The sequence below is a fragment of the Candidatus Kryptonium sp. genome (assembly GCA_025060635.1).
Classification (GTDB): domain Bacteria; phylum Bacteroidota; class Ignavibacteria; order Kryptoniales; family Kryptoniaceae; genus Kryptonium.
The window spans coordinates 57,672-172,564 of the sequence record JANXBN010000004.1; the positions used below are offsets into that span (position 1 = coordinate 57,672).

The window sequence follows — 114,893 nt, forward strand, 5'->3', positions numbered from 1 at the left end:
GAAGCTTTCAGCGATCTCCGTTAAGGATTCCTGAACTGAGAAATCAGCTTTTCTTTCCATTTTTTCTTCTGTTTTTGTTTTGTTTCGCAAATTACTTTGTATTACAAAGTAAATATAACAAATTCAGGATTAAAATTCAAGCGACATCGTATTGCACTTTGGTGCAATCTATGCTTGAGTGAAAACCCTCTGGAAATCGGTTATGTTGTTTGACAAATAGAAGAAATTTAAATAAATTTAGTCGTAGGTAAGAACGCAACAAAAACAATTTTGGAGGGTAGGGTGATGAGAAAGGTTTTTGTTGTAATTTTAATCTTTGTAATAACAGCGGGGTTAATAGCACAGGATTTAAAATATGAAAGAAAATCAATTTCATATGCGAATGTCGTGATCGTATCGGATCCCTCTATAAAAGTTGAGTCAAAAGAACAAGAATATATTATCAAGAAGTTTCGCGAATATATTGAGATGCCGAGATTTGATTATAATCCAATTCCTGTTGAACTTCTTGAGGATTTCAGAACAGAGATTGAAGCGCGGGGCTCGGCAGTTTCGCTTGATGAAGTCGTTGAGATTCTAAAACAAAAGTTTGTGCCGAAAATCATTGAGATTCTTGACATTGAAAAGGAAATCAGAGCACAAAATTTATTAACAGAAGAGCAAAGGAATAGATTTATCACCACAAAAGCGAAAGCTTTGGGGATAACTGCTGAACAAGCGATGAAAATTATGAACTCTGCTTTTATATATGTCCCAGTGATTAGCAAATATAATGTAATTGTTGACAATGTGAATGGAATTCACACAACTGAGTTAAACGCTGGGGCTATCTGGTATAGAGTTGTCTATAAAGAAAACGGAGAAGGTGATTTAACTCTCGTTGTCAAAAAGGAAACAAGAGGTATTGGCGTAGCTAGGATAGGTAAAGAGTTTAAACATGAAAATGAAAGAGTTGATCATAAACATTATGCATTTAGAACTGCTGTTGTATCTCTTGCCAGAGATCTTCAAGTTGCAACGAGGGATATCCCAGAATTTCGGCTTGGAGCACAAGTTATAGAAGTTTATCCAAATGCTGTAAGTTTTCCAATGGGCAAAAGAGAAGGGCTTAAAATTGATGATGGCTTTGACCTTGTTGAATTACAGGAGAATCCGAACGGTAGCATTGTTCAGAAAAAAGTTGGTTTTGTCAGAGTTGTTAAGGTTGCGGATAATGTTTCAAATCCAAGGGTCTTTTCAAGAGCTCAAATCATAATTGGCAGTGGAATTGAATCTGGTGTTTATGTTTCAGAAAGACCAAGGTTGCCAGTGGATATTTATGTAAAAGTGGGTAACAATCCATTTACACTTACTTGGATAGATTTTTTCGCTGGGAAAGAATTTACGGGCGAGATGAACGGTTATTCAATCCACGGCGAGTTAGTTTATAATATCGGTAGAAATGTGAATATATCGCAACTTTGGGTCGGAGCTGGGATCTTTATCGGAGGTGGAGACGCAGAAAATCTCAAGGGAATAAAAGATATTTTTATGAACTTAGGATATGATAAGCCAAATGTGAGCATTTGGGGATTAAATGGAATTTTAATTAAAAAATTTTATCTCTTTAGAAGGTTTTCTGTTTTAGGTAGGGCGGAGCTAATTTTTGAGAATATAACTTTTTCAAAAGATGATGTGGAACTTAAACATTCTGGATTTGGATTAGGGATTGGATTTGGGGTTGAGTATGTGACAACCCCAGATTTGAATCTTGGTTTAAACTTGGGGTATAGGATTTTCTCTGAAAGCGAAGAATGGAGCTCGGGATTAACGACGAGTCTGATTTCAGGTTTAGCAGGAAATCATTCTGGAACTGTGTTTTCACTTTACTTGAATTATTCGCTTCCTAAACTCGGCTTTGATCCAATTGCAGCTATAAAAGGCGGGCTTGGTTGGTAAGATGTGATTTTAAACACAATTTTGAAATCATCTTTAAGTTAATTTTTCCGAGGAAAAATTAAAATAGAAATCTAACAATGAAAAAGTTAATTTATGTGTTTCTGATTTTCGCTTTTGGCATTGTATCTTACGCTCAAAAAAATCTTCCTGTCTCAAGGGAGGCGACATTTATTGAAAGTTATTCTCCGTCTGAAGTAACTATAAGAGCATCGGGAATTGGGAAAGATAATAAACAGGCGGAACTTGATGGGAGAAGAGCTGCGGTTTGGTATGTTTTGCTTGGAGCAACTGACCCCATTTTACAAACGCCTGAGGAGAGAAAAGCATTTGAGGGAATTCAAGATGAGATATTTGATGCTAAAAACATCTCAAAATATATCTCCTTTGAGACAACTGAATATGAGGCACGCGTTAAACTTGCGGATGGAAGGGTAAAAATCACGAAGTATTATCGCGTGAATAAAAAACTTCTCACGGATGATCTTGTGGCAAAAAATATCATTAAACCAAAAGAGGAAATTACTGAAGCAATCGGTCTGCCATTTATAATGGTTGTTCCAGAAGCACCCAAGGGTGTTAGCCCAGTTGATCTATTGCGTTCCGATAGATTATTGAAAAAAGGAGCGGAGGTAATTGAATCTTATCTTACCGCAAGAAAATATGATGTTCAAGTTCCAGAACAAATGGAAACGCTAAGTGAACTTGCTCAAGCTCAGGCAGGTTTGAAAGGGATTGAGGAAGATTATGCATATCAACTTGCGCTCGCAATTGGAAGTGATGTTTATATAACTTATAATGTGAAAGTTGAAAGAAGATATATCGGTAGCACGGAATATAGAAAAGCTGTTGTCGCAGCAAGGGCTTATGAGACAACAACTGCGAGATTACTTGGAACTGAAACTGGTTACAGTGGCGAATACGCCGTTCCAGAGGAAGCAGTTGTTGAGGAAGCGATGAATGACGCAATTGATAAAGTGTTAAGCAGAATCATGGCATATTGGAAGGATGACTTAACAAGGGGTTTACAATTTAAGATTCTTTTCAGAATCACTGGAAATTTTGATGAAGACACGCATGATGAAATCCTTATGAGCACTGAAACAGCGCTAAGAAAATTATGCAACAGAATAAAGCAAAATGTCGTAACAGATCAAACTATGGATTACATTGTTTGGGTTGATCCAAAGAAATATAATTCTCCTCTTGCCTTATTTAGGGATATAAGAAGACAAATTGAAAGCGTTGTTCCCGTTAAGGTTAAAAGAATCAATGCAAATAGAAAGCTTTTAATCCTTGAGATAACCGAGTAAAATAAAACAGGTATTCAAACAATGAAATGGTTTTTGATAATAACTTTGTTTTCGGCTTATGCGTTTTCTCAGCCGAATTGGTATAAAACACAAACACATCCAAAGTATCCGAAAGAGTTCTATATCCTTGGGATCGGTGCAGCTGTCGGAGAGGACCTGAGAGAGACGGCAAAACAAAACGCAATCGCAGATGTCGCATCTCAAATAAGAGTTCAAGTTCAATCTGAAATTACAAGCTTGGAAAAAGAAAGAATTATAAACAAGGAATCAGATTACTATTCAGAGTTTCAGCAAAAATCAAAAACGGTAATTGATGAAATTTTAACTGGCTGTGAAGTGGTTGAGATGAATTACGACAGGAAGACGAAAACTTGGTATGCTCTTGCCGTTCTTGATAAGCAAAAGTATTTAGCATCACTTGAAGATGAAATTGATAATGCCTGGATTCAAATAAGAAAATTATATAACGATGCGAATTCATTTAAGAATGCTGGTAAAGTTTTACAGGCAATTCAAAATTTAAAAGATGCGCAGCAGAAGATTTACGATATTTATTCAAAACAAGTTCTTTACAATGCCCTCTCAAGAATTCCATACAAGCCAGATATTGAGCTAACAGCTGGAGGGATTGAATCAGAGATAAGAGACTTAATTTCAAAAATAAAGATAGAAAAGGTTTCAGGCGATAATCAAGTAGGAAAAGTAGGTGAAGAGCTGTCAGAGCCACTCGTTGTTAGAGTATTTTATCAAGGTGATGTTTCAGTTCCAATCGCTAATGCAAATGTTGTCTTTAGCTATAAAACAGGTGAAGTGATAGAGAGGACAACAACGGACGAGCAAGGGATTGCAAGTGCTAGAGTAATCGCAATGGGAAAGAGGGCAAATACTGTTGTAGCAAGTTTTTCAATCCCTGGGATCCCGAGCGAATATGCGAGGGTACTGTCGCAGGTCAAAACCGAGTTTGCTTACACAGTGGGCACTGGAATGGCACCGGGGGTTACTGTTTCACTAAAGGGTGCGAAGGAGGATAAGTTGATATTTGATGTGATGAAAAGATTAACACAAGCCATAGAGAAAAATGGTTATAGAGTTGAGGACGAAGCGAGATTTGTAATTGGTGGTGATATCAGTTCAAGGGTTGTTTCATCTGTTCAAGGTGTTGGGGGAATGCTTTATACTGTTGAGGCGGAATTAAACTTGTTTTTGAAAGATTTGGAAAGTGGTCAAATAGTTGGAAGTATGAGCGTTAAATCAAGAGCGGTTGGGAAAAGTGAAAAGGATGCTTATGAAAGAGCTTTGAGAGGCATGAAATTTTCAAATAAAGATCTCGTTGAAATGTTATCAAATGCGAAAATTGAAGATTAAAACTTAAAAACAAATTAAAGGAGGGAAGTAATATGCGCTATATTTTATCATCACTTTTGATTTTTGCAGTGTTAATTCTAATTTCGGGCTGTGGTGGACCAAAGGAACGCGTTGCAGTTCCAGAAGCAACAGCTCCAGCTTGGGTTAATACTCCACCGACAGCGGTGGATGCGATTTATGCTGTCGGCGCAGCAAATGTTGGTGCAAATCCGGTTCTTGCAAGAAACAAAGCTGCTGATGCCGCAAGACAAGAACTTGGCAGAATAATTCAAGTAAAAGTTAAAAGCTTGCTTGATAATTTCATGCAAGAGCATCAGGAATTTGTAAACAATCAGGGAACTATAACATCTGAAGAATTTACGAGAAGCGTTAGCAGATCTGTAAGCCAGGCGACTTTGGCTGGATCTCAGATTGTAGAGTTTTATTATGACAAGGATAATAAAATTTATTATGCTCTTGCGGTTTTGAGAAAGAATGACATCGTAAATGAAATAATGCGCACGATGAACGAAGCTCAACGCCAGAAGAAAACAGCATTTGTTGAAATGAAAGCAGATGAAGCTCTTAAACTTCTTGACAAGGAACTTGAAAAGTGGGATTTGAGCAAGTGATTTTGGCTTGCTTGTGTAAGGGTCGGGTTTATGTCCCGACCCTTTTTAGTTATTTGACAAAAAACTTTTTATCCTGCCTTTAGAATTTTGCGATTTTAAAACTTGTTTTGCTTTAACTTTTGAATTTTGACAAGATTGAGATAAATTAAAGAAAAAATGTTGATGGCAGTAAAGTAATGAATGAACTTTATCGGCTTGTTTTGATAGGGCTTGGTTTTATCTTCGTTGGGCTTGGTATACTTGGGGCTTTTTTGCCAATTCTTCCGACGACCCCTTTCTTGCTTTTAGCTGCCGCATGTTTTGCCCGAAGCTCAAAAAAATTTTACAACTGGCTGTTAAACCATAAAATTTTTGGCTCTTATATAAGGAATTATCGTGAACAAAGAGGAATTACACTGCGAGGCAAGATATTATCTCTTTCAATTATGTGGCTCGTTATGGGATATACAGCGTTTTTCGCTGTTTCAAATATATTCGTCAGTATAATAATAATTTTGATCGGTCTCGGAGTCACAAAACATATACTTTCATTAAAAACGATAAAATGAAAAATCTCGCTTTTACACTTTCAATTTTTTTAACATCTACACTTTTATCACAACAACCTACTTGGCTTTCCCTTCTTCCACAATCAAAGGATTATTTATACGCTGTTGGAGCTTCCTCTCCGTATTTTTATCCTGAGACAACCAAATCCAAAGCAATTGAAGACGCAATTCTTGAGCTCGCCCGAACAATTGAGGTTGGAGTAAAAGTAAGGCAAATTAATTGGTTTGAAGATACAGGGAGTTTATTTTCTGGGCTTTCTCACTTCGCAGAAGAGTATGAAGAGGAGATTGATTCCGGGCTTGTTAACTTGATTAAAGCAAATTATGAATTTGTTTCTCAATGGCAGGATCCAAAATCAAGAATTTTATATGTTTTGCTTCGTGTTCCAGTTAAAGCAATTACATCTGATACAATGTATTCAATTCCTGAAGAGTTTATTTTTGATCCTGCGCTCGTGGGGTTGAGTGCTTCGTCCGCAAGGCAACCGAGATGGGTTAATAAAATCCCTGTTTCAGATGTTGCCATTTACGCTGTCGGTGCATCTGATAGATACTTTGATCCCGCTGAAACAAGAAAAAGAGCTATTCAAAATGCTCGCGCTGAGCTTTCAAGGATTATAAGTTTGAGAATTCAATCTTTGCTTGATAATTGGGCAACAGGTAATAAGGTTTTTGAATTAAGTTATTCAAGAAGAATTTCAAGAACTGTTTCAAGCGCGAAGTTAACAGGTTCTCAAATAGTTGGTTTCTGGGTTGATCCCAAAACAGGTGCTAATTATGCGCTTGCCCGAATGTATAGAAAAAGTTTGATTTATCAAGTAAAACAAAACACCGTTAATGCAATAAGGCAAAACCCTCCTGATAAGTTTGTAAAGCAGGATAAGCCGATAGAAGAACTTTTAAATGAGGCTTTAAATCAACTTGACAAGGAGCTTGAAAAATTAAACAAAAAATAAGGGGGAAATCAACATGAAAATTTATAAGATTTTTCTCGTTTTTATTTTAATGTCTTCTCTTCTTTTCCCGCAGGACAAAAAGATAAGCGTTGCGGTTTTGAAATTTGATGCCAAGGGGTTTGAACCAGCACAAATTGATGTCCTTGTTTCAAGGTTTAGGGTTGCTTTAAACGCAACTGGTAAATTTAATGTCCTTGAAAGGGAGAAAATAAAGGAAATTTTAATGGAACAGAACTTGCAACAAAGCGAGATCGCCGAGGGGGCAGGAGACAATGTGCAAATCGGAAAAATTCTCGGGGTTAAAGAGATTATAACTGGTGATATCGGTAAAATTGAAGAAGTTTACACAATAAATGTAAGAAGAATTAATGTTGAAACATCTGAAATCGTCCAAACCGCAAGCGCTGATTACGAGGGGAAGTTCTCGGGGCTTTTAAAAGTTATGGAGCAACTTGCAATTAAGCTTGCTGAAAATCCTTCTGAAAAACATGTAGCTTTGAAAATTGAAAATGCAAAAGCTGAAAGAGGAGAAAAACAAAATATCGTTGAGGAAAGTTTAGAAGAAGATGAAGAAGATATATTTTCTGATCTTTACAAAGAATTCAACATAGCTAAAGATCCGTTTAAGGATAGCGAACCTCCAAAAATTGAACTTTATTACCCGGCGGTCAAAAACAATGGATATTTAAGGGTTAATAACCGTGATTTTGAGTTAAGTGGAATTGTATCGGATGAAAGTGGGATAGTTGCTGTTAAGGTAAACGGCGAACCAGCTGATATCAAAGTTGCTCTCGCTGGCATGAATTTTTACAAGAAGCTCAAACTTAAGCGGGGAAGAAATACGATTGAAATTAGCGCAACCGATCTTTATCATAATGTTGGTAAATTAACATTTACAGTGGAGGTAAGGTAAAAATGAAAAATATAATTTTAATTCTTCTTTCGTTTGTTTTTTCAAGTTTCGTTTTCGCAAGCGAGAAACCAGCATGGATAACAACAAAAAAACATCCGAGGTATCCAGAACGACTTTATATTCTGGGGGTTGGTGCAGCGAAGAAGACGAAGAATAAACTTGAAGATATTCAAAAAGCAAATAACGAGGCATTTGCCGATATTGTCAAACAGATCAGGGTCACTGTCGCCTCAAAATCGGTCGTTGAGCAAATGGAAGTAATAGCAGGTAAAAAAGTTGAATCCATTGAACGCGCATCTGCTGAACTTCAAGTTACAAGTGAACTAAAAATCGGTGGGCTAAAGATCGTTGAGACATATTTTGATGACGATGACGATATTTATTATTCGCTCGCTGTCCTTGATAGAGAGACAGCTGGGAAAGAGCTCAAAGATATGCTTAATCAGTTTCACAATGGATATTCTAAAAATTTTGAACTCGCAAGAAACAATATTATTAGAGGAAACATTTATCAGGCGTTGTTAAATTTGGCTGAATCTTACAAAAACATCCCACCATACAATGATATACTCCCGCTTTATAGATTTATCACGAGACCACTTGCTGAATCCGATCTTGGAAACGAATGGAAAGTTGCGGACGCACTTTTGACGGCCGAAATTAAATCCATTGCTCAAGATTTATTTTCAAAATTGAAGATTGAAAAACTTTCGGGTGAAGAACAAGAAGTTGTTTTCAATCAAGTTTTAAAACCGCTTTTTATCAAAGTCGTTTACATTGATGATGGAAAGAGCTATCCTGTCTCTGGGATTAAATTTAAATTTGCGTTTCAAACTGGGATTGGCAAACTCTCCGATAGAGGTACAAGCGATAATTCTGGAACAGTTAAATGTGATATATTTGAGTTAAAACCGCATCGTGAAAATTATTATGTAGTGTCCGCAAAACTTGATCTTTCTGAATTTTACATCTCTGGTCGCTACGATGAATACGCTGAATGGAATGATCTTTTGCGAAGAAATGAAAAGGAGATAATTTTTACCTTGAGAAGAACAGCGATCACACTTGATGACAAAATTCGTGATCTTGTTTTAAATCTTGTTTCAAAGATTCCGTTGGAGCTTGAAACCGTTTCGGTTTTGCGAATTTACTATCAGGACAAATTGCCTGGCCCTATGGCTTTGTATTTAAAACAGAAAATTGAGTCAGCAATTGAACAGCACACAAAATTTTCTCTGATAAGCGATGAGCAAATAAAAATGGTCAATGTGAAGTATTCTAATCTTGGATATTCATCGGATGAGCTCGGGACGCCAGAAAGCTTCGGTAAGTATGCAGGAAGTAAAGTCGTGATAACCGGTAACTATTGGGAAAGTGGTGATGGGATTGATTTAAATTTGAAAGCAACAGATGTTTTAAGAAAAATTGTATTGTCAACCGCAAATGTCAATATCCCAAGGTCTTTTCTTCCAAACATTCCACTCGTGCCTGAAAACTACAATCCGAAGGTTGACGACGAGATTATAAAATCTGAAAGAAAAGGCGAGGATTTAAAAGTTGAAGTTTGGGTTGACAGACCAGATGGAATTTATTATGAAGGCGACTCAATTAGAATTTTCGTTAGAGCGAATAAAGATTGCTATATCCAACTTGTATATTACGATGCGCACGGCAATGCAATACTTGTCTTCCCACATAAAATGGAATGGAATAATAAAATTGAAGGTGGAAAAATTTATAGGGTTCCCGGAAACTTTGTTATTGAACCACCATTTGGGCGGGAGATACTGAAGGTTTTTGCAAGTGAGAAACCTTTCCCTTTGCCAACGGGGCGGGAGTACTCTGGTTTAATTTTAATTGAAAATCCCAATTTGTACGCATCTAAAGTTCGCGGAATTGGATTGAAAACTCAGGATTATTCCGGTGGTTATGCTGAGCATAGCGTTGTAATCACAACTTTAAAGAAATAAAAAATTTGGAGGAGATATCTATGAAATCCAAAATTTTTACTTTAACCTTCATTACGCTCATTTTCCTCACATTTTCTTTTTCACAACAATCAGGTTATAGAAAAAGTTGGGCTTTGATAATTGGAATCAATGAATATCAAAGTTTGCCACCATTAACTGGAGCCGTCAAAAGTGCTAAGATGATTCGCGAAAAATTAGTAAGAGAATTTGGCTTTGAAGCTGAAAATGTAATTGAACTTTACGATGATCACGCAACGAGGGAAAATATACTGAAAGCGTTTGATAGATTGATGGACCCAAAAAGAATTGGAAAAGATGATAGAGTTCTGATTTATTTTGCTGGGCATGGGGTTACGAGAACAGTTGGCGGTAAGGATAAAGGTTATATCATGCCAGTTGATGGTGTGATGGAAAAATTTGCAAGCACAGCTATTTCAACGGATCAGCTTCATGAATTTCAAGAAGCAATACCTGCAAAGCATGTTTTCTTTGCAATGGATGCTTGTTATAGTGGGACGATTTTTACGCGTGGCATAGGATTAAGGGAAAGTATTCCTACCTCAAGATCAGAAGCTATTGCACAGTTTACATCTAAAAGCGCAAGGGTTGCGATAACTGCCGGAGGGAAAGATGAACAGGTTGTTGATTTAGCTGATCAAGGAATAAGTGTTTTTGCTTTTTATTTTTTGCGTGGTCTTGATGGAGAATCTGATCTTAATCGTGATGAGGTTATAACTTCAAGCGAGCTTGCTGATTATATTGCTAAAAATGTCAGATTTAGGGCACCTCAAAATCCACAATATGGGAAATTGCCTGGCGACGATGGCGGTGAATTTATATTTGTTCGCTCAGCATTTGTATCCGTAGAGCAAAAGGAACAAGAGAAACAACCTGATGTTGTCGCGCGACCACTCCAACCGCAGGGTGAAAGAAAACCTCAGGGAAGAGTTGTTGAGAGAAGGTTGGAAAAAGAAAAACAAAAAATATATTGGCTCTACGCTTTCGCTGGTAGGAATATGAACTTTTATTCCATACAGGAAGAAAATGTGGTATATGAAAGCACAAGTGGGGATGGTAATCTTGTTGGAATTGGATTTGAAAGTATATTTGAGCCCTGGCTTATCCTTTCTGTAAATGCATTTTACGATCAAAAGGATGGAAACCTTAAAATTAGGGGTGGCGACATATGGAATGAAGTTAGGCTTTCATATACAGTTACAAATTTGGTGATAAAATTGACTTCGTATAATTTTTACTCATTTTTCGGCTTAAGCCTGGGGATTAGCACCGAAATCAAGCAGACAATTAAAAGTGGAAGAGCTGTTTTAAGAGAATCTAAGATTGAAACTCCAGAATTAAGGTTAAGCGTACCGTTCGGAATTGGATATGATTTGAAGATAGGTGATTTTAAATTTTTCGCAGAGATAGGATATGATTATGGTTTAACAAATGTTGCGAAAGATGTAAAATGGCGTGTCTCATCTATGCAAATTATGTTTGGCACGAGATTGGGATTATAAATTAAAAGGGGCGGAAATAACCGCCCCTCTTTATTTTGTAAATATCATTTTCTTTGAATCTACGAATTCGTTGGTTATCATCCTGTAAATATATGTTCCTGAACTTACTCTTGCTCCATTTTTATCTGTTCCATCCCAAACTATGAAATGCTCGCCTGCGGGTAGCTTTTCATCAATTAAAATTTTAACTATCCTTCCAGTTATATCAAATACGGCAATCTGAACTTTTGTTTCCTTGGGGATTATAAATTTAATTGTTGTGGCTGGGTTGAATGGGTTTGGATAATTTTGTTCAAGTTTAAAGTTTATAGGATAAATATCGGTTGTGATGAGTTTAAAATTGGGGATCATTATTGTTCCGTTTGAGCTTAGGATTTCAATCTTCAAAATTTCAATATCATCTGTGCTGTTAAATTTACCCGTTATGAAAAATATGTCACCTTCACCTGGATCAAGACCATTTGAATCTTTTGCGGACAAATTGATATAAACAAAATCGTTTTTTATCTCGTAATTCATTTTCATAAATCCGGCGCTTCTTGGCATAAGTGAAGCAAATTCAGCAACTGAACCATTTTTGAGCTTAAACTCAACTGAAAGTTTTTTTACTCGCTCGCTATTTTTTAACCAGACGATAATTGATGAATAACTAATGTTAAATTTTATCCCTGCATCCTTATTTTTCCCATCTTCAAGTTTAAATGTTAATCCAAGCGCTGTTGCATTTAGCTTCCGAGCTTTCGGGGCTATCATAAGCAGGTTTTCAAAATTTATACTTACGCTGTCATTCTGATTGTAGTTTAAAGTTTTAAATTTTATCTTCGCAATTGTCGTTTTTCCGGGTTTGAATTCATGTCCTGCGCTTGCAAAGAAGATAAAGTTAGTTGTAACGCTATCGGGAGAGTAATATTTAAATAAAAGGTCGTTTCTTGAAACAATGATCGTATCAAGTTTGATAATCGCCTTACTTAATTTTAAAGTTGCCTGTATTCCTGCAACTGTATCGGCGTTTGAGAGGACAAGATTTATTTCTATGTTTTGTGAGCTTGATATATCATTTTTTTCTAAATACAGTAAATTTTGAGCATTTATCAGGGAAACGGCAATTGCTATCATAACGATTATGTTGAAAATTCTTTTAAGCATTTTTGCTATACCTTAATTTTTTGATCTTCCACAAGAATTTGCAACAATTAAAGTGCCAACTTAAATGGTTTCAAAATTCAAAATAAAAATCTTGAAAAACAATCAAAATTTAGCACGATATACAGCGAGGAGGTAATTTGAAGATTCAGTTTTGTATTTTTTACAAATAAAATCGTGTAATTTTGAAAGGGATTTTTGAAGCTTTGGGAACCTCAAAAATTAATTTTGAATTTTGCTATTGTGGCGTTAATTTTTAAGAAAAAAGCATTATGAAAGATGAAGTTTTGATTGGAAAGGTCATCAGCGCTCACGGGGCTATATTTAATGTTCAGGTTGATAATAAGATTATTCAATGTAAATTGAGGGGTAAGCTTAGGCTTCAGGATAAAGTGAGCACGAGTCCAGTTGTGGCTGGAGACAATGTTAAAATTAGAGTTCTTGAAGATGGGTCTGGTGTGATTGAGGAAGTTTTTGAAAGGTTTAATAAACTTTATAGGCGAGCTGTTGGTAAAAAAGAACTTGAGCATGTTATAGTAGCAAATATAGATCAAGCGATAGTTGTAACTTCTTTTAATATGCCTCATGTTCCTTGGGGATTTGTGGACAGATTACTTATTGCGAGCGAGAGAAACAACATAAAACCGATAATTTGCATTAACAAGATTGACTTGATAGAAAGGTGGAAAGAGGTTAACGACTTTATCAGAGTTTATAATAAAAAAGCTGGTTATGAGATTATAAAAACAAGCGCTGAAACTGGCGAAGGACTTGACATTTTAAAGCAAATACTTAAAGATAAAACAAGCGTTTTTGTAGGTCAATCTGGTGTTGGGAAATCTGCTTTAATAAATGCGATTGAGCCTGGTTTAAATGTGCGAACCACAGAGGTAAGCGAAAAAACTGGCAAAGGGCGACATACGACATCGCACACGGAACTTCATCCTCTTTCATTTGGCGGATTTATAGCGGATACTCCTGGTATGAAGGAATTTGGGCTTGCTGGAATAGAAAAACCTGAACTTGGATTTTATTTTCCAGAGTTTAGAAAGTTCATTGAGATGTGTAAGTTTTCTAATTGCACGCATACTCACGAGCCCGATTGCGCCGTTAAAGATGCGGTGCACTCAGGGAAGATTGATAAGCGTAGATATATGAGTTATGTGAACATATTGAACTCGCTTGAGGAGGATTAATTTTTTGCAATAAATGCGTTTTTTGAGTAATTTTTTGAAGAGTAGAAATTTTATATCAACGAGTTTAAAATGACCTCGCAAACTAGAAACATTGACTACAGAAAAAGGAAAGATAAAAATTTTTTCTCACGGTATAGAATAGGTTTCGCCGTTTTAATCTTCAGTTTAGGCTTTTTTCTTATTTTGAGTATTTTATCCTATACCCCCAAAGATCAGGCAAATCTCGTCTCAATCTCTGAAATAGGCAAAATCTTAACAGGGGATGAGCAGGTAAGACAAAAGCTTGAAAGAACACATAATTGGCTTGGATTCATCGGAGCAAAAGTTTCTTTCTTCGTGATAAATTATACCTTTGGCTATGCTTCAATTCTTATGGGATTAATTTTAATTTTTTGGGGGATCTTTTTGTTTTTTGACAAGGATAAAAAAGATCTTGTGAGATGGACATTCTACATTTTAATTTTTTCGTTTCTTTTGTCGGTGTTTCTTGGAAATTTAAAGCTGATTTTTGGAACGGATGCATTCAGAAGCGAAATCTGTGGTATGGTTGGTCTTTATGTCTCCGATATTTTGATAAAACTTTTTGGTGAACTTGGAAGCATATTTATAACTCTCGTTTCTTTTTTAATTTTCATTGGTCTTGTTGTGGAAATTAACTACTACAGTATTGCGGTGAACATTGGGGACAAGATCTCAACATTTTGGGAGAGATTAAGATTTGAAAAAAGAAAAGAAAAGTTTAAAAAACCATCTGAGCTGAAATTACAAAAACTTGAACAAAAGCAAGTTCAAAAACCCACCGAAGTCGTGATCTTACAGCCCGAGCCGAAAGATGTAAGATTAAAAGAGGAGATAACTGAAAGAAAACCTGAAAGAGTTGAAGTAAAAAGCGAAGATGCGAAAGAACAGTTTTCAGATTTAGATAAGGAACCAAGAAGAAAACATCACACTAAGAAGCTTGATTTCAAACTTCCGCCAATTGAATTGCTTGATCCAGAAGATGGCGAATCTGTAGCAGACGAGGAAGAACTTAATACAAATGCTGAACTTTTGAGAAATAAACTCGCAAATTTTGATATTGAAATTGAAAAGATAAGTATAACCCCTGGTCCAGTTGTAACTCTTTATGAGATCGTCCCAGCAGCTGATGTAAAGGTAAGGGAAATCGTTTCACTTGCAGATGATATAGCGCTTGCACTTGCAGCTCGTGGAATAAGAGTAATAGCTCCGATGCCTGGTAAAGGAACAGTTGGAATTGAAATCCCAAATCGTAAACCCGCAATTGTTAGAATAAGAGGTGTTATAGATTCACCCGAATTTAAAAATTTCAACGGTATTCTCCCAATAGCAATGGGAAAAACCATATCTGGAGAGATTTATTGCGATGATCTTGCGAGAATGCCACATCTTTTAATAGGTGGAGCAACTGGTTCAGGTAAAAGCGTCGGAATAAACACTATTATTGTTAGCTTGCTTTATAAACTTCTTCCATCCGAGGTGAAGTTTGTAATCATTGACCCTAAAAAAGTAGAGCTCATAAATTACCGCAAGCTTGTAAATCATTATCTCGCTGTTTGCCCAGATGTTGATGAGGAAGTAATAACTACGCCTGAGAACGCGGTCCTCGTTTTAAAAAGTTTAGTTCTTGAGATGAACGAAAGATATGATAAATTTTCAAAAGCTGGTGTTAGGAACATTCAAGATTATAACGAGCGAGTAAAACAAGGGAAGATAAAAAGCACAGAGGAAGTTCAACATTATGAATTACCATATATTGTTGTCATAATTGACGAGCTTGCTGATTTGATGCTCGTTGCATCAACTGATGTGGAAGAACCAATAACTCGGCTTGCTCAACTTGCGCGAGGCGTTGGTATACATCTCGTAATTGCAACGCAAAGACCTTCCGTTGATGTTATAACAGGATTGATCAAAGCAAATTTCCCGACCAGAATTGCTTATCAAGTTGCGTCAAAAGTTGATTCAAGAACCATTCTTGACATGAACGGAGCTGAACAATTGATCGGAAGCGGAGATATGCTTTATCTACCAGCTGGAGCAACTAAACCGATAAGAATTCAAAACGCTTTCGTTTCAATTGAAGAGGTTGAAAGGATCGTTGAATACATAGCTTCTCAACCTGGATATGACGAACCTTATAAACTACCATCGGTGTTAGAAAGGCAAAGGGTTCAGATTAGTGGTGGTGATGAATTTGACGATCTATTTGATGAGGCTGCAAAGATTGTCGTAAGATATAAACAAGCATCAACTTCACTATTGCAAAGAAAATTGAAGATAGGTTATGCGAGAGCAGCACGCATCGTTGATCAACTTGAAAGAGAAGGAATCGTAGGTCCGCCGATGGAAGGAAACAAAGCAAGAGAGGTGTTGATTGAGAGTGAACTTGAACTTGAAGAAATTTTAAAACAAATAAGAAACAGGTAAAACTATGAAACTTTACTTCAAAGGTTTTCTGTTCTTGATTTCGCTATACAGTCTTGTGTTCGCACAATCCGGGAAGGAAATTGTAGAACAATTGAAGAAAAAATACGCAACGATAGATGATGCTGTCGTGAGATTTGAACAATCTTTGAAATATGGAATGTCAAAGTTTGAGCAAACTTTTTCTGGGACATTTTATTTTAAAAAGAAAAATAAATATCGGATAGAAACTGAACAACAAACGCTTGTGACCGATGGAAGTACAAGTTGGCTTTATTCAAAAATCAATAAACAAGTCATCATTGACAAATACAAAGAAGATAAAAACGCATTATCTCCTGAGAAATTTCTACTTTCAATTTCAGACGAATACATTCCTGTAATTCTGAAATCTGAAAAGATGAACGATAAAAAAGTGATCGTCCTTAAATTAACTCCTAAAAACGACGATTCAGTGATTGAATCAGCCAAGGTGTGGGTCGTTGAAGGAGAGTTGAACATAGTAAAAGTTGAGATAACAGATATAAACGGAACCGTTACAACATATAATGTCAAGAGTGTGAAGATAAATTCTGGGCTTGATGATAGCTTGTTTAAGTTTTCCGTCCCGCCGGATGTTAGAGTTGTTGACTTAAGATAAAACAAAATTTAGAACCTGATGATCAATCTCAAGAATTTGTTCAGGTTTGTTTTCGGGATAGGCGTTGCGGCGGTTTTTTTATATTTCGCCTTCAAAGGAATTGATTGGATAGCGTTTCTAAATGTTTTTAAAAATGTGAATTACATTTACATTTTTCTGACATTCCTTGTTCTTTTATTTTCTCACTTTTGCAGAGCCTTGAGATGGAAGTATCTTTTAGTGCCTGTTAAATCAAATACGTCTTTCTTTCATTTTTTTGAAGCAACGATGATCGGATATTTTGCCAACAATATATTTCCGCGAGCTGGGGAAGTAGTTAAAGCTTATACATTGAGCAAGGATGAGAAGATTTCAAAAGCCTCCGGTCTTGCAAGTGTTTTACTTGAACGCATCCTTGATATAATTTTTTCACTTTTCTTTTTTGGTGTTGCGATGTTGTGGAATAAAAAGATTTTTGAAAAACATTATCCGTGGCTTGGGCAGGTTGCTTTGGTGAGCACTTTAATTACGGGTTTTGTTATTGTTTTGATTGTTTTTCTATTGATATGGCGTAATAAACTTATTGCTCTGCTAAGTAAGCTTGCGGGCATGTTCAGCAAGAAACTTGAGGAGAAAATTAAAAAAACTTTTGGATCTTTCATTTTGGGATTTGAGGCATTGATGCATAAGGGAGTTTACGGGAAAGTTATTTTATTAAGTTTTTTAATTTATCTTTCCTATATTTTTGCAGCTTACATTCCGCTTTTTGCTTTTAAGATTGAAAGGGAAAAAATAGGTTTCTTCACAGCACTTGTAATTTTTGTCGTTTCAACAGTTGGCTTTATCCTTCCAACGCCAGGTGGGGTGGGAAGTTATCATTCATTTATAACTGGAGCACTTGTTGGGCTTTATGGAATTAAACATGAGATAGCATTAGGGTATGCAGTTTTAACTCATGGGGTTGGATATTTGACAAACGGACTGCTTGGATTTTACTTTGCGATGAGGAAACAGATTAAACTTGCCCTACAAGATTAAATTGCGGAGCCGACGGGGCTCGAACCCGCAACTTCCAGCGTGACAGGCTGGCGTGCTAACCTATTGCACCACGGCTCCTCTTAAAACCGAAATAAATATAATCAACCGATCTAAAAAATGCAAATTTTGAATAAAAGCACAATAAAAGGGAAGTTATCTCAAAATCTTTTGCGAAAAGTTTTTCAGATTATTTATTCACCAGGATCAAAAACCTTGTTCATACTATTTCTGATGCCAATCTTGAGTTAACAGGCATTGACTTTATTCTTAACATTTCTTGTAGGAATTTCAAAATATGGAGAATTTGGGGTTTGAAAACCGCATTTTTCGTTTTTGACTTTTGTTGTGATGTTTATTAACTTTTCAAAAAAGTAGATTTCATGATGTCAGCAAAATTTTTTATCTACTGCGCCGGTTTAATTTTATTCATCTCGTGTTTTCAAATCGTGGGGCAAAAACCACAGGAAGTTGAAGATATATATCTACCAGATGGTGATAATGTTAGCGTAAGCGTCTGGATTGATAATCTTGAAATTCCATGGTCTCTTGTTTTTCTTCCAGATGGTAGAGCTCTTGTAAGTGAAAGACCAGGTAGAATACGGCTTATTGAAAATGGGAAACTTGTTCCTGAACCGTATATGATTATTGATGTAAGGCATTCTGGCGAAGGTGGATTGATGGGGCTTGCGGTTCATCCAGATTTTCCTAAAAAGCCGTATATCTACGCGATGTATACTTACGAAAATAAAGATGGAAAAGTTTTCAATAGGGTTATAAGGATAAGAGACAACGGAAAAAAGGGAGTTTTTGATAAAATTATAATTGATAGCATACTTGGTGCAAGATTTCACAATGGGGGAAGGATAAAATTCGGACCTGACAAAATGCTTTATATAACAACGGGGGAGATTTTCAAAGGTGAACTTGCGCAAGATTTAAATTCACTTAATGGCAAGATTTTAAGATTGACACCAGATGGAGAAATTCCTAAGGACAATCCATTTCCAAATTCTCCGATTTATTCATATGGACACAGAAATCCACAGGGTTTAGCGTGGCATCCGGAAACAGGAGATCTTTTTGAATCTGAACATGGACCATCGGGAGAGTTTGGTCGTTTCGGACATGACGAGATTAATTTAATAGTTAAGGGCGGAAATTACGGTTGGCCTAAAATAATCGGCGCTGCAGGTGAAAAAAATTACATTGATCCCATCGTTGTCTGGAAAGATGCAACTCCGCCAGCTGGAATGACTTTCTATAAAGGTGATTTATTCGTCGCAACTTTAAGAAGCGAAGCGTTGATAAGAATTAAACTTCAAAAGTCAGGTATGTCATATAAGGTTATACGAATTGAAAGATGGTTTGCTTTTGATAGAAGAAAAGGAAAATTCGGGAGATTGAGGGATGTCGTAGAAGGTCCAGATGGAAATCTTTACATTTTGACAAGCAATAGAGATGGTCGTGGAAACCCACAACCAGGCGACGATAAAATCTACAAAATCGTTTTTAAAAAATAATCTGGTTTAAGGCCATTTAAATTTTATCTTACTTGAACTTTACAACAACCATTGTCATATCGTCCGGTTGTTCCATTCTCTGTGCGTAAGCATTGATGAATTTATTGATCTCGTTCCCGATTTTATTAGCCGTTGATTTTTGATGTGCTTTAACTAATTTAACTATTTCATCAATTCCAATTTCGGTTCCAAACTTATTCGTTATCTCAACGATCCCATCGGTGTAAAGAAAAATTATATCTCTTGGTTTAACTTTAACCTTTTCTGATTTGTATTTGCTTTCAAACACACCGAGGACGGTTCCTCCCTCATCAAGAAATTTTATTTTACCATCGCTTAACAGAAATGGAGGGTTATGTCCAGCGTTCACATACTCAAGTGTGTAATTTCTTAAATTAATTTTGCATATGAAAAGCGTTATAAATTCATCCGCAGGTGTGTTCTGGATGGCAACCTTATTGAGCAGATTGACAATTTTTCTAACATCATTAGTGAAGATTAAAATGCTTTTTAGCGAAGCTTGAAGGTTAGACATCAGAAGTGCGGAGGACAAACCTTTACCGCACACATCTGCGATCACGATTATAAATTCATCTCTATTTATTTTAATTACATCGTAATAATCACCGCCAACGATCTTTGAGGGAATTGTTAAGGCATATATTTCAACTCTCTTGTCTTTTGGAATCTCAGATGGAAGGAGTTTTTTCTGTATCTCACAAGCAAGTTTGATATCATATTCAAAATTTAACATTCTGAGGTTTTCAACTGCGTTTATAAAAGAGGTGAAAAACGATTTTATTAAATCTATTTTTTCGGCTTCAAAGTTCTTGTGATTTTTTGAGCCGAGCAACAATACATAATTTCTTGTTGAGTCCCCCGGGCTTTTAGCTATGGCGAGGCGAAAATTTGGGTGTTTCATCAAAACGCTGGAACTTTCCAAACGCAAGATTTTTTTGATAAGTTCAAGTTTAAAAGATTTGTTTTCGGGAAAAGAGAAAATCTTCATCGTTTCATTCTCAATTCTTGCGACAATAACATTGTCAACCTTAAAATGCCCGATTAGAATAAGCGCAAAAGAAGTAAAGATTTCTTCTTCGCTCTTTTTTAAGAAGATGCTTTGTATAAACTCATTGAGCGTGGTCAAGTTAAATATACTTTTTCGTAGCTCAATAAGCGAAAAAATGTTCTTAAGTGAAATTGCTGTTAAGTTTAAAACGAAATTTATGTAGTCAATCTCCGACTTTGTGAAATTTTTCCTTTTGGTTTTGATAAAAATTAAACCAAAAATTTGCTCGTTTTGCCTTTTTTGAACTTGAGCCAATCTGACTGGAAAAATGTAATTAAATCCATTGCTTTTGACAAAGCTTTTCAATTTGTGATTAAAATTTTCAATTGTAGCGGTTTTTAATTTCGTTAAGTTCAGCGGCACCGATGAACAGCTCAAATTAAGTTGATTTACGACTTTAACCCCACTTGAATAAACAAGTTTAAATTTAGCAGTGGATGATAAAATAAAACCCGCAACTTTGTTGATTTTTAGCTTACCCATAAGGGAAAGGATTGAAACTTTTAGTATCTCCTCAGGATCGCTTAAATCGCTAAGCGTTTTTCCAAGGTTGAAAACAGAGTCAAGTGTGAAGACGGCTTCCGTTTTTTTCATCTTTTTGCCTTAAATGCTTTGTTAAGATGACCACATTTTTACCTTGCTTTCGTGTGTAAATCACTTCATCCATAAATTGATAGATTATGAACATTCCAAGTTTCCCTTTCTTAACTTTGCCGGTCTTTTTATATTTTTGAATTGGATGCTCAATTTTTATTTTTTGAGGATCAAATGGGAGGCCATCATATGAGACAACGATGATAAATTTATTGCCACGAGATTTGATCTCAACTTTAATTTTTCCGTTTGGTTTATTTTGATATGAATGCTTAATTGAATTTGTGCACACTTCGTCAACCGCGAGGATTATTTTTTCTGCTTCAATTTCGGTAAACCCAAACTCCCTTGCTCTTTCTCGCACAAACTCTCGGACGAGCTTGAGATTTTTCAGATCGCTTGTGATAATTAGTTTTCTATTTTTTGCCTTTTTTGACATTTTTGCCCTTTGCTTTTTCAAAAGATTTTACCGCTTCATTTTCATCATTCAAGACATCAAAGATATGTTTAAAGCCGAGAAGTTCAAAGATCTCATCTATTTTCTCCGGAAGACAGCAAAATTTTATATCTCCGCCATTTCTTCTGACTTCGTCTACGAAAGCCATGAAAACCCCGAAACCAGCACTGCTTATGTAGGATAAATTTTTCATATTTACGATGATTTTATAGTTCCCGCTTTCAACGATTTCTTTCATTTTCTCTTCAAATTCAAGGGAAGTGTAAGCGTCAAGATAACCTTTCATTTTCAGAATAATAAACGAATCCTTGTGGTTGATTTTTACCTCAAAATTTTTCTCTTTGGTTTTTTTAACCATCTTTTTTCTCCGTTAATTTTTCCATTTGACTGCAAGTATTGTTATATCATCAATCTGCTTCATTTCACCTTGATATTTTGTGACTTCTTTAAAAATTGATTGCACAAGCTCATTAGCGCACAATTCCGTGTTGCTAATTATAAGATTTTCAAGGCGTGCATATCCAAATTCTTCGTTTTCCTCGTTCATTGCTTCAATTACACCATCGCTGTAAAACAAGATGAGGTCATTTTTTTCAAGTTTTAATTTAACAGGTTTGAGCAATTTGCGAAAGAGAGCGCTTGGCATAAGACCAACTCCGGCGCCAGGGATTTTAAGTAGTTTAATGCACTGTGTTTTAACTAAAATTGGCGGAAGATGTCCAGCTCTTGCAATGTGAACGATATTTTTCTTCAAATCAAAATAAGCATAGACAAGCGTTATAAAAAATTTTTTATCTATGTGTCCGTAAATTGTTTCATTTGCTTTGACAAGGAAATCAAGCGGGGCTGGATATATTTTTGCAAGTGATTGAAAAATCCCTTTTATTTCAGCCATGTAAAACGCTGCTGATATACCTTTTCCAGAAACATCGGCAATTATTATGGATATGTTTCCATCACTATGAAAGACAAAATCGTAGTAATCACCTCCAACCTCAAATGCTGGGACGGATAAGGCTGCTATTTCAAATTTATCTGATTCAGGCAGAACCTTAGGCAAAAGTTTCTTCTGCATTTGTTGCGCAAGTTCAAACTCACGGGCAAGGCGTTCTTTCTCAATAGATTCTTGAATTAGGATTGAGTTTTCAACACCGATTGCGATTTGATCTGCGAAAGCAAGCGCAAGATTTATTTCATCTTTAACAAAATTTTGATTTTCCTTCAAAAGATATAAGTAGCCTGATACCTTGCCGTGAGCTACAAGCGGAGCGATCAAAATAGTTTTATCGTTAAGTTTTTCAACTTGAAAACCTTGAGGATATTTTGTCAGATGCGCCTCTTTAATTTGTGCGATTTTATCCGTTAGATTTATCATTTCGCTTTCTTCAATCCCTGATCTTCCATAAATTTTGTCTTGACCGTATATTTTAAGTTCAACCCAACCTGATTTTGAGTTTGTTATCTCCATTGCTATTTTGACAGCGGTTTCGGTAAATTCTTTTATGTCAAGGACTTGAGCGACAAGTTTACCGATATTTTGGAGAGTTGAAAGCTCTGCGATTTTTCTTTCGTAAATTTCACCTGTTGGAAGATGAAAAATTGTGCTACCGAAAACAAAGAAAAAATAAATTATTAAAAATGGTTGCAGATAAAAATGCACAAAAGAAAAGAAAAGTGATGAATAATATCTCATACTCTCCGCACTGCTACCTGTGATAAACGGGCTTTGAAGTAGAAATGAGAAAACGATAACAAGGGAAGAGAAAAACAAGATCCTGTATTTATCTTTTTTTGATAAACTTATTATCCAAGGAATCCTGAAAGAAGTCCAGACAAATAGAATCAGTTGAACTATTACCATTAATTGTGATAGCAACCCAGGAAGATCAAAAACTTCTCGTGCAAATTCCGCGATCGCGAAATATAAAAGAGTTATACTAAATTTTATCTTCGCTTCCTGATTTCGTTCGTGAAATAGAATTTTAAGAAAGATTGAAAAAACGATTGATGTCAGGAAGATGTAAATTAAATTATGGATGTTGCTTGCGAGAATATCCGAGAAGGAAAGCAATGTCGGAAGTTCGCCTTCCCTTTGAATATTGATTATGTTCTTAAAAGCGAAAGAAATCCCAACAAGTGGAAAAAGGAAAATTGAAATAAACTTTGTCCCGTCAACTGGATTGTGTTCAAATTTTTTCGCAAATGGTTGGACTATTAAGATCAAAGTTATTAACAATGCAGAAAACAAAATGTTTGAAGCGAACTCAAATGCAGGTAAAGGGAAAATTTTTTTAACAAGCGTTATAATTAAAAGTGTAAATGCAAATCCAAAAGCGAGTAAAATCTGGCCGAGGGAGAATATTTTTGAGTTTTGTTCATTCATCTAATTAGTAAAACTTTGCGAACGGTTCTATATTTTGATGTTTCAAGTTTGCAAAAATAAATACCGCTCGGCAAATTTCTACCATAGTCATCAGTTCCGTCCCACAAGATTCTGAAATCTTTTACAGGTTGTGGGAAATATCTATCAACAAGTATTTTAACTTTTTGTCCGAGCAAGTTGTAAATTGAGACATTGACCTGCGCCGGCTCCGGTAAACTGAGAAGAAAAGCGGTTTGAAAGTTAAATGGGTTGGGGAAATTAGGGGAGAGATAAAAATCTTTTGGTGGTTCAGCATCAAAAACTTTCGTCAATAGGTTGGTTTTATTCTCGTTGTCAATCACATAGATTGTAATGGTGGGAGGTAAAACAGCGAGAGTTGTGGAGTATTTATTTTCTGATATGGGTCTCATTTGGATCTTCTGATTATTTGCAATAAGTGAAACTTCTTTAATTCCGCTTCTTGATAAAGCGTAAACTGAGATTTCATATCCGTTTATGCTTTGTTTTATCTCTGGAAAATTACTTATAATTGGACCGTGATATAGAGCTGCGGAAAGACCGTTCACAATCCCCCAGCCGTAATCGTTATTTGGATTATTTGCATGACTTGCTGTATTTCTTATTGCATCTCTTACTTCAAAAGAGCTTAACCTGGGGTGTGTTGAGAGAATCAAAGCAGATATTCCAGCAACGATTGGGCAAGAAAGTGATGTTCCAGAGGCATATACATAACTGTTTCTTGAACTTGTTGAGGCACCGAAGACGGAAACTCCAAGAGCGCATACATCTGGTTTTATTCTGCCGTCATAAGTTGGACCCATTGAGCTAAAACTTGCGATCCTACGAAGTGAGTCAACTGCGCCAACTGCGATCACATATTTTCCATCAGCTGGCGCAACGATGTATCTCCAATATGTATTTCTTTCGTTTCCAGCGGAATTTACAACTACGATCCCTTTTTGAAAAGCTATATCTGCTGCTTTCGTTATTTTAGCTGTGTTCCCGTCCATATCTTGATAAGTATACCAATCAATATAGCCGAGTGAACTTGAGACGACATCAACACCAAGTGAATCCATCCATTCAATTGCCCTTACCCAGTTATCTTCCTCAACGGGTGTTTCGCTTCTCATATCTTCGGTTTTTGCCAGCACAAATTTAGCCCCTGGCGCAATTCCATAAAGTTTTCCTTCCTTTTTGCCACCGAGAACGGAAAGAGTCAATGTCCCGTGGAAATCCTGATTTGGTGAATCTTGTGGTTGATTTGCGGTTATTGTATCGTTAAAAATAAAATCATATTGCGCTACAACTTGAACTCCTTCAAGTGATTCATGCGATAACCTATATCCAGTGTCCATCATCCCGACGAGCACATCGTTTCCTATTATATTCATTTTGTGAAGTTCTTTAACACCCGAAAACCTAACTTGAAGTTCTGAATTGCCGTAATTGTATTCTACAAGCGGATTTTCTATTTCAATGTTTTCTAATGAGGTTTTAGTTGATTTAGCGACTGGTTTAATTTCAAGGACGAAAGGTAAATTTTTAACTTTTTTTATTTGATTGCTATCAAGGTATGCGCTTATAGCGTTGAGCCACTTTGAGACAACATTAATTTTAATTCCGAGCGATTTAATTTGGTCAATATATCCTTCATAAACTGGTAGGTCGTAATAATCAAAAACTTTTCTCTCGTCTTTTACTGTTTTTAATCTCCTTTCATATGCTTTTGCCGAAATTGAAAGTTTCAGCTTCTCGTAAATTGCAGAACCTTTTGCAAGTGATACATTTTCATAAATTCCCTTATCTTTAAAGACGATCCAATACTTTTGCTGTTTTTCCTGCGAGATGGCAAGCGAAAGAAACAGGAGAAACATCAAAAACTTTTTCATGCTTTTCTAAATTTTAGTTTTGAAATGATCCCAACCACCTGTTTCAATGTCAACTTCGCTTTTGTCTTCTTTTATCAACTTAATTCCTTGTTCACGATCAAGAATTCGTCCGATGACTTTGACTTCGTTATATAGTTCGTTTAACTTTTTAAGTTCATTTTCGGATACCGTGAATAGAAGTTCGTAATCTTCTCCACCGTGTAGGACATACATCAAATAATCTTCGTTGAATTCATCTTTCGCAATTTTTTTGACGAGGTCATCTACTGGCAAGCTTGTTTCGTAAATTTCTGCGCCGACATTGCTTTGTCTGCAAATATGTCTTAGGTCTGATGAAAGTCCATCGCTTATATCAATCATTGAATTAACTTTCACTTTCAAATCTTTTAATTTACTTGCCACATCAAGCCGTGGTATAGGTTTAAGATGTTTTTCAATTGCTTTCAGAAACGGTTCAAAATTTGGTTTAAAATTTTGTTTATCTTCCGCTTCCATAAATTTTTTCTTCTCACGAAGGAGGATCTTCAATCCTGCATACGATAATCCCAGCGTTCCTGTTACACAGATGTAATCACCGACCTTTGCTCCACTGCGGTATGGGATTTCATCTTTGTTTGCTTCACCTATCATTGTTACGGATATCGCCATATTTCCAAATGTTGTTGTCGTATCTCCACCGATAAGTGAAAAATTAAATTCGTTGCAGGCTGATTTAATTCCGAAATATAAATTTTCCATCATTTCAACGGAAATTTTTCTCGGTATAGCGATCGTAATCAAAGCATATCTTGGGATTGCAAGCATCGCAGCAAGGTCGCTTAAGTTAACAACCATTGCTTTCCAACCGAGATTTCGTAGCGAGACAAATGTAAGATCAAAATGAATACCTTCAATCAAGGCATCTGTCGTGACAACTTGAACTTTACCTTCCGTTGGTATATAAACAGCTGCATCGTCTCCAATTCCTTTAATTATAAAAGAGTCACGGTAAGGCTGGATTATTTCATTAAGTCTTGCGATTAATCCAAACTCTCCAATTTGTGAGATTTCGGTGAAACTCTCGTTCATAAAATTCATTCTCCGATTATTTGGACAATTATGTTTCTTGTCCTCGGGCGGTTGTCAAAGTCAACAAGGACGATTTGTTGCCATGTGCCGACGAGCAGCTTCCCTTCTGAAAACGGAACTGTCAAAGATGCGCCAAGGATTGAAGCTCTTACATGGGCGTAGCCGTTATCATCACCCCACCTTGAATCATGATGATATCGTTTATCCATTGGAGCGATTCTCTCAAATGCTTCTTGAAGGTCTTTTAGTAAGCCCGGCTCATACTCAATTGTCGTCACACCTGCGGTAGAACCGGAAACGAAAATTGTTACATTCCCGTTTTTTAATTGGTGTTTTTTCAAAATTAACTGGACTTGTTCGGTTATGTCAATTATGTCGTTAAATCCCTTTGTTGAAACTGTTAATTTATCCGTTATAACTTTCATAAGCCAACGGCAATTTTATTGTAATTAACTCGGTTTGATTTTTCACATAGAAAACCAAGTCATCTTTGCAGAAAAAGGCATCTGGGATAAAGAAGGAAAGGTCGGAGTAGAGGACATCCTCATATATAACTTCGCTCCTTTCAATGTCAACTATCTTAAGTATGTTTGAAAATTTTTCTATCTCAAGAGGAAGTTTTGGTTTGTTTAAAGTGTGGTAATTTAGAATTGCGAAGTTTTCTTTTGTCAGAATTTCTGGCGTGAATCTTGGATCAGCGTTTTGAATAAATAATTTTACATTTTCAGATATTTCGTCGTAGTTTGGAAGGTTTTCATCAAAAGGCAATGGTGTTTCAATGAATCTCATGCTTTCTGATTTTATTTCTTTCAATTCGTTTATAAAATCTGTATCTTCTCCAAGCTCTCGGATGATTTCGCCAGTTCTTGAGTCAAGCTCAAAGAAAGATCTGTGTTCTATCAAGTTTTTCGCGGTATAAACTTTTCCATTTAAAGCAAAGAGAAAATTGTAGGTATCGTTCTCCCACAGAATTTTCCCATCTTCGGAGTTGACGGCGTAGATTTTTCCTTGAATTGGGAAATCAGGTCGTTTGAATTCGCATACAAAAAACAATTCTTCATCCGAATCAGATATTTGGATCCACCACGGTTCATCAATGTTAAGATTTTCCCAAACCAGTTTCCCATTTATTGTTGAAAGGCAAACGAATTTAACCATTTTTTTATCAATGTTTCTCAATTCGCACAAAATTTTATCAAATCTTGTTGGAAAGATTTTCCATATTTTGAAGTTCTCTGGGGATTTGAAAACCCAAAGGGGTTTTATCTTCTTTCGGGATTGGAATAGTTTCATTTTTTATCTTTTTCTGATTTCGTTTCTGGTTCTGCGTGGACTATTACTTTTGATACTTCTTTTATGTCAAGGTAAATTTTGTTTTCAATTGTTGTTGCTATTTCATGGGCTTCGGAAAGAGAAAGTGAGCTGTCAAGTAGGCAATTCATCGTGACTTTATATTTTCCATCTATTTCCATAACGGTTATATCTCTGCAATCAAGAACGCCCTTTTGTGATTTTGCGATTTCTTCTATTTTCTGGATCATTTCATCACATCTGTCGTTAACTATTTTCGTTTCTTTTATCATGTCGCTGTCCTCATCTATGTGAATTGAAATTTTTTCAACATCTGGAAGTTTTTGTTTTATTTGTTCCTCAATTTTGCTTGCTACTTTATGCGCCTCTTCAAGCGTTTGAGTTGCTCCAACTTCAAGATGAAGATCAACAAAGTATCTATCATTTACTTTTTGGACTTCAATGTTATGTGCGGACATACCTGAGCCAATTAGTAGCATTTTGACTTTGTCAATTATCGTCTCATCACTTGTCTCAACGGGTTCGGAGTGAATTACGATATCAACATTTGGAATTATTTGTTTGATTTCATCTTCAATTAGATTCATGATGCGATGTGCGTGTTCAAATGGTATTGTTCTTTTAATATCAACAATCATATCAACAAAAGATTTTGAACCTGCTTGTCTTACTCTTATGTTTTTACAATTCACGACACCGTCAATTCTGAGAACTCTATTTTTTATTTTTTCCACAAGGTTCACATCTGGTATCCTGTCCGTTAGCATATCAATAGTTCTTTTGCCGAGCCGTAAACTTATCCATATGACGATCCCAGAGACAACAAGAGCAGCGAAAGCGTCAGCTTTATGAAATCCCAACCCCGCACCTATTAAACCAACTATGACAACAGCAGAGCTTAAAATATCGGTGCTGAAATGTAAAGCGTCAGCTTCAAGTGCTTGACTATTATATTTCTTTGCTGTTTTGAACAAAATTCTTGAGCGTGAGTAATCAATGATAATGGCAGTAACTATAACAGCAAAACTCCAGAAATTAACTTCTATATGAACTTCATAGAAGAAAATTCTTTCAATTGCTTCATATATTATCCAACCGCAGGTTACAAGAAGGAGCAATGTTTCAAAAAGAGCTGATAGATTTTCAAATTTACCATGTCCGTATGTGTGTTCTCTATCTGCAGGTTTATCGGCGATCTTCACGGCGAAATATGTCATCCCGGCTGCAACGAGATCAAGTCCGCTATGAGCAGCTTCTGAAAGAATTCCCAAGCTTTTTGTCATTAAACCAACTACGAGCTTAATCCCTGTCAAAAAAACAGCTGCGATAACCGAGCTCAACGCTGCTTTTTGCTTTTCAATGCTTGCTTGAGTTTCCATAGGATCTTGGGATTAAACTTTAAAATTTTTTTAAATTTATTCAGTAAAAAATGCAATTGCAAACTTTGAAAATTGCGGAATTTTTAAAACAAATAACTTTCGTTGATGCGAAACATCAAGCTTTTGATTGAATATGACGGAACTAACTTTGTCGGATGGCAAATTCAGCCGAACGGAAGAAGCGTGCAAGGTGAGATCAAAAAAGCTGTAAAGCAAATAATAGGTGAAGATGTCAACTTGATTGGAGCAAGCAGAACTGATGCTGGCGTTCATGCTCGTGGGCAGGTTGCAAATTTTAAATGTGAAAGCAAAATCCCAACGGAAAATCTTAAAAAGGCACTAAATGCGATACTTCCTGATGATATTGTTATTCACAAAGTTGAGGATGTGAGCTTAAGTTTCCACGCAAGATATGATGCTGTGGAGAAAACTTACAGATACTTTATCACGAGGAATAAAGTTGCGATAGGAAGAAATTATTTTTGGTTTCTTAAGTATGAGGTTGATTTTGAGAAGCTTGAAAAATGTGCGGAAATAATCGTTGGGAAGTTTGATTTTGAAGTTTTTTCAAAAAAGGGGGCGAATGTTAAAAACTACATTTGCAATGTCAAAAGAGCAGGCTGGAAAGCCGATGGCGAAAAATTAATTTTTGAGATCACGGCTGATAGATTCCTTTACGGCATGGTCAGGGGTCTTGTTGGAGCGATGGTTGATGTAGCAAGGGGCAGAATTGAGTTTGAAGTTTTCAAAAGAATTTTATTTGAAAAATTCAACGATGTTGAGATAATGCACGCACCAGCTTGTGGTCTTTTCCTTGAAGAGGTCAAATACGCCAATTCTTGAACACTAACTCAAAAAGAGTTATATTAAAAATAAAAAAGATGAACGAACAAACCATCGCACAGCAGATCAACATTGAGCTTGGGGAGAAAGAAGCTGAGGGAATTTATTCAAATCTTGCCATCATCACTCACTCACCTGCGGAATTTGTGATTGACTTTACAAGGATTCTCCCGGGTGTGCCGAAAGCAAAGGTATTTGCCAGAATAATAATGACACCGCAACATGCGAAGCTTTTGCTTAAAGCTCTTGATGATAACATCAAAAAATACGAAGCGACATTTGGAGAGATAAAAATTTTTGGTGAAACCGATCAGAAAACACTTGGTTTTAAACCGTAAAATCAAAATGGAGTTTTCATATGTATGGTTATTTTGTCCTTGTCCTTCACACACATCTTCCTTATGTCATTGGGCACGGTAGATGGCCACATGGAATGGATTGGTTGAATGAAGCAGCAAGCGAATGTTATATCCCACTTCTTAACATTTTTAATGAATTAAAAGATGAAGGTGTAAATTTCAAAGTTACAATCAATATCTCGCCTGTGCTTGCGGAACAACTCGCAAGTAGAGAGTTTGTTGCGGAATTTCTACAGTATCTTCAAATGAGAATAGAACTTGCTGAACAAGACGAAATTGAATTTGTAAGAACCGGAAGGAAAAATCTTGCAGGGATCGCAAAGTTTTGGAAGGAATACTATCAGAATGTTTTGGATAGCTTTACAAATAGATATTCTGAAAATTTAATTTCTGCATTTCGTGAGCTTCAAGATTCTGGGCATCTTGAAATAATTACTTGTGCTGCGACCCATGGTTATTTGCCACTTCTTGCGCTTGACACGAGCGTTCAAGCACAGATTAAGCTTGGCGTCAGAGTTTATGAAAAATATTTTGGACGGAAACCAAAGGGTATATGGCTTCCTGAATGTGCGTATAGGCCGGGATACAGATGGAAAATGCCAGTTCAACCTGAAAATAATTTTGATGTCCTTGAGTATGAAAGGAAAGGTGTTGAAGAGTTTTTATCAGAAAATGGGATTGAGTTTTTCATCGTTGACACTGCAACTTTAAAAGGTGGGAAGACGATCGGGGTTTACCTTGAGAGATTTGAAGGATTGAAAAAATTATGGGAGCAGTTTGAAGCACAAGTTAGGTATAGACCTGAGGAAGAAAAATCCCCATATGAAATTTATCTTGTTGGTTCTGGAAAGCCTGAGAAAAAACCAGTTGCTGTTTTAACGCGAGATCCGAAAACAGGACTACAGGTATGGAGTGGAGAGTGGGGATATCCTGGAGATGGATGGTATCTTGATTTTCATAAGAAGAAATTCCCAAGTGGTTTGAGATATTGGCGTGTGACAAATTCAAAGGCAGATCTTGCAGATAAGCTTGAATATGAAATTGACAAAGTTGAATCTCGGCTTGAGGAAAATTCTTCGCATTTTGTTGAACTTATAACAGCAACATTAAAAGAACATTTTGAAAAAACTGGCAAAGTTGGTGTTTTAACAGCACCATATGATACGGAACTTTTTGGACATTGGTGGTTTGAAGGTCCAAGGTTTTTAAAGAAGGTATTTCAAAAATTGAACAATTCAAGTTTCGTAAAACCTGCTACTGCTTCTGAAGCGATAGATAAAATCAATCCGTCAACAGTTATCTCTCTTCCCGAAGGCTCGTGGGGTGAAGGAGGTTATCATTATATTTGGCTTAACAAAGATACAGAGTGGACTTGGAGGCATATATACGCTAACGAGATTAGAATGCATGAGTTAGCAAAAAGGTATTCAAATTCAAGCGATGAAAAATTGGTCTTTATGATGAAACAGCTTGCGCGTGAACTTTTGCTTCTTCAGGCCTCCGATTGGCAATTTTTAATTTCAACTATATCAGCTCGTGATTATGCTGAAATGAGAGTTGTTTTTCATAACGAAAACTTCAATAGGATAGCTGACATAATAGAAAAATATATCAACACCGGCGAGTTAAGCTTTGAGGAATGGAATTTCGTCGTGGGATGTGCTGAAAGGGACAATATTTTTAACGAGATTGATTTGAAATGGTGGGCTGAGGTTGAATTTCCGTGATTTTTTTATTATTTTACTTTTGGCATAGAAATTGCTGTCAGAAGTAAAATTTTTCTTCATTTTTTATGAGTTTGAAGCCAATACTCATAGATGGCATCTATGTTGATCCGAAAGTTGCAACTTCATACTTTATGTGCGATGTTGAAAAGTGTAAAGGTGCTTGCTGTTTTATGGAGGGTGATTTCGGAGCCCCTCTTCTTGAAGAGGAGATTGAAATAATTCAAGATGTTCTTTCAATTGTTAAGCGATATCTACCTGAAAAAAATCTTAAGTTCATTGAAAAATACGGTTTTTATGAGAAGAGCGAAACTGGATATTCAACCATGTGCGTTGATAAGAGAGAGTGTGTTTTTGTTTTTTGGGAAGATGGTGTTGCAAGGTGTTCATTTGAGAAAGCTTTTTTGAAGGGAGAGATTAATTTTAGAAAGCCCATCTCGTGTCATCTTTTCCCCTTGAGAAATTACGGGATAAACGGGGCTTTAGTTGGAGGTGAAGCTCTAAAATACGTCAAGATAAAAGAATGTAATCCAGCTGTTGAAAAGGGAGAGAAGGAAAAGGTAAAACTTTATGAATTTGTTAAACCCGCCTTGGTGAGATATTTTGGACAGGAATGGTATAACAAAATGGTGTCTCAAATTAAATCCTTAAATAACAGGAGGTGAAGAAAAGTGTTAAAATATGGACAACATCAAACTTTAGAAACAAAGCTAACACCACAGCAAATTCAATACCTAAAGCTTCTTCAAGTCCCTGTTGTTCAACTTGAGCAAAAGATCCAAGAAGAGCTTGAACAAAACCCATTTCTTGAGGAAGGAATTGAGACATCGCTTGATGAAGTGTATGAACTTGAGCTTTCGGAAGAAGAAGATTTGGATCAAGCAGTGAAACAGGAGTTAGAAGAGGAATATGAAGAAATAACTGGGGACAAACAACCAAAGAAAGAGGAAGAATATACATTTGAGGATTTCGTTAAAGTTCTTCAAGATGAGGAGGCGTTTATTCCTAAAACGAAGGATGTAGTTGGAGAAGAACTTGAGGACGAGCTGCCTTGGCAACCTCCATCTATTGAGCCACTTAACGAAAGACTTTTAAAACAATTTATGGCTGTCGCTGAAGATGATAAAGAAATAAGAATAGCCGAAGAAATTCTTGGCAATATTGATGATGATGGATACCTCACAAGGAGCGTTGAGGAAATAGCCGAAGATTTACGGCTTGGAGAGAAAATGGAGGTGACAGCTCAAGAGGTTGAAAGTGTTCTCAAAAAAATTCAACGGCTTGATCCGCCAGGAATAGGGTCGAGAGATTTAAAAGAATGTCTCCTCGTCCAACTGGAAGTGGGAGATTTTCCGGAGGATAAGAAGGAACTTGCTGTTAAAATTTTAAGCACCGCATATGATGATTTTATGAAGAAAAGATATAATGAATTGGTCAAAAAGTTTGGGCTAAGTGAACAAAAACTCAAGGAAGTTTTTCAAATAATACAACGGTTGAATCCAAAGCCTGGAGAGGGGAAAAGCATTGTGCAAGAATATATCGTTCCCGATTTTATTGTTGAGAGGATTGGTAATGAATTCGTCATAACTTTGAACGAAAAAAGAATTCCCAGCATCCGTTTGAACAGGAGTTATTACGATATCTTAAAGAAGCAAAAGAATATCAATTCGGAATTAAAAGAGGAACTGAAGAAACAGTTTTCAAGGGCTAAATGGTTTGTCATCTCTATTTATCAGCGAAGGGAAACGCTATTGAAGATTATGAAAGCTATAGTTGAATTGCAGAGAGAATTCTTTGAAACTGGGGAATCGCTGAAGCCAATGATCTATAAAGATGTTGCCGAGAGAGCGGGCGTAGATATTTCAACGGTAAGCAGGGCGGTAAATCAAAAATATGTCCAAACGGATTACGGTATTTATAAATTAAGGGATCTTTTCAGCGAAAAAATTAACACTGTTGATGGAAATGAGGTTTCAAATAAAGAGGTTAAAGAAAAAATAAAAGAAATAATTAGTCAAGAGGATCCTCGTAAACCGCTAAGCGACGAGCAAATTGCAGAGATCTTGCGAGCTCAAGGATTTAACATCGCAAGGCGAACTGTTGCAAAATACAGAGATCAGCTTGGAATTCCAACTGCAAGATTGAGGAGAAGAATTGAATAAAAACAAATCACGATTTTTAAAGTGGGGAAAATTATAAGATCAACAACAATACTTGGTTTAATTCATAATGGACAAGCGGTGATGGGTGGAGATGGACAAGTGACGCTTTCGGAAACAGTAATGAAACATGGTGCAAGAAAGGTAAGGAAGATCTACAACAACAAAATACTTGTTGGTTTTGCTGGTGCTTCAGCTGACGCCCTTGCTCTGATGGAAAGATTTGAGGCAAAGCTTGAGCAATACAAAGGCAACCTTCTTCGTGCTGCAACCGAGCTTGCTAAAGATTGGAGGATGGATAAATATCTTCGTCAGCTGAACGCATTGCTCGCTGTGATGGACAAGGAAAACGCATTGATAATTTCAGGAACCGGAGATGTAATTGAACCAGATGACAAGATAGTTGCAATTGGCTCTGGCGGAAGCTATGCTCTTGCAGCAGCTAAAGTTCTCGTGAAACATTCAAATCTTTCGGCTCGGGAAATAGTTGAGGAATCTTTAAAAGTCGCCGCTGATATTTGTATTTATACGAACCATAATATCATAATTGAAGAACTTTGAGATTAAAAAAATCAAAAGATGGAAAAGCGATGATTAGAAATCAAATGAACAAGGGAGAAAACGAAATAGAACTAAAGCAGAGAAGAGATTTAAAGGAACTAACACCCGAGGAAATAGTTAAGGAACTTAACAAATACATAATTGGACAAGATCAAGCCAAAAGAGCTGTTGCTATTGCTCTCCGAAATAGGTGGAGAAGGCAACAGGTTCAAGGTGAGTTAAGAGAAGAGATAACTCCCAACAACATAATTTTGATTGGTCCGACTGGTGTTGGAAAAACTGAGATCGCACGTCGGCTCGCAAAGTTGGCAAATGCTCCCTTTGTTAAAGTTGAAGCTTCTAAGTTTACAGAGGTCGGATATGTCGGAAGAGATGTTGAATCAATGATAAGAGAACTCGTTGATATTGCGGTTAACATGGTTAGAACCGAAAAAATGGAGGAAATCAAAGATCGCGCAAGAGAACTTGCTGAAGAAAGACTGTTGGACATATTATTGCCAAAGAGGAAGAAGAAAAAACATGACGAAGGCGAAGAATACTATGATGATTACGAAAATGATGAAATGAAGCAAACGAGAGAAAAACTAAGAAAGCAATTACGGGAAGGAAAACTTGATTCAAGGACGATAGAAATAGAAGTATCCTCCCAATCTCTATCTGGTATGCAGATCGTCGGTCCATTTCCTATTGATGATCTCTCAATGAATATGCAAGATTTTATTGAAACGGTGATCCCAAAAAGGTATAAAAAAAGAAAGATGACGATCGCTGAAGCAAGAAATTATCTTATTCAAGAAGAGGCTCAAAAATTAATTGACATGGAGGCAGTTATAAAAGAAGCAAAAAGAAGAGTTGAAAATCTTGGGATCGTGTTTATAGATGAAATTGACAAAATTGCGAATCCAGGTGGTTACACAGTCGGACCCGATGTTTCAAGAGAAGGAGTGCAAAGAGATTTGTTGCCAATAGTTGAGGGTTCAAATGTTATGACAAAATATGGAATTGTGAAAACAGATCATATACTTTTCATAGCTGCAGGTGCTTTTCATGTTGCGAAACCAAGCGATCTTATCCCCGAACTTCAAGGTAGATTTCCGATAAGAGTTGAGTTAAATCCATTAACTGAGGAAGATTTTGTAAAAATTCTCACATTGCCAGAGAATGCTTTGATAAAACAATATAAGGCGCTTCTTGAAACTGAAGGAGTTGAACTTGAGTTTACAGATGAAGCAATACGGGAGATCGCTCGTTATGCAGCTCAAGTAAATGAACAACTTGAAAACATCGGGGCAAGACGACTTCAAACAGTTATGACGACGCTTCTTGAGGATATCTTATTTGACGCTCCAAATTTAAAAGGACAGAAGATTTTAATAACAAAAGAATTTGTCCAGGAGAAACTCGCACCGATAGTTAAAGATCGTGATTTAAGCCGATACATTTTATAAAGTTTAAGCCCTATTGCTATTGATATTTAGTGATAAAATTTTTAACTTAAATCAAAAAAATGTTAAAACATGCCTGTAACGCTTCCGATTGAAGTATACGAGGCATTTGAGAAATCTTTAGGGCGAGAGGATGCTAAGAAAGTTGTAAAATCACTTGAAACGGCGATCTCCGAAGCAACGGAATATAAGTGGGCTGTTTCAAAAGATGAAATAGTAACAGAAATAAGAAACGAGATTAAGGCTTTTGAGTCAAGAATTTATGATGGGTTTGATAATTTAAGAAATGAAATTTACGGTAAATTTGATAGTTTAAGAAACGAAATTTATGATAAGTTTGACAACTTTAGAGCTCAAGTTCACGCTGATATTGAGGCTTTCAAAACTGAGGTTCGCAATGAGATTGAATCTTTTAGAGCAGAAGTCCGTGCTGAAATTAATACTTTCAAAACCGAAGTTCGCGATCAGATTGAATCTTTTAAGGCAGAATTTCGCGCTGAAATTAATACTTTCAAAACCGAAGTTCACAATGAGATTAAATCTTTTAGATCAGAAGTTCGCGCTGAAATTGACGCCTTCAAAACCGAATTTCACAATGAGATTAAATCTTTTAGATCAGAAGTTCATGCTGAAATTGATACCTTCAAAACCGAATTTCACAATGAGATTAAATCTTTTAGATCAGAAGTCCGTGCTGAAATTGATACCTTCAAAACCGAAGTTCATAATGAAATTGAGTTGCTTAGGTCCGAAGTAAGGCGAGATTTTATCACGAAAGAATTGTTTGAATCCAGAATCAGTGAGCTTAGGATGGAAATAAAAGCGGAGTTAACGAAGTTGGATAAAAAATTTACAATAATGTTCGCAGTTTTACTTTTTGTGATCATATTTTTAAACCAGCAAGCTCTTGAATTTATAGCTAGACTTGTTGGGCTTCTGAAATAAAAAGTCAACATATGGCTCAACTTTACATTGAGACTTCACAAAACTTTGACGACTGGGACAAATTCAATTTATCCTCCGCACAATCAAATCCATTCCAAAGCTATGATTGGTTAAAAACCTACAGCGAGTTTTTCAACTTTTCAGTTAACATTTTATTTGTCAAAAAAGGCGAAGAAACAATCGCTGGGCTGATTTATCCTTTGCGAAGGAAACTTTATTTTCGTGTTTCAACGCCGCTTCTTTTTTCGTATTACAGCGGGATATTATTTGGCACTTTCCAAAAAGAGAAACGACAGAAGATCATATCTGAAAAAAACGAAGCAATCCTCAAAATTCACGAGTATTTGAGAAGAGAACTTGATTTCTTTAACTTCAAACTTCATTACACGATTGATGATATCAGACAGTTTAAATGGCTCGGATATAAAATCTTGCCGAGACATACATTTGTACTTTCTCTTGAATCCACCGAAAAGATTTGGGATGGATTTAGCAATTCGTTAAAAAGGAAAATAAAAGATGCTCAAGAGCGCGGTTTGAATGTTGTTAGAACCAAGTGGGCTGATAAACTTGCAGAACATCAAATTTTAAGCTTTGAAAGGACGGGAGGTAGATTTTTTATTGGCTTGGATGAACTCAAACGACTTATTCAAAATCTTGTAGAAAAAAATTTATTGACAGTTTATCATCTCGTTGATAAAAATAATCAAGTGATCGCTTCTCGCGGCGTATCTATATGGAACGGTAAAGCATATGATGTGATTGCCGGGATGGGTGAAAGAGAGATAAACAGCGCAACTCATTTCCTCGTTTGGAAAATACTTGAGGATCTGTCGTCGCAGGGTGTGAGAGAGTTTGATTTCTGTGGCGCGGATATTCAAAGCGTCGCTTTCTTTAAAATGCAATTTGGTGGGGATATTAGAATTTCCTTTGATGTAAGTTTTGCTAAAGGACTTGTGAAATTTTTCATTTGATCAAAAATGCGTGAAAATTTTATAATAGTTAAAAAGGCCGGGTTCGTAAGCTTATCAAAAGTTGTAAATTTGCTTGGGCTTCTTGTTGTGACGATTATATTAGCACGATACTTTACGAGATCTGAATTTGCTTCCTATGATCAATTTTGGCTTATTTTTAACACAATTTTCCCGGTGGCGTCATTTGCGTTTACGAGCTCAATTTATTTTTTCGGATCAAAAGAAAACGCCGGCGATTATATCACGGAGATCTTTTGGTTTTTATTGTTCGTTGGACTTATGGTAACATTTTTTCTTTTTCTGTTAAGTTCTGAAATAGCAAAATTCATAAAAAATCCGAGATTTGCTCAAGATTTTCCTGCATTTGCAATTTTCTCTCTTTTTTCGTTTCCATCAATTGTGCTTGATGCAATTCTAATTTTAAAAAATGAATTTAAAACTTTATTCAAAGTCACGACGCTGACAATAGTTGGATATGCTTTTGCCGTTGTTTTAACTATTTTATATAAAATGAGCGTGGATTTCATTTTTATATGTCTTTCTGTGATTGCGCTTTTCAGATTTGTTTACACTTGGAGTTTGATACGGAAATTTTGGAATGTTAATTTGAAAGGTGGAAATAATTTGTTCCCGCACATAAAAGAGATCTTGCTATTTACATCTCCTCTCATCGTTGGGCATATTGGTGCTTTGGTTTCAAAGCAGGTTGATAAATATATAGTTGCAAATAATTTTCCAAGTGAGGTTTATGCGATTTATACGATTGGGGCGAGGGAATTGCCGATTGTCTCTTTGATAACGAGCTCTTTTGCTTCGGTTGTGTTTCCGGAGATCAGCAGGTTATATGCAAATGGCAGAGGCCTGGATGTTGCTCATCTTATAAGGGATGTCGTTCGCACGACATCAATGTTTATAATTCCAACTTTTTCGTTTCTCTTGTTCTTCGCTGAAGAGTTTGTTGTAATCTTGTTTTCCGAGAAATATGTTGAAAGCACACCAATTTTTAGAATTTATCTTCTGTTTTTGCCAGTGAGGGTTTTGGTTTACAGCTCGGTATTATCGGCGTTGGGAAAGCAGAAAATCTATATGCTCATTTCACTTTTTGATCTTGCTTTTAACTTATCTCTTGGAGTTATTCTTGTTAAAGTAGTTGGTTTAATTGGACCTGCGATTGCGGTCGTTAGTTCAACTTTTGTTGAAGCTTTGTTAATGCTTCTTTATATTTCAAAGGTGCTCGGTGGGATAGGTTTATCAAACATTTTGCCTTTTAGGTTTATGTCGGCTTTATGGATTTCATCTTTGATATTGTCGGTTTTGTGCTATCTTGTGAGCTCGTTGATTCACGGTTTGATTTTAAAATTTATTTTGCCTGCGGTTTTGTTTTCCGTTATTTATCTCTTTCTCGTTGTCAGGTTTTTGAGAAAGATTTGAATTTTTCAATTTTATTTTAAAAATTTTACTCGTAAGAAAACACAAGTAAAAAGTTAAGGAGGAGAGCAAAAATGTCTGAATTTAGAATTGAAAAAGATGCACTTGGCGAAGTAAAAGTCCCATCCTGGGCGCTTTGGGGAGCGCAAACACAAAGGGCTGTTGAAAACTTTCCAATAAGTGGTATAAGGTTTCCGAGGACATTTATCAGGGCAATTGGATTAGTCAAGTATTGTGCAGCAAAAGTTAATTTTGAGCTTGGTTTGCTTGATGAAACGAAAGCGAAAGCTATAATGGATGCTGCGAAAGAAGTTATTGAAGGAAAACTTGATGATCATTTCCCGCTTGATATTTTCCAAACAGGCTCAGGCACATCAACAAATATGAATGCGAACGAGGTAATAGCAAACCGTGCTTGTGAAATTCTTGGTGCGAAAAGAGGCGATAAAAATGTTGTTCATCCGAATGATCATGTTAATCTTGGGCAGTCATCAAACGATGTGATTCCATCTTGCATTCACATCTCAGCGGCAATTGCTGTTGCAGAACAATTGCTTCCAGCACTTGAAAAACTTCGTAAAGCACTTTTAGAAAAAGCGAAAGAATTTGACGATATCGTAAAGACAGGAAGGACACATCTTATGGATGCTATGCCTGTGCGACTTGGACAGGAATTTTCCGGTTATGCTGCGCAAGTTGAACTCGCAATCGAAAGAATCAATTCGGTGCTTCCAAGGTTATATGAGCTTGCTCTTGGTGGAACTGCAGTTGGCACTGGAATTAATACGCATCCAGAGTTTGGAAAGAGAATCGCCGAAGCACTCGCACAAGAAACTGGTATCCCATTTAAAGAAACCAGAAATCATTTTGCAGCTCAAGCATCAATGGACACAGCAGTTGAGTTAAGTGGTGCCCTGAAAGCTCTTGCAGTCGCACTTTACAAAATTGCAAACGATTTGAGATGGATGAACTCAGGTCCTCAAGCTGGGCTTGCTGAAATTCGCCTGCCAGCACTTCAGCCAGGTTCATCAATAATGCCGGGAAAAATTAATCCAGTTATCCCAGAAGCAGTTATGATGGTTTCAATGCAGGTGATAGGAAATGATTCTGTAATAACTTTAGCAGGTTCATCTGGAAATTTTGAACTCAATGTCGCTTTGCCTGTCATTGCTAGAAATCTTTTAGAGTCAATAACTATCCTTGCGAATGCAAGCAATGTTTTCGTTGATAAGTGTATAAATGGAATCGTTGCAAACAAGGAATATATGGAGCGACTCGCAGGACAAAACGCAATTCTTGCGACTGCGTTAACTCCTCATCTTGGTTATGATAAGGCAGCTCAAATTGTTAAAAAAGCAATGGCTGAAAATAAGACGATTCGTGAAGTCGTCCTTGAACTCGGATGGATGAAAGAAGATGAACTTGACAAAATTCTTGATATAAGAAAAATGACGGAAGGTGGATTTGTCGCTGGTGTATCAGCTGGTGGTTAATTCAAAGCTGAGAATTTGAAACTTATAAAGATGTATTAAACCATCCTCCTCCTTGCTTTTTTGTAATAACAGGGCAAGTTGAGAGGATGGATAATGGTTGGTCTATTTTTAGTGGGATTTTATTTTTAAAACAAAAACTTGGGATGAGAGATGAAAATAGAAAAAATACAAAAAACTCTTTCAGAACTCGGGCTTGATGGATGGCTTTTTTATGATTTTCATAACAGGGATAAAATTGGGATGAAAATTTTAGGCTTTCCATCTCAAGGGCTTGCGACAAGAAGATGGTTTTATCTTGTCCCGAAAGAAGGCAATCCGATAAAACTTGTTCATAGAGTTGAACCAGATAAACTTGATTTTCTTCCCGGAGAAAAACACTATTACTCTGGTTGGCGCGAGTTATATGAAAAATTGAAGCAAATACTTGGTGCTCCAAAGAAGATCGCAATGCAATATTCACCTTTGAATTCTATCCCGTATATTTCAATTGTTGATGCTGGGACTATTGAACTTATCAGAAGCTTTGGGCATGAGGTTGTTTCTTCTGCAGATCTCGTTCAGATCTTTGAAGCATTGATTGATGAAGAAACTATCAAAACTCATTTTGAAGCAGGGAAGCTCATTGATGAAACGCTTGATGAAGCATTTGAAGAAATAAGAAAGGCAGTTAGAAGTGGAAGATATAAAACGGAATACGAGATTCAGCAATTTATATTGAAAAGGTTTCACGATAAAGGTCTAACTTCAAACGAGGATGCGCCGATCGTTGGAGTGAATGATCATCCCGCTAATCCACATTTTTGCCCAACTCCTGAAAACGCAAGGGAGATAAAACCAGGCGATAAACTTTTAATTGATTTATGGGCGAAGAAAAATCAACCTGGTTCTATTTTTTATGATATCACATGGTGTGCGTTTATAGGTGATAATCCCCCCGAAGATTATGTTGAGGCATTCCATATAGTTAGAGATGCAAGAAGAGAAGCCTTGAAGTTCTTACAAGATCGCTTGAGCAGGAATCAGGAAGTCGCTGGTTGGGAAGTTGATGATGTCGCAAGAAGATATATTCAAGAAAAAGGTTATGGTGAGTTCTTTACACATCGCACGGGACATTCAATTGGTGAAAATGTCCATGGAAATGGAGCTAACATTGACAATTTTGAAACTCAAGATTTGAGAAAACTTGTCCCCGGTTGTCTTTTCTCGCTTGAACCAGGAATCTACATTCCTGGAAAGATGGGAGTTAGATCCGAGGTAAATGTCTACATTAACTCAAAAAAAGAGGCATTTATAACAGGGAGGGAACAACAAGAACTTGTTTTAATCTATTGAAAACCAAAGTTGGAGCGCGAAATGTTTTTAACAGCGATTATTATTTATCTGTTGATTTTGCTTATTGTTGGTATTACAAAAACGAGATCTGTCAAAACTCAAGAAGATTTCATGGTTGCTGGAAGGAAAACACCTGTCTATAAGCTTGTTGGAACTTTGCTTGCGACATGGATCGGATCTGGAAGCATAATTGCGGGCGCAGGACTGGCTTACAGAGTTGGGTTTTCAGAATTGTGGCTTTCTGCTGGTGCTTGGGTTGCTATTGTGATAGTTTATTTCCTTGCTGGTAGAGTTAGGAAAATTGCTCAATATACCATGCCTGATATACTTGAGCAAAGATATAATAAGTGGGCAAGAATTTTAGGAACTATAACGATTGTAATTGCATATGTGACGATCGCAAGTTATCAATTCAAAGGTGGAGCTTTCGTTTTAAATTTAGTTACTGGACTGCCAGTTGAACAGGGAATTATAATTACTGCTATTTTTGTAATTATATTTACAGCTCTTGCTGGACTTATCTCAGTTGTCACAATGGATGTGATAAATGGAACTTTAATGTTGCTTGGCATTGGTCTTGCGGTGCCGATAGTTTTGTACAACATCGGAGGTTGGACAGCTGTAACAGAAACACTGCCTCCAGATAGGTTTGCAATTTTCGGGCAAAAGGATTTCATCTGGGCTATGGGTGTATTCTTTCCGACATTTTTCCTTCTTTTAGGTGAATCAAGTATGTATCAGAAATTTTTCAGCGCAAAGGATGCTAAATCCGCAAGACAAGCGGTTATTTTTTGGGTTATCGGTACAATTATAATTGAAACTTCAATCACAGCTCTTGCCGTCTTCGCAAGTGTTAAGTTCAAATTGCAAGAGTCAGAAAAAGTTATATTACATCTTGCAACTCATGGAAATGAAATTGGGCTTCCAACTATCGTTGGGATAATGTTGATAGTTGCAGCGATGGCAATTATAATTTCAACGGCAAATAGTTTCCTTTTAACGCCGAGCACAAATCTTGTGAGGGACATATATCAGAGATTTATAAATCCAAATGCTTCGCATAAACAAATAATCACTTTACAGAGAATTTTGATAGTGGTTCTTGGATTTCTTGGTTATCTTCTCCTCACTCGGTTTCAAACGGTTTTGCAAATGGCTTTAACTGCATACACGATGATTGGTGCGGGATTAACACCTGCGCTTCTTGCGGCATTTCTTTGGAGAAGAGTTACAACTGCAGGAGGGGTTGCAAGTATCGCCACGGGAATGGGGATAACTTTGATCATAACACTTATAAATATGTTCAGGAAGAAACCATTGCTTGAAGCAGATTACATCGTTTTGCCAGCAGCTGCAGGATCAATTCTTGTTTTGATAGTTGTAAGTTTGTTAACACCTCCAGATCCACCAGAAAAATGGAAGCCATTCATTGAAAATAAAAGTTAATTTTACGAATCGTGAGAAAGATTTTAATTTTGATGCTTTTAATTCATTCTTTTGCCTTAGCACAGCCAGAAAATCTTGAGGTACTGCATAGGAAAACATTTGAAAAGATAAAATTTATATCTGATACATCAAACGGTGTGGTTGGCGTTGCGGTGAAAAATCTCGTCACGGGCGAGACATTTTTTATAAATGAAAACCTGATCTTTCCGCAAGGAAGCGCCATAAAGATACCGATTTTGATTGAAGTTTTGAAACAAGCAAACGAAGGTAAATTTAAATTGACTGACAAAATTAAAATAGAAAAGAAACATCAAACTGGTGGAAGCGGTGTGCTTAAGGAATTCGGAGATGGGCTTTCGGAGTTGAGCATCTATGATCTTGCTGTTTTGATGATCACTGTAAGTGATAATACTGCAACGAATATACTTATTGATCTCGTCGGGATGGAAAATGTTAATAAGACGCTTGTTAATCTTGGATTAAAGTACACGAAACTACAGCGCAAAATGATTCGTCCTGACGCATCTGCGAGAGGTGAGGAAAATCTATCAACCCCCGCTGAAGCAATGAAGCTAATGGAAATGCTTTATAAAGGGGAAGTGATAAACAGGGAAATTTCTTCACAGGTTCTTGAAGTACTTAAAAAGGAAAAAGAAACAAATTTAGGCAAGTACCTTCCGCCTGAGGTTAAGGTTGCCAGCAAACCGGGCGGAATAGAAGGTGTAACTTGCGAATGGGGATTAATCTATCTTCCAAGACATCCTTATGTTATCGTCGTAATGAGCAATTATAACTTGAAACCATCAGGTGAGGTCATAGCGCAAATTTCAAAAATTATTTATGAACATTTCTGGCGAATTTCGCTCTCTACAAAGTATGGGACAAGGGTCCCGCTTGAGTTGTTGAAGTGATAGTATGCATAGATATGCTTTCAAATTTCAAAAAATTTAGGAGAAACTTATTTCGCCTGTGCTTCGGAAGAGAAGTTTTGTGAAATCGTGATAAATGTTTCCTTTAAATTAGAGATTTTTTTGGCTTTTGGAATCCCTTCGCTTTTCTTGACTTTTTCCGAAAAGTTTATCAATTTAAAAATGAACGAAAACAAAAAATCGCTCTATCCATGAGAGTTTTTTACAATCTAATCCTTCTGATCTTGTCCCTACCAGTTCTTCTTTTCACTCAAACTGAAGAATGGGTATACAAAAAATCAATTGTTTTTCCTGCAACCGATACTGCATATGTTAGACCATTCTTGTGCGCGGTTGATGCTAGTGGGAATTTGTGGGTTATTTCTTCAAAAGCAACTGATACATCAGCTCACAATGCTTTGTGGAAAGCTGGACCGAATGACGATGTTTTTACACTTGTTTATAATTATACCGCAAGATTTGATACAACAAATGTGCATTCGCTTCGGGGTATAACGACAATTCAAAATGATGTTTTGGTGGTTTTCAGACAACCAGCTGCAATAAATCCTGCGGGTGTTTCAGGTCTTGATTATTTTAAAAATGGAAACCCACAACAAAGAGTAAGATATGGTTTCGGTTTTGGGCAAGCTGGATATGGAACTTTTGTTTTTGGTTTAAGTGCTACAAAAGATAGTTTTGTTTATGCCGGAACTACTTATCAAGCGGGAAATCCTGGTCCAACACCCAGAGTTTATAATTTTACAAGTAGAACGATTACAAATTCGTCTGGAAGCGCTGATCCAGGTGTTTATGTTCCGCCACCATTTTATGCAAGTTGTCCAGGTGGGTATAGCGCAGCTGGTGCTGATGTCATTCGTGATATTGCTGTTATTCCAAATGGGGATTATAATAATCCAAACACTCCATTTTACACATCAAGAAATAGCTCTGAAGATAATCCAACCGCTGGAAATGTGGCCGTATGGACTGGCGGAACTCAAATTGAACCAAAGAACTACAGAGGTCAAGCTTTGACAGATTTTGCTGGATTCCTTGCTCTCGGAAGATTTGTACCATCTGGAATTTATGTTGATAAAAAGGGAAGATTATGGGTTTGCAGACCTGATTCTGGATTTCAAACTGTTAAGGCATTTGAGGTCGCTGGGAACTTCGCTATGGAAGTTTTAACTCTTGAAGGGGCGCCGTTCGTGGCACCATGTGATGTCGCTTTAAGTCCTGATGAATCGCGAGTTTATGTAATTGATATGTTTGCAAGAAGAGCTTTTGTATTTGAGAAAGTGACAAGCATCGCTGAAAAGAGCAATGTTCCAGAAACTTTTTATCTTCACCAAAACTATCCAAATCCTTTTAATTCGTCAACGGCGATCATTTACGAAATCCCAAGAGATGGTTTCGTTAGAATAAACATTTATAACTCGCTTGGTCAAAAGTTGACATCACTTGTTAATTCAATTCAAAGCGCTGGAAAACACATCGCAAGCTTTAATGCAGAGGGTTTGCCAAGCGGTGTTTATTACTATCAACTTGAGTTTGATAATTTCAAATCCTCAATTAAGAAAATGGTTTTGATAAAATAATTTTACTCTTCAGCCATGAAGTTCGCAAAAGCATTATTTTTGATTTTCATTTCTTTATCTGTTTCATTTGCTCAAACTCCGAAGGGGAAAATTTTTGGCAAGGTCATTGATAAAACTACAGGGGAACCGCTTCCCGGAGCGAATGTCCTGATAGAAGGGACAACCATGGGAGCTGCTGCGAATTTTGATGGTGAATACTTCATCATAAATGTGCCACCAGGCAGATATAATCTCATAGCAAGTATGGTTGGGTATAAAAAAATGATCGTTAAAGATGTAGCTGTATATGTTGATAGAACAACAACGGTAAATTTTCAACTTGAGCCTACAGCAATTGAGGTTGAGCCAGTGGTAGTTGAAGCCAAGAGACCAGTTATAGAGAAAGATAAAACTTCTACATCGGTGAACATAGAATCAAGAGAAATTGAAAGCGCTCCGATTGAGGGGTTAAAGCAAATTCTTGAGTTAACAGCTGGAATTATACAAAATCCAAATGGCACTTTCAGCGTTCGCGGCGGTGGTTCTTATGAATTAAATTTCATGATAAATGGCGTTGAGCAAATAACAACTAACACCGGTGTTCCAGGTTATAGCTTCGCATGGGATAAATCAAACAACTCTTGGAAGTATGATTACAATCCACTTGCAGTTGCACAAATGGAAATAATTTCAGGAGGTTTTAGCGCTGAATATGGCAATGCTCAATCTGGTGTTGTTAAAGTTGTAACTAAAGAAGGAGGAACGAGATTGTCTGGCGAGTTCCGCTTTGAATATAGACCGCCTGGTCAGTATCATTGGGGACCGTATCTATACGGTCCTGAAACTGTTGAATGGAAAAAGTGGGGGACTATTGAAAGATGGAAAATGGCATATCCTGATTCCTCCGATACTTGGATTTATAAGATGTGGCGAAAGTGGGTTGAAAATCATTCACCTAACCCGGATGGAGGACCAAACCCGCTTGGAGTTTATGATTATAGAAAACTTTCGTATAGAAGATTTTTACTTGGTTTCGGCGGTCCACTTGGCTCAAGCCCAGAAGCATTGAGATTTTTTATCTCCGCTGAATATAGAGAAAAACCAACAAGAATTCCAACGATTGAAAGAGTTCAAATTTATCAAAATTATACCTTAACTTTATCTTGGAATCCTGTGCCAAAGCATAAATTTAAGTTGATGGGTTTGTATCAGTATTATCGTGGAGGTTTGTTTTCTGGGTCGGATGATATTCGTTGGGCTGGGAGAGATGGGGCTTGGAAATATGTGCTTGTGACAGATTCACCAAGAGATGAGATAACAAATACTCAAAGCTTCACTTGGACATATGCGATAAATCCGCAATCATTTTTTGAATTGACTGCTTATCATTCAAGAGAAAGATATATAGTTCTCGTTTTGCCAGTTCCACAAAGACCAAGTTATTTAAGAGATGATGTTTGGTCTATTCCGCCTGGACCTTGGGATGAAGGATATAGAACTGTTTATTCATTCACTACTCTCTACGGTCAGGATGCTAGAACCGATGCTTGGAGCATATATGGCGATTACACAAATCAAATAACACCAAGATTTCAGATAAAAGCCGGATTTAAGTTCAATTACTGGGATACATATTACAGTGCCGTTTCAAGCTTCGCAGCAAATGCATTTATTTCAAGAACTGGATATGCGGAGTATTACAAGGCGTTTCCATATTATGTTGCTGGTTATATTCAAAGTAGGTTTGAATATGAGGGAATGGTCGCGAACATAGGCGTTAGAGTTGATGGGTATAATTTTAATACGGAAATTCCGTATAATAGATTTAATCCATTTTATCCCGCTCTTGGAGCTGAATCAATAGGCGACCCGCGAACCAAACAAACAAAGGGTCATACAAGGATCTCTCCAAGGTTTGGAATTTCATTTCCGATCGCTGAAAACACGGCTTTTAGGTTACAATATGGACATTTTTATTCAATGCCTACATTTAAAGAAGCATTGATGAGAACAACAGAGCTCGGGTGGATTGCTTATGGTAATGGTAATTTGGGACCAAAGCAAACTATAAGTTATGAATTTGGTCTTCAACATAGTTATAGGAATACGCATAGAATTGATATAGTTGCGTATTATAACGACAGGGTTAGACAAGTTGGACCTCTATACATTTATGCTCCAAGTGCTGGAATTAGAAGAAATAAACGATATCTCACATATGAAAACAACTCTTATGGTGCATCCAAAGGAATTGAAATCACAATTGATAAAGTAGCTCCGGGACGATGGGGTTACAGATTAACTTACAGTTTATCAAGGACAACCTTCGGATACTACGGACCGCGAGCTCTGTGGTCGGACGATCCAAATGATCCGAGAAATTATCAGGAAAGAAATCAAGCTAATGACTTTTTATCTTACGATGACAGAACTCATACATTTAGAGCCCTTGTAAGTTATGCTATTGAAAAAGGCGGTGGGATTGAAATTTTCGGCATCAAGCCGTTTTCGGATTTAGTTGTTAGTTTGACATACACAGCGCAAAGCGGAACACCATTTACCTATGTAACAAGTTATGATGAATTTAAAGATGTCGTTAATAACCGTCGTTATCCGCTTGAGGCGAAATTTGATCTCAACTTAACAAAACGAATCTACTTTGGTAAACAGAATATTCTTGTTGGAATTAGAGTGATGAATTTGTTTAATAACAAATGGTTAACACCGTTTTCATCTCAGGATGATTTAAGAGATTGGGTTGAGAGAAATATAACACCTGATATGCTAAAGCCAGGTGAAGATCCTCTAAATCCAAGGGCAAGCTATAAGTTCAATTATTTCACCACATATCGCAATGTTCCAAGGGAGATCTACTTTACAATAGGTCTTGGTTTTTAAAAGAAATACCTTACAAGAATGAAAAAAATTTTGCTTTTGACATTTGCGTTTATATCTGCTCTTCAAGGGCAAGTCTCATCTCCTCTTCTTAGTTTAAAAAGAGGAATGCTTTGGGAATCTTTTTACTATGGCAAGATTTGTGCTCCGTTTAATAATTGGCAGAGAATAAATTATGGTATGGATTGGCCCGGGTTTGATCCTGAATGGGTTGGTGCAGATATAGGAGGTGCAGCATCGCATATCGTCACGGGTGGATTCATAATCGCAGGGCTTGATTCAACTGGTAAAGTTATTGCTGCTGAAGATTGGGCAATGTATGCAGGAAGCGTTTCTCCAGAGCCAGGAGCAAAATATATTGTTAAAAAACATACAAAAATTGAAAACCACTGGCAGACCAAATTTCCAGGGCCAGAGGAGATAATTGAAAGCGTTTGGGAGTATAATCCAAATTATCAACCCCAATATCAAGGAGACATGCCTTTACCTGTCAGAGTTGAAAGAAAAGCTATGCAATGGAGTGGATCTCAAGCTGACGAAAACTACATAATAATTGAATATGTGATAAAAAACATAAGCAATGAGCTTGCGCCTAATGATAAATTTGGGCTTTACAATGCGACCATCTACAGAATGTACATTCTCTTTACCTATGCTTTTTCAATAAATTCAAGAGCGTGGAGAATTCTATTTTATCCGCAATATAGCGAGGGAGCGAGGAATAATCGCTTTTTCTTTATCCCTGCTGAGAGATTACTTTTCGGTTATGCAGATGATTTCCCTGCAACGGTTGAGCGTAATGAGAAATACGGTTATTATAGTCAAGGTGGACCGCAAAGGAAAGGTGAATGGCTTGCCCCAGGATATCCAGGTTTAAGATTTCTTTATATTTCCCCAGATAGCACACGCAGAGCAAATAGGATAAATGGTTATGCTTGGTCCGCTGCTGATGATAGAATTGATCTTTATGGTCCTTTTGGAACAGCAGGCATCGGTCTTGATGGTAGATACGCCATTTGTAGGGATCCAAGAAATGCTTCCTCACCTGTTATATCACCTTCAGATCCACTATGGACAACCAGAAGAATGTGGTCACTTGTTTCACTTGGACCCTGGACTTTAAGACCAGGTGATACGATAAAAATTGTTACAGCAGAGGTAATCGGTGGAATTTCATATAAAGAAGCAGTTGATCCAAACATTGGAGCTTCATTGGTTGGTAGTAAGGGATATAATGAACTTCTAAAAAATGCAAGACGAGCTCAATTCAATTATGACAATAGATATAATGTACCTGACCCACCTCCAGCTCCGTATTTCACAATCCGACTCTTTGATGAAAAAGAAGGAGTTATAGCAAATGTCATTGAGTGGTATGATTCCGTTGAGGCAATTCCTGATCCAGACTATTCAGGAACTGAGGCGTTTGATCTTGTAGGTTATAGAATTTATCGCTCTAATTATTTACCAATCGGTCCTTGGGAACTTGTGGCTGACATCAAAAAGAGAGATCCAAAGTATTATGATCCTGTGAAACGAAAATATAAATTTGTTGATACTACGGTGACAATTGGATTTAGCTATTACTACGCAATTACAAGCTACGACACAGGACATGCGTCTTGGCCTCCAAACTTGTCAGCAAGGTTTCCAGAAACTGGTTCAAATCGTGTTCCACCAATGGAAAGTTCAATTTACGCAAATCGCAAAATTGTTCCATTTAAGGCAACTATACCAGCTACAAGTGAACTTGATAAAATTCTCGTTGTCCCAAATCCATTTGTGGCGCGCTCTGGATTTGTGAATCCAAGAGATGTTGATGTAATTCAATTTGTAAATATCCCAAGCCCATGCGTAATAAGAATTTACACTATTAGAGGAGACCTTGTAAAAACAATTTATCATAACGATGGTTCCGGTATTGCTTCGTGGAATCAGGTAACAGATTATGGACAATATGTTGAAAGTGGGATATATATTTATCACATTGAAACCCCCGAAGGTAAAAAGAAAATCGGTAAGTTTGCAATAATAAGGTAAACAATAAACAGGGTTTAACAATGAAAAAAGTTTTGCTATTTTTGTGTCTATCTCTAAACCTTGTCTTTTCGCAGACATTTAAAAAAGTTGGTACAACTGGTTATGTTTTTCTTGAAATTCCAGTAAGCACAAGAGCAAGCGGGGTTGGTGACGCAGGTGTCGCTTTGTTTCATACAAGTGCGGATGCAATTTTTATAAATCCAGCTCTTACTGGATTTACAACAAAAAAACAATCCCTTAATTTCACATTTGCAAATTGGCTTGCAGATGTAAAGCAAATGGCATCAGCTTATACGATAAAACTTGGCAATGCTGGCGTTTTTGGAATTGGACTTGTTCATTTTGATTTTGGAACTATGCAAGGAACTGTTAACGCTAATCCAGATCAACCTGGAAATTATATTATAACTGAAACTTTTTCAGCTGATGCCCTTGCTTTTGGAATATCATATTCTAAAATGTTAACCGATAGATTCTCATTTGGCGGTTTTGTTAAGTATGTTAGAGAAAAAATTTGGGTCTATAAATCCGAAAATTTCGTTTTTGATGTCGGGGTTCTATACTTCACTGGCTTTAGAAGCTTAAGGATAGCAGGAGCAATTCAAAATTTCGGCGTTGATAGTAAATATATCGGTGACTCTTTTAAGATGCCAGTGATGTTTAAACTTGGGATCGCTGGTGAAATTATAGGTGAATATAATCAACCAACTAAACTTTCATTAATGATAGAAGCTTTGCATCCAAGTGATTCGCCTGAGAAATTGAACCTCGGAATTGAATATTCATATAAGAATTTTTTGAGTTTGAGGGGTGGATATAAACTTAACTATGATGAAGAAAACTTTACGCTTGGTTTGGGTTTAAATGGCTCAAGCGCACGAATACCAGTCAACCTTGACTTTTCATATCTTAACTTCAATCGCCTTGGCTCGGTTGTTAGAGTTGGGGTTGGAATTGAGTTTTGAAGATCTCAAGCATGAAATGAAATCCACTTACTAAACCGAAGGTTTATGATCTCGCCCATTTGAGGGGCTTTCATTTGATTAAGTTGTAAATCTTTTTTAAAATTAAAAAAGTCAAAACAAAGTAGAGGAGCTATGAAAGTTCTTTCACTGCGAACTGAAAAGGAAAATTTCATCGGAATCATTTACGACGAGAGCGGGCGAATTCTAAATCTAACAGACGCGCTTCCACTTTATCAAAAACTTAAAAATCAAATTGACGATTTCCCACATATAAAAACTGTAACCGAGCTTTTCAGGGAACAGCTGTTTAACATTGATCTTTTCAAAAGGGTCATTGACTTCGTTGAAAAGCATAATCTAATGGAATATCTTTTTGTGAAAGAATCATTCAAATATAACGCTCCCGTTGAGTTTCCACCGAAATTTATCTGTTTAGCTAAAAACTACGAAGAACACGCGAAGGAATTCGGTTCAACACCACCTTCCGAAGAACCAGTGATTTTCGCTAAAAGTGGAACATCTGTCATAGGACATCTTGAAACGATCTATATCCCAACTAATGTCGGAAGAATTGATCACGAGGTTGAACTTGCAATTGTGATAGGTAAAAGAGGAAAAAGAATTAAAAAAGAAAATGCATGGAGCCATATCGCCGGATATACAATCGTTATAGATGTCACTGCCCGAGATATTCAAAGAAAAGATGTCCAAGCACAACATCCTTGGTTTAGATCAAAAAGTTTTGACTATTTCGCTCCGATGGGACCATGGATCGTTACCGCTGATGAAATTCAACCCCCAATTGAACTTGATATAAAACTTTGGGTTAACGATGAACTCAGACAAAACTCAAACACGAAAAATATGATTTTTGATATTCCAACCATAATTGAATCCATAAGCAAATACATGACCCTCTATCCAGGTGATGTAATCTCAACTGGAACGCCTGAAGGAGTCGGGCCTATTAAGCCAGGTGATAAGATAATAGCGCAAATCCAAAAAATTGGGGAACTTGTAAATTATGTTGAAGCAGACATAGAATAAAACTTAACACTTAAAACTATGCGGAGAAAAGAGTTTTTAAAATCAATGGCTTTATTAACTTTCTCTCAATTTTTACCTGACTTAAAGTTCAAGGCAAGTTACTCCAGCGTTGAAAACTTCATAGAACAAATCTCAAATCTTGAACCTAAAAACTCAAATTTCTGGAAGTTAGTTCGTGATCAATTTCCGATACCTAAAGATTATGTTTATTTAAACACGGGAGGACTTGGCTCGTCTCCGTATGTTGTTAGTCAGAAAGTTAAAGAGGAGATGGATAACCTTGACAAATACCCAACACCAAATCATGATCTACAAAGATGGTGGAAGGTTAAAGAAAAATGTGCAAATCTTTTAAATTGTGAAAAAGAAGAGATTGCTCTTGTTAGCTGTGCAACGGAGGCAATAAATATAATCGTGAATGGACTCCCTTTGAGAAAAGGTGATGAGGTCATACTTACAACCCATGAGCATGTCGCCGGAAATTTACCTTTGTTAAACCGAGCTAAAAGAGATGGAATTATACTTAAAACATTTGAACCTGATTTGAAAAATTGGGCTGGAAATGTAGAAAGAATTGAAAAACTAATAACGAAAAAAACAAAACTAATTTTTGTAAGCCATATAACTTGCACCACAGGTCAACGACTACCAGAAAAGGAAATTTGCAAACTTGCTAAGGATAAAGGATTGTGGGTTTTTCTGGATGGTGCTCAAGTTCCCGGAATGATGCCTGTAGATGTTAAGGAATATGATTGTGATTTTTACACAACAAGCGGGCATAAGTGGCTCCTTGGTCCAAAGAGAACTGGAATCCTTTATGTTAAGAAGAAAAATCTTGACCTCATTCAACCTATAACTGTTGGTGGATATTCAGATGATGGATATAGCATTGAAAAGAACGAACTCAAGTTCCAACCATCTTCTCAAAGATTTGAGTATGGAACTCAAAACCCAGCTCTATTTTTTGGGCTTGAAACAGCAATTGATTTTTTGAATGCCATCGGAATTGAAAATGTTTGGATGCACAATAGGGCGCTTGCCGAAACCTTCTACCAAGAACTTTTGAAAATTCCAAATGTTGATGTTCTATCGCCAGTTGATGAAAACTTCAGAACCGCTATGATAAGTTTTAAAATGAAAAATTTAAGTTATGACAAAGTTGTTTCATATCTCATGGAGAAAAGAATAAGAGTTAGGCCCGTCACAGAGGGCAATCTAATGGCTGTGAGGGTTTCTTTCCATGTTTATAATAACGAGATGGATGTTGCGAAAATTTTGAATGAAATCAAGAACCTCGCTCAGTTGTGATGCGAAAGTTCATATCTTTTCAGTTTTTCATATATTCAAGATAAGTTGATTGATGTGATGGATCAGCGATGATTAATTTTTTGTAGATAGATTCTTTATTTTTTGCGGTTTTAAAAATTTCCGCAAGCTCCAAATACTTTGCATCAAAGAAAAGTTTCACAAGAGTTGAAGTTGGGTTAACATTTTTCTTTATGTTTATCATTACATCAATCACAGAATCAATCGTTGCAAGAGCATCCGCAGGGCGTTTCTGGAGAAGATCAAGCCCATTGTAATGGTAATCATACATTGCTTTCCTGAAATCAGCGTATTTTGAATCAAGCAGTTCGTCTATGAGATTAAATCTACTAAATCCAGATGTAACTTTTTGCCAACCTCTTGAATACCGCGAAGATTGAGCGTTTGTGCAAATTCTAAATGCCTTTTCAAAAAATTCCGTCCCACCGAAAGGTTCATAAGTGTCAAAATCATAACCGATGATAATATACATGTAGAAATCAATTAAGCTTAAAAGTGGATCAAAACGAAATTCATCGTGATACATCGGCTGGTTTTTGTCGTAGTAAAAATCAACTTTATCATCAAGTATTCTCAAAACAGCCGTGCTTTTATCCGAATCATAAATTTGCCTCTGTGAACCTATAAAAATTTGTGCTTGATAATTATTTCCGCTCGCTGATGTGAAAAAGATATTCATAGTGCATTGAATTTTTTGACCCCCGAGATCAACATTTGTCCATTTATAAGTGTTAATGTATCGCTCAATTTTTTCAGCGAAGTCAGATAAATCAGATTTATTTTGGGGCGGTAATTGTTCAAAATTAACAGTGACTTTACATTCAATTTCCTGTGCCGATGAAGAGTAAAAAAGTAGGAAAAGTAAAAGGATAAAGCAGAAAAGCTTCTTCGTCATGATGCTTTATCTTTTATCTTTTCCAGAAGCTCTTTTGCCTCCTTCCTAAATTGGGGGTCATCTTCATCTTCCGTTGGTAATTCTTGGATTTTCATTAAATGTTCTTTTGCTTTTTTGTAATTTTTAACTTCAATGTAAGCTTTTGCAGCGTCAAGTCGGAACATGATAAAGGTTGGTCTTAGGCTTATTGCCTTCTCAAAGTTTTTTATTGCGTCGTCATAATTTGCCCATCCGAGACCAAGTGGTGCGCGGAATAGTTTTGGTTTTTCACATAGCTTTGCATGAGTTCTCCCAAGGATATAATAAGCAGCGCTGTTATTTGGATCAAGTTGGATCGCCTTTTCAGCATCTTCTTTAATTTTTTTTACGATATCAATTGATTCCCAAACACCTTTGAAGAGCGCAATTCTACCTAAGGCAATAGCTCTTCGTGTGTAGCCCATTGAGCCGTTAGGATTTACTTGAATTGCAAGATCAGCGTACTCCTTTGCTTTTTCATACATTTCAAGTTGTTTTTGTTTCTCTTCTTTTGTTCTCGCTGGAAGATGCTCACCAATATCAACATAAACTTTGCTTAACTTCCAAAGGACATCATAGTTTTTGGGGTCAATTTTATATGCTTCAAGATATTTCTCTAATGCTTTGTAATTGTCAAATTTCTTCTCGGAATATTCATCACCTTCGGCGATAAGTTGTTTTAGTTTTTCACTTGATTGAGAAAACAGGAGAGCAAATGAGATAATTAATAAAGCTATGACTCGTGAGAAATATCTCATTTTTGGCTCCAAATTTGTTTTACTGGTTTATCAATCGCCCATTTTCAATCTACGGATTTCATCCCGAATTTGGGCAGCTTTTTCGTAATCTTCTTTCTTTATTGCTTCTTCAAGTTGTTTTTGTAGCTCAGCGATTCTTTCTTCTTTTGAAGTTGGCTTTGGAGTTCGTTTTGGCGTTGGGGGTTGAGGAATATCTTCGTCAGGGAATGGAGATTCTTCTTCCTCGGATTCGTCAACCTGTGATTCCTCTGGAGCGAAGCTTGCTTCGTCCATAACTTCTTCATTTACATAAATCGGTGCCCCACACCTTAGCGCAACGGCAATTGCATCGCTTGGCCTTGAATCAATTTCATATGTCATACCATTTAATTCAATATAGATCTTTGCGTAAAATGTCCCATCTTTTAAATCTGTTACCACGACCTCAAGTATTACAGCTCCAATTCCATCAAGTATGTTTTTTATCAGATCGTGCGTCAAAGGACGCGGTGGTTTTATTCCTTCCATTTCAAGAGCGATTGCTTGCGCTTCAAATGAGCCAATGATTATAGGAAGTCGTCTATCACCACCAACCTCTTTCAAAATCAAAGCATAAGAGCTTGGCCCTGTGGGCGTTGCAGATAATCCAACTATGTCTACTTGAATTTTTTTCACTTTAAATCAATCCTCCTTGTTTTTAAAGTTTTACTTTCCAAGAACTTTTTTCAGTTCTTTAATCAGAGCGGGAACAACCTCAAACAAATCTCCTACTATTCCGTAATCTGCAACTTGAAATATCGGCGCGTCTTTATCTTTATTTATTGCAACTATTACTTTTGATGAAGACATTCCAGCAAGATGCTGAATCGCTCCTGATATTCCAACTGCAATGTAAAGTTTAGGTGAAACTGTTTTACCTGTTTGACCAACCTGTTCGTCATGTGGACGCCATCCCGCATCTACTACTGCTCTTGAAGCACCAACCGCTGCACCGAGGACATCAGCAAGTTCTTCAATAAGTTTAAAGTTCTCTGGTGCTTTTAAACCTCTTCCACCAGCAACAATTATATCAGCTTCTGTGACATCAATTTTTCCTTGAGTTGCTGCTATCGTTTCAAACGCAACGACTTTAAAATCATCGTCATTTAAATTTATTTCAATTTTCTCAAGGCTTGCAACTTTACCATCCTTTTCGCCAACTGGAAAGACATTAGGTCTTAAAGTGAAAATTTTTTTATCAGAGTTAATTTTTACTTTTATAAAAGCTTTACCAGCATAAACAGGTCTTGTTGCGATTACTTCACCATTTTCAACTTTCAAATCGGTACAGTCAACAGCAAATCCAGCGTTAATTTTCCCAGCTACTCTCGGAGCAACCTCCTTACCCATAGCTGTTGCGGACATGAAAAGATAATCAGCTTCAACCTTTTGCATCACTTCTGCTATAACTTTAGCATATGCAGTTAAAGAATACTGACCAAGTCTTGAATCTTGAACAATTAAAACTTTTTCAGCGCCATAATCCCCAAGTTCAGGTGCTATTTTTTCAACATTTTCGTCCCCAATTACAAGTGTATAAAATTCAGCTGATAATTCATCTGCAACTCTTTTACCAGTTCTTACTGCCTCAAAGGCGGACTTTTTAAATTTTCCTTCCCTTTGTTCAGCAAATGTTAAAACTCTTTTCGCCATCTTTTCACGATTTAAATTTGTTTTAAAATAATTATTCCCGAAGTATTTTGCAACTTTAAAATTTCAAATTACTTTAGCTTCCTCTCTTAACAAACGAACAAGTTCTTCAACTGCATTTGCATCTGTGCCAAGAATTCTTCCTGCCTTTTTCGGTGGCGGAAGCAACATTTCAATGACCTCGGCTTTATTCTCAAATTTTACCGCTTCTCTTTCTTCAACTGGTTTGCTCTTTGCTGCCATTATACCTTTGAGGGAGGGATATCTTGGTTCATTTAAACCCCGTTGAGCTCCAATTATTATCGGTAGCTTCCCACGAATCCTTTCTCTCCCGCCTTCAATTTCTCGCTCAGCTATGATTGTTCCATCTTGATTAATTTCAAGTTTAACAACGACAGTAATTGAAGGTATTCCAAGTAGTTCCCCAACTAAACTTGGCATAGCTTGGTTATCGTAATCAATTGATTGTTTTCCGAAGAAAATAATATCTGGTGAAATTTCCTTTAAAACTTCAGCAAGTGCTTTCGCAATTGAAAATGTATCTCTTTGTGAATCGTCCTTAAGTAAAATCCCTCTATCAGCTCCCATTGCTAAAGCTCGCCTTATCACCTCCACATTTTCACTTCCACCAAGTGAAATCACAGTAATTTCGCCTCCAAATTTCTCCTTCACTCTCAACGCTTCCTCAACTGCAAATTCATCATATGGATTTAAAATGTAGTTCACCCCAGTTTTGTCAATTGTTTTACCATCTGCACCAATTTTTACTTTTGTTTCTGTGTCTGGAACCCGATTTACGCAGACAGCAATTTTCATAGGTTGATTTAATTTTGTTTTAAATCAAATTTGATTCTTTTCCTCAAGGAGCTTAAAAAACACACTAAAAAATACTTATTTTCCCAAAATGTTCCAACTTAAATTTGGCCGAAAAACAAAAATCCACACCAATGAGCTCAACACCAAAAGAATTAATTGCTCGTTTAGTTGAAGATTAAAAGCAATGAATCAGATGGATGAAACTTTTTTGGTAAAGATATTATTTCCCCTTTTCTCCTATGAGTTTTCCTGTGCCATAAGCTATCGCAAACAGTAAGCATGTCTGTGCAAAGTTATGCCAAGTTGCATTTGCAAAAATAATTGGATTACCAGTGATTTTTCCAATCAAACCAATTAATATGCTTATTACGGCAGCTATTAACCCCGCAAGAACTATCTTGTCCATGATTTCCTCCTATTTTGAGTTTTAGGCTCACAAAAAAGTTAAGAAGTAAAATTGAAAATGTCAATAAGAAATTAGAGAGTTAAATGCATCAAAAATGTTTTCATTCTATGCTTGCCTGGAGAGGATAAAAGGGAAGGAAAGTTAATTAACTAGTGAAAGCAAGTTAAGGATTTTGCGAAGAGTGAAGGGCGTGGAAAACCCACGCCCGAAATAGTCACAGAATTACCTTTGCTGTCAAAGCGAACCCGAAATCTCTTGAATTCGCAAGACCTTTTGCTATTTCGTTTTGAAGGTAAAACCTGTCTCCTATTTTAGAACCCAAAAATAAGCTCATTGAATATTCGCTTCTTGTCAACCTTCGTCCAGCATAGCTACTGCTGTGAACGCTCGCATACTCAAATCCTGCTCCGATAAGCGCAATTTCGTTAAATATGTAAAATACCCCAGCATGTCCTCCTATAGTTAAATCCTTGCTATCAAGTCCATAGCTTAAAACAGGATGAATTACATAAGTGGCATTTGAAATGTTGAAAATGTTAGGCAAAGAGATTTCAACCTCATTATTTCTTTCGTCAAGCTTTCCACGATGCTCAAAGATGATATCAAGCGTGTATCTGCTCATAAAAGAGGAATAGATGTTGTAAACTCCTCTAACTGCGTAGTAGTCAACTTTAAACAGATCTCTGGATTTTTCATCTGAACCAACTGAAAACTGCATAGAAAAATTTCTAAATAGTCCATAATAGAGGCTACCGAGCGAGAGGAAAGAATCTTCATATGGTGATTTGATGCTGTTGATTGAGTATTCACCGCTTAATTCAAATACAAGCGATTTAAAAGGATAAACCATTGATGCACGCTTCAGAAAAAGATAAGTATCAAAACAGGGATAAGCTGTTGAGCTTAGAAAAACAATCGCCCCGATAAGAAAAATTATTTTCCTCATTGGAGAACCTCAATTTGTTTTAGTTTTAGGTGTGCTATTTTCATTATAAAAATAACATCACAAAAATTAAAAGTCAAGAGCCGAGCAAAACCTTTAAAAAATGTCTTCATCTTCGCGCCCTTCTCTTTTCCAGAGCGGAAAAATCAAAAAACTTGATTTTTTCAAAAAGAATTTTATATTTATCTACAAAGAAAACAGGTAAGAACATGGCTTGGAACAGGAAAAACATATTTGAACTTGTGCGATTCAAAATAATCGGACCAATAAATTTGGAGGGAACTTAGAGGAAATGGAGAAGTTGGATTCATCTTTTGAACATGCCTTGATAGAAATTCAAGGCATAAGCAAATCCTTCGGAGATGTTAAAGTTCTTAACAATATATGGCTCTCCATAAACAAAGGGGAATTTTTCTCACTGCTTGGTCCAAGTGGGTGCGGGAAGACAACTTTGCTCAGAATAATTGCTGGATTTGAAAAGCCTGATGTTGGGAAAATTGTGATTGATGGTGTGGATTATACGAGTACGCCACCGTATAAAAGACCTGTAAATATGGTTTTTCAAAACTATGCTCTTTTTCCGCATCTAAATGTTTTTGAAAATGTAGCGTTTGGCTTAAGATATCAAAACATAGGAAAGTATGAAATAAAACAGAGAGTCCTTGAGGCACTTGAGCTTGTGAAAATGAGCGGTTTTGAAAAAAGAAAACCTTCGGAATTAAGCGGTGGGCAAAAGCAAAGGGTTGCGCTTGCTAGGGCTTTGGTCCTCAGACCAAAAGTTTTACTGCTTGATGAACCATTGAACGCACTTGATCCGAAGTTAAGAAAAGAGATGCAAATTGAACTTAAAAAACTTCAACATGAAGTGGGAATAACATTTATCTTTGTTACACACGACCAAGAGGAAGCTTTATCAATTTCAGATAGAATTGCCGTTATAAATTCAGGTAAAATAGAGCAAATTGGTACCGGGTACGAGATATTTGAAAAACCACGGACCGAATTCGTTGCGAATTTCATGGGGGCAAAGAATTTGTTTATTGGAGTTCTACACAAATTAAGCAGAAATGTGTTTGAGATTGAGCTTCCAAATCTTGCTAAATTTAAAATCGCTTTCAACCGAGATTTGAAACCAAATGGAAATGAATTTAAGTTTATCGTCAGACCAGAGAAAATTTTCATAAGAAGGACGCCAATTAAGAATCATGCCTTCGTTTCTATTCCAGCTGTTGTTGAGTCAAAACTTTATTATGGTGCGTCAACGAGTTGGGTTTTGAAAGCAAACGGATTTTTGATCTTTGTTGACGAGCAAAATAAAAATTCAGGATTCAAAGCGGAATTTCATCCTGGCGAAAAAGTCTACGCAGTTTGGGACAAAAGAAACATAGTTTTTCTTGAATCAGTGTGAGGTCAAGAATTTATCTAACTTTCCTAATACCAACGCTTATAATCCTTGTTTTTTTCTTCCTGATTCCGCTTTTAATAATGTTTTACTATAGCTTCCTTCAGCGTGGAGTTTATGGCGGGTTTGAACCAATTGAGAATATAAAAGAGTATGTATTTTCACTTGCTTGGCTTAAAAATTATATCAGGGTATTTGATTCACTCTACATACCGATTTACCTTCGTTCCATTTACATTGCTTTTTTGACAACATTGATTTGTTTATTAATTGGATATCCAATTGCGTATTACATCGCGATGAAAGTTAAACCTGAACATAAAATCATTTACCTTTTTCTTATAATCGTACCGTTGTGGACAAGTTTCTTGATAAGGACATATGCTTGGATTTTGATTTTGCGAGATGAAGGACTTGTGAATTTATTTTTATTAAAAATTGGTTTGATTGATAAACCTTTACCTTTGCTTTACAATGAGTTTTCGGTTCTGTTGGGGCTTGTTTATGGAGAACTACCATTTATGATTTTGCCAATTTATGCGTCGCTTGAAAAAATAGATATAAACTTAATTGAAGCTTCAAAAGATCTTGGTGCTGATGAATTTGGGACTCTAAAACGAGTTATTTTGCCGCTTACCTTGCCTGGTATAATAGTTGGAGTGGTGATCGTTTTTATTCCGACTCTTGGATCTTTTATCGTTTCTGATCTACTTGGGGGTGCGAAGAACATGCTCGTGGGGAATCTAATTCAAAACCAGTTTATCGTCGCTCGTGATAAACCATTCGGTTCTGCAATAGCGTTCGTGTTAAGCTTTTTCGTTTTGATTTTGCTTTACATTTATAGGAAATTTTCAGGTGGGAAAATTGATATTTTATGAAGTTAGTTTCTCAAGCGTGAAATGGTATTCCTCGGTTACGGGATTTGCAAGTATCTTACGACAAATTTCGTCAGCAAGTTCTTTCGCCTTTTCCTCATCATCAATGTTTAAATTCATCTCAAAAAATTTCCCTGTTCTCAAACTTTCAACCTCTTTATAACCAAGCGTCTCAAGAGCATGTTGAATTGTCTTTCCTTGAGGGTCAAGTATCGTATCTTTTAACCTGACTATAATTTTTACCTTTATCATTTTTTACCTTATTCTGTTAAACATCAAAGTCGTGTAAATTTTCATCCTCGTTTGATGGAGTTGTTCCAGCTAATCCGGGAACAGGTTTAAATGTGTTAATTAAAGATCTTACGGCGCCAAAGAGGATAAATATAACGATCAAAGGAAATATGATTTTACCACGAGTTAAGATAGCAAGTATTACACCAAAGTAGAAATAGAAAAATTTAATTGGCGATGATTTGATTGATTTTATTGAGAGCTTTGGAATCGTGTCATATTTAATTGAACTTATCATAAGAAGTGAAAGGGCGATCACCATCGGTATTAATGCATGCTTTTGGAGAGAAGGCATGCCAGTTTCGCTGTTGTAGAATAAAATTATATAAGAAGCCACGGTTGACGCAGACATTGGAATTGGAAGTCCTTTGAAGAATTCTTTGTCAAAACCAACCAGCTCAACATTGAATCTCGCAAGACGCATCGCACCAAATATCATCAATAACGAACTGATGAAGATACCAATTTCACCGAATTCGTGAAAATAAAATTTATAAACAAGAACGGATGGAGCAACTCCAAAAGATATTACATCAGCAAGTGAATCAAGCTCGACTCCGAACTCTGTCGCTGATTTAGTTAATCTTGCCATTGCTCCATCAAGTGAGTCAAATATCGCAGCTAAAATTATAAACCACGCTGATTGAATATATGCCTCATTTATTGCGTTTAAAATTGCAAGGAAACCAGAGAACATATTCAAAACTGTGAATAAACTCGGGACGAAAATAAATCTGTTTTTTCTCATTTTCAATTCACCTCTTAACTTTTGCTATTACTGTTTCTCCTGCTTTTACCTTTTGACCAACTGAGATCATAACTTCAACTTTGTTTTTCGGCATTATGAGATCAACTCTTGATCCAAATTTTATCATTCCATATCTTTGCCCAGCTATGACTTTGTCGCCCTTCTCAACATCGCACACAATTCTTCTCGCTATAAATCCGGCTATTTGCTTGACCATGACCTTAAAACCATCTTCAGTTTCTATTCCGATTATCTTTCTTTCATTATTTTCGGAAGATTTTTCGTCAAATGCAACAATATATTTACCTGGGATGTATTTTAAGAATTTTATTTCCCCGCTTATGGGAATTCTATTAACATGGACATTTAACGGTGACATAAATATGCTAACTTGAATTGCGTCGTTAAATATGAATTCATTCTCAAAGAACTCACGAATCAAAAAAACTTTGCCATCAGCAGGTGAAATTATGAGATCGTTGTTTTCAGGGATTTTCCTTTCTGGATCCCTGAAAAAGAAAAGAGTGAATCCACTGATGCTAATGGCGAGTAAAACAAGAAATATCTTTAAAGGTGTAAATTTTATTAAAAAAGAAATCACCAAAAGAACTACGGAAAAGCCAATTGCCCAAATAACGGTTGAAACTCCATACTTTGTTATCAATCTTCCTTTTCCCATTTATATTGATATGCGCCTTAAGATTTCCATATAACTTTCGCGGATATTTCCCATATTCAATCTAACTCTCTCAAAATCAAGAGGTTCATTGCTTTCCATATCCCAAATTCTGCAAGTTCTTGGTGAAATTTCATCTCCAAGAACTATGTCATCGCCAAGGATCCCAAATTCAAATCTTGCATCAACAAACTTTAAATTTCTTCTCTCAAAGAAGGAACGCAGAATTGCGTTAACTTTTGACGCTGTCCTGGTTATCATTGCTATCTCTTCAGGTGTGGAAATGTGTAGAGCATAAATATGATATTCATTTACAAATGGGTATTGAGCAGTGTTGTTTTTATAGTAAAGTTCAATAACAGGTTGATCAAGTAATGTTCCTTTTTCAATCCCAAATCTTTCGCAGAAATTTCCCGCAGCTATATTTCTAACGACAACTTTTATCGGGATCATGTTAAGCTTTCTAACGAGCATTGAGCTTTCGTCAACGGGCTTTATATAGTGCGTAAGTATGTTGAAATTCCGTAGATATTCAAATAGAATGGTTGAGATTTTATTCCTTAATTCACCGTGTCCTTTCATTTTAAAGACAGTCCCATTTCTCAAGACAATAGTGTCTTTGAACCTCATAATCAAGCAATTTTCCTCTTCCGAGGTATAGAATTTTTTATTATTTCCTTCAAAAACCAGCTCGGGAGTAAAAACTTGAATTTTTGTCTTCTTAAGCATTGCTTTTTACGCTTGAGATTTATCAAAAATATGATAAAAAATTTATGGCTAAAAAACAAATTTTATTCTGGCGTGGTACACAGAAACATTAGGTTTTAATTTGTCTTGTTTTGAGTTTGTTTGTAAATTAAAAGCGAGAAAATTAAAAGAAATTTTTGAGTTATGCTTGGGCAGGATGAAAAAATGGTCGTTGCTATGTTAAAGTTTCTTTTCCCGGGCGAGCCTTTACCAAGCGCTTTTGAAAAGGCAGAGGGAATAATTGAAGTGCAGAAAAAAACAAAGAAACATGTTCTTTCTCTTATAAAGAAATCAAAGTTAGATTGGTATGGATACGCAATACCGTATGAATTCGGTGGTGAATTTGAGGAGAAAAGATTTTCCAGAAATACAGAGGACTAAATAAAATTTAGCTCATATACCTCTATCCCGGGGTGAAGGGGGATTGAGGCAAAGAATGCTTAATAGTTTTTTGATTAAGTGTTGTATAAAGGTTTTAAGGTTTGATATTTAAGGGGAAAGAGTTTGACTTTTGTAGCACTTAAAAATGTACCGAGATGAAATTAATCGTCGTGTGAAAAGTTTTTTAACTTTTGGGGCAAAGGTTGAGCGTCATACTGCTAAAAAGATCACTGCAGGTGCAATTTGCGACTGGCAATTGAGCAAACATTATGAATCTAAATAAATGAGATTTCAGTAAACCGTTAAAAGATCGGTATAAAGAGCCTTACAAGCCTGATAGCAAAGTTCCGCGCGCTCCCGTTTGCCAAACATGTCATATGCCGAATGGAGATCATGGAGTTAAAACAGCTTGGGGATTCCTCGCCTTGAGAGTTGCAGAAAAAGATCCAGAATGGAGAAAGTTGCGAAATACAATTATGCGCGCTCTTGGCGTTCTTGATGAAAAAGGAAACTTCACAGAAAGGATAAAAATAATTGAAGCGGGAAAAGTTGTGAGATTAACAGCTGAAGAATGGCAAGCGGAAAGAGATAAAATGTTGAAAGTTTGCTCACAATGTCATAGCCCAAGTTTCGCAAAAGAACAACTTGACAAAGCAGATGAAGTTATAAAAGAGTCAGATAAGCTTATGGCTGAGGCAATTGAAATTGTTGAATCACTTTATAAAGATGGAATACTTGAAAGACCAAAAGATTATCCATTACATACCGATTTGTTAAGATTTTATGAAGTTCGTCATCCGATTGAACAAAAGCTTTATGTCATGTTCCTTAAACACAGGATGAGAAGTTTTCAGGGAGCATTTCATATGAATCCAGATTATATGCACTGGTATGGCTGGGCTGAAATGAAACGCGACCTTGCTGAGATAAAGCACGAAGCTGAAATGTTGCGAAAGCAATTTGCTCAAGCAAAGAGGAAGAGATAAAAACATTCAGAAAAGTAAATAAGTAAACCATCACAAGAGGCGGGGTTTCCCCGCCTTTTTTGTTTTTGGTGTGTTTTAGTTAAATTTTTCAAAAATAAAAATCTTGTTGAAATGAAAATGGGCATTGTGCGATTTTTAAAGTTTGAAAATTACAGATGGAACGGGGTTGAGGTGAAGAAATATAAAGATGAAAATAATACTTGGTTAAATGTTTGCAGACAAGTTATCGCTGGTAAGTCAGGTGAAAAAATGAAATTTCACTTAAGGTATTTTGAAATTGAATCAGGTGGATATTCAACGCTTGAGAAACATAAACACGAACATGTGGTGATTTGTGTCAGAGGGAAAGGCAAGGCAATCGCTGGAGATGAAGTTTTTGAAATGAAATTTATGGATGTCCTATATGTCGGTTCAAATGTTCCTCATCAATTCGTTAACGATTCAGAGGAACCATTTGGATTTTTCTGTATCGTTGATTCAAGGAGAGATAAGCCAAAACTTTTGACGAAGAGAGAGATCTTTGAAATTTTAAAAAATGAAAAAATTGCCAAGGTCGTGCGAATACCAGAAACCTATCCTGGATTAAAGTGAAAAAAATTTTTTCTTTGGGCTCAAAGTTATAAATTTTGATTTAGACAAAAAGGTAAACAAAACAGAAAAATCTGCTATGGTAAAACTCAAATTCAAAAAAAGTTTTAATGAATTAAAACCTGAAGAACTTAAATGGGCATGTCCCGTTGAAAAGTTACAATTTGAGACGACAAATGAAGTTGAACCACTTGAAGATATAATTGGGCAGGAAAGAGCTTTAAAGGCATTAAAGCTTGGGACTGAACTTTTCGCTCCAGGATATAACATATTTGTTTGTGGTCTAACGGGGACTGGACGAATGACGACGATAAAACACATTCTAAAACAAATTTCACCCAAAGCACCACAAGCTCCTGACAGATGTTATGTTTATAACTTTAAAAATCCTGATGAACCGCGGCTTCTTGAGTTTCCTCGTGGACAGGCGATAATGTTTAAGCGAAATATGGAAGCAATGGTTTTCTATTTGAAACAAAAAATACCGAGAACGCTTGAGGATGAAAAATATATTGAAGCAAGAAATAAAATAATAGAAAAGTATCAGAGAAAGGAACAGGAGCTATTTCGTGAGTTTCAAAAGAAAGTTGAAAGCGAAAGGTTTGCGATTATAAATATGCAAATTGAAAATGTCGTTAGACCAAGCATTGTCCCGATCGTTGAAGGAAAGCCAATGCCGATAGAGCAGCTTTTCAATCTCGCAAAAGCTGGAAAAATTCCAGAGGAGACAGTTCGTGAAATTCAACAGAAATATCTTGAGCTACAATCCGAAATGCAAGAGATTTTCAGAAAGGAGATGCTTCTTGCAAGAGAAATGACAAGAGAGCTTGAGGAGCTTGAGCGTGAGGCGGTTAAGTCAATAATTGAAGGAATAATTGATGAGATCAAAGAACAGTTTAAAATACCTAAGGTTCATGAGTATCTTGATGAAGTGAGGAAACATATCTTGAATAATCTTAACATTTTCAAAAAAGCATCTGACGAAGGCAAGTTATTGGTCCCGATTCCTGAACAAAAAGATGAAGCCGATCCATTTCTCCCGTATCGTGTTAATGTCATTCTTGATAATTCAGAGCAGGAAGGTGTGCCTGTTATAATAGAAACAACACCAACCTTTGCAAATATATTTGGAACTATTGAAAAAGTTTATGATTCCAGAGGTTTTTGGAGAACTGATTTTACAAAAATAAAAGCGGGATCTCTTCTTAAAGCAGATGGAGGTTATCTCGTTTTGAACGCAAGGGACGCATTGAGTGAGCCTGGGGTGTGGAAGGCGCTTAAACGAACTCTTATACATAGAAAACTTGAAATCCAACCGATTGATGTCTTTTTTCAAATAAGTTCAATATCGCTTAAGCCAGAGCCAATTGAGATAAATACAAAAATCATAATGCTTGGGGATCCTGAGCTTTATCATTTGCTTTATGAATACGATGAGGATTTCCGCAAAATTTTTAAAGTTAAAGCTGACTTTGATTTTGAGATGGATTTAACAGATGAGTCAATTATTCAATATGCTAAATTTGTTCGGAAGATGTGTCGTGATGAGAATTTAAAACCATTTGATAAGGAAGCGATAGCTAAAGTTATTGAGTTTGCGGTTAGGCAAGCTGGCAGAAGGGATAAAATTACAACGAGATTCAGTTTGATAGCAGATTTAATTCGCGAGGCGAATTATTGGGCTGGCGTTGATAACAGCGATTTTGTGAAAGCCGAACATGTTAAAAGAGCGATTGAGGAAAGTTTCAATAGAAGAAAAATGATAGAAGATAAGATAAAAGAGTTGATAGCAAAGGGTGTGATACTTGTTGATGTAGTTGGCAAAAGAGTTGGACAAGTTAATGGGTTGACAATCTATGAGATGGGAGATTACAGATTCGGTAGACCAGTTCGGATTACCGCAAGTGTATCAATGGGCAGAGACGGGGTTATAAATATAGAGCGTGAATCAAATTTGAGCGGAAGAATTCATGACAAAGGTGTATTAATTCTTGCTGGGTATTTGAGGGAGAAATACGCACAAGATAAACCGCTTACGCTTTCGGCAAGTATTTGCTTTGAGCAATCTTATTCTGGAATTGATGGTGATAGCGCTTCTTCAACTGAACTTTACGCGTTGCTTTCTGCACTTTCCGGACTACCTATCAAACAAGGCATAGCAGTGACTGGTTCTGTAAATCAGAAAGGTGATATACAACCAATCGGTGGGGTTAATGAAAAAATTGAAGGATTTTTTGATGTTTGTAAGGCGAAAGGATTAACTGGAGAGCAAGGAGTGATAATACCAAAGAAAAATGTTGAAGATCTCATGTTAAGAGATGATGTAATTGAAGCGGTGAGAAGTGGTATGTTTCATATATATCCAGTTGAAACGATTGAAGAGGGAATTGAGATCTTAACAGGCGTCAAAGCTGGAAAAAGATTAAAAAATGGAAAATTTGAACCTGGAACTGTAAACTATCTTGTTGATAAAAGGTTGCAAGAGATTTCAAAAGGTTTAAGGAAATTTGCAGCTAGCTAATCCGCTGTCCATTCGCTCATTTCAGAAGCAAGTGCAATTAGTTCTTCCATAGTTATCGTGGATGGATCAAGTTTTTCAAGTGCTTTTCTCATTTGCTTAAATAAATCATCGTATCCAATATCAATTGTTTTTGCTCGTTTTCTTTTGATTGGGTTAACTTTTGAAACGACTGCTTGTTTTAAGAACGGATGATTTATTCCTCTTTCTCTTAAGCTATGAACGATAGGCTCAACTATATCGTCTACATCTTTGAGGATGTTTGCTCTTTTTTCTCTTTCATTCAAAGCGTCTGGCAGGGGCGCGTCAATAAAATTGTCAACTTTTTTAAGTATCGGAACATATGCATAGCCACTAAATTTAGGATACTTCTCATATAGCAATCCGAGTGTTATAAAATACGCTTCCTCAAATTGAAAAGCATATTCGGCCTCAGAAACTCTCCCATCTGTTTCAAGGAGACCTTTATACATTCTGATAACTTCAAGTGCTTTTTCTTTGAGGTTATGTGCTTTTTCGGTGTTAAGAGATAATATATGAAATGCAACTGATGTATCTGGAATCACGATTGCAGGTATTTCTTTTACCCCAAGTTGTAGAAGAGCTTCCCTTCTGTGGTTTCCGTTTGGAGTCCAGTATTCACCTTGTTCGGTTCTTATTATTACGATTGGATCAATAAATCTTTTAAGCTCTTCAATTACTTCTTTGAGTCGTCTTACATGTGCAATTGACAAATCTCTTTGAAAAGGTGTTGGTTTAACTTTTTCAATTGGTAGAAGTGCAAAAATTTGCCAGTTTTTTCCGTAAGGCTCACGATAAATTGATAGCACAGCTCCTCCATCGTCCTCAATCTTTTGTGAAAGCTCTTTAAGCTCTGGGGGAATAACTTCATTACTGGGATATATTGGCCACTTTCTCCTTTTCATAGCGTTAATTGAAGTTTTGTTTTTATAATAATTTTCATTAAGTAATTTACACTAAGTGTAGGAAATATGCAAGCGGTGAGTGAAGTGGAGCCGACGGGATTCGAACCCGTGACCTCCACAATGCCATTGTGGCGCTCTCCCAGCTGAGCTACGGCCCCTTGATGTGAAATCGTTTTTAATTTACACGATAATTTTTTCATTTGCAAATTTTAAAATTGCAAAAATTTCGTCTTAAATTTTTCAAAAAAATTAAGCGCAAAAAATGTCAGGTTTGTTAAGTAAAACTGCTGAGTATGGAATGAGAGCCGTTTTGTATATCGCCTTAAATCAATCCGATAATAAAAAAGATAAAAAACGAATAAGCACGAAGGACATAGCGAAGGATTTAAAGGTTCCTTATCATTTCCTTGCGAAGGTTATTCAGAAACTTGTAAAGGCAGGAATTATACACTCAAAGCGGGGCAAAAATGGAGGATTTTTTCTGAAGAAATCACCAGAGAAAGTTAAGTTGATCGATGTTGGCTTGCTCTTGAAGGGAAAGAACTTTTTACAGATTGTGTTCTCGGGCTTCCAAGTTGTTCAGATAAAAATCCTTGTTCTGTTCATGACTACTGGAAGGTCATCCGAGAAGAGATAAGGCAGATGTTGTCAAATAAAACGGTTAAGGAGCTTCTCAACGGGGAGTTCAAAATTTAAAGATGACAAATTTACAAGTTCTTTGTATTAATTCCCTCTGATTTTAATTAATTTTCAATTGAAATGCTAATATAAGTGTCATTTTGTCACTTGACTTGAATTGTTTTTGAGATTATATTTATAATTGCCTTTAGCAACCGTCTATGCTAAGTGCTAATAAAAATAAAACTTAAGAGGAGGTAGCTTTTATGGCAAAAGTAAATATTCGTCCTTTGTCGGATAGGGTAGTTGTAAAACCTTTGCCAGCTGAGGAAGTTACAAAAAGTGGTCTTGTTATTCCTGATACAGCAAAAGAGCGCCCGCAACAGGGGGAAGTAATTGCAGTTGGTCCGGGAAGAATTACAGATGATGGCAAGAAGATCCCGATGGAGGTTAAGGTTGGAGACAAGGTTTTATATGGTAAGTATGCTGGAACTGAAATTTCAATTGATGGCGAAGAGTATTTAATAATGAGGGAAAGCGATATTCTTGCAATAATTGAGTAAAAATTAAAAACAAAAGAAAAGGAGGTAAAAATATGGCAGTAAAGGACATACTTTTCAATGCGGAGGCACGTGCAGCACTAAAGCGTGGCGTTGATAAGCTCGCCGAAGCAGTAAAAGTTACCCTTGGTCCAAAGGGTAGAAATGTTATAATAGATAAAAAATTTGGACCACCTGTTGTTACTAAAGACGGAGTTACAGTAGCAAAGGAGATTGAGCTTGAAGATCCAGTTGAAAACATGGGAGCCCAGTTAATTCGTGAGGTTGCCTCAAAGACAAGTGATGTTGCTGGTGATGGAACGACAACAGCGACAGTTCTTGCACAAGCTATATTTAGAGAAGGACTGAAGAATGTTGTTGCTGGAAGAAATCCGATGGACTTGAAGAGAGGTATTGATATGGCGGTTAAGAAGGTTGTTGAAGGTTTAAAAGAGATAAGCCGAGAAGTTAAGGATAAGAAGGAAATAGCATATGTTGGAGCGATATCTGCTAACAATGATATGTCAATTGGGCAGCTAATCGCGGACGCAATGGAAAAAGTTGGAAGAGATGGTGTCATAACAGTTGAAGAAGCAAAAGGAACCGAGACCACGATGGAAATAGTTGAAGGTATGCAATTTGATCGTGGTTATCTTTCACCATATTTTGTAACAAATCCAGATACGATGGAATGCGTTCTTGAAAATCCATATATCTTGATCCATGACAAAAAGATTAGCTCGCTAAAGGATTTCCTCCCGATACTTGAAAAAGTCGCTCAATCTGGAAGATCACTTCTTGTTATAGCTGAAGATGTTGAAGGTGAAGCTCTTGCAACTCTTGTCGTTAACAAGCTTCGTGGGACATTGCGTTGTTGTGCTGTCAAAGCACCAGGATTTGGTGAAAGAAGGAAGGCAATGCTTGAAGATATTGCGATTTTAACTGGTGGAACAGTTATATCCGAAGAGAAAGGATTCAAACTTGAAAATGCTCAGCTTTCATATCTCGGGCAAGCTAAGAAAGTTGTCGTTGACAAAGATAACACGACGATCGTTGAAGGTGCTGGAAGCAAGGATGAGATAAAGCGTCGTATAAATGAAATCAAAGTGCAAATTGAAAAAACGACATCTGATTATGATCGTGAAAAACTCCAGGAGCGTCTTGCTAAGTTAAGCGGTGGTGTCGCAGTTCTAAAGATTGGTGCAGCGACAGAAGTTGAAATGAAAGAGAAAAAAGCACGAGTTGAAGATGCACTCCATGCAACAAAAGCTGCCGTTGAAGAAGGTATCATTCCAGGTGGAGGCGTTGCATATTTGAGAGTGATGCATAAGCTTGATGAACTTAAGCCAGAGAACGAAGATCAGGCTGTCGGAATAGATATAGTAAGAAAAGCACTTGAAGAGCCAATTAGATGGATCGTTGCAAACGCTGGTCATGAGCCATCAATTATAGTTCAGAAGGTTAAGGAAGGAAAAGATGATTTCGGATTTAATGCTCAGACCGAAAAGTTTGAAAACTTGTTTGAATCTGGCGTTATAGATCCTACTAAAGTAGCTCGTGTTGCGCTTGAAAATGCTGCAAGCGTTGCTTCGTTGTTGTTGACAACTGAAGCTGTTGTGTTTGAGAAGCCAGAGAAAGAGAAGACACCACCAGTTCCAGGTGGAATGAGTGACATGTACTAATCATTAAATCAAGCATTTAGAAGCCCCGACCTTTAGGTCGGGGCTTTTTTGTTTATCGTTGTAGCGCACGCTTTAACTTAACAGATTTGATATTTTATGAATCAAGTATTAAATTTATCCTGAAAACGAAGAAAAAGATGTAATCAATGAACATTGCTGTTTTTGCTTCTGGGCGTGGTTCAAATCTCATGGCAATTCTCAACGCCATAAAAGAAGGAAAGATAAATGCCAAAGTCGCACTTGTGATAAGTAATAATTCAAATGCCGGCGCACTTGAGATAGCAAAAGCAAATGGAATTGATGCTCTTCATATAAGTCGTGCTCAATTTACTTCCGATGAGGATTATGTAAAAAAACTTCTTTATGAACTTAAATCAAGAAACATTGAACTTATCGTCCTTGCCGGATATATGAAAAAAATTCCGCCTGAGGTAGTTCAGGAATATCGTAATAAAATTCTCAATATACATCCCGCACTATTGCCTGCCTTTGGAGGTCAGGGGATGTATGGTATGAATGTGCATAAAGCTGTAATTGATTACGGAGTTAAAGTCACTGGTGTGACTGTTCACATTGTTGACGAAGAATATGATCACGGTCCAATAGTTATGCAAAGGGCAATTGAGGTCAGGGATGATGATACGCCCGAAACGCTTGCAGAGAGAGTTTTGAAAGTTGAACATGAAATTTATCCAATAGCAATTAAACTTTTTGTTGATGGCAAAATAACTGTTTCTGGAAGAAAAGTTTTGATTAAAGATGAAAATCAAGACAGCTCTTATTAGTGTTTATGATAAATCAGGCATAGTTGAATTTGCGCGCGAGCTGCGGATGTTTGATATAGAAATAATTTCAACAGGTGGAACTTATAACCTTCTTGTTGAGAATCATATCAAAGCAAGAAAAATTGAAGAAATCACTGGTTTTCCTGAAATACTTGATGGAAGAGTTAAAACCCTTCATCCCAAAATTCTTGCTGGTATACTCGCAGTGAGAGATAAGCCTGAACATGTTGAGCAATTGAAAAAGTTTGACATAACCCCGATTGATCTTGTCGTTGTAAATCTTTATCCGTTTGCAAGTGTTATCAAACGGGAAAACTTTACAATGGATGAGGCAATTGAGAATATTGATATTGGAGGCGTTACGCTTTTAAGAGCTGGGGCTAAGAATTATAAATATGTTGCTGTTGTTGCAGATCCCAGAAGATATGATGAAATAATTAAAGAACTTAAGGCAAACAATGGTGAAATTTCCGAGGAAACCAGGTTTTCGCTTGCGTTGGAGGTTTTCAAATATACATCAAATTATGATGCAGTTATAGCTAACTTTTTTGCTTCTCGCTTGACTGGAGATATTTTGCCTGAAATCTTTTCTGTGAATTTGAGTAAAGTTAAAAATCTACGCTATGGTGAGAATCCCCATCAAAGGTCCGCTCTTTACGGGGACTTTTTCAATTATTTTGAGCCATTACATGGAAAGGAGCTTTCTTATAACAACATACTTGACATTAGCTCTGCGACCGAACTCGTCCTTGAATTTGATAAACCTGCTTGCGTGATTGTAAAGCATACAAATCCGTGCGGTGTTGGAGTTGATGAGGAATCAATTCTTGAGGCATTTAAAAAAGCTTTCGCAACAGATACAGTTTCACCTTTTGGTGGGATAATTGCTTTTAATCGTCCACTTGATTTGAAAACCGCAATGACAATAGATGAAATTTTTGCGGAGGTCATAATCGCTCCAGATTTTCCGAGCGATGTTTTGAATTTTTTAATGCGAAAAAAGAATAGAAGGTTGATAAAATATAGAAATGTTGATATTTTAAGCAAAGTTGAACTTGATTTCAAAAGAGTGATGGGTGGTGTTCTTGTTCAGGAAACTAACTCAATTGACATTGATCCGGCAAATTTACGAATTGTCACCAAAAGAAAGCCAACCCTTGACGAGATGGAGGCATTGATATTTGCTTGGAAAGTTGTTAAACATGTTAAATCAAATGCGATAGTTTATGCAAAGAAAGACAGAACCCTTGGAATTGGCGCAGGGCAGATGTCAAGAGTTGATGCATCAAAAGTTGCAATTATGAAGGCTAAGGAGATGGGACATGATTTAAAGGGAAGCGTTGTGGCCTCAGATGCTTTCTTCCCGTTTCCTGATGGTTTAATTGAAGCTATAAAAGCAGGTGCAACTGCAGTGATTCAACCCGGAGGTTCAATTAGAGATGAGGAAATCATAAAAATCGCTGATGAACATAACATCGCAATGGTTTTTACAGGGATAAGACATTTTAAACACTAAAAAATTGGAAGAGGAAATGGGACTATTCAATTTATTTACAGCTGATATCGCAATTGACCTCGGAACAGCAAACACGCTAATTTGGATGAAAGGAAAAGGAATTGTTCTAAATGAGCCATCCATTGTCACATATGATAGAAGCACTCGTAAAATAGTTGCGATCGGAAGAGAAGCGAAGGAGATGCTTGGCAGAACTCATAAAGATTTGCAGACAATAAGACCCTTGAAAGATGGAGTTATAGCAGATTTTGAAATGGCGGAGGGAATGTTAAGAGAGTTCATTAAAAAAATCCATGTAAATTGGTTTCCAAGTAGGCGAGTTGTGATAAGTGTTCCAAGCGGAGTTACCGAAGTTGAGAAAAGAGCAGTTCGTGATTCGGCTGAACATGCTGGGGCTAAGGAAGTTCACTTAATCCCTGAACCGATGGCTGCAGCAATTGGTATCGGAATTGATGTGACAGAACCGTATGGGAATATGATCATTGATATTGGCGGTGGAACTACGGAAATCGCTGTCATAGCATTGTCTGGAATTGTAACTCAAGAGTCAATAAGAATTGCTGGCGATGAGATGACTAATGCGATAATTCAACTCTTTAAAAAATCATACAACATTTTGATAGGTGAGAGAACCGCTGAAGATATAAAGTGTGAAGTCGGATCAGCGATGCCTCTTGAACAGGAGGTGACAATTCAAGTGAAGGGTCGCGATCTTGTAACGGGGATTCCGAAAATTGTTGAAGTAAGCTCAGTTGAAATTCGTGAAGCTTTAAATGAACCTATTATTGCGATAATTGATGCCATAAAACTTGCTCTTGAAAGAACACCACCAGAACTTGCAGCTGACATACTTGATCGCGGTATAATGCTAACAGGTGGCGGTTCGTTGCTTAAAGGTCTTGATGAAAGAATCAGGATGGAGACGGGGTTACCAGTCCATGTCGCTGAAGATCCACTTACAGCTGTTGTCCGTGGAGCTGGAAAAGTTCTTGAAAACCTTGAAGCATATTCAAAAGTTTTACTTAAAAGCCAAAGGTACTGATGTTTAGAATTTTATCCCAAATAACTCAACATTTTAAGGAGTACCTCATATTTTCAATTCTGCTTTTGGTTTCTTTGTTGCTTCTTTTTTCGGGCAATTCATCAAAATCTTATCTTGTTGCGCGGATCGCCGTTGAACTAATTGGATTCGCAAAACATATAACAGGTTTTTTGCCTAATTTCTATGACCTTAAAGCTGAAAATAAAGAGTTAAGAAAAACCAATGTCCTTTTGTTAAGCGAATTAAACCAACTTCGTGAGGAGAAACTTGAAAACATAAGATTGCGTAAGCTTCTCGGGTTCAAGGAGAAACAAAATAACTATGAATTTATACCAGCAGATGTTGTCGGGAAAACTCTCGTTAGCCCATACAATTACATAGTTTTAAACGCTGGCGAAAACGATGGCGTTGAAGTTAATATGCCTGTTGTTTGTGAGCTAGGTGTGGTTGGAAAAATTATGAAGACAGGAAAAAATTATTCTTTAGCTATGATACTTTTTCACAAGGATTTTAGAGCAAGTGTTAAGATTCAAAGAAGCAGGGTTGATGGTATACTTGGATGGGAGGGAGGCGACTTTCTATCGTTGATGAATGTATCAAAAACAATGGATGTTGAGGTTGGTGATGTCGTGATAACCTCAGAATATAGCACTATATTTCCATCTGGATTTGAGATTGGGGTGGTCGCAGAAATTGATAATTCTGTCCCTGGACTTTTCAAGGCAATCAAAGTGAAACCTTCCGTTGATTTCACAAAACTTGAAGAAGTTTTCATTATAAAGTATAAGGGTGATTTTGAGCGAGAAGAAATTGAGCAAGCCAGTTTGGAAAATAAAAACTTGAAATGATGCTTTATATCCGATATTTTATTACTGGTCTTTTGTTGTTGGCGCTTCAAATAGTGATTGTGCCTTTGATTGCGATAGAGAAAATAGTTCCAGATTTGATGATAATTTTTGTCGTGTATGTTGCTTTGAAAAAGGGACAAATTTCTGGAACTTTAGCAGGATTTATTTCTGGATTGCTGATGGATCTAACTATTAACTTTGTCCTGGGACTTTCGGCTCTTTCTAAAACTGTTGCTGGTTTTGTCGCTGGATATTTTTATAGTGAAGCCAAGACCTCTGCGAACACAGAGACGCTTCGCTTTTTAGGCATAGTTATTTTTGTCTCCATGGTTGACAATACTGTTTACTTTTTGATTGATATCTTGGCTAATAGTTTAGATGGTGCCGAAATTGCCAAAATGATAATTGGAAAGACAATCTACACGGGTATTTTATCTTTGATTCCAGTTTTCATAACCTCAAAAGAGACAAGGTTGTTATGACCGAAACATCAAGAGTTAAGTTTTTAAAAATACTTCTTTCCATCATTTTTCTGTTCTTCATCGTTAAGCTTTACGAGCTTCAGCTTTATCGTGATGTTGAATACAAAAGACAAGCAGAAATCAATAGCATAAGGACAATCCAGCATGATCCAATCAGGGGGTTGATATTTGATAGAAATAAAAAAATTGTCGTGGACAATGTTCCCTCATATACAGTTACTCTGACACCGTATGAGTTTGATATGAAAAATCTTGATGTCCTTGCTAAAATTTTAAAGGTCGATCGTCAATATATCCTTGAAAAGATTTCATCTGCTCCTTCTCCATTTTCACCTGTTAAGATTCGTCGTGATGCTCCTGTTAGAGCGATAGCATACATTGAAGAACACAGGGGTGAGTTAAGAGGTGTTGATTATTTAATTGAACATAAAAGGAATTACCGAGCACCGGGTCTTGCCTCACACATCCTTGGATATGTCAAAGAGATAACTTCATCTCAGTTGAATATCTATAAAGGATTGTATAAACCTGGGGATCAAATTGGTCAATCAGGTCTTGAGAAAAGTTATGAACCGATCATAAAAGGGGAAAAAGGATATCGTTTCATAATGGTTGACGCTCTCGGGCGATTTGTCGGTAAATATAACGATGGCAAAAATGATATACCACCTGCTGAGGGTTCTGATTTAATCCTAACGATTGATATTGAATTGCAGGCATTTATTGAAGAGTTGCTTCGGGACAGATCTGGTTCGGTTGTTGTGCTTGATCCAAGAAATGGTGAAATTCTCGCTATGGTAAGTAAGCCAAATTATGACTTAGCACTTCTAAGCGGATATACACCAGGCGAGGTATGGAGCCAACTTAACTCTGATCCTAAAAAGCCGTTATTAAATAGAGCGATTTCTGGTCTTTATTCCCCGGGTTCAACATTTAAAATGGTTCTTGCGATAACTGCGCTTGAAACTGGGTCTGTTGATCTTAATTGGAAAGTTTATTGCCCTGGTTATTTTGTTTATGGGGACAAGGTTTTTAAATGCCATACATCGCAAGGTCATGGTTGGGTGAATTTAACCAAAGCAATTGAGGTCTCTTGTAATGTTTACTTTTATAACTTGATGTTGAGAGTTAATTTTGACGATTGGTCAAGATATGGTGGACTTTTGGGCTTTGGTAAAAAAACTGGGGTTGATTTGCCTGAGGAAATTGAAGGAATTTTGCCATCAACGGAGTACTTCAACAGGGTTTATGGTGTTAATAAATGGACGAAAGGTTATCTTATAAGCTTGGCGATTGGTCAAGGTGAGATAAGCACGACTCCACTTCAAATGGCAACATATGCAATGGTTCTTGCAAATTCAGGTAAATATCATCAACCACATTTGGTTAAAGAAATTATAAATAAGAAAACTGGCAAAATTGAAGAGGTTTCATATTATACGAGGGAAATACCAGTTTCGCAAAGAACATTTGATATAATTCGCGAGGCGATGTATTTAGTTGTTAACAGTCCTTCTGGCACTGGAAAAGGTGCAAGGGTTGAAGGCATAAATGTTGCCGGAAAGACTGGAACTGCTCAAAATCCACATGGTAATGATCACGCTTGGTTCGTTGGGTTTGCTCCGTATGAAAATCCTGAAATTGCTTTTGCAATTATCGTTGAAAATGCTGGCTTTGGTGGCGCAGTCGCTGCACCAATTGCTAAAGAAATAGTCAAAAAGTATTTTGAACTAAAAAACCAAAGAACAGAGTTTAAGGTCGCCAAATGGTAAGAGGGATAGGAGATAAAATTGATTTTAAGATTTTATTGCCTTTGCTTATTCTATTACTTGTGAGTGTGCTTTCAATTTACAGCGCTACAAAACTTCCGGGACAATATTCCATCTTTTTAAAGCATGTGCTTTGGATCATAAGCGGTATTTTTATCGCGGTGTTTTTCTATTTTTTCCCAGTTCAAAGATTATTGAGTTTATCGGTTTTGCTTTATATAATTTCACTTGCTTTTCTTGTTATCGTTATTTTCATCGGGAAAAAAGTTTCAGGTTCAGCTTCTTGGATTCAAATAGGTAAATTTCAATTTCAACCTTCAGAGTTTGCAAAGTTTACAACGATTTTAATTCTTGCTTACTTTCTTTCAAAAAGAAATGTCAGAGCTGATAATCCGGTTACGCTTATAGTTGCTGGTATTTTGACTTTCATACCATTTTTCTTGACAATTTTACAACCAGATTTCGGGACTGCGATCGTGTTCGGGGCTATTTTTCTCGGAATTATGTTTTGGGCAGAAGTTCCTGTTTTTTGGCTTTTGCTTTTGCTTGCTCCCGTTGTTTTAATAATTGCGTCATTTTTTAGCATTAAAGTTTTTATCGCTGCTTCAATTCTGATCACTATTTTATTTCTGTTGATGAGAAAGCCGTTTGTTTTGACTTTTATGATTGTTGCAATGAACCTTATGATTGGGTTGACAAGCGAACATATTTACCATAAAGTTTTGAAACCACATCAGCAAAAGAGAATCTCAACATTTTTAAATCCGGCGAAAGATCCACTTGGTGCTGGTTATAATGTAATTCAGTCAAAGATTGCAATTGGTTCTGGGGGATTAATTGGAAAAGGTTTCATGAAAGGGACACAGACGCAGTTGAGATTTGTTCCAGCGCAATGGACTGATTTTATATTTTGTGTTCCAGCTGAAGAGTTTGGTTTTGTTGGATCTGTGACAATTCTTTTGCTTTATTTGATTCTTTTGTGGAGGGTGATAAATCTTGCTACGCTAATAAAGCAAAGGTTCGCGAGTTTAGTGGCGATTGGCATCTTTTCAACTTGGTTTTTCCATATTATGGTGAACATAGGAATGACGCTTGGGCTTTCACCAGTGATCGGGATATGGCTTCCGTTTTTAAGCTATGGAGGTTCTGCGATGTGGGTTAATATGGCAATGGCTGGCTTACTTATGAATTTTTACGCAAATAGGAGGGAACTTAATTGATTTTTAAAATTTTAAAAGTTAAATTCTTCTGGCAAAAAAATAAAAGATTGTTACACCATGAATCCACTAAATGAAATCATCGTTCGCACCTTGCCACTTGTCCCTAAGAAAATTGTTAGGTATTTCGCCAGCCGTTATATTGCGGGGGAAAAACTGGAAGATGCTGTCTCAGTTGTGAAAAAACTAAACGAACAGAAAAAATTAGCCACAATTGATGTCCTCGGTGAAAACATCAAAAGCGAAGGTGAAGCAATTGAAGCTCTAAAAACCTATAAACTTGTTCTTAATACAATTAAAGATCAAGGCTTGAATTCAGACCTTTCAATTAAACTTACTCAACTTGGCTTAAAATTGGATTTTGATTTTTGCTACGCAAATGTTGAAGAACTTGTTAAGCTTGCAAAACAATATAATAACATTGTTGAAATTGACATGGAGGATTCATCAACGACAGATGCAACTCTTGAGATCTATAGAAAATTAAAGGCTAAGTATGATAATGTCGGCGTAGCAATTCAATCTTATTTGAAGAGAAGCGAAAGCGATATAAAGGCACTCTTACCCTTAAAGCCGAGGATAAGATTATGCAAAGGGATTTACATTGAGCCAGAGACAATTGCGTTTAAGAAAAAAGAGCTGATCAACCACAACTTTAAACATCTTTTGAACATTCTCCTTCAAAGCGACGCATATACTTGCATTGCAACGCACGATGAGGAATTGATAAAAGAATCGTATAGGTTAATAAAGGAATATAACCTGACAGATGATAAGTTTGAATTTCAAATGTTGCTTGGTGTTCGCCCTGAGCTTGGGAATAAAATCGTTTCTGACGGTTATAAGTTAAGGATATATGTTCCATTTGGGGAGCATTGGTATGCTTATTCAATGAGGCGGTTTAGGGAAAATCCACAGATCGCTGGTTATGTCTTTAAAGCTATATTTACCAGAAACTCTTTTTAAAAAATCTGGAGGTGAAAGAATATGTCTGAAGTTTTAAATCAAATTGAAGTTAGAGAGTTTGATGTAAGAAACATAAAAGCACCGCGCGGGAATGTTTTGACATGTAAAGGTTGGGCTCAAGAAGCTGCGTTGAGAATGTTGATGAACAATCTTGATCCAGAAGTTGCTGAGAAGCCCGAGGAATTAATTGTTTACGGTGGAACTGGAAAAGCAGCGAGAAATTGGGAGTGTTTCCATGCGATTGTGAGAAGTTTAAAGGAGCTTGAAAATGATGAAACGCTTTTAATTCAATCTGGCAAGCCTGTGGCTATTTTCAAAACTCACGAGTTCGCACCACGAGTGCTAATTTCAAATGCTATGCTTGTCCCAGCGTGGGCAACTTGGGATGAGTTTAGGCGACTTGAAGCACTCGGTCTTACAATGTATGGTCAAATGACTGCGGGAAGTTGGATTTACATCGGGACGCAGGGAATTTTGCAAGGAACTTATGAAACATTTGCAGCATGCGCAGACAAGTATTTCGGTGGAACCCTCGCTGGGAGATTTTTGCTAACTTCTGGACTTGGTGGAATGGGCGGAGCACAACCGCTTGCAGCTACAATGAACGGTGCAGCTTTCCTCGGAGTTGAAGTTGACAGAAAAAGAATTGAAAGGCGACTTCAAACAGGATACCTTGATATGATGACAGATAACCTTGATGAAGCGCTTGAAATTGTGCTTAAAGCTAAGGAGAAAAAAGAAGCAATTTCAGTTGGTTTAGTTGGAAATGCTGCTGATGTTTTACCGGAGATTTTGAAAAGAGGAATAATACCAGATGTTGTAACCGATCAAACCTCGGCACACGATACATTGAATGGTTATGTTCCAAATGGTATTCCGTATGAGGAGGCGCTTGAGTTAAGAAAGAAGGATCCGCAAAAATATATTCAAATGGCGAAACGATCAATAGTTGAACATGTGAAAGCGATGCTTGAGTTTAAAAGAAAAGGAGCGATTGTCTTTGACTATGGAAATAACATCAGAGGTGAAGCATATTCAAATGGTGTGAAAGATGCTTTTGAAATTCCGGGTTTTGTTCATGAGTTTATTCGTCCATTGTTCTGTGAAGGTAAAGGTCCGTTTAGGTGGGTTGCTTTAAGCGGAGATCCAGAGGATATTTACGCAACAGACGAAGCTGTTATGAAGACATTTCCAGAGAATAAATCACTTATAAGGTGGATTCAAAAAGCACAAAAACATGTTAAGTTTCAAGGTTTGCCTGCAAGAATTTGTTGGCTTGGATATGGAGAGAGAGCGAAAATGGGGAAGATTTTTAACGAAATGGTAAGGACAGGCGAAGTTAAAGCACCAATTGTAATAGGTCGTGATCACCTTGATACAGGTTCTGTTGCCTCTCCAAATCGTGAAACTGAGAAGATGAAAGATGGAAGCGATGCAATTGCCGATTGGCCAATTTTGAACGCACTTTTAAACGCGGTTGCTGGAGCAAGCTGGGTCGCAGTTCACCACGGTGGCGGTGTTGGAATTGGGCTTTCAATTCATGCTGGCATGGTTATCGTTGCTGATGGGACAAAGGAAATGGAACTACGACTTGAGAGAGTGTTGACAACCGATCCGGGACTTGGGATTGTTCGTCACGCTGATGCTGGTTATGAGAAAGCAATTGAAGTTGCAAGAAAACACGGTATAAAAATACCAATGTTGAAGTAAAAATTAAGAGCACCCGTTTGCTGGGTGCTCTTTATTATTCACTTCGTTTGATTCTTTCCCAGATCTCATCCATCTCTTCAAGTGTTGTTGAATAAATATCCTTACCTTGGGATTTTAATTCTCGTTCAATGTATTGAAATCGGCGTGTAAATTTTTCAACTGCCTTATTTAATGCACTCTCAGGATTTACTTTCAGAAATCTTGAGTAATTTACGATCGCAAAAAGTAGATCACCAAATTCTTCTTCTATTTTGCTTTGATCGTTAATTTGAATTGTTCTTTTTAATTCTTTGATCTCTTCCTCAACTTTTTTCCAAACATCGTCTGGGTGTTTCCAATCAAAACCAACGCTTGATGCTTTTTCTTGAACACGATATGCCTTTATCAGTGCAGGCAACGATTTTGGAATTCCTGAGATCACTGAATCGCGATTGTTCTCTGATTGTTTTAGTTTTTCCCAATTGTGTTTAACCTCTTTTGAATTATCAACTTTTAGATCGCCGAAAACATGTGGATGTCGGTAGATTAATTTTTCCTTTATCAGGGATATTACTTCGTCAAGCGTAAATTTCCCGTCTTCTTCGGCCATTATTGAATGCATTACTACATGAAGGAGCAAATCCCCGAGTTCTTTTTTCAGCTCTTCAAAATCGTCATTGTCTATTGCTTCAACGGTTTCATAAGCTTCTTCAATGAGGTTGTGTCTTATTGATTTATGGGTTTGTTCTCTATCCCATGGGCATTCTTTTCTCAGCTTGCGTACGACCTCAACAAGTTCGGAAAACAATTCACTGGTTCTGTTCATTGTTTTGTTCCTTTTTTTCATTTGATTTTCCATTCATCGCATTATATCTATCGTATGCTTCAATTATATCTTTGACGAGGCGATGCCTCACAACATCATTTTTGTCAAGATATACAAAAGCTATACCTTCAATCCCTTTTAAGATTTCTTGAATTTCCACAAGTCCGGATGTAGTTCTTGAGGGTAGATCTATTTGTGTTATATCGCCTGTTATTATCGCCTTTGAATTAACTCCAAGTCTTGTAAGAAACATTTTCATCTGCAAACTCGTTGCGTTTTGTGCCTCATCAAGTATTACGAAAGCGTTGCTTAATGTTCTACCGCGCATGTAAGCAAGCGGGATTATCTCAATAATTCTTTTATCAAAGTATGATTTTAATTTATCAGCTGGCAACATATCATCAAGGGCGTCATACAATGGTCTAAGATATGGATCTATTTTTTCCCTTAAATCTCCAGGTAAAAATCCGAGATTTTCTCCAGCTTCAACCGCAGGTCTGCAGAGTACAATTTTGCTTACCTCGTGATTTTTCAAGCTTGCAACTGCCATTGCAACTGCAAGATATGTCTTTCCAGTTCCCGCTGGTCCAATTACAAAAACTATATCGTTTTTCTTAACCTGCCGATAATATTCAAGTTGTCCTGGTGTTTTAGCTTTTATTGGTCCATTCTTTGTAAAAAGAATAACTGAATCAAGTTCATCATCAATATGTTTTCTACGCCTGTGCGTAGTTGATAGATCTTCGCTATCAAGCTTTACAAGATCAATTACTATGTTTACATCGTTTTCAGTGAGATGCCCATTTTTGCTAAGTATAAAAATAAGTTCCTTAAAAACACGCTCAATTTTCTCAACTTCGCTTTTTTCGCCTTTAAGTATGAGGTTATCCCCGCGGACAGTTATACCGGCATCAAATCTTTTTTCAATCAAATGCAGATAAGTATCGTTGTAGCCCAGGAGGGCGAGGGTGTTAACTCCAGTTAACTTAATTTTTCTTTCAACCATAATTTTGTGTTTTCTGTGCCTCCAAAATTTGTTTTGTTTCTCTAAAAGATTAAATCAAAAAAGATTAAAATAGTTCCAAAAAGAAAAAACCCCTGATGCTGTCAAACGGACAGCTCAGGGGTTGTAATTTAGAAAATTCAAAGAAATAAGTTCTCACATTCCACCACCCGCTGCTTGCTGTTTTTCTGCTTTTCTGCGGTAGTAGGCGTTTGCAGCTTGTTTTTCTTCTCGTGTCAATTCAGCTTTTGGTGGGATCTTCAAGACCCAACCAGGATAGATTATATCGGGATCTTTTATCTTATCTCTGTTTGCAACATAGATCTTTGGCCAGAGGAACGGATTATCGTAGATGGTTGGTTTTTTGGCTATGTTCCAGAGACAGTCGCGATCTTTCTTCCAAGTTCCAACAGTGTAGGTGGTTTCTTTAATGATGGCCTCAGCAAGAACTACTCTTCCTTCTCTCGTCTTTACAAGGGCTTTAACAGTTGTGTTGAGGTTGTTCACCTGTGGCTCAAATCCCATAACCTTGTCATAGAATTCAGAGAGAGCAACTCTTTTATCTGATTTGAGAGCTTGATAATCATTATAAAGCTTTTCAACCTCAGCTCTTCTTTCGTAAAGCTGTTCATTTGAAAGTCGGGAAAGTTCATTTAATCTTCTCTCAAAGTCAGCAACTCTTTGACGGTATTCATTAACTCCTTCTGGAGTTGTTCCAACAAGGGCGTAAATTTCATCCTGTGTTCTTTTTATTTGTGCATCTTTTTCAGCAGATTGTCTCTTTAAAGCATCAACTTCTTTATTCAACGCATCAAGTTTCGCTCTCAATTCATCTCTTTTTGCCGTCCAAGTTGCCATTTCCTTTTGCCAATCCTCATACCGCATTCTTACTCTCTCCTGCGCTAATCCAGTTATCGTGAAAACTATTAAAAGTAAAGGTATGGATAGGTTTTTAATCATCTTTGCTACTCCGTTTTTATTTTTTGTTAAAAACTCGTTTTTACTTCATCTGTTGAAGGCGTTGTTGAACTTTTTCCTTCTCGGATTGCAATTCTTTCAACTTTTTGTCTTTCTCTGAAATTTCGCGCTGTAAAGATGCCTTTTCTTGTTCTTTTGCTCTAATTTCCCTTTCAAGTTGTTCAGTTTCAGCCTTAAGATTATTCAACTGTTGAATTTCCTCTTCTTTCGCATATCTTGTGCAACCGGCAACGAAAAAGATGAATAAAGATATTAACAGTGTTGAGACAATCCTTTTCTTCATTAGATCTTCTCCGTATTTTATTTTTAAAGTCAATCGTAATATAATAAAAATCCAACTATTTGTCAAGTATATCCAGATCTGTGTGGAAACCTGTCAAAGTTTGCTTCGTCTTTTGTTGAATTAAAATTTTGAAATTTTCGTGTTTAAGTTTATCTTGAACTTGTCAAAATAATTTGGTGCGTTGAGCATGTTCACTGGAATAGTTGAAGAAATAGGAAAAATTAAAGCAATTGTTAGAAGGGGAAAGGCAAGAATTTTCGCAATAGCATCAAAAAAATTATTGAAGGAGATAAAAATTGGCGACAGTGTTGCTGTTAACGGGGTTTGCTTGACTGTTTTTGATAAATCAAATGAACATTTCAAGGTGGAGGCAGTTGAAGAAACTATTGGGAAAACAAATCTCGGAAATTTAAAAATTGGAGATGCGGTTAATTTAGAACTTTCGCTTAAACTCGGCGAACGCCTTGGTGGTCATATCGTTCTTGGACATGTTGATACAACTGGGACAATTAAGAGCATAAAGAAACTTGAAAACAGTTGGATTTTTGAGATAGAATTTCCAAGTGAGTTTGAGAAATATACTATACCTAAGGGCTCAATCGCTGTTGAAGGTATAAGTTTAACAATCGTTGAAGCTAATCAAAATAGATTCACAGTTTCAATCATTCCATATACTTGGGAAAACACGAACCTTAAGTTTAAAAAGATAGGCGATATAGTAAATCTTGAATTTGATTTTCTGGGGAAATATGTTGAAAATTTTTTAAAACAATGGAGAAAACAACAATGGCGAGAAGAATAAAATACTGGATAGAGGATAACGGGGAAAATTTTATAACAGATGAAGAGTGGGATGATATAATGAAATTGCAAAGATGGTATAACTCTGAATTCGTATGGACAGCTGGGAAAATAAATTTTAAAAGATTTGCTGTTTTCCCGAATTGGGAAAACATTGAGCTGATGATGTGGGCAGGTGAAAAAGACCCTGTTAAGAACATAATCGCTAAAAGGTTTGAATCTCTTCTATCGTCAGGTATGAGCGAGCTTGAGGCACTTGAAAAATTGGAAAAGGAAGGTTTGATCGTTCTAAAGCGTGGAGGATACATTGATAATTCAATCGCAAGTGGGATAACCAGAATCGGGGGCAATGAGTTCAATGCTTATCTTTTGTGTGAATTTCTTCTCAAGGTGTCGCTTATCGCAACTGGATCTGAGATAACTGTTCACGATGAAGGTGAGTTTATAAAAAGTGGGCTCGTAAAGATTAAAGCTGGCGAAGTATATGTTCATAAGACAGATAGAGTTTCTGAGGAGAAATGGGGCGAAATGAGAAGACATAAGAAAGTTTTTTCAATCGTTGATCCATCAAAATATACAAATTACCCGCGTCTCAAAAATGTCATTCCAAATTACAACTCACTTAACAACAAGGATAAACTTACAATTCTTCATGATTGGAACTGGCTCGGCTACGGTGATCCGTATGACTTTGAAGGAGATGATTTCGTAGGTTATGACTTGAACAAAAAAGCAAGGGCTATAATTTTTCTAAAAGAAAATAAATAGGCAGGTGGTCATGAAGAATTTTTTAATTTTTCTGCTCGTCTTTAACATTGCTTTTGCTCATGATTACTGGCTTAAACCGAAAAAATTTATTTTATCAAAAGATGATACCTTGACAGTTCATCTTTATGTCGGGGATAAACTTAACATTGAATTTGAGCGTGAATTTCAAAGTGAGATGACGGAAAAATTTGCAATCATAACGAATGATACCATTATTAACCTCTTGCCAAATTTAAACGATAAAGCTGTTCCGGTTTTGAATAAAAAATTTGATCTCAGTGGACTTGCCTTAATAGCGATGGACAGGGGATGGGCTTACATTGATTTAAGTAGAAAAGATTTTGAAGAATATCTTGAACACGAAGGTATAGATGATATAAAACTTTCTTCAACTGATACCAGTAAAGTTGAGCGAGAAAGATATCGCAGATATATTAAATCGCTTATTTCGTTTGATGGAAAAGTAGAAGGTGAAGTTTATAAAAAGGTCATAAATCAACGACTTGAGATAATTCTTTTAAAAAATCCCTTTTTGCTTAAGGTTGGGGATGTAATTGAAGCCAAAGTTCTATTTGAAGGCAAGCCGTTGGTAAATAAGACAGTTATGCTTTATAGTTTAGAACGGAATAAGGTTTCCGAGCAGAAGGTGAAAACGGATAAAAACGGGATAGCGAGGTTTCGCATAAAAAATCCTGGATTTCATCTTGTTCGGCTTGTTTATTTACGCAAATGTGAAGGTTGTGATAACTTGGATTGGGAAAGCTTCTGGGCGTCATTTAGTTTTGAAATACGAAGAAGTAAGTGAGATTTTTAAAGGTTGGTTTGAGTTTTTTATTTGACTTTGCTCTTGAAATTGACCTCTACCTTTGGCTTTCCCGGAACTATATTTACATTGCAAAATCCTCATAAGCTCAAAGACAGGGCTTGAATTTTTTAATTTTATCTAAATTGATTTTTTGAGTTTAAAAGGTTAAATTTTGTTTCGGATATTTTGAAATTCAGAGGATAAAAATTTGGTATTTTTCAAAAAAAGCGATAATGCCAGCAAGGTGAGCGACCCGGTTTCATCATCAAGGGCTGAAATTAGAAGTTTACATGACAGGAAAATCCAGGAGGAGTTGAAAAAAAGCGGAGAAATTCCACAGCACATTGCAATAATAATGGATGGAAATGGACGATGGGCGAAGAAAAGAGGTCTTCCAAGGGTTGCCGGACATAAGGAAGGTGTCAAATCTGTTCGCGATGTCGTTGAGGCATGTGCTCAACTTGGAGTAAAATATCTAACTTTGTTTGCTTTCTCTACGGAGAACTGGAAAAGGCCTAAATATGAAATTGATACTCTAATGAAGCTATTGATCAATGCCTTAAGGACTGAAACGGATAAACTTCACAAAAATGACATCAAACTTAATGCGATAGGTGATATTGAAAGCTTACCTCCTGAAGTTCAACAGGAACTTAAAGAAGCTATTGAAAAAACGAAGAACAACAAAAGAATGGTTTTGAACCTTGCTATAAGCTACAGCGGTAGATGGGAAATAATTGAAGCAGTGAAAAATATTGCAAGAGATGTCAAATCTGGGAAAGTAAAAATTAGCGAGATTGATGATAAACTTTTTTCAAACTATCTCAAAACTGCTGGGATGCCTGAACCTGATTTGCTTATAAGGACAAGCGGTGAATATAGAATAAGTAATTTTCTTCTTTGGCAAATTGCATATACTGAGATTTATATTTGTGATTGTCTCTGGCCTGATTTTAGAAGAAAACACTTGTACGAAGCAATTAGAGATTATCAAAGAAGAGAACGAAGATTTGGCATGACGAGCGAGCAGATTAAAAAGAAAAGCTTTAATGGCAATGCGTAGTTTGACTCTTTACATTTTAATGTTTGTTTTTTTTACATTTAGTTCTTTTTCTCAACAGCAGGAAGTTTATAAAATCCTTGGTATCTCAGTTGAAGGTAATACTGTAGCTCAGCCTTCCGCAATAATTCTTAATTCGGGTTTAAAAGTCGGGGATGAGATCGTTTTCACACGAATTGGTGATATGCTTATTCCTGGAGATAAAGTAAGGAATGCTATCAAACAGCTATGGGCTTTGAAAATTTTCAAGAAAGTTAGCATAGAGATTGAAAATCAGGTCGGAAACGGAGTTTATCTTTTGATTCGTGTTGAGGAGTATCCGCGCCTTGATGATATAATAATTCAGGGAAACAAGGCGATTTCTACAAAAGATATAAGAAACAAGATAAATCTTGTCAGAGGACAGGTAATTGCTGAAAATAGATTAACATCGGTGGCAAATGAGATAAAGAAGGCATACGAAGAAAAGGGGTATTTCTTAGCGGATGTTAAATTTGATATCATTCCAACGAAGGATGGAAGAGCAAATTTAAAAGTTAGCATAAACGAGGGGAAGAAGATCTCAATTAGAAAAATAATTTTTGAAGGAAATGTAAAGGTCAAAGATGGTGATTTGAAAGGTGCGATGAAGGAAACCAAAGAGAAAAGATGGTGGATGTTTTGGCGGACGGCAAAGTTCGATCGGAAGAAATATGATGAGGACAAGAAAAAGATAATTGAGTTTTATCGCAAAAGGGGATTTAAAGATGCAACTATTTTGGATGATTCTGTTTATGTTGACGAGAAAAGGGAAAATCTTTATATCAAGATAAAACTTTTTGAAGGACCACAATATAAAATTAGAAACATCACCTGGGAGGGAAACACAGTTTTTGACGATAAAATCCTTAGCGAGCGCTTGGACTTCAAGAAGGGGGATATTTATAATCGCGAGAAATTTGAACGAAATTTATATGGGAATGAACAACAAACAGATGTTGCATCACTTTATCTTGATAACGGATATCTGACAATGAATATGCAACCGGAGGAAGTGAAAGTCGGTGAAGATACGCTTGATATAGTGATTCATGTTTTTGAGGGGAAACAATTTAGAATAAGAAGAGTTGACATAAAGGGAAACACCAAAACGAAGGATAAAGTAATAAGGCGAGAACTTTACACAGTCCCGGGGAAATTTTTCAGCCGAAGCGATATTATAAGAAGTATAAGAAATCTTGCGGTTTTGAATTATTTTAACCAAGAAAAGCTCAAACCGGATTATAAAATGGTCAGCGACTCAACTGTAGATTTGACTTATGAAGTTGAGGAGAAATCAAGCGATACATTCAATGCTTCAGTTGGATATAGTAGTTTTGGGTTAATTGGTAGCATTGGAGTGACTTTTAACAATTTCTCAATTACTGAACCTTGGCGCGGTGGAGATGGGCAGATGTTAAATTTTGAATGGGTTTTCGGAAGATACGATTACAGGACATTTAGCTTAAGTTTCAGAGAACCTTGGTTTAGAGATACACCGACATCAATTGGCTTTAACATCTTTGATACAAGATACGGTTTTGGTTATGATTTGAGGCAAACTGGTGGCTCTATAAGTTTGGGTAGGAGATTGAGATGGCCTGATGATTATTTCAGGATTGATTACATCTTTAGATTTCAAATTTATAATGTTTCAGGGACAAGTGGATATTACAGGGAAGGAAAGCATAGTCAATTTAGCTTAACTCAGGTTATATCCAGAAATAGCATTGATAATCCAATTTTCCCGAGTATTGGTTCAAATGTTTCTCTATCACTTGAGATATCAGGTGGTCCTATTTTGCCTGGGACGACGGATTATTTTAAAATTACATTGAATTCTGAGTGGTTTAGCAGGATTTTCAACTGGGAGAAGCTTGTTTTGTATAACTCTTTTGATTGGGGTTATGTTGATGGCTTTAGGCGTGATTCGTTTATTCCACCAATTGAGATGTTTTCAATGGGCGGGACGGGGCTTGGATACATTGCGGTTACTCCACTTCGTGGTTATAATGATGTATCCATTGGAGTCACCGCCTATAATGTTCCGCAGGGAAAGATCATGATGAAATACACAAGCGAGCTTCGTTTTGGTGTGACTATGAATCCAATGCCCATATATTTGCTTTTGTTTGCTGAAGCTGGAAACGCTTGGGCGAGGACAAGGCAAGTAAGCTTATTTAATTTGTATCGCTCCGCTGGTTTTGGTGTGCGACTCCACATGCAACCAATTGGTTTAATTGGATTTGATTATGGATATGGATTTGATGATGTTGAACCAAAAGACGGAAGACCTGATGGATGGCATTTCCATTTCCAATTTGGAAGAGGTTTTTAATTTAAAAACCAAATAAGGAGAACTTGTGATGAGAAAAAATATTGTCCTGATTCTAACAATTTTATTTTTTGCTGTATCTTTACATTCACAGCAGGCAACGATAAGAATTGGTTATGTTGATTCACAAGTGATCTTGCAACAATTGCCAGAAGCACAAAGAGTTCAAAGAGAGCTTGATAACCTCTTGCAGAAATATCAAACTGAATACGATCAAATGGTGAAAACTTATCAAAGCAAAGTGGAAGAGTATCAAAAGAAAGAAGCGATGTTGAATCCGCAAGCGAAGGAGCAAATGCAAAGGGAAATTTTAGAGCTTGAGCAGAAAATTTTTGAATACAGAAATCAAAAGCTTGGACCTCAGGGAGAGTTTGAACAGGAAAGAGAAAAAAGATTAAAGCCATTGAGAGACAAAATAATTGATGCAATTGAAGATGTCGCTCGTGAGGAAAAGCTAAATTTTGTGTTTGACAAGGCTGGTGATGTTATCCTTCTCTATGCCGACAAGCAGTTTGACATCACATTTAAAGTGCTTGATAAATTAACGAGAGGAGCAAAATCTAAATGAGAATTTTTTTAAGTGTAATTTTTGCTTTTTTTGTTTCTGTGGGATTTTTGTTTTCGCAAATGAAGATTGGTTATGTTGATTCGGAGACCATAATGAAACAACTTCCCGAGGCACAGGAAGCGCAACGAAAAATTGATGCCCTCGTCCAGCAGTGGCAAATAGAACTGCAAAGAATGCGAGATGAATGGAAGGCAAAATACGACGAGTATGAGAGAAGAAAACTTATTTTAACTGATGAAGCAAGAGCTCAGATGGAAAAGGAACTTACCGAGCTTGATAGAAAGATAGCGGAGTTTCAAATGCAAAAGTTTGGTCCAGATGGTGAACTTTACCGCAAGCAGGATGAGTTTGTAAAGCCAATTCAGAATAAAATTTTCAATGCGATAAAAGAAGTTGCAATTGAGGAAGGATATGACTTTGTGTTTGATAAAAGCGGAGAAATCTTGTTGCTCTATGCGAACGAGAAATATGATCTAACTCAAAAGGTGCTTAACAAACTTCTTAAAGTAAGGTAGAGAACTTTGGATGAAACTTTCCGAAATAGCGAAAATACTTAATTGCACAATTTTGGGTGATCCTGAGGTTGAGATAAGCAAAGTTTCCGAGATACATAATGCGAACAAAGGTGATATAACTTTTATAGCAAACCCAAAATATGAAAAGTTTTTTGATACGACGAACGCATCCGCTGTAATTGTTGGAAAAAACTTTGCAAAGAGAAGAGATGATTTATCTTTATTGATCGTTGATGACCCATACTTTGCTTTTGTAAAGGTTTTAAAAATGTTAAGTCCAGCGGTGGAGCTTTTGCCCCCTGGGATTCATCCAACCGCTGTGATTGCCGAAAGTGCCAGTCTCGGAAAAAATGTTCGGATCGGTGCTAACGCAGTTGTCGGCGAAAGAGTTAAAATTGGAGATAATTCTGTGATAATGCCTGGTGTTGTCATCGGAGATGATGTTGAGATAGGAAGTGATGTTTTGATTTATCCAAATGTAACCATTTATCACAAATGTAAGATTGGAAACAGGGTTATAATACACTCTGGCACGGTAATAGGAAGTGATGGATTTGGTTTCGTTCCAAGACCAGATGGGACATACGAAAAGATACCTCAAATTGGCATTGTTGTAATTGAAGACGATGTTGAAATCGGTTCAAATTGTTCAATTGATAGAGCAACTCTCGGAGAGACAGTTATTAAGCGTGGAGCGAAGTTAGATAACTTGATACAAATTGCTCATAATGTGGTGGTTGGTGAAAATACAGTTATAGCAGCGCAAACTGGGATAGCTGGAAGCACAAAAATAGGTAAAAACTGTGTCCTTGCGGGTCAAGTTGGAATTATCGGACATATTGAAATTGCAGATAGAACAACGATAGCAGCTCAATCAGGTGTTTCAAAATCAATCACTGAACCGGGAAAGGTTTATTTTGGTTATCCTGCAAGGGAACATTCTCTTGCTTTGAGAATAGAGGGAGCAATAAGACAACTTCCGGAGTTGATAAAAGAATTTCGGGAGTTGAAAGCAAAAGTTGAAAAGTTCTTTTCTGCTGGATGAATTGCTAATAGAGAAGATAAGTGATAAAGCAAAAAGCGATGTTGTTGAAGTTTCTGAAAGAAAGACCTTTGAGAAAATTGAGGGAGAGTTTAAAGTAAAGAAAAACTAACGGAGGAGCTTTGACAATGCTTGTTCAACAGCAGACGATAAAAAGAGCGATCTCGTTATCGGGAGTTGGATTACACACAGGGCAATGGTGCACGATAACTTTCAAGCCTGCGCCACCAAATTATGGGATTAGATTTAAAAGAGTTGATCTCGGAGGCGCGCCAGAAATTCCCGCACTCGTTGAATATGTTGTTGATGTCAGTCGCGGAACTACTCTCGGAATCGGTGATGTTAGAGTCCATACAGTTGAACATGTGCTTGCTGCGATCGCTGGGCTTCAAATTGATAATATCTTGATTGAACTTGATTCAATTGAACCACCAGTTGGTGATGGAAGTGCGAAACCTTTTGTTGATGCTTTGCTTGAAGCAGGGATTGAAAAACAGGACGAGCCAAAAGATTATTTGATAATAGATCAAGCGATTCTTTATTCAGATGAAAGCAAAGGTGTTGATATCGCCGCTTTGCCTCTTGATGATTTCAGGATCACGATAATGATTGACTATAAAAATCCTGCTCTTGGAAGTCAACACACTGGATTATTTTCGCTTGAAAAGGAATTTGTAACTGAATTTGCCCCAGCGCGAACATTTTGCTTCCTGCATGAAGTTGAGACGCTTTATGAAATGGGATTAATACGAGGCGGGAATCTTGATAATGCGATAGTGATAGTTGATCGTGATCTTTCAAAGGATGAAATAGAAAGGTTGAGTAAAAAATTTGGTTTAAACGAGGTCGTTTTTCTTGGAAGCAATGGTATTTTAAACAATAAACCTTTGAGATTCAAAAACGAGCCAGCGAGGCATAAGCTTCTTGATCTCTTGGGTGATCTCGCTCTCGTTGGTGCTCCAATGAAGGCGCAAATCCTTGCTGCAAGACCTGGGCACGCAAGCAACATTGAATTCGTGAAAAAGATAAGAAAACTCTATTTGCAGAAAAAGCTCGTAAAGAGATACCAGTTTGAGAAAAAAGAAGGTGTTGTTTTTGACATCAATGCCATTCAAAGGATTTTACCGCATCGTTATCCTTTCCTGCTCGTTGATAAAATAGTTGATTTCAAGATGGAGGAGAGAATAGTTGGGGTTAAGAATGTAACAGGAAATGAATTTTTCTTCCAAGGTCATTTTCCTGGTCATCCGATAATGCCTGGTGTTTTGATAATTGAAGGGATGGCTCAAACTGGCGGTATCTTGCTTTTGAACGGTGAAGAGAACATGGACAACAAATATGTTTATTTCATGGCGATAAAGAACGCAAAATTTAGAAAACCTGTCTTCCCAGGAGATACTCTTATATTTGAGGTTGAAATGGTTGATAGGAGAACAAAGTACTGCACCATGCGTGGGAAAGCTTATGTTGATGGGAAACTTGTTGCCGAAGCAGAGATGATGGCAGCAATAGTTACAAAATCGGAGTTAACTTCTGTTGAACAAACTTCGGAAAAAGAAGCATGAGCACCTTTATTGATCCGCGGGCTGTTGTTAGCCCAAATGCCCAAATCGGGGATAATGTCAAAATAGGACCTTTTACAGTAATTGAAGATAATGTCGTAATTGGAGACGGAACTATCATTGGTTCAAATGTATTCATAGGGTATGGCACAAGAATTGGAAAAAATTGTAAAATTTTTCACGGAGCTTCTGTTGGTTCAATACCACAGGATCTAAAATTTAAAGATGAAGAAACCACGCTTGAAATTGGTGATAACACGGTGATTCGTGAGTTCTGCACACTAAATAGAGGGACATCTTATTCAGGTAAAACCGTCATTGGTAGTAATTGCTTTATCATGGCTTATGTTCATATTGCGCATGATTGTGTGATTGGAAACAATGTAATAATGGCAAATGCGGTGAATCTTGCTGGACATGTCGTGGTTGAAGATTATGTCGTGATCGGCGGACTTGTTCCAGTTCATCAGTTTGTAAGAATTGGACAGCATTCAATTGTTGGTGGTGGATGGCGTGTTCCAAAAGATGTTCCACCATATATAATGGCAGCTCGCGAGCCGTTGAGATTTGAAGGACTTAACATCGTCGGCTTGAGGAGACGAAACTTCCCCAAAGATGTGATCCAGAAAATTGAGTACGCTTACAGGATAATCTACCAATCAAATCTGAATGTTTCGCAGGCGTTGAAGAAATTAAAAGAAGAAACCGACCTAATACCTGAAGTTCAAAACATAATTAACTTTATTGAAAAAAGTCAACGCGGGATAATCAGAGGTCCTTATGACAAGTAATAAATGGATTTTCCTTAACACTGGTTTCAATGATGGCGAATTTAATATGAGATTTGATGAAAATCTCGCTCGCCTTTTCGCGGAGGGTAAGATTAAACCAGTGTTAAGAGTTTATGGGTGGAGACCGTATACAATTTCAATAGGTTATAATCAGGACGAGAAGGTTTTTGATTTTGATAAAATAAAAAAGACAGGGATAGGTTTTGTTAGAAGGCCAACTGGTGGAAGGGCAATCCTTCATTCTGAAGAGCTTACATACTCAGTTGTGATGAGTTCCGGAGGTAAAAGTGTGCTTGAGATTTACAATATGTTAAGCAAGGCAATCGCAAGGGGGCTGAGCCTGCTTGGGGTAGAGTTTGAACTTGAAGAATCACAGCCCGATTTTAAAAAACTTTACAGGGAATTTAATTCAATTCCATGCTTTGCAAGCTCAGCTAAATATGAAATTCATTACAAAGGGAGAAAAATCGTCGGAAGCGCGCAAAGAAGATACGGCGATGTTGTCCTGCAACACGGTTCAATTTTAATTGGAGAGTTTCATAAAAAATTGCCAGAATTTTTAAAGATTGATTCGCAAGATTTGATTGAGCAGTTAAAGGATGAAATTGAAAATAAAACGATATCATTAAATGAAATCTTCGGTCGTCAGATTAAATTTGAGGAAGTTGCTGATGTCTTAAAGCGAGGTTTTGAAATAGAGCTTGGAATTGAGTTTGAAGAAATTTCTCAAACAAAATTTCAAGAAATAATTTCATGAGTTTGAAAAAGGTCACGACCAAAACTTTGCTTGAGATGAAAAAGCGGGGAGAGAAGATTGCTATGTTGACCGCTTACGATTTTTTGATTGCTAAATTGCTTGATGAATCCGGAATTGATGTAATCCTCGTTGGTGATTCACTTGGAAATGTTTTTCAAGGACATGAAACAACTTTGCCTGTCACGGTTGACGATATGATTTATCATGCAAAAGCTGTATGTAGAGGTGTTAAGAGAGCGATGGTTGTGGTTGATATGCCGTTTTTATCATATCAAGTAAGCATTGAGGAAGCGGTGCGGAATTGCGGAAGAGTTTTAAAGGAAACCTGCGCCGAAGGTGTAAAGATTGAGGGCGGTAGCGAGATCGTAGATGTCATTTACAAATTGACTTCAATTGGGATTCCTGTCATGGGACATCTTGGTTTAACTCCGCAGAGCATACATAAGTTCGGAAGTTATGATGTGCGCGGTGTTGATGAAAAAGAAGCAGAAAAAATTTTAAACGACGCAAAATCCCTTGAATCGGCAGGCGTGTTCTCAATTGTCCTTGAAAAAATACCTGCGCATCTTGCTAAAAAAGTTACCGAGTCGGTTTCTGTTCCAACAATTGGAATTGGAGCAGGTCCATTTTGTGATGGACAAGTTTTAGTCGTTTATGATATGCTTGGATTATTTGAGGAGTTCAAGCCAAAGTTTGTGAGAAGATACGCCGAAATTGCAAAAACCATAAGAAATGCCTTTGAAAATTACATATCCGATGTTAAATCTGGTAAATTCCCAAATGAGAACGAATCGTATTAGGAACTTAACCTAATTTTTATTGTGTTTTAGATTTTGAGTTCATCAAATTTTAAATCTCAAGCCGATGAAGAGTGTACTGCACATATTGACATTGATGATATTTATCTTCGGGACTTTGCAATTTGCAAGCGTTGTCTCATTTTGTAGGATGTCAAGCCAAGCTCAAACTCAAATCTCTTGTTTATGCTCGGGGGATTTTGATGGCGATTATGAATCAATCTCTCAGGATAGAGCTATTTGTTGTTCAGTGAAAAAATTTGAGAAAATCAGCGTTCAAGATTTCTCCAATTTCAAAGATGAAATTTCAAAATTGATTTCATTTAAAGCCAGCTTAAAAAGCGAAGCAATTTCGCTCGCGGATTTTTTCACTCCGACAATTTTCAAATCCTATCCTATTTCTCCGCCCAAGATTGACATTCCTATATTAAATTCCTCTCTTCTTATCTGAAAATTCCGACCTGTCTTAAAAGCAGTTTATCAGCGTCCTGACTTTTCTTGGTTTTGATTCCAAAGCGCGATTCAAAAGTCTTGCGGATTTAGAAATCCGTTAAAACCAGTTTACAAAATAAAGAGTTTTTGAAGATTATGAAATTCATTCAATGTCTAATCGTCGTGTGTTTATTCTCAATTTCCGTTTTCCCACAAACTCTTGATGACTACATAAAAATTGCGTTAGAAAACAACGCAGAGCTTAAGGCACTGGAATTACAAGTTGAAGCGCTTGAGAAGAGAATAAGGCAAGCAAGTGCTTTGTCGGATCCTATGTTAATGTTTGGGGTTGTAAACCTTCCGACGAATTTAAGTTTTACGCAAGATATGATGACAATGAAAGAATTTGGGTTTTCTCAAATGTTTATGTATCCGGGAAAGTATTCGTTGATGGGGAAAATGGCGCAGAAAGATTATGAGGTCGCTAAAGAAGTTTACCGTTCAAAGAAGCTTGAGCTTATAGCGAATGTCAAAATGCTTTACTTTGAGATTTATTACATGACGAAGGCAATTGAAATCACAAATAGGTCTATAGATTTGCTCAAAGATTTTGTAAAAATAGCATCAACGAGGTTTGCAACTGGGCAAGGGATTCAGCAAGATGTTTTGAAGGCACAAGTTGAGCTCTCAAAGATGATGGATGAATTGATAAAAATGGAAGCAGAAAGAAAAGATATGATAGTTAAATTCAACGCTTTGCTTTACAGAAAGCCGATGGATTCAGTTTCCGTTCCAAGCGGAATTGAAATTGTCCAGTTTAATAAAAGTTATGATGAATTAGAAAATCTTGCCTTTGAGAACAATCCGATGATAATTGCGATGAAGAAGATGGTTGAAAAAGATAAGGTTATGAATCAATTTGCAAAGAGTGAGTTGATACCTGATTTTGAAATCAAGTTTTCTTACGGACAGCGTTCGTTCGTTGATCAATCTGGGATGAGGGCGCACGATATGTTAAGTTTTTCAATCGGTCTTAACATACCTGTTTTTTTCTGGCGGAAACAGAATTTGAAAATTCAAGAGACGGCGATAATTGTTTCCCAGTCGGAGGCAAAACTTGCTATGATGAAAAATGAGGTTTCAAGGATGATTCAAGAAACGATGAACAAGATTGAAAAGAACATAAAATTGATTGAACTTTATAAAAGTGGGCTGATACCGCAAGCGACGCAAAATTTAAATGTTGGGCTTATAGGCTATCAAGTTGGAAAAATTGATTTCATGACGCTTGTGGATAATTTTATGTCTCTTTACAATTACCAAATCCAGTATGAGAAAATTATCGCGGATTACAATTCAAAACTTGCGGAGCTTGAAATGCTCATCGGCATAGAAATTAACGAAAATTTCAAAAACTAAAATTTTATGAACTACCATGAAATGGAAAATTATCGCAGCAATCGTTTTTTCTTCTCTCGTTTCACTTTTGGCAGGATATTTTCTCGCAAAGGAAATTTTCCCATCGTCAGTTAAGGGTTTTGATGAAAATGTAAAATTGAGCTCAGGGCAAAAGGTTCTTTATTACAGATGTGGAATGCATCCGTGGGTGATTGCTGATAAACCGGGGAAATGTCATATATGTGGAATGGATTTAACAGCGGTTTATGAAGGTGAGGAAAGCGGAAGTGATGTGGTGAAAATTGATCCAACTATAGTCCAGAATATCGGTGTAAAAATTGAACCTGTAAGAAGGATGGAACTCAGAAAGAGCATCAAAACGGTTGGCGTAGTTGACTACGACGAGACAAAGATCGCAGTTATCACGACAAAAGTTTCGGGATGGATAGAAAAGCTTTATGTTGACTATACAGGTAAATTTGTTCGCAAAGGCGAGCCATTGTTTGAGATCTACAGTCCAGATCTTGTCACTGCACAAGAGGAGTATTTACAAGCGATAAATTATAAGCAAAGGGTCTCACAAAGTAGAGATCCAAACATAATTGAAGGAGCAGATCAACTCGTTGAAAGCGCAAGGAAACGACTTCTTTACTGGGATATTTCGGAAGAACAAATAAAAGAGCTTGAAAGCACGAAACAAGTTCGCAAGACGCTGATAATTTATTCACCTGTGGATGGTGTCGTGATAGAAAAAAACATATTTCTTGGAATTAAAGTCGCCCAAGGGATGAATTTAATGAAGATCGTGGACCTTTCAACAGTTTGGGTTTATGCTGATATTTATGAATATGAATTGCCTTGGGTAAAAGTTGGTGAAGAGGCGGAAGTTGAAATCCCATACTTGCCAGGTAAAATTTTGAAAGGAAAAATTTCATACATTTATCCATTTCTTCAAACTGAGACAAGGACTGTTAAGGTGCGCCTTGAATTTGAAAATTTTGGGTATTTTCTCAAGCCGGATATGTATGTAAATGTAATAATCAAATCAAAAGTTGCTATAAACACTATTGCTGTCCCCGAGCAATCAGTGATAAGGACTGGAAAACGAGACATCGTCGTTGTATCTCTCGGCGAAGGAAGGTTTAAATCAGTTGAAGTTAAACTTGGAGTTCTTGCTGATGGTTATTATCAAGTGCTTGAAGGATTATATGAAGGTCAAGACATCGTTACTTCTTCTCATTTTCTCATAGATTCTGAAAGCAATCTTAGAGCTGCGCTTGCTGGGCTATTCCATCAACATTATGAAGAAAATAAACAAAATCAAGAAACGAAGAAGACACAGAAACGAGATAAGTCAGAGATAAGGCACGAGCATAAAGATGAAAAATCTGTAAAATCGCAAACTCCTAATAAGGCTATTGATCCTGTCTGTGGTATGGAAGTAGATCCCAAAGTTGCTCTTTCATACACTTACAAAGGGGAAAATTTTTACTTCTGTATGAAATCGTGCCTTGAAAAGTTCAGAAAGAACCCGGAAAAATACTTGAAAAAGTGATTTCTCCAAAATAAAAGTGGAGTTTTTTATGATACAGCGAATAATTGAATGGTCCGTAAACAATCGGTTTCTTGTTATCTTCGTTGTTTTGTTTGCTATAGTTGCAGGAATTTATTCAATTCAAACAATACCGATTGATGCAATTCCAGATTTGAGCGATGTTCAAGTAATAATTTACACGCAATATCCTGGGCAATCGCCGGAAATTGTTGAGCAACAAGTCACTTATCCACTTACGACGGCGATGGTTTCTGTCCCGAAATCAAAGGTTGTTCGTGGGTATTCATTTTTTGGCTACTCACTTGTATATGTAATCTTTGAAGACGGCACCGATCTTTACTGGGCAAGAAGTCGTGTTCTTGAGTATTTAAACTATGCTATGAATAAGTTGCCAAAGGGTGTGGTTCCAGCTCTTGGTCCTGATGCAACTGGTGTTGGATGGGTATTTATGTATGCGCTTGTTTCTGATAAGAGAGATTTAAGCGAACTGCGTTCAATTCAAGATTGGTATTTGAGATATGAACTTACAAGTGTTGATGGAGTTGCTGAAGTCGCAAGTGTCGGTGGATATGTTAAAAACTATCGCATAACAGTTGATCCAAATAAACTTCTTGCTTATAACATTCCGTTAAATCAAGTTGAAATGGCTATAAAGAGAAGCAACAATGATGTTGGAGGCGAAGTAATAGAGATGGGAGAAATGGAGTATATGATTCGTGGGCTCGGATATATAAAGACAATTGAGGACATTAAAAAGATCCCCATCGGAGTAAGCAGTGCTCATGCAAAGGTGGTTGAAATGAAAGCGCAAACAGATGAAGGTATGTCAACTTCTGAAATGCATAAAAAATCAAATATGAGTTCAGATGATGCTTTTTCATCTAAAGAGATATTTGGAAACAGAATTTTTAAAAGTGGGACGCCGATTTTCCTTGGAGATGTAGCAACTGTTTCAGTTGAGCCGATGATGAGAAGAGGAATTGCTGAGTTAAATGGTGAGGGCGAGGTCGTTGGTGGTATAATTGTGATGCGACATGGTGAAAATGCTTTGAAAGTAATTGAAGGAGTCAAAAAGAAACTTGAGGAGTTGAAAGCTGGGCTTCCCGAAGATGTTAAAATTATACCTGTTTATGACAGGTCTGAACTTATAAAGAGATCAATCGCAACTTTGAGGGAGAAGCTTATTGAAGAGTCAATAATAGTTGCGCTTGTTTGTTTGCTTTTCTTGTTTCATTTCACAAGTGGGCTTGTTGCGATCTTTACACTTCCGACCGCGATTTTGATTTCATTTATTGTGATGAAGATTCAAGGTATAAATGCAAACATTATGTCTCTTGGTGGCATCGCAGTTGCAATTGGAACGATGGTTGATGCCGCTATAGTGATGATTGAAAACGCACATAAACATCTTGAACAGGACTCCGAGAAAAAAGATCACTGGAAGATAATTCTTGATGCTTCAAAGGAAGTTGGACCATCTTTGTTTTATTCTTTGCTTGTCATTACGGTTTCTTTTCTCCCGGTTTTCGCACTTGAAGCACAAGAGGGACGACTTTTTAAACCACTTGCATATACTAAAACATACTCAATGGCAGCAGCTGCAATTCTTTCAATTACGATCGTCCCAGTTTTAATGGGTTATTTCATAAGAGGGAAAATTCCGCCTGAGGAAAAAAATCCGATCAATAGATTTTTGATGAAAGTTTATCATCCTGTGTTAAATTTTGCTTTGAAGTTTAAATGGGTTGTCATAGTTGCCGTTGTTTTAATTTTAGCTTTGACCTATATTCCTTTTTCAAAGATTGGGTCGGAGTTTATGCCACCTTTGTGGGAAGGTGATCTTCTCTATATGCCAACGACTCTTCCGGGAATCTCAATCACGAAAGCGAAAGAGATTTTACAGCAAACCGATAAAATTATAAAGCAATTTCCGGAAGTTCATCATGTATTTGGTAAGATCGGACGAGCTGAGACAGCGACTGATCCCGCTGGACTTGATATGATAGAAACGACGATCATGTTAAAACCTGAAAACGAGTGGCGACCTGGGATGACACCAGAGAAACTTATAAGAGAAATGGACAGGGCACTTCAGATCCCAGGATTATCAAATGCGTGGACGATGCCGATTAAAACAAGAGTTGATATGCTTTCAACTGGAATTAGAACGCCCGTGGGAGTAAAAGTTTCTGGCCCAGATTTAGAAACTTTGGAAGAAATAGGGAAACAAATTGAAGCGCTACTTAGAAAAGTTCCAGGCACTGTTTCGGCTTATTCAGAAAGAATTCTCGGGGGAAACTATGTTGATTTTAAAATCAAAAGAGAAGAGGCAGGAAGATATGGCCTAACGGTTGGAGATGTTCAAGATGTTATAATGACAGCAATTGGTGGAATGGAGGTTACAAATATAATTGAGGGACTTGAGCGATATCCTGTTAGCATTCGCTATCCAAGAGAGTTGAGAGATAACATTGAAGATTTGAAGCGTGTGCTCGTTCCTACTCCAACTGGTGCGCAGGTTCCATTAGGACAACTAGCGGATATTGAGATCAAGAAAGGTCCGATGGTTATAAGAAGCGAAGATACGAGACCAAATGTTTGGGTTTATGTTGATTTTAGAGATTATGATGTTGGAACTTATGTGAAGATGGCTAAGCGTGTTGTAGAAGAAGGCATTAAGCTACCGCCTGGATATACGATTACTTGGAGCGGACAATTTGAATATATGGAAAGGGCAAAGGAAAAACTTTTTTATATAATCCCTGCGACATTGCTTATAATTTTTGTGATAATTTATCTCAACACGAAATCAATCGTAAAGGTGTTCATCGTTTTCCTTGCCGTTCCGTTTTCACTTGTTGGTGCGATATGGCTACTTTACATACTTGACTATAATATGAGCATTGCCGTATGGGTTGGAATGATAGCGCTTGCTGGGCTTGATGCTGAAACGGGAATTGTGATGCTTCTGTATCTTGATCTTGCTTATGAAGAATGGAAGAGAAAAGGAAAGTTAAAGACGATAAATGATTTAAAAGAAGCAATTTATCATGGGGCACTGAAAAGGTTGAGGCCTAAAACTATGACCGTTGCAACGATAATTGCTGGGCTTTTGCCTATAATGTTAAGCCACGGAACAGGAGCGGATGTGATGAAAAGAATATCTGCTCCGATGATAGGTGGCGTCGTGACAAGTTTCATACTTGAACTTATTGTTTATCCCGTAATCTACCTTATCTGGAGAAGTTGGACAATGAGAAAGGAACAGAAAGCGGAGATATTATAAACAAAATTCGGGGCGTCGCAAAGGGACGCCCCTTGTTATCTTATTTTTTCCCAAATGGAAAAACGAAATTAACTCTTGGCTCAACTCTTTTTTGAACTTCGTATTTGGTGTTATCTCCGACTCTTATCGGCTTAAATGTCCATTGATAAAGCATACTTATAACGATAAACTTTACAGGTTTATATCCAACCTCAGCATATAGTAATGAGCGTTCGTCAAGACGAAAAACATCTCCAAAATCTTTTATATTTCTTCTGTCATATCCAGCATCAAGCACAATTGTCGGTAAAATCTGAGGAAGTTCAAGGTCAAGGTGAAGCGTTCCGCTCTCCGGTGTCCCATCTAACTGTTGATAGCTTCCAACGATTTGTAATTGTCCGAGGAGCGTGAAGATTAGCTCGCCGTAAATTCCAGCGTTTTTCTTTGCATTTCTTAACGCTTGGAGCTTGCTTGTTGCGTTTATGGTATCTCTTAAATTAAATCTTTCAATTTCGTAAAAATAATTGAAGTAACTTGGTAAAAATTGATCGCCGAAGTTTCTTCGTTCAATTTTTGCACCTATGTTTAGGATGCCAAGACCGCGGAGCTCAAAATTGCTTCCGTATGCAATTCCACTGCCATAGTTTAAAAACTTAACATAATCAAAATATACATCCCAACCGAAAATTTTTGATCTAATGATCGGCAATCCGATATCAAGACCAATTACATCAGGTCTTTCCCAATCTCTGACTATTGTTCGTTTTACTGGGTCGTAGTGAGCGATTGCATCTTTGTTTAAATCAGTTGCATAGGTTGCACCAAGTTCAAGATTCCCGATAATGGGAATTTCTCCCGCAGGTGTAAATTTCAAAGGTCTAACATATCCGCGAAGCCCAAATACGCCTATTTTCCTCAAATCGCTAACGACAGATTCAAATCCAAATTTTCCGAAATCAACATCAAATTCAAGCCCAACTTTTCTGTCGTCATAGCTTGCGTTGTTTTTGTAATAATAAATAATTGTTCCGTGTCCAAGTCGTGCGTAGTCAAGCGCACCAAGTCGTGCATAAAACGGATCTCCTTTTAATCCATATCTCACATATCTTATTGCTCTCAAGAAATCATAAAATTCGTTCCAATCCTCTGTTCTTATTTTCCCATCGTTTACTCCAATTCTCAAGTTAACATCAAAACCGATCCCAATTTTGCCAAATGCGATTTCAGGTGAGATGTTGAGAAGGTAATATGGCTTTCCATCAAACCAAGATAGCCCAAGCCCACCTGCAAATTCACCGCTTGTTTGAGGTGTTGGCGGTGTAGTTCCTCTTTGAACTCTTCGTTGTGAGTATGCGGAAGTAAACAAAAGGATCAATGCTAATAAAATTATAGCTTTTCGCATTTTGAGTTGAAATTTTATTTTTAAATTTTTTCAGCCGAAAACTAATTTACAAATAAAAAATGCTGTAAGCAAGCCAGTTATATCTGAGATCACACCTGCTGGAACTGCATGTCTTGTTTTTCTTATGTTCACGGAGCCGAAGTAAACCGCAAGCACATAAAAAGTTGTTTCAGTGCTTCCATACATAGTTGAGACAAGAAGCCCGAGGAATGAGTCAGGTCCATATGTTTTCATTATCTCCGTCATAATCCCGAGCGAGCCACTTCCAGAGAGTGGTCGCATCAAAGCCATAGGTAAGGCTTCAGCTGGAAAACCAATTAAATTTGTGATCGGGCTTAAAATCGCAACAAGGACATCCATTGCACCACTTGCTCTGAAGATCCCGATTGCAACGAGCATAGCAACAAGGTAGGGAATTATTCGCACTGCTACATTAAAACCTTCCTTTGCTCCTTCAACGAATGATTCGTAAACTTTAACTCTTTTTGCAAATCCATAGATCAAGAAGGTAAAGATCACGAAAGGTATTGCGATGACAGAGATTATGTTCATTATTTCCCTGAAACTCATTGCTGTTCCTCGCTTTTGTTTTCTTCAAGTTCTTTTTTGAAAATTTTCAACCTTTGGAAAATTTTCGCAGCGGTCACACCTGCAATAGTTGCTGCAAATCCACCGACAATTGTTGTGCTTATTATCGCAGCTGGATCTGCCGAACCAAGCGCAGCTCTAACTGCAATTGCCGTAGCAGGTATTAGTGTCATCCCACTTGTGTTGATCACGAGAAAAGTCACCATTGCATCGCTTGCTGTGTCTTTCTTCGGATTTAATTTTTGCAGTTCTTCCATCGCTTTAAGCCCAAGGGGCGTTGCTGCGTTCCCAAGTCCGAGCATGTTTGCTGAGATGTTCATTATCATGGCGCCAATTGCTGGATGTTCTGGAGGGATCTCTGGGAAAAGTCGCTTTGTTAATGGCTTTACAGCTTTTGCAAGCAGATTTATCAAGCCAGCAAGTTCACCTATCTTCATTATCCCGAGCCAAAGGGCCATTATTCCGATCAAACCTATCGCAATCTTGACCGCAAGTTCTGAATATTCAATCACAGCGTTTAAAACTTGCTTTATCTTAACAAGCGAAACTCGTTCAAAGACGATTGATGCGTTGTAAGTTTTCTCTCCAGATTTTTCAAACTTCAGAATGTTTGCAATAAGTTTATCCGTGTTCGTTCCCTTGCCCTTTGCCATTGACTTCCAAAATTCGGGCGTATTTTCAGATATTAGCAAAGTTATAGTTCCTTTCCCGTCATCTTTTAGGTTTAAGATCACCTCATTTTCAACGATATCTTGTGTAAAGTTCTTGAGCGAATAGAAATCTTTGTAATAATCACCGCTCGCCTTTAAAATTCCTTTAACTTGAGCCCCAGGTTTGATTTCTTCATTGACCTCAATCGTTGCTTTGAATTCAACGCCGTTTCTGTATTTGTTTATTGAGCTTTCGTAAACATCTGTCCCCACCGCTGTGATGATACCAATTACTATCAAAGCAAGCCAAATGTAGTTCATCATAGTTCCTTCAGCCCCTTTGTTTTAAAATGTAAATGTTTTTCCTAAATGGGAAGGATGAGTTTCCGTTTTTGTTCCTAACGATGACATCAAGCTTGTGGATTCCATCGGTAAGTTTAAAATTAGGTGTGAACAAAATAATTGAGAAATTTTTTGCGTCAATTGTAGTGATAGAGTTTCGGTCGACCTGGAGCGAGTCAATTTTTATCTTTATGCTTTCTTTATCTATTCCCGATTTGTCCGATACTTTTATCATTATCGTTGGAGTTGCGGATGTTAGAATTGTATCTGAAAGAAGTTCAAGTTTTGGAATCCCTGCTTGAATGTATTTTGCAAGACCTTTGAAGATGCCCCACGCTTCAATTTGATTGAATTCGTCAATGCTTAATTTTCTTTCTTCATATTCGTTTGTGAAGAAAGTACACTCAACGAGGACAGCTGGCATTGTTGCATTTCTTAGGACATAAAAACCTTGTTTTGGATAGATTATGTAATCGGACATCGTTCCATCAAAGCTTGCAAGCGAGCCGGAGATTCGCAGTGCGTAAGCGAGGTCTCTTTGTATGTATCTTGCGATGTCTTTGTTAGATGGATGGAAGCGTGGGTCGCCTTCAACTGCGTGATACCAAGTTGAGGCGTAGTAAGTGTTCGGATCGCCGGGTGATGCGTTGTGATGAATTGAGATGAAAATATCCGCTCCACTTTCGGTTGCCATCTTAACTCTATCTTGGAGCGAAACCGTCGTATCTTTATCTCTTGACATAAAAACAGTTGCTCCAGCTCGTGTGAGGTAATCACGAAGATAAAGGGCAACTTTTAAATTTACATCTGCTTCAACAACTCTTCTTTTAATTCCGACGCTTCTTCTATCTTGTCCTCCATGTCCAGGGTCAATAAAAATTTTCCATCCCTTGAGGAACTGGGAATAAAATTTAATAACTGAATCTTTTCTTTCTGGTGGATTCCATTCGCTTGGTGTGACATAGTAAGGTTTAGGTGCACAGCCGAAGGCAAGAAGCAGTAAGAAGGAGAGTAAAACTTTGGGAAATTTTCGCATAAGAGAGCTTTTTTGACTAAATATAAAACTTAAAAGCAATTGTTTCAATTAAAAATTTGGTAAGCGCTTGAGAATGTGAAGAATAGGCTGAAGTTGCAGATTCAGTTTTGACATCTTTAACAAAACTGATAAAAACATTTTTAGAGCTGGCGGTGGGATTTGAACCCACGCCCTGCTGATTACGAATCAGCTGCTCTACCGCTGAGCTACGCCAGCTTGTGCTAAAATTTAAAAATTTTCAGCATCAAATACAACTTTTAAACTCGTTAAAAACTTCGCACTTGTAAAATTAAGTCCTGTTTTTTAAATTAACCTACGAAAACAAACCTACCATTAAGGAGGGAATTTTCATGGTTAAAAAGCAAAATGGTTCACAGGGTTCGGTTCGGGAAAAGTCCCCGAAACGAAAAAAGGAAATTGAAAACGGCTCAATGAGTTCGGCTCGGGAAAAGTCCCCGAGGAAAAAAATGAACAACGAAGAAAAATACTCAATGGAAACCCACCTTATCTATGGTCGTTCCTTCACTCCAAAATGGGAGTATTCGCATCATGTAGTTCCACCGATTTCGGCATCTGCGACATTTCGTCTTGAATCGGCACAGCGTGGAGCGCTTGGGTTTTTGCAATTTGCTCATACCGTAGATGATGAAGAAGTTGAATTAAAAGCCCCAATTTACATTTACGATCGTCTCGGCGAACCAAACAAGGAAATGCTTGAAGAGTATCTTGCTTATGCTGAACAAGGTGAATCTGCGGTAACATTTGCCTCTGGAATGGGAGCTATCTCTGCGGCGCTTGGAATCTTAACCAAATCAGGTGACGAGATAATCGCTCACAAACTTTTATACGGCTGTACTTACGAGCTTTTAACTTATTGGTATCCGAGGTATCAAATCAGCACAAAATTTGTTGACCTTCGCAATCTTTCAAACCTTAAGAAATCCATAACCCAAAAGACGAAAGTTGTTTATTTTGAAACACCTGTCAATCCGACACTTGAGCTTATTGACATAGCGGGCGTTGCTGAAATTGTCAAAGAAGAAAACAAAAAGCGTAGCCCTGAGGAAAGAATTTATGTCGTCGTTGATAACACATTTGCGACTCCGTTTTGCCAGCGACCTCTCACGCTTGGAGCTGATTTCGTTGTTCATTCATTAACAAAGAATATCGGCGGATTTGGCACAGATATGGGAGGAGTTGTGATCGGTCCGAAGTGGAGTCGCGATCAATTATTGCTATATCGTAAAGATTTTGGAGGGGTCCTCGGCACAAAAAGTGCTTGGACAATTCTTGTCTACGGTTTGCCAACGCTTGCCTTGAGAGTTCGCCAGCAGGAAAAAACAGCAATGGAAGTTGCAAGGTTTCTCAGCTCTCATCCAAAGGTTCAATATGTAAGCTATCCTGGGCTTCATACATTCCCACAGTATGAACTTGCCAAAAAGCAAATGGTTGATTACGAAGGAAACTTCGCTCCCGGGACTTTGATTTACTTCGTCATCAAAGATGAATCACCTGAAGGAAGAAGAAAAAGAGCAGAAAAACTTATAAACTATCTTGCTAAAAACGCTTACAGCATCACTCTTGCAGTGAGCTTGGGAAATATAAGAACTTTGATTGAACATCCAGGTTCAATGACTCATGCGACAATTCCGGCGGAAGAGCAACTGAGAAAGGGAATAGATCCAGGTGGAATCCGCCTATCAATTGGACTTGAAAAAGTTGATGACATAATTCTTGACTTAAGCGAAGGGCTTGCTAGAATTTAAGACAACAAATGAGCAAAAGAGGTGTGAGTTTAGAACCATACCTTATTAAACCCGAAATCTTTTCGCAATATGACAATATATTAGCAGTTTTAACGACGAAAAAATTTGTTAATTCTGACGACGAATTTAATCTTGGCTTCACGATAAATTCGGATGTTGAAAAAGTAAAGGGAAACCGAGAGATTTTACTTGAACAGCTTGGCTTAACGAAAGATCAACTTGCTATACCAAAGCAGATACATAGCGCGAATGTTTGCATAGTTGACAAGCCAGGCATATATGAAAACTGCGATGCTCTCGTGACGAACCAAAAGAGGATTTATCTCGTTGTTAGCATTGCTGACTGCGCTCCTGTCTATGTTTACGATGAAGTTAAAAATGTCATCTCTTTAATTCATTGTGGATGGAAGGGCGCAAGGGAAAAAATCGTTGAAAAAACAATTAAAACGATGATTGAAAGTTTTGGGAGCGATCCAAGTAATTTGATTGCACATATCGGAGCGTGTGCTTCAGTTTGTTGCTATGAGGTTGACAAGGAATTTGAAAATTTTTTTGATGCGAGATTTTTGAGGTTCAAAAGAAATGGTAAATTTCACTTTGATCTAAAAGGGGAAATTTTTTCGCAGATCGTTAAATTTGGTGTTGACTTCCGAAACATTAGCGTAAGCAGATATTGCACCATATGCGAAACGGATTTGTTTCATTCGTACCGAAGGGATAAAGATAAATCTGGGCGAGTGTGGGCACTGTTTGGAATAAGGGAATGATTATGAAAAAATCTTCACAGGAATAACTCCAACAAGGGAGGTTCTCTGTGAACCTCCCTTGGATCAATGATTAAGCACTGCTTCAACGCGTCTTATTTCTGGCGCTTCGCGGATTATAACTCTTTCTATCCCAGCTCTTAATGTCATCATTGAAAGCGGGCAACTACCGCAAGCACCTGTCAATTTTACTTTAACGATATTATCGTCTGTGATTTCAACAAGTTCAACATCTCCGCCATCCGCTTTAAGATATGGTCTTGCGGTTTCAAGTGCTTTTAAAACTCGTTTTTTAAGTTCTTCTCTGTTTTTCATAGTTTGATTTCTATCTTTGGCATTGCTTGTTGTTTGAAGCTAATTATGCTCACGCGAGCTGCAAGTTTTCTGGCAATTTCTTTTATAATTTTGGTTTCTTCTGTTTCTGGATACGAAATTGGGACGGGTTTACCTGAATCACCGCTTACTCTTATTCTTGTGTTAATTGGTATCTCGCCTAAAAATGGGACATTAAATTTTTCGCTTGCCTTTTTACCACCGCCGTGATCAAATATATCATCTCTTTTTCCACAGTGAGGACAGATGAAATAACTCATGTTTTCAATTATTCCAAGTATAGGGACATTAACTTTTTGAAACATTTTTATCGCTTTTCTCACATCTGCTAATGCAACATCTTGCGGTGTTGTAACTATCACTGCACCAGTTAATGGAATCGTTTGGACGAGGGTCAATTGAATATCACCTGTTCCAGGTGGTAGGTCAAAGATCAGATAATCAAGCTCTCCCCATTCAACATCTGTCATAAACTGTCTTACTGCACCACTTGCAATTGGACCTCTCCAGATTAAAGCTGTATCGGGATCGTCAAGAAGTAAACCTATTGAAATTAGTTTAACTCCGTATTTTTCAATTGGTTCAATTTTTTTGCCATCGGATGTTAGATTTGGTTTTTCATCAACGCCAAACATGATAGGGACATTTGGACCGTAGACATCTGCGTCTATTAGACCAACTTTTGCTCCATCAAGGGCGAGTGCAACTGCAAGATTTACAGCTACTGTTGATTTTCCGACACCACCTTTTCCGCTTGCGACAGCGATTGTGTTTTTAACATTTGGAAGCAACACATCTTTTTGAGGGCTAAGATGTTTTGGGACTTGAGCTGACATTTCAACGATAACTTCATCAAAACCAAGTTTTTTAACTTTTTCTACTGCTTCGTCTTTTATTTTATCTTTCACTGGGCAAGCTGGCGTTGTAAGTTCAATTTTGATATATGCTTTTTTAGAGTCAATTTTGATGTCTTTAACGAATCCGAGCGAGACGATATCTTTATGCAAGTCGGGGTCGTAGATTTCTTTTAATGCGTTGATTATTTCATTTTGGTTTCGCATCGTGCATTTTGATTTGTTTTGAAAAATCTTTCTAAACTTAATAAAAAATGTGTGGATAAAAAAGTTTCGTTGAATTGGGCAAGTAATTTGAATTGTGATAGGATGCTTGTTTTAGCGGTTTGGGTCAAGTTTATAAAATTTATCGGTTTATTGTGTGTGCTATGTTTTCAATATTCGTTATTTCGTTTGCCGAGAATCGCGTGAATAAGTTAACAGTAAATTTTCCGAATATCTCATTGTCTTTCAATCAATTATTTCGTTTTGCCACTTTCCTTGACACTTTGTCAGTCCGATCCTCGGCAAAATTGGGGGTAAAAGTTAACACAAAAGGGCTTGACTTTTGATTGGGAATTTATTATATTTAAGTGTGTGATTTGCGGTGTTTGAAGTATTATTTTACCCTGGGTTTGAATCGCACCTGTGAGGGATTGAAACATTTGCTTTACAGTGTTAATAAAAAGTTTATTCTTATGTTTGAATCGCACCTGTGAGGGATTGAAACTATTTTTTTTGTCTCATTTTGCCCAATCGCCTGCCTGGTTTGAATCGCACCTGTGAGGGATTGAAACTATTGTTCAATTTTTGTAGGGGTTATACCCACAGCGTAAGTTTGAATCGCACCTGTGAGGGATTGAAACCATTTTTATATTACATTTGTTATTTATGGTCGTTATTGTTTGAATCGCACCTGTGAGGGATTGAAACAAGAGGAAATGATTACGAACCTAAAAGATAGAGATTTGTTTGAATCGCACCTGTGAGGGATTGAAACAAATCCTTCTTTTTAGGATTGTAAACCATCACAATTTGTTTGAATCGCACCTGTGAGGGATTGAAACTAAAATGAACGTAATAATTTAAAAAACCAGTAGCAGTTTGAATCGCACCTGTGAGGGATTGAAACAATCTACAAATTCAGCTCTTGCCTCTTCTTCGGTTTGTTTGAATCGCACCTGTGAGGGATTGAAACTTGATAAGCGCTTGTGAGGCGGATAAATGATCTATAAGTTTGAATCGCACCTGTGAGGGATTGAAACTATTTTTTATTTTTTTATTTTTTTAAAAAAATACTGAAGTTTGAATCGCACCTGTGAGGGATTGAAACAAATTTTGACTGATTCTTCTTTTTTTTCGTTCAAAAGTTTGAATCGCACCTGTGAGGGATTGAAACAAGTAAGGAAAGATAGTGTTTGAATATATATACTTGTGTTTGAATCGCACCTGTGAGGGATTGAAACAAATATAATTAGAAAGATTTTCAAGCTTCATTTTCAGTTTGAATCGCACCTGTGAGGGATTGAAACATAGAAATAATAACCGTCCTTCAGCTTGGTTCCCTGTTTGAATCGCACCTGTGAGGGATTGAAACCATAAACACACAATTGCACTATCGCACTTGCACAATGTTTGAATCGCACCTGTGAGGGATTGAAACTTTACTTTGAGAAGCACATCTGCCGGGGGGTTTCCTGGTTTGAATCGCACCTGTGAGGGATTGAAACATTGTATTTTTTTATTCACGGCAACTCATTCTTTTGTGTTTGAATCGCACCTGTGAGGGATTGAAACATCGTCCAAATCCAATCTTTTATAATCCGTCGCTTTAGTTTGAATCGCACCTGTGAGGGATTGAAACTTTCACTTACTTTGCTTGAGAATAAGAAAAAAAGAAATGTTTGAATCGCACCTGTGAGGGATTGAAACTTTTTGTTTGAGTTAAGTTTTTGTTAAGTCTGTTGTGTTTGAATCGCACCTGTGAGGGATTGAAACACAATTTTTGACATAGCAAATTACTTCACAAGTTTTGTTTGAATCGCACCTGTGAGGGATTGAAACAAGGAAATAATTGATTTAAATTAAAAACAAAAACAGGTTTGAATCG

104 protein-coding genes, 3 tRNA genes and 1 CRISPR repeat array (1 of these 108 only partly in view) are annotated in these 114,893 nt (G+C 37.0%); of the genes, 71 read left to right on the forward strand and 36 right to left on the reverse strand.

Annotated elements, in window-relative coordinates; all coding sequences use genetic code 11:
• Positions 1-60, reverse strand: the 5' end (the start) of a protein-coding gene (locus tag NZ923_06805) for a hypothetical protein (GenBank protein ID MCS7229728.1). 558 nt of this gene lie to the left of the window's left edge; only the first 60 of its 618 coding nucleotides appear in the window; it begins with the start codon at positions 58-60; the stop codon falls past the left edge of the window.
• A gap of 225 nt (positions 61-285) precedes the next feature.
• On the opposite strand from NZ923_06805, the gene NZ923_06810 reads away from it, so the two are divergent.
• The 9 genes from NZ923_06810 (at position 286) to NZ923_06850 (ending at position 11,131) form a co-directional block, all read left to right on the forward strand.
• Positions 286-1,938 carry a porin family protein gene (locus tag NZ923_06810; GenBank protein ID MCS7229729.1) on the forward strand — a complete coding sequence of 551 codons (1,653 nt, stop codon included), beginning with the start codon at positions 286-288 and terminating at the stop codon, positions 1,936-1,938.
• A gap of 77 nt (positions 1,939-2,015) precedes the next feature.
• Complete coding sequence (locus NZ923_06815) at positions 2,016-3,248, forward strand: DUF6175 family protein (GenBank protein ID MCS7229730.1); 1,233 nt, start codon at positions 2,016-2,018, stop codon at positions 3,246-3,248.
• 21 nt (positions 3,249-3,269) lie between these two features.
• The gene (locus NZ923_06820; protein MCS7229731.1) at positions 3,270-4,613 is read left to right on the forward strand and encodes an LPP20 family lipoprotein; all 1,344 of its coding nucleotides are present in this window, start codon (positions 3,270-3,272) and stop codon (positions 4,611-4,613) included.
• A 32-nt stretch (positions 4,614-4,645) separates the two neighbouring features.
• On the forward strand, positions 4,646-5,224 hold the full coding sequence (locus NZ923_06825) for an LPP20 family lipoprotein (protein ID MCS7229732.1): 579 nt from the start codon (positions 4,646-4,648) through the stop codon (positions 5,222-5,224).
• Positions 5,225-5,400: 176 nt separating this feature from the next.
• The gene (locus NZ923_06830; protein MCS7229733.1) at positions 5,401-5,772 is read left to right on the forward strand and encodes a YbaN family protein; all 372 of its coding nucleotides are present in this window, start codon (positions 5,401-5,403) and stop codon (positions 5,770-5,772) included.
• Complete coding sequence (locus tag NZ923_06835) at positions 5,769-6,728, forward strand: LPP20 family lipoprotein (protein MCS7229734.1); 960 nt, start codon at positions 5,769-5,771, stop codon at positions 6,726-6,728. Before NZ923_06830 ends, NZ923_06835 begins: the two co-directional genes overlap by 4 nt.
• Positions 6,729-6,741: 13 nt before the next feature.
• Positions 6,742-7,641 carry a CsgG/HfaB family protein gene (locus NZ923_06840; GenBank protein MCS7229735.1) on the forward strand — a complete coding sequence of 300 codons (900 nt, stop codon included), beginning with the start codon at positions 6,742-6,744 and terminating at the stop codon, positions 7,639-7,641.
• A gap of 2 nt (positions 7,642-7,643) precedes the next feature.
• On the forward strand, positions 7,644-9,611 hold the full coding sequence (locus tag NZ923_06845; GenBank protein MCS7229736.1) for a DUF4384 domain-containing protein: 1,968 nt from the start codon (positions 7,644-7,646) through the stop codon (positions 9,609-9,611).
• A 20-nt stretch (positions 9,612-9,631) separates the two neighbouring features.
• Positions 9,632-11,131 carry a caspase family protein gene (locus NZ923_06850; protein ID MCS7229737.1) on the forward strand — a complete coding sequence of 500 codons (1,500 nt, stop codon included), beginning with the start codon at positions 9,632-9,634 and terminating at the stop codon, positions 11,129-11,131.
• A 30-nt stretch (positions 11,132-11,161) separates the two neighbouring features.
• Here the strand turns inward: NZ923_06850 and NZ923_06855 are convergent, their stop codons facing one another.
• Complete coding sequence (locus tag NZ923_06855) at positions 11,162-12,277, reverse strand: T9SS type A sorting domain-containing protein (GenBank protein MCS7229738.1); 1,116 nt, start codon at positions 12,275-12,277, stop codon at positions 11,162-11,164.
• Positions 12,278-12,546: 269 nt separating this feature from the next.
• On the opposite strand from NZ923_06855, the gene rsgA reads away from it, so the two are divergent.
• The 4 genes from rsgA (at position 12,547) to NZ923_06875 (ending at position 17,572) form a co-directional block, all read left to right on the forward strand.
• Positions 12,547-13,470: a ribosome small subunit-dependent GTPase A gene (gene rsgA, locus NZ923_06860; GenBank protein ID MCS7229739.1), complete on the forward strand. Its 924-nt coding sequence runs from the start codon at positions 12,547-12,549 to the stop codon at positions 13,468-13,470.
• A gap of 69 nt (positions 13,471-13,539) precedes the next feature.
• The gene (locus NZ923_06865) at positions 13,540-15,918 is read left to right on the forward strand and encodes a DNA translocase FtsK (protein ID MCS7229740.1); all 2,379 of its coding nucleotides are present in this window, start codon (positions 13,540-13,542) and stop codon (positions 15,916-15,918) included.
• 4 nt (positions 15,919-15,922) lie between these two features.
• Positions 15,923-16,555, forward strand: a complete 633-nt coding sequence (locus tag NZ923_06870; protein MCS7229741.1) for an outer membrane lipoprotein carrier protein LolA — start codon at positions 15,923-15,925, stop codon at positions 16,553-16,555.
• Positions 16,556-16,573: 18 nt separating this feature from the next.
• Positions 16,574-17,572 (forward strand): flippase-like domain-containing protein, encoded by a 999-nt coding sequence (locus NZ923_06875; protein MCS7229742.1) that lies wholly within the window; start codon positions 16,574-16,576, stop codon positions 17,570-17,572.
• 4 nt (positions 17,573-17,576) lie between these two features.
• Here the strand turns inward: NZ923_06875 and NZ923_06880 are convergent.
• Positions 17,577-17,650 (reverse strand) — tRNA-Asp (locus NZ923_06880).
• Positions 17,651-18,018: 368 nt separating this feature from the next.
• Between NZ923_06880 and NZ923_06885 the strand changes: the two genes are divergently transcribed.
• Complete coding sequence (locus NZ923_06885) at positions 18,019-19,092, forward strand: PQQ-dependent sugar dehydrogenase (protein MCS7229743.1); 1,074 nt, start codon at positions 18,019-18,021, stop codon at positions 19,090-19,092.
• Between the two features lie 28 nt (positions 19,093-19,120).
• Here NZ923_06885 and NZ923_06890 read toward each other — a convergent pair whose 3' ends face one another.
• Genes NZ923_06890 through NZ923_06930 form a run of 9 tightly spaced genes read right to left on the reverse strand, consistent with a single transcriptional unit; the run spans position 19,121 to position 29,245 of the window.
• Entirely contained in the window at positions 19,121-20,755 is a 1,635-nt protein-coding gene (locus NZ923_06890; protein ID MCS7229744.1) for a PP2C family protein-serine/threonine phosphatase, read from the reverse strand.
• Complete coding sequence (locus NZ923_06895) at positions 20,724-21,194, reverse strand: ATP-binding protein (GenBank protein MCS7229745.1); 471 nt, start codon at positions 21,192-21,194, stop codon at positions 20,724-20,726. Before NZ923_06895 ends, NZ923_06890 begins: the two co-directional genes overlap by 32 nt.
• Positions 21,172-21,570, reverse strand: a complete 399-nt coding sequence (locus NZ923_06900; protein ID MCS7229746.1) for an STAS domain-containing protein — start codon at positions 21,568-21,570, stop codon at positions 21,172-21,174. Before NZ923_06900 ends, NZ923_06895 begins: the two co-directional genes overlap by 23 nt.
• Positions 21,571-21,582: 12 nt before the next feature.
• Entirely contained in the window at positions 21,583-23,595 is a 2,013-nt protein-coding gene (locus NZ923_06905) for a PP2C family protein-serine/threonine phosphatase (GenBank protein ID MCS7229747.1), read from the reverse strand.
• Positions 23,592-25,487 carry a S8 family serine peptidase gene (locus tag NZ923_06910; protein ID MCS7229748.1) on the reverse strand — a complete coding sequence of 632 codons (1,896 nt, stop codon included), beginning with the start codon at positions 25,485-25,487 and terminating at the stop codon, positions 23,592-23,594. The genes NZ923_06905 and NZ923_06910 overlap by 4 nt, the downstream gene beginning before the upstream one ends.
• Positions 25,488-25,493: 6 nt before the next feature.
• Complete coding sequence (thiL, locus tag NZ923_06915) at positions 25,494-26,555, reverse strand: thiamine-phosphate kinase (protein MCS7229749.1); 1,062 nt, start codon at positions 26,553-26,555, stop codon at positions 25,494-25,496.
• 5 nt (positions 26,556-26,560) lie between these two features.
• A complete protein-coding gene (locus NZ923_06920; GenBank protein MCS7229750.1) occupies positions 26,561-26,980 on the reverse strand; it encodes a secondary thiamine-phosphate synthase enzyme YjbQ in 420 nt (139 codons plus the stop codon).
• Complete coding sequence (locus NZ923_06925) at positions 26,961-27,848, reverse strand: DUF4905 domain-containing protein (GenBank protein MCS7229751.1); 888 nt, start codon at positions 27,846-27,848, stop codon at positions 26,961-26,963. Before NZ923_06925 ends, NZ923_06920 begins: the two co-directional genes overlap by 20 nt.
• The gene (locus NZ923_06930) at positions 27,845-29,245 is read right to left on the reverse strand and encodes a cation-efflux pump (GenBank protein ID MCS7229752.1); all 1,401 of its coding nucleotides are present in this window, start codon (positions 29,243-29,245) and stop codon (positions 27,845-27,847) included. The genes NZ923_06925 and NZ923_06930 overlap by 4 nt, the downstream gene beginning before the upstream one ends.
• A gap of 105 nt (positions 29,246-29,350) precedes the next feature.
• Between NZ923_06930 and truA the strand changes: the two genes are divergently transcribed.
• The 20 genes from truA to NZ923_07030 all read left to right on the forward strand — a co-directional run bounded on the left by truA (position 29,351) and on the right by NZ923_07030 (position 54,697).
• A complete protein-coding gene (truA, locus tag NZ923_06935; protein ID MCS7229753.1) occupies positions 29,351-30,088 on the forward strand; it encodes a tRNA pseudouridine(38-40) synthase TruA in 738 nt (245 codons plus the stop codon).
• Between the two features lie 38 nt (positions 30,089-30,126).
• The gene (locus NZ923_06940; GenBank protein MCS7229754.1) at positions 30,127-30,426 is read left to right on the forward strand and encodes a DUF3467 domain-containing protein; all 300 of its coding nucleotides are present in this window, start codon (positions 30,127-30,129) and stop codon (positions 30,424-30,426) included.
• Between the two features lie 20 nt (positions 30,427-30,446).
• Positions 30,447-32,174, forward strand: a complete 1,728-nt coding sequence (locus NZ923_06945; protein MCS7229755.1) for a DUF1957 domain-containing protein — start codon at positions 30,447-30,449, stop codon at positions 32,172-32,174.
• A 65-nt stretch (positions 32,175-32,239) separates the two neighbouring features.
• Positions 32,240-32,836 carry a DUF3109 family protein gene (locus NZ923_06950; protein ID MCS7229756.1) on the forward strand — a complete coding sequence of 199 codons (597 nt, stop codon included), beginning with the start codon at positions 32,240-32,242 and terminating at the stop codon, positions 32,834-32,836.
• 6 nt (positions 32,837-32,842) lie between these two features.
• Positions 32,843-34,333 (forward strand): RNA polymerase factor sigma-54, encoded by a 1,491-nt coding sequence (rpoN, locus tag NZ923_06955; GenBank protein ID MCS7229757.1) that lies wholly within the window; start codon positions 32,843-32,845, stop codon positions 34,331-34,333.
• 21 nt (positions 34,334-34,354) lie between these two features.
• The gene (hslV, locus tag NZ923_06960; GenBank protein MCS7229758.1) at positions 34,355-34,891 is read left to right on the forward strand and encodes an ATP-dependent protease subunit HslV; all 537 of its coding nucleotides are present in this window, start codon (positions 34,355-34,357) and stop codon (positions 34,889-34,891) included.
• 44 nt (positions 34,892-34,935) lie between these two features.
• On the forward strand, positions 34,936-36,339 hold the full coding sequence (hslU, locus tag NZ923_06965; protein MCS7229759.1) for an ATP-dependent protease ATPase subunit HslU: 1,404 nt from the start codon (positions 34,936-34,938) through the stop codon (positions 36,337-36,339).
• A gap of 69 nt (positions 36,340-36,408) precedes the next feature.
• Positions 36,409-37,281: a hypothetical protein gene (locus tag NZ923_06970; GenBank protein ID MCS7229760.1), complete on the forward strand. Its 873-nt coding sequence runs from the start codon at positions 36,409-36,411 to the stop codon at positions 37,279-37,281.
• 11 nt (positions 37,282-37,292) lie between these two features.
• Complete coding sequence (locus NZ923_06975) at positions 37,293-38,255, forward strand: GNAT family N-acetyltransferase (protein ID MCS7229761.1); 963 nt, start codon at positions 37,293-37,295, stop codon at positions 38,253-38,255.
• A 6-nt stretch (positions 38,256-38,261) separates the two neighbouring features.
• On the forward strand, positions 38,262-39,686 hold the full coding sequence (locus NZ923_06980) for an oligosaccharide flippase family protein (protein MCS7229762.1): 1,425 nt from the start codon (positions 38,262-38,264) through the stop codon (positions 39,684-39,686).
• A gap of 71 nt (positions 39,687-39,757) precedes the next feature.
• Positions 39,758-41,176 (forward strand): class II fumarate hydratase, encoded by a 1,419-nt coding sequence (locus tag NZ923_06985; protein ID MCS7229763.1) that lies wholly within the window; start codon positions 39,758-39,760, stop codon positions 41,174-41,176.
• Positions 41,177-41,326: 150 nt separating this feature from the next.
• Complete coding sequence (locus NZ923_06990; protein MCS7229764.1) at positions 41,327-42,508, forward strand: M24 family metallopeptidase; 1,182 nt, start codon at positions 41,327-41,329, stop codon at positions 42,506-42,508.
• Between the two features lie 21 nt (positions 42,509-42,529).
• On the forward strand, positions 42,530-43,954 hold the full coding sequence (locus NZ923_06995) for a sodium:solute symporter family protein (protein ID MCS7229765.1): 1,425 nt from the start codon (positions 42,530-42,532) through the stop codon (positions 43,952-43,954).
• Between the two features lie 11 nt (positions 43,955-43,965).
• The gene (locus NZ923_07000) at positions 43,966-44,865 is read left to right on the forward strand and encodes a class A beta-lactamase-related serine hydrolase (GenBank protein MCS7229766.1); all 900 of its coding nucleotides are present in this window, start codon (positions 43,966-43,968) and stop codon (positions 44,863-44,865) included.
• 242 nt (positions 44,866-45,107) lie between these two features.
• Positions 45,108-46,463 carry a T9SS type A sorting domain-containing protein gene (locus NZ923_07005; protein ID MCS7229767.1) on the forward strand — a complete coding sequence of 452 codons (1,356 nt, stop codon included), beginning with the start codon at positions 45,108-45,110 and terminating at the stop codon, positions 46,461-46,463.
• A gap of 15 nt (positions 46,464-46,478) precedes the next feature.
• Entirely contained in the window at positions 46,479-49,340 is a 2,862-nt protein-coding gene (locus NZ923_07010) for a TonB-dependent receptor (GenBank protein ID MCS7229768.1), read from the forward strand.
• 18 nt (positions 49,341-49,358) lie between these two features.
• A complete protein-coding gene (locus tag NZ923_07015) occupies positions 49,359-51,377 on the forward strand; it encodes a hypothetical protein (protein MCS7229769.1) in 2,019 nt (672 codons plus the stop codon).
• Between the two features lie 20 nt (positions 51,378-51,397).
• Positions 51,398-52,342, forward strand: a complete 945-nt coding sequence (locus tag NZ923_07020) for a PorV/PorQ family protein (GenBank protein ID MCS7229770.1) — start codon at positions 51,398-51,400, stop codon at positions 52,340-52,342.
• 132 nt (positions 52,343-52,474) lie between these two features.
• Positions 52,475-53,389 (forward strand): fumarylacetoacetate hydrolase family protein, encoded by a 915-nt coding sequence (locus NZ923_07025; protein ID MCS7229771.1) that lies wholly within the window; start codon positions 52,475-52,477, stop codon positions 53,387-53,389.
• 18 nt (positions 53,390-53,407) lie between these two features.
• Positions 53,408-54,697, forward strand: coding sequence for an aminotransferase class V-fold PLP-dependent enzyme (locus NZ923_07030; GenBank protein ID MCS7229772.1), 1,290 nt, complete (start codon positions 53,408-53,410; stop codon positions 54,695-54,697).
• A 19-nt stretch (positions 54,698-54,716) separates the two neighbouring features.
• Here NZ923_07030 and NZ923_07035 read toward each other — a convergent pair whose 3' ends face one another.
• From NZ923_07035 to NZ923_07065, 7 genes are all read right to left on the reverse strand, one after another.
• Positions 54,717-55,610, reverse strand: a complete 894-nt coding sequence (locus NZ923_07035; GenBank protein ID MCS7229773.1) for a DUF4835 family protein — start codon at positions 55,608-55,610, stop codon at positions 54,717-54,719.
• Positions 55,607-56,386: a tetratricopeptide repeat protein gene (locus NZ923_07040; GenBank protein ID MCS7229774.1), complete on the reverse strand. Its 780-nt coding sequence runs from the start codon at positions 56,384-56,386 to the stop codon at positions 55,607-55,609. Before NZ923_07040 ends, NZ923_07035 begins: the two co-directional genes overlap by 4 nt.
• Before the next feature lie 30 nt (positions 56,387-56,416).
• The gene (locus NZ923_07045; GenBank protein ID MCS7229775.1) at positions 56,417-57,040 is read right to left on the reverse strand and encodes a bifunctional nuclease family protein; all 624 of its coding nucleotides are present in this window, start codon (positions 57,038-57,040) and stop codon (positions 56,417-56,419) included.
• Between the two features lie 30 nt (positions 57,041-57,070).
• On the reverse strand, positions 57,071-58,057 hold the full coding sequence (locus NZ923_07050) for an electron transfer flavoprotein subunit alpha/FixB family protein (GenBank protein ID MCS7229776.1): 987 nt from the start codon (positions 58,055-58,057) through the stop codon (positions 57,071-57,073).
• Between the two features lie 63 nt (positions 58,058-58,120).
• Positions 58,121-58,870 (reverse strand): electron transfer flavoprotein subunit beta/FixA family protein, encoded by a 750-nt coding sequence (locus NZ923_07055; GenBank protein MCS7229777.1) that lies wholly within the window; start codon positions 58,868-58,870, stop codon positions 58,121-58,123.
• Positions 58,871-59,090: 220 nt separating this feature from the next.
• A complete protein-coding gene (locus tag NZ923_07060; protein ID MCS7229778.1) occupies positions 59,091-59,276 on the reverse strand; it encodes a hypothetical protein in 186 nt (61 codons plus the stop codon).
• 214 nt (positions 59,277-59,490) lie between these two features.
• Positions 59,491-60,222 (reverse strand): hypothetical protein, encoded by a 732-nt coding sequence (locus NZ923_07065; protein MCS7229779.1) that lies wholly within the window; start codon positions 60,220-60,222, stop codon positions 59,491-59,493.
• A gap of 29 nt (positions 60,223-60,251) precedes the next feature.
• On the opposite strand from NZ923_07065, the gene NZ923_07070 reads away from it, so the two are divergent.
• Genes NZ923_07070 through NZ923_07080 form a run of 3 tightly spaced genes read left to right on the forward strand, consistent with a single transcriptional unit; the run spans position 60,252 to position 62,499 of the window.
• Positions 60,252-60,506 carry a hypothetical protein gene (locus tag NZ923_07070; GenBank protein MCS7229780.1) on the forward strand — a complete coding sequence of 85 codons (255 nt, stop codon included), beginning with the start codon at positions 60,252-60,254 and terminating at the stop codon, positions 60,504-60,506.
• A 5-nt stretch (positions 60,507-60,511) separates the two neighbouring features.
• Positions 60,512-61,627, forward strand: a complete 1,116-nt coding sequence (locus NZ923_07075) for an ABC transporter ATP-binding protein (protein ID MCS7229781.1) — start codon at positions 60,512-60,514, stop codon at positions 61,625-61,627.
• Positions 61,624-62,499 (forward strand): ABC transporter permease, encoded by an 876-nt coding sequence (locus NZ923_07080; protein ID MCS7229782.1) that lies wholly within the window; start codon positions 61,624-61,626, stop codon positions 62,497-62,499. Before NZ923_07075 ends, NZ923_07080 begins: the two co-directional genes overlap by 4 nt.
• On the opposite strand, the gene purS is transcribed toward NZ923_07080, so the two are convergent.
• Genes purS through NZ923_07100 form a run of 4 tightly spaced genes read right to left on the reverse strand, consistent with a single transcriptional unit; the run spans position 62,494 to position 64,940 of the window.
• Positions 62,494-62,748 (reverse strand): phosphoribosylformylglycinamidine synthase subunit PurS, encoded by a 255-nt coding sequence (purS, locus tag NZ923_07085; GenBank protein MCS7229783.1) that lies wholly within the window; start codon positions 62,746-62,748, stop codon positions 62,494-62,496. The two genes, NZ923_07080 and purS, sit on opposite strands and share 6 nt — an antisense overlap.
• A gap of 16 nt (positions 62,749-62,764) precedes the next feature.
• Entirely contained in the window at positions 62,765-63,535 is a 771-nt protein-coding gene (pssA, locus tag NZ923_07090; protein MCS7229784.1) for a CDP-diacylglycerol--serine O-phosphatidyltransferase, read from the reverse strand.
• A gap of 7 nt (positions 63,536-63,542) precedes the next feature.
• A complete protein-coding gene (locus NZ923_07095; GenBank protein ID MCS7229785.1) occupies positions 63,543-64,214 on the reverse strand; it encodes a phosphatidylserine decarboxylase family protein in 672 nt (223 codons plus the stop codon).
• Positions 64,215-64,940, reverse strand: a complete 726-nt coding sequence (locus NZ923_07100) for a phosphoribosylaminoimidazolesuccinocarboxamide synthase (GenBank protein MCS7229786.1) — start codon at positions 64,938-64,940, stop codon at positions 64,215-64,217.
• Between the two features lie 162 nt (positions 64,941-65,102).
• Between NZ923_07100 and NZ923_07105 the strand changes: the two genes are divergently transcribed.
• The 4 genes from NZ923_07105 to NZ923_07120 all read left to right on the forward strand — a co-directional run bounded on the left by NZ923_07105 (position 65,103) and on the right by NZ923_07120 (position 69,434).
• Positions 65,103-65,339 carry a hypothetical protein gene (locus NZ923_07105; protein ID MCS7229787.1) on the forward strand — a complete coding sequence of 79 codons (237 nt, stop codon included), beginning with the start codon at positions 65,103-65,105 and terminating at the stop codon, positions 65,337-65,339.
• A gap of 377 nt (positions 65,340-65,716) precedes the next feature.
• Positions 65,717-66,325 (forward strand): hypothetical protein, encoded by a 609-nt coding sequence (locus tag NZ923_07110; GenBank protein ID MCS7229788.1) that lies wholly within the window; start codon positions 65,717-65,719, stop codon positions 66,323-66,325.
• 111 nt (positions 66,326-66,436) lie between these two features.
• On the forward strand, positions 66,437-66,916 hold the full coding sequence (locus NZ923_07115; protein ID MCS7229789.1) for a cupin domain-containing protein: 480 nt from the start codon (positions 66,437-66,439) through the stop codon (positions 66,914-66,916).
• A 76-nt stretch (positions 66,917-66,992) separates the two neighbouring features.
• Positions 66,993-69,434: an AAA family ATPase gene (locus tag NZ923_07120; protein MCS7229790.1), complete on the forward strand. Its 2,442-nt coding sequence runs from the start codon at positions 66,993-66,995 to the stop codon at positions 69,432-69,434.
• Here the strand turns inward: NZ923_07120 and NZ923_07125 are convergent.
• Entirely contained in the window at positions 69,431-70,357 is a 927-nt protein-coding gene (locus NZ923_07125; GenBank protein ID MCS7229791.1) for a ParB/RepB/Spo0J family partition protein, read from the reverse strand. The two genes, NZ923_07120 and NZ923_07125, sit on opposite strands and share 4 nt — an antisense overlap.
• An 85-nt stretch (positions 70,358-70,442) precedes the next feature.
• A tRNA-Ala gene (locus tag NZ923_07130) sits at positions 70,443-70,515 on the reverse strand.
• Between the two features lie 104 nt (positions 70,516-70,619).
• Between NZ923_07130 and NZ923_07135 the strand changes: the two genes are divergently transcribed.
• The 12 genes from NZ923_07135 to hutU all read left to right on the forward strand — a co-directional run bounded on the left by NZ923_07135 (position 70,620) and on the right by hutU (position 83,531).
• Positions 70,620-70,994: an Rrf2 family transcriptional regulator gene (locus tag NZ923_07135; protein MCS7229792.1), complete on the forward strand. Its 375-nt coding sequence runs from the start codon at positions 70,620-70,622 to the stop codon at positions 70,992-70,994.
• Between the two features lie 247 nt (positions 70,995-71,241).
• A complete protein-coding gene (gene groES, locus NZ923_07140) occupies positions 71,242-71,538 on the forward strand; it encodes a co-chaperone GroES (protein ID MCS7229793.1) in 297 nt (98 codons plus the stop codon).
• Positions 71,539-71,570: 32 nt separating this feature from the next.
• Positions 71,571-73,196, forward strand: a complete 1,626-nt coding sequence (groL, locus tag NZ923_07145) for a chaperonin GroEL (GenBank protein MCS7229794.1) — start codon at positions 71,571-71,573, stop codon at positions 73,194-73,196.
• A 188-nt stretch (positions 73,197-73,384) separates the two neighbouring features.
• On the forward strand, positions 73,385-73,981 hold the full coding sequence (gene purN, locus NZ923_07150) for a phosphoribosylglycinamide formyltransferase (GenBank protein ID MCS7229795.1): 597 nt from the start codon (positions 73,385-73,387) through the stop codon (positions 73,979-73,981).
• On the forward strand, positions 73,956-75,497 hold the full coding sequence (purH, locus tag NZ923_07155; GenBank protein MCS7229796.1) for a bifunctional phosphoribosylaminoimidazolecarboxamide formyltransferase/IMP cyclohydrolase: 1,542 nt from the start codon (positions 73,956-73,958) through the stop codon (positions 75,495-75,497). Before purN ends, purH begins: the two co-directional genes overlap by 26 nt.
• Positions 75,498-75,513: 16 nt before the next feature.
• The gene (locus tag NZ923_07160) at positions 75,514-76,539 is read left to right on the forward strand and encodes a rod shape-determining protein (protein ID MCS7229797.1); all 1,026 of its coding nucleotides are present in this window, start codon (positions 75,514-75,516) and stop codon (positions 76,537-76,539) included.
• A gap of 77 nt (positions 76,540-76,616) precedes the next feature.
• The gene (mreC, locus tag NZ923_07165; protein ID MCS7229798.1) at positions 76,617-77,387 is read left to right on the forward strand and encodes a rod shape-determining protein MreC; all 771 of its coding nucleotides are present in this window, start codon (positions 76,617-76,619) and stop codon (positions 77,385-77,387) included.
• Positions 77,384-77,869: a rod shape-determining protein MreD gene (gene mreD / locus NZ923_07170; GenBank protein MCS7229799.1), complete on the forward strand. Its 486-nt coding sequence runs from the start codon at positions 77,384-77,386 to the stop codon at positions 77,867-77,869. The genes mreC and mreD overlap by 4 nt, the downstream gene beginning before the upstream one ends.
• The gene (mrdA, locus tag NZ923_07175) at positions 77,866-79,641 is read left to right on the forward strand and encodes a penicillin-binding protein 2 (protein ID MCS7229800.1); all 1,776 of its coding nucleotides are present in this window, start codon (positions 77,866-77,868) and stop codon (positions 79,639-79,641) included. Before mreD ends, mrdA begins: the two co-directional genes overlap by 4 nt.
• Positions 79,635-80,858: a rod shape-determining protein RodA gene (rodA, locus tag NZ923_07180; GenBank protein ID MCS7229801.1), complete on the forward strand. Its 1,224-nt coding sequence runs from the start codon at positions 79,635-79,637 to the stop codon at positions 80,856-80,858. The genes mrdA and rodA overlap by 7 nt, the downstream gene beginning before the upstream one ends.
• A gap of 57 nt (positions 80,859-80,915) precedes the next feature.
• Positions 80,916-81,821 (forward strand): proline dehydrogenase family protein, encoded by a 906-nt coding sequence (locus NZ923_07185; GenBank protein MCS7229802.1) that lies wholly within the window; start codon positions 80,916-80,918, stop codon positions 81,819-81,821.
• Positions 81,822-81,842: 21 nt separating this feature from the next.
• The gene (hutU, locus tag NZ923_07190) at positions 81,843-83,531 is read left to right on the forward strand and encodes a urocanate hydratase (GenBank protein MCS7229803.1); all 1,689 of its coding nucleotides are present in this window, start codon (positions 81,843-81,845) and stop codon (positions 83,529-83,531) included.
• Positions 83,532-83,565: 34 nt separating this feature from the next.
• Here the strand turns inward: hutU and mazG are convergent, their stop codons facing one another.
• From mazG to NZ923_07210, 4 genes are all read right to left on the reverse strand, one after another.
• The gene (gene mazG, locus NZ923_07195; GenBank protein ID MCS7229804.1) at positions 83,566-84,336 is read right to left on the reverse strand and encodes a nucleoside triphosphate pyrophosphohydrolase; all 771 of its coding nucleotides are present in this window, start codon (positions 84,334-84,336) and stop codon (positions 83,566-83,568) included.
• Positions 84,320-85,342 (reverse strand): PhoH family protein, encoded by a 1,023-nt coding sequence (locus NZ923_07200; protein ID MCS7229805.1) that lies wholly within the window; start codon positions 85,340-85,342, stop codon positions 84,320-84,322. Before NZ923_07200 ends, mazG begins: the two co-directional genes overlap by 17 nt.
• Before the next feature lie 153 nt (positions 85,343-85,495).
• On the reverse strand, positions 85,496-86,299 hold the full coding sequence (locus NZ923_07205; GenBank protein MCS7229806.1) for a LysM peptidoglycan-binding domain-containing protein: 804 nt from the start codon (positions 86,297-86,299) through the stop codon (positions 85,496-85,498).
• A gap of 40 nt (positions 86,300-86,339) precedes the next feature.
• Positions 86,340-86,600: an Atg14 domain-containing protein gene (locus NZ923_07210; GenBank protein MCS7229807.1), complete on the reverse strand. Its 261-nt coding sequence runs from the start codon at positions 86,598-86,600 to the stop codon at positions 86,340-86,342.
• 187 nt (positions 86,601-86,787) lie between these two features.
• Between NZ923_07210 and NZ923_07215 the strand changes: the two genes are divergently transcribed.
• From NZ923_07215 to NZ923_07290, 16 genes are all read left to right on the forward strand, one after another.
• Positions 86,788-87,402 carry a riboflavin synthase gene (locus NZ923_07215; GenBank protein MCS7229808.1) on the forward strand — a complete coding sequence of 205 codons (615 nt, stop codon included), beginning with the start codon at positions 86,788-86,790 and terminating at the stop codon, positions 87,400-87,402.
• Entirely contained in the window at positions 87,387-88,169 is a 783-nt protein-coding gene (locus NZ923_07220) for a hypothetical protein (GenBank protein ID MCS7229809.1), read from the forward strand. Before NZ923_07215 ends, NZ923_07220 begins: the two co-directional genes overlap by 16 nt.
• 10 nt (positions 88,170-88,179) lie before the next feature.
• Entirely contained in the window at positions 88,180-88,974 is a 795-nt protein-coding gene (locus NZ923_07225; protein ID MCS7229810.1) for a DUF4198 domain-containing protein, read from the forward strand.
• A 244-nt stretch (positions 88,975-89,218) separates the two neighbouring features.
• Positions 89,219-90,037 (forward strand): isoprenyl transferase, encoded by an 819-nt coding sequence (locus NZ923_07230; protein MCS7229811.1) that lies wholly within the window; start codon positions 89,219-89,221, stop codon positions 90,035-90,037.
• Positions 90,030-92,390: an outer membrane protein assembly factor BamA gene (gene bamA / locus NZ923_07235; GenBank protein ID MCS7229812.1), complete on the forward strand. Its 2,361-nt coding sequence runs from the start codon at positions 90,030-90,032 to the stop codon at positions 92,388-92,390. The genes NZ923_07230 and bamA overlap by 8 nt, the downstream gene beginning before the upstream one ends.
• Positions 92,391-92,418: 28 nt before the next feature.
• Positions 92,419-92,955: an OmpH family outer membrane protein gene (locus tag NZ923_07240; protein MCS7229813.1), complete on the forward strand. Its 537-nt coding sequence runs from the start codon at positions 92,419-92,421 to the stop codon at positions 92,953-92,955.
• A 59-nt stretch (positions 92,956-93,014) separates the two neighbouring features.
• Complete coding sequence (locus tag NZ923_07245) at positions 93,015-93,470, forward strand: OmpH family outer membrane protein (GenBank protein ID MCS7229814.1); 456 nt, start codon at positions 93,015-93,017, stop codon at positions 93,468-93,470.
• Between the two features lie 10 nt (positions 93,471-93,480).
• On the forward strand, positions 93,481-94,515 hold the full coding sequence (gene lpxD, locus NZ923_07250; GenBank protein MCS7229815.1) for a UDP-3-O-(3-hydroxymyristoyl)glucosamine N-acyltransferase: 1,035 nt from the start codon (positions 93,481-93,483) through the stop codon (positions 94,513-94,515).
• Positions 94,516-94,640: 125 nt separating this feature from the next.
• A complete protein-coding gene (locus tag NZ923_07255) occupies positions 94,641-96,077 on the forward strand; it encodes a bifunctional UDP-3-O-[3-hydroxymyristoyl] N-acetylglucosamine deacetylase/3-hydroxyacyl-ACP dehydratase (GenBank protein MCS7229816.1) in 1,437 nt (478 codons plus the stop codon).
• On the forward strand, positions 96,074-96,865 hold the full coding sequence (lpxA, locus tag NZ923_07260) for an acyl-ACP--UDP-N-acetylglucosamine O-acyltransferase (protein MCS7229817.1): 792 nt from the start codon (positions 96,074-96,076) through the stop codon (positions 96,863-96,865). Before NZ923_07255 ends, lpxA begins: the two co-directional genes overlap by 4 nt.
• Positions 96,855-97,622 (forward strand): lipoate--protein ligase family protein, encoded by a 768-nt coding sequence (locus NZ923_07265; protein ID MCS7229818.1) that lies wholly within the window; start codon positions 96,855-96,857, stop codon positions 97,620-97,622. The genes lpxA and NZ923_07265 overlap by 11 nt, the downstream gene beginning before the upstream one ends.
• The gene (gene panB, locus NZ923_07270) at positions 97,619-98,422 is read left to right on the forward strand and encodes a 3-methyl-2-oxobutanoate hydroxymethyltransferase (protein MCS7229819.1); all 804 of its coding nucleotides are present in this window, start codon (positions 97,619-97,621) and stop codon (positions 98,420-98,422) included. The genes NZ923_07265 and panB overlap by 4 nt, the downstream gene beginning before the upstream one ends.
• 64 nt (positions 98,423-98,486) lie before the next feature.
• The gene (locus NZ923_07275; GenBank protein MCS7229820.1) at positions 98,487-98,870 is read left to right on the forward strand and encodes a hypothetical protein; all 384 of its coding nucleotides are present in this window, start codon (positions 98,487-98,489) and stop codon (positions 98,868-98,870) included.
• Between the two features lie 137 nt (positions 98,871-99,007).
• The gene (locus NZ923_07280) at positions 99,008-100,270 is read left to right on the forward strand and encodes a TolC family protein (GenBank protein MCS7229821.1); all 1,263 of its coding nucleotides are present in this window, start codon (positions 99,008-99,010) and stop codon (positions 100,268-100,270) included.
• A 16-nt stretch (positions 100,271-100,286) separates the two neighbouring features.
• The gene (locus tag NZ923_07285; protein ID MCS7229822.1) at positions 100,287-101,804 is read left to right on the forward strand and encodes an efflux RND transporter periplasmic adaptor subunit; all 1,518 of its coding nucleotides are present in this window, start codon (positions 100,287-100,289) and stop codon (positions 101,802-101,804) included.
• Between the two features lie 28 nt (positions 101,805-101,832).
• Positions 101,833-105,090 carry an efflux RND transporter permease subunit gene (locus NZ923_07290; protein ID MCS7229823.1) on the forward strand — a complete coding sequence of 1,086 codons (3,258 nt, stop codon included), beginning with the start codon at positions 101,833-101,835 and terminating at the stop codon, positions 105,088-105,090.
• Between the two features lie 40 nt (positions 105,091-105,130).
• Here NZ923_07290 and NZ923_07295 read toward each other — a convergent pair whose 3' ends face one another.
• From NZ923_07295 to NZ923_07315, 5 genes are all read right to left on the reverse strand, one after another.
• Positions 105,131-106,471 (reverse strand): hypothetical protein, encoded by a 1,341-nt coding sequence (locus NZ923_07295; protein ID MCS7229824.1) that lies wholly within the window; start codon positions 106,469-106,471, stop codon positions 105,131-105,133.
• Between the two features lie 30 nt (positions 106,472-106,501).
• Positions 106,502-107,041 carry a spore maturation protein gene (locus NZ923_07300; protein MCS7229825.1) on the reverse strand — a complete coding sequence of 180 codons (540 nt, stop codon included), beginning with the start codon at positions 107,039-107,041 and terminating at the stop codon, positions 106,502-106,504.
• Positions 107,038-108,033, reverse strand: a complete 996-nt coding sequence (locus NZ923_07305; protein ID MCS7229826.1) for a hypothetical protein — start codon at positions 108,031-108,033, stop codon at positions 107,038-107,040. The genes NZ923_07300 and NZ923_07305 overlap by 4 nt, the downstream gene beginning before the upstream one ends.
• 7 nt (positions 108,034-108,040) lie before the next feature.
• Positions 108,041-109,087 carry an N-acetylmuramoyl-L-alanine amidase gene (locus NZ923_07310; protein MCS7229827.1) on the reverse strand — a complete coding sequence of 349 codons (1,047 nt, stop codon included), beginning with the start codon at positions 109,085-109,087 and terminating at the stop codon, positions 108,041-108,043.
• A gap of 144 nt (positions 109,088-109,231) precedes the next feature.
• Positions 109,232-109,303, reverse strand: a tRNA-Thr gene (locus NZ923_07315).
• A 134-nt stretch (positions 109,304-109,437) separates the two neighbouring features.
• Here NZ923_07315 and NZ923_07320 point away from each other — a divergent pair.
• Positions 109,438-110,853, forward strand: coding sequence for an aminotransferase class I/II-fold pyridoxal phosphate-dependent enzyme (locus NZ923_07320; GenBank protein ID MCS7229828.1), 1,416 nt, complete (start codon positions 109,438-109,440; stop codon positions 110,851-110,853).
• Positions 110,854-110,876: 23 nt separating this feature from the next.
• Complete coding sequence (pgeF, locus tag NZ923_07325; GenBank protein ID MCS7229829.1) at positions 110,877-111,620, forward strand: peptidoglycan editing factor PgeF; 744 nt, start codon at positions 110,877-110,879, stop codon at positions 111,618-111,620.
• Positions 111,621-111,683: 63 nt separating this feature from the next.
• Here pgeF and NZ923_07330 read toward each other — a convergent pair whose 3' ends face one another.
• Together NZ923_07330 and apbC are read right to left on the reverse strand one after the other, a co-directional pair.
• A complete protein-coding gene (locus NZ923_07330) occupies positions 111,684-111,932 on the reverse strand; it encodes a NifU family protein (GenBank protein MCS7229830.1) in 249 nt (82 codons plus the stop codon).
• Entirely contained in the window at positions 111,929-113,038 is a 1,110-nt protein-coding gene (apbC, locus tag NZ923_07335) for an iron-sulfur cluster carrier protein ApbC (GenBank protein ID MCS7229831.1), read from the reverse strand. Before apbC ends, NZ923_07330 begins: the two co-directional genes overlap by 4 nt.
• A gap of 378 nt (positions 113,039-113,416) precedes the next feature.
• A CRISPR array of direct repeats spans positions 113,417-114,847; the repeat unit is 30 nt; unit sequence GTTTGAATCGCACCTGTGAGGGATTGAAAC.
• Positions 114,848-114,893 lie beyond the last annotated feature (46 nt).

What these genes read in the sequence shown, in the direction of transcription:
- NZ923_06810 (MCS7229729.1), top strand. Translation starts at nt 286, where the DNA reads ATGAGAAAGGTTTTTGTTGTAATTTTAATCTTTGTAATAACAGCGGGG.
- NZ923_06815 (MCS7229730.1), top strand. Translation starts at nt 2,016, where the DNA reads ATGAAAAAGTTAATTTATGTGTTTCTGATTTTCGCTTTTGGCATTGTA.
- NZ923_06820 (MCS7229731.1), top strand. Translation starts at nt 3,270, where the DNA reads ATGAAATGGTTTTTGATAATAACTTTGTTTTCGGCTTATGCGTTTTCT.
- NZ923_06825 (MCS7229732.1), top strand. Translation starts at nt 4,646, where the DNA reads ATGCGCTATATTTTATCATCACTTTTGATTTTTGCAGTGTTAATTCTA.
- NZ923_06830 (MCS7229733.1), top strand. Translation starts at nt 5,401, where the DNA reads ATGAATGAACTTTATCGGCTTGTTTTGATAGGGCTTGGTTTTATCTTC.
- NZ923_06835 (MCS7229734.1), top strand. Translation starts at nt 5,769, where the DNA reads ATGAAAAATCTCGCTTTTACACTTTCAATTTTTTTAACATCTACACTT.
- NZ923_06840 (MCS7229735.1), top strand. Translation starts at nt 6,742, where the DNA reads ATGAAAATTTATAAGATTTTTCTCGTTTTTATTTTAATGTCTTCTCTT.
- NZ923_06845 (MCS7229736.1), top strand. Translation starts at nt 7,644, where the DNA reads ATGAAAAATATAATTTTAATTCTTCTTTCGTTTGTTTTTTCAAGTTTC.
- NZ923_06850 (MCS7229737.1), top strand. Translation starts at nt 9,632, where the DNA reads ATGAAATCCAAAATTTTTACTTTAACCTTCATTACGCTCATTTTCCTC.
- NZ923_06855 (MCS7229738.1), bottom strand. Translation starts at nt 12,277, where the DNA reads ATGCTTAAAAGAATTTTCAACATAATCGTTATGATAGCAATTGCCGTT.
- rsgA (MCS7229739.1), top strand. Translation starts at nt 12,547, where the DNA reads ATGAAAGATGAAGTTTTGATTGGAAAGGTCATCAGCGCTCACGGGGCT.
- NZ923_06865 (MCS7229740.1), top strand. Translation starts at nt 13,540, where the DNA reads ATGACCTCGCAAACTAGAAACATTGACTACAGAAAAAGGAAAGATAAA.
- NZ923_06870 (MCS7229741.1), top strand. Translation starts at nt 15,923, where the DNA reads ATGAAACTTTACTTCAAAGGTTTTCTGTTCTTGATTTCGCTATACAGT.
- NZ923_06875 (MCS7229742.1), top strand. Translation starts at nt 16,574, where the DNA reads ATGATCAATCTCAAGAATTTGTTCAGGTTTGTTTTCGGGATAGGCGTT.
- NZ923_06890 (MCS7229744.1), bottom strand. Translation starts at nt 20,755, where the DNA reads ATGAAAAAAACGGAAGCCGTCTTCACACTTGACTCTGTTTTCAACCTT.
- NZ923_06895 (MCS7229745.1), bottom strand. Translation starts at nt 21,194, where the DNA reads ATGTCAAAAAAGGCAAAAAATAGAAAACTAATTATCACAAGCGATCTG.
- NZ923_06900 (MCS7229746.1), bottom strand. Translation starts at nt 21,570, where the DNA reads ATGGTTAAAAAAACCAAAGAGAAAAATTTTGAGGTAAAAATCAACCAC.
- NZ923_06905 (MCS7229747.1), bottom strand. Translation starts at nt 23,595, where the DNA reads ATGAATGAACAAAACTCAAAAATATTCTCCCTCGGCCAGATTTTACTC.
- NZ923_06910 (MCS7229748.1), bottom strand. Translation starts at nt 25,487, where the DNA reads ATGAAAAAGTTTTTGATGTTTCTCCTGTTTCTTTCGCTTGCCATCTCG.
- thiL (MCS7229749.1), bottom strand. Translation starts at nt 26,555, where the DNA reads ATGAACGAGAGTTTCACCGAAATCTCACAAATTGGAGAGTTTGGATTA.
- NZ923_06920 (MCS7229750.1), bottom strand. Translation starts at nt 26,980, where the DNA reads ATGAAAGTTATAACGGATAAATTAACAGTTTCAACAAAGGGATTTAAC.
- NZ923_06925 (MCS7229751.1), bottom strand. Translation starts at nt 27,848, where the DNA reads ATGAAACTATTCCAATCCCGAAAGAAGATAAAACCCCTTTGGGTTTTC.
- NZ923_06930 (MCS7229752.1), bottom strand. Translation starts at nt 29,245, where the DNA reads ATGGAAACTCAAGCAAGCATTGAAAAGCAAAAAGCAGCGTTGAGCTCG.
- truA (MCS7229753.1), top strand. Translation starts at nt 29,351, where the DNA reads ATGCGAAACATCAAGCTTTTGATTGAATATGACGGAACTAACTTTGTC.
- NZ923_06940 (MCS7229754.1), top strand. Translation starts at nt 30,127, where the DNA reads ATGAACGAACAAACCATCGCACAGCAGATCAACATTGAGCTTGGGGAG.
- NZ923_06945 (MCS7229755.1), top strand. Translation starts at nt 30,447, where the DNA reads ATGTATGGTTATTTTGTCCTTGTCCTTCACACACATCTTCCTTATGTC.
- NZ923_06950 (MCS7229756.1), top strand. Translation starts at nt 32,240, where the DNA reads ATGAGTTTGAAGCCAATACTCATAGATGGCATCTATGTTGATCCGAAA.
- hslU (MCS7229759.1), top strand. Translation starts at nt 34,936, where the DNA reads ATGAACAAGGGAGAAAACGAAATAGAACTAAAGCAGAGAAGAGATTTA.
- NZ923_06970 (MCS7229760.1), top strand. Translation starts at nt 36,409, where the DNA reads ATGCCTGTAACGCTTCCGATTGAAGTATACGAGGCATTTGAGAAATCT.
- NZ923_06975 (MCS7229761.1), top strand. Translation starts at nt 37,293, where the DNA reads ATGGCTCAACTTTACATTGAGACTTCACAAAACTTTGACGACTGGGAC.
- NZ923_06980 (MCS7229762.1), top strand. Translation starts at nt 38,262, where the DNA reads ATGCGTGAAAATTTTATAATAGTTAAAAAGGCCGGGTTCGTAAGCTTA.
- NZ923_06985 (MCS7229763.1), top strand. Translation starts at nt 39,758, where the DNA reads ATGTCTGAATTTAGAATTGAAAAAGATGCACTTGGCGAAGTAAAAGTC.
- NZ923_06990 (MCS7229764.1), top strand. Translation starts at nt 41,327, where the DNA reads ATGAAAATAGAAAAAATACAAAAAACTCTTTCAGAACTCGGGCTTGAT.
- NZ923_06995 (MCS7229765.1), top strand. Translation starts at nt 42,530, where the DNA reads ATGTTTTTAACAGCGATTATTATTTATCTGTTGATTTTGCTTATTGTT.
- NZ923_07010 (MCS7229768.1), top strand. Translation starts at nt 46,479, where the DNA reads ATGAAGTTCGCAAAAGCATTATTTTTGATTTTCATTTCTTTATCTGTT.
- NZ923_07015 (MCS7229769.1), top strand. Translation starts at nt 49,359, where the DNA reads ATGAAAAAAATTTTGCTTTTGACATTTGCGTTTATATCTGCTCTTCAA.
- NZ923_07020 (MCS7229770.1), top strand. Translation starts at nt 51,398, where the DNA reads ATGAAAAAAGTTTTGCTATTTTTGTGTCTATCTCTAAACCTTGTCTTT.
- NZ923_07025 (MCS7229771.1), top strand. Translation starts at nt 52,475, where the DNA reads ATGAAAGTTCTTTCACTGCGAACTGAAAAGGAAAATTTCATCGGAATC.
- NZ923_07030 (MCS7229772.1), top strand. Translation starts at nt 53,408, where the DNA reads ATGCGGAGAAAAGAGTTTTTAAAATCAATGGCTTTATTAACTTTCTCT.
- NZ923_07035 (MCS7229773.1), bottom strand. Translation starts at nt 55,610, where the DNA reads ATGACGAAGAAGCTTTTCTGCTTTATCCTTTTACTTTTCCTACTTTTT.
- NZ923_07040 (MCS7229774.1), bottom strand. Translation starts at nt 56,386, where the DNA reads ATGAGATATTTCTCACGAGTCATAGCTTTATTAATTATCTCATTTGCT.
- NZ923_07050 (MCS7229776.1), bottom strand. Translation starts at nt 58,057, where the DNA reads ATGGCGAAAAGAGTTTTAACATTTGCTGAACAAAGGGAAGGAAAATTT.
- NZ923_07055 (MCS7229777.1), bottom strand. Translation starts at nt 58,870, where the DNA reads ATGAAAATTGCTGTCTGCGTAAATCGGGTTCCAGACACAGAAACAAAA.
- NZ923_07060 (MCS7229778.1), bottom strand. Translation starts at nt 59,276, where the DNA reads ATGGACAAGATAGTTCTTGCGGGGTTAATAGCTGCCGTAATAAGCATA.
- NZ923_07065 (MCS7229779.1), bottom strand. Translation starts at nt 60,222, where the DNA reads ATGAGGAAAATAATTTTTCTTATCGGGGCGATTGTTTTTCTAAGCTCA.
- NZ923_07075 (MCS7229781.1), top strand. Translation starts at nt 60,512, where the DNA reads ATGGAGAAGTTGGATTCATCTTTTGAACATGCCTTGATAGAAATTCAA.
- purS (MCS7229783.1), bottom strand. Translation starts at nt 62,748, where the DNA reads ATGATAAAGGTAAAAATTATAGTCAGGTTAAAAGATACGATACTTGAC.
- pssA (MCS7229784.1), bottom strand. Translation starts at nt 63,535, where the DNA reads ATGAGAAAAAACAGATTTATTTTCGTCCCGAGTTTATTCACAGTTTTG.
- NZ923_07095 (MCS7229785.1), bottom strand. Translation starts at nt 64,214, where the DNA reads ATGGGAAAAGGAAGATTGATAACAAAGTATGGAGTTTCAACCGTTATT.
- NZ923_07100 (MCS7229786.1), bottom strand. Translation starts at nt 64,940, where the DNA reads ATGCTTAAGAAGACAAAAATTCAAGTTTTTACTCCCGAGCTGGTTTTT.
- NZ923_07105 (MCS7229787.1), top strand. Translation starts at nt 65,103, where the DNA reads ATGCTTGGGCAGGATGAAAAAATGGTCGTTGCTATGTTAAAGTTTCTT.
- NZ923_07110 (MCS7229788.1), top strand. Translation starts at nt 65,717, where the DNA reads ATGCCGAATGGAGATCATGGAGTTAAAACAGCTTGGGGATTCCTCGCC.
- NZ923_07115 (MCS7229789.1), top strand. Translation starts at nt 66,437, where the DNA reads ATGAAAATGGGCATTGTGCGATTTTTAAAGTTTGAAAATTACAGATGG.
- NZ923_07120 (MCS7229790.1), top strand. Translation starts at nt 66,993, where the DNA reads ATGGTAAAACTCAAATTCAAAAAAAGTTTTAATGAATTAAAACCTGAA.
- NZ923_07125 (MCS7229791.1), bottom strand. Translation starts at nt 70,357, where the DNA reads ATGAAAAGGAGAAAGTGGCCAATATATCCCAGTAATGAAGTTATTCCC.
- NZ923_07135 (MCS7229792.1), top strand. Translation starts at nt 70,620, where the DNA reads ATGTCAGGTTTGTTAAGTAAAACTGCTGAGTATGGAATGAGAGCCGTT.
- groES (MCS7229793.1), top strand. Translation starts at nt 71,242, where the DNA reads ATGGCAAAAGTAAATATTCGTCCTTTGTCGGATAGGGTAGTTGTAAAA.
- groL (MCS7229794.1), top strand. Translation starts at nt 71,571, where the DNA reads ATGGCAGTAAAGGACATACTTTTCAATGCGGAGGCACGTGCAGCACTA.
- purN (MCS7229795.1), top strand. Translation starts at nt 73,385, where the DNA reads ATGGCAATTCTCAACGCCATAAAAGAAGGAAAGATAAATGCCAAAGTC.
- purH (MCS7229796.1), top strand. Translation starts at nt 73,956, where the DNA reads ATGAAAATCAAGACAGCTCTTATTAGTGTTTATGATAAATCAGGCATA.
- NZ923_07160 (MCS7229797.1), top strand. Translation starts at nt 75,514, where the DNA reads ATGGGACTATTCAATTTATTTACAGCTGATATCGCAATTGACCTCGGA.
- mreD (MCS7229799.1), top strand. Translation starts at nt 77,384, where the DNA reads ATGATGCTTTATATCCGATATTTTATTACTGGTCTTTTGTTGTTGGCG.
- mrdA (MCS7229800.1), top strand. Translation starts at nt 77,866, where the DNA reads ATGACCGAAACATCAAGAGTTAAGTTTTTAAAAATACTTCTTTCCATC.
- rodA (MCS7229801.1), top strand. Translation starts at nt 79,635, where the DNA reads ATGGTAAGAGGGATAGGAGATAAAATTGATTTTAAGATTTTATTGCCT.
- NZ923_07185 (MCS7229802.1), top strand. Translation starts at nt 80,916, where the DNA reads ATGAATCCACTAAATGAAATCATCGTTCGCACCTTGCCACTTGTCCCT.
- hutU (MCS7229803.1), top strand. Translation starts at nt 81,843, where the DNA reads ATGTCTGAAGTTTTAAATCAAATTGAAGTTAGAGAGTTTGATGTAAGA.
- mazG (MCS7229804.1), bottom strand. Translation starts at nt 84,336, where the DNA reads ATGAACAGAACCAGTGAATTGTTTTCCGAACTTGTTGAGGTCGTACGC.
- NZ923_07200 (MCS7229805.1), bottom strand. Translation starts at nt 85,342, where the DNA reads ATGGTTGAAAGAAAAATTAAGTTAACTGGAGTTAACACCCTCGCCCTC.
- NZ923_07205 (MCS7229806.1), bottom strand. Translation starts at nt 86,299, where the DNA reads ATGATTAAAAACCTATCCATACCTTTACTTTTAATAGTTTTCACGATA.
- NZ923_07210 (MCS7229807.1), bottom strand. Translation starts at nt 86,600, where the DNA reads ATGAAGAAAAGGATTGTCTCAACACTGTTAATATCTTTATTCATCTTT.
- NZ923_07215 (MCS7229808.1), top strand. Translation starts at nt 86,788, where the DNA reads ATGTTCACTGGAATAGTTGAAGAAATAGGAAAAATTAAAGCAATTGTT.
- NZ923_07220 (MCS7229809.1), top strand. Translation starts at nt 87,387, where the DNA reads ATGGCGAGAAGAATAAAATACTGGATAGAGGATAACGGGGAAAATTTT.
- NZ923_07225 (MCS7229810.1), top strand. Translation starts at nt 88,180, where the DNA reads ATGAAGAATTTTTTAATTTTTCTGCTCGTCTTTAACATTGCTTTTGCT.
- bamA (MCS7229812.1), top strand. Translation starts at nt 90,030, where the DNA reads ATGCGTAGTTTGACTCTTTACATTTTAATGTTTGTTTTTTTTACATTT.
- NZ923_07240 (MCS7229813.1), top strand. Translation starts at nt 92,419, where the DNA reads ATGAGAAAAAATATTGTCCTGATTCTAACAATTTTATTTTTTGCTGTA.
- NZ923_07245 (MCS7229814.1), top strand. Translation starts at nt 93,015, where the DNA reads ATGAAGATTGGTTATGTTGATTCGGAGACCATAATGAAACAACTTCCC.
- lpxD (MCS7229815.1), top strand. Translation starts at nt 93,481, where the DNA reads ATGAAACTTTCCGAAATAGCGAAAATACTTAATTGCACAATTTTGGGT.
- NZ923_07255 (MCS7229816.1), top strand. Translation starts at nt 94,641, where the DNA reads ATGCTTGTTCAACAGCAGACGATAAAAAGAGCGATCTCGTTATCGGGA.
- lpxA (MCS7229817.1), top strand. Translation starts at nt 96,074, where the DNA reads ATGAGCACCTTTATTGATCCGCGGGCTGTTGTTAGCCCAAATGCCCAA.
- NZ923_07265 (MCS7229818.1), top strand. Translation starts at nt 96,855, where the DNA reads ATGACAAGTAATAAATGGATTTTCCTTAACACTGGTTTCAATGATGGC.
- panB (MCS7229819.1), top strand. Translation starts at nt 97,619, where the DNA reads ATGAGTTTGAAAAAGGTCACGACCAAAACTTTGCTTGAGATGAAAAAG.
- NZ923_07275 (MCS7229820.1), top strand. Translation starts at nt 98,487, where the DNA reads ATGAAGAGTGTACTGCACATATTGACATTGATGATATTTATCTTCGGG.
- NZ923_07280 (MCS7229821.1), top strand. Translation starts at nt 99,008, where the DNA reads ATGAAATTCATTCAATGTCTAATCGTCGTGTGTTTATTCTCAATTTCC.
- NZ923_07285 (MCS7229822.1), top strand. Translation starts at nt 100,287, where the DNA reads ATGAAATGGAAAATTATCGCAGCAATCGTTTTTTCTTCTCTCGTTTCA.
- NZ923_07290 (MCS7229823.1), top strand. Translation starts at nt 101,833, where the DNA reads ATGATACAGCGAATAATTGAATGGTCCGTAAACAATCGGTTTCTTGTT.
- NZ923_07295 (MCS7229824.1), bottom strand. Translation starts at nt 106,471, where the DNA reads ATGCGAAAAGCTATAATTTTATTAGCATTGATCCTTTTGTTTACTTCC.
- NZ923_07300 (MCS7229825.1), bottom strand. Translation starts at nt 107,041, where the DNA reads ATGAGTTTCAGGGAAATAATGAACATAATCTCTGTCATCGCAATACCT.
- NZ923_07305 (MCS7229826.1), bottom strand. Translation starts at nt 108,033, where the DNA reads ATGATGAACTACATTTGGCTTGCTTTGATAGTAATTGGTATCATCACA.
- NZ923_07310 (MCS7229827.1), bottom strand. Translation starts at nt 109,087, where the DNA reads ATGCGAAAATTTCCCAAAGTTTTACTCTCCTTCTTACTGCTTCTTGCC.
- NZ923_07320 (MCS7229828.1), top strand. Translation starts at nt 109,438, where the DNA reads ATGGTTAAAAAGCAAAATGGTTCACAGGGTTCGGTTCGGGAAAAGTCC.
- NZ923_07330 (MCS7229830.1), bottom strand. Translation starts at nt 111,932, where the DNA reads ATGAAAAACAGAGAAGAACTTAAAAAACGAGTTTTAAAAGCACTTGAA.